Annotated in this window: 93 protein-coding genes and 5 pseudogenes (1 of these 98 only partly in view); 40 read left to right on the forward strand and 58 right to left on the reverse strand. The window is 70.2% G+C overall.

Annotated features, from left to right (window positions below):
* The 7 genes from ACSMXV_RS02910 to ACSMXV_RS02940 form a co-directional block, all read right to left on the reverse strand.
* A protein-coding gene (locus tag ACSMXV_RS02910; protein ID WP_473176122.1) for a sarcosine oxidase subunit alpha family protein crosses the window boundary here: on the reverse strand, positions 1–472 show its 5' portion. The gene continues 2810 nt to the left of window position 1, outside the view; 472 of the gene's 3282 nt are visible here — the first part of the coding sequence; the start codon lies at positions 470–472; the stop codon falls past the left edge of the window.
* Positions 473–484: 12 nt separating this feature from the next.
* Positions 485–1717 (reverse strand): sarcosine oxidase subunit beta family protein, encoded by a 1233-nt coding sequence (locus ACSMXV_RS02915; RefSeq protein WP_473176123.1) that lies wholly within the window; start codon positions 1715–1717, stop codon positions 485–487.
* Positions 1718–1769: 52 nt separating this feature from the next.
* Positions 1770–4208, reverse strand: coding sequence for a GcvT family protein (locus ACSMXV_RS02920; RefSeq protein WP_473176124.1), 2439 nt, complete (start codon positions 4206–4208; stop codon positions 1770–1772).
* Positions 4209–4421: 213 nt separating this feature from the next.
* The gene (locus tag ACSMXV_RS02925) at positions 4422–5390 is read right to left on the reverse strand and encodes an ABC transporter substrate-binding protein (RefSeq protein WP_473176125.1); all 969 of its coding nucleotides are present in this window, start codon (positions 5388–5390) and stop codon (positions 4422–4424) included.
* A gap of 12 nt (positions 5391–5402) precedes the next feature.
* Positions 5403–7376 (reverse strand): ABC transporter permease, encoded by a 1974-nt coding sequence (locus ACSMXV_RS02930; RefSeq protein WP_473176126.1) that lies wholly within the window; start codon positions 7374–7376, stop codon positions 5403–5405.
* The gene (locus ACSMXV_RS02935; protein WP_473176127.1) at positions 7376–8464 is read right to left on the reverse strand and encodes a quaternary amine ABC transporter ATP-binding protein; all 1089 of its coding nucleotides are present in this window, start codon (positions 8462–8464) and stop codon (positions 7376–7378) included. The genes ACSMXV_RS02930 and ACSMXV_RS02935 overlap by 1 nt, the downstream gene beginning before the upstream one ends.
* 20 nt (positions 8465–8484) lie before the next feature.
* Positions 8485–9954 (reverse strand): aldehyde dehydrogenase family protein, encoded by a 1470-nt coding sequence (locus ACSMXV_RS02940; RefSeq protein WP_473176128.1) that lies wholly within the window; start codon positions 9952–9954, stop codon positions 8485–8487.
* Positions 9955–10175: 221 nt separating this feature from the next.
* On the opposite strand from ACSMXV_RS02940, the gene purU reads away from it, so the two are divergent.
* Complete coding sequence (gene purU, locus ACSMXV_RS02945) at positions 10176–11048, forward strand: formyltetrahydrofolate deformylase (protein WP_473176129.1); 873 nt, start codon at positions 10176–10178, stop codon at positions 11046–11048.
* A gap of 179 nt (positions 11049–11227) precedes the next feature.
* On the opposite strand, the gene betA is transcribed toward purU, so the two are convergent.
* Positions 11228–12895, reverse strand: coding sequence for a choline dehydrogenase (gene betA, locus ACSMXV_RS02950; protein ID WP_473176130.1), 1668 nt, complete (start codon positions 12893–12895; stop codon positions 11228–11230).
* 204 nt (positions 12896–13099) lie between these two features.
* Between betA and ACSMXV_RS02955 the strand changes: the two genes are divergently transcribed.
* Positions 13100–13846, forward strand: coding sequence for an IclR family transcriptional regulator (locus ACSMXV_RS02955; RefSeq protein WP_473179217.1), 747 nt, complete (start codon positions 13100–13102; stop codon positions 13844–13846).
* Between the two features lie 27 nt (positions 13847–13873).
* Here the strand turns inward: ACSMXV_RS02955 and ACSMXV_RS02960 are convergent, their stop codons facing one another.
* The 7 genes and pseudogenes from ACSMXV_RS02960 to ACSMXV_RS02990 form a co-directional block, all read right to left on the reverse strand.
* A complete protein-coding gene (locus ACSMXV_RS02960; RefSeq protein ID WP_473176131.1) occupies positions 13874–15007 on the reverse strand; it encodes an aromatic ring-hydroxylating oxygenase subunit alpha in 1134 nt (377 codons plus the stop codon).
* Between the two features lie 216 nt (positions 15008–15223).
* Positions 15224–16387: an NAD(P)/FAD-dependent oxidoreductase gene (locus tag ACSMXV_RS02965; RefSeq protein ID WP_473176132.1), complete on the reverse strand. Its 1164-nt coding sequence runs from the start codon at positions 16385–16387 to the stop codon at positions 15224–15226.
* On the reverse strand, positions 16384–16746 hold the full coding sequence (locus ACSMXV_RS02970; protein ID WP_473176133.1) for a bifunctional 3-phenylpropionate/cinnamic acid dioxygenase ferredoxin subunit: 363 nt from the start codon (positions 16744–16746) through the stop codon (positions 16384–16386). Before ACSMXV_RS02970 ends, ACSMXV_RS02965 begins: the two co-directional genes overlap by 4 nt.
* A gap of 294 nt (positions 16747–17040) precedes the next feature.
* Complete coding sequence (locus ACSMXV_RS02975; protein ID WP_473176134.1) at positions 17041–18126, reverse strand: S-(hydroxymethyl)mycothiol dehydrogenase; 1086 nt, start codon at positions 18124–18126, stop codon at positions 17041–17043.
* Positions 18127–18253: 127 nt separating this feature from the next.
* Positions 18254–19495: pseudogene (locus ACSMXV_RS02980) on the reverse strand (outer membrane protein assembly factor BamB family protein); the annotation flags it as partial.
* Between the two features lie 10 nt (positions 19496–19505).
* A complete protein-coding gene (locus ACSMXV_RS02985; RefSeq protein WP_473176135.1) occupies positions 19506–19922 on the reverse strand; it encodes a YrdB family protein in 417 nt (138 codons plus the stop codon).
* Positions 19923–20013: 91 nt separating this feature from the next.
* Positions 20014–20730: an SDR family oxidoreductase gene (locus tag ACSMXV_RS02990; RefSeq protein WP_473176136.1), complete on the reverse strand. Its 717-nt coding sequence runs from the start codon at positions 20728–20730 to the stop codon at positions 20014–20016.
* 226 nt (positions 20731–20956) lie between these two features.
* Here ACSMXV_RS02990 and ACSMXV_RS02995 point away from each other — a divergent pair, with 226 nt between their 5' ends.
* Positions 20957–21184, forward strand: coding sequence for a DUF5133 domain-containing protein (locus ACSMXV_RS02995; RefSeq protein WP_181657067.1), 228 nt, complete (start codon positions 20957–20959; stop codon positions 21182–21184).
* Between the two features lie 105 nt (positions 21185–21289).
* Here ACSMXV_RS02995 and ACSMXV_RS03000 read toward each other — a convergent pair whose 3' ends face one another.
* On the reverse strand, positions 21290–22516 hold the full coding sequence (locus ACSMXV_RS03000) for a cysteine desulfurase-like protein (protein ID WP_473176137.1): 1227 nt from the start codon (positions 22514–22516) through the stop codon (positions 21290–21292).
* A 350-nt stretch (positions 22517–22866) separates the two neighbouring features.
* Between ACSMXV_RS03000 and ACSMXV_RS03005 the strand changes: the two genes are divergently transcribed.
* On the forward strand, positions 22867–23139 hold the full coding sequence (locus ACSMXV_RS03005; protein ID WP_473176138.1) for a DUF1876 domain-containing protein: 273 nt from the start codon (positions 22867–22869) through the stop codon (positions 23137–23139).
* Positions 23140–23348: 209 nt separating this feature from the next.
* Here the strand turns inward: ACSMXV_RS03005 and ACSMXV_RS03010 are convergent.
* Positions 23349–23498 (reverse strand): annotated as a pseudogene (locus tag ACSMXV_RS03010) (GNAT family N-acetyltransferase); the annotation flags it as partial.
* A gap of 244 nt (positions 23499–23742) precedes the next feature.
* Here ACSMXV_RS03010 and ACSMXV_RS03015 point away from each other — a divergent pair.
* Complete coding sequence (locus tag ACSMXV_RS03015) at positions 23743–24579, forward strand: aminoglycoside adenylyltransferase family protein (protein WP_473176139.1); 837 nt, start codon at positions 23743–23745, stop codon at positions 24577–24579.
* Positions 24580–24608: 29 nt separating this feature from the next.
* Here the strand turns inward: ACSMXV_RS03015 and ACSMXV_RS03020 are convergent, their stop codons facing one another.
* A complete protein-coding gene (locus ACSMXV_RS03020) occupies positions 24609–25655 on the reverse strand; it encodes a LacI family DNA-binding transcriptional regulator (protein WP_473176140.1) in 1047 nt (348 codons plus the stop codon).
* A gap of 124 nt (positions 25656–25779) precedes the next feature.
* On the opposite strand from ACSMXV_RS03020, the gene ACSMXV_RS03025 reads away from it, so the two are divergent.
* The 4 genes from ACSMXV_RS03025 (at position 25780) to ACSMXV_RS03040 (ending at position 29438) form a co-directional block, all read left to right on the forward strand.
* Positions 25780–26958, forward strand: coding sequence for a phytanoyl-CoA dioxygenase family protein (locus ACSMXV_RS03025; RefSeq protein ID WP_473176141.1), 1179 nt, complete (start codon positions 25780–25782; stop codon positions 26956–26958).
* A 16-nt stretch (positions 26959–26974) separates the two neighbouring features.
* Entirely contained in the window at positions 26975–27751 is a 777-nt protein-coding gene (locus ACSMXV_RS03030) for an SDR family oxidoreductase (RefSeq protein WP_473176142.1), read from the forward strand.
* A gap of 133 nt (positions 27752–27884) precedes the next feature.
* Positions 27885–28889 carry a Gfo/Idh/MocA family protein gene (locus ACSMXV_RS03035; protein WP_473176143.1) on the forward strand — a complete coding sequence of 335 codons (1005 nt, stop codon included), beginning with the start codon at positions 27885–27887 and terminating at the stop codon, positions 28887–28889.
* 63 nt (positions 28890–28952) lie between these two features.
* Entirely contained in the window at positions 28953–29438 is a 486-nt protein-coding gene (locus tag ACSMXV_RS03040; protein ID WP_473176144.1) for a GNAT family N-acetyltransferase, read from the forward strand.
* 41 nt (positions 29439–29479) lie between these two features.
* Here the strand turns inward: ACSMXV_RS03040 and ACSMXV_RS03045 are convergent, their stop codons facing one another.
* On the reverse strand, positions 29480–30418 hold the full coding sequence (locus ACSMXV_RS03045; protein WP_473176145.1) for a hypothetical protein: 939 nt from the start codon (positions 30416–30418) through the stop codon (positions 29480–29482).
* Positions 30419–30487: 69 nt separating this feature from the next.
* Here ACSMXV_RS03045 and ACSMXV_RS03050 point away from each other — a divergent pair, with 69 nt between their 5' ends.
* From ACSMXV_RS03050 to ACSMXV_RS03060, 3 genes are all read left to right on the forward strand, one after another.
* Positions 30488–31546: an ATP-dependent DNA ligase gene (locus ACSMXV_RS03050; RefSeq protein ID WP_473176146.1), complete on the forward strand. Its 1059-nt coding sequence runs from the start codon at positions 30488–30490 to the stop codon at positions 31544–31546.
* 117 nt (positions 31547–31663) lie between these two features.
* Positions 31664–32152: a MarR family winged helix-turn-helix transcriptional regulator gene (locus ACSMXV_RS03055; protein WP_473176147.1), complete on the forward strand. Its 489-nt coding sequence runs from the start codon at positions 31664–31666 to the stop codon at positions 32150–32152.
* Between the two features lie 74 nt (positions 32153–32226).
* Entirely contained in the window at positions 32227–32604 is a 378-nt protein-coding gene (locus ACSMXV_RS03060; RefSeq protein WP_473176148.1) for an ArsR/SmtB family transcription factor, read from the forward strand.
* Positions 32605–32751: 147 nt separating this feature from the next.
* On the opposite strand, the gene ACSMXV_RS03065 is transcribed toward ACSMXV_RS03060, so the two are convergent.
* Both ACSMXV_RS03065 and ACSMXV_RS03070 read right to left on the reverse strand, forming a co-directional pair.
* A complete protein-coding gene (locus ACSMXV_RS03065) occupies positions 32752–33549 on the reverse strand; it encodes an aquaporin (protein WP_473176149.1) in 798 nt (265 codons plus the stop codon).
* Positions 33550–33636: 87 nt separating this feature from the next.
* Positions 33637–33951, reverse strand: coding sequence for an ArsR/SmtB family transcription factor (locus ACSMXV_RS03070; protein ID WP_473176150.1), 315 nt, complete (start codon positions 33949–33951; stop codon positions 33637–33639).
* A 118-nt stretch (positions 33952–34069) separates the two neighbouring features.
* Here ACSMXV_RS03070 and ACSMXV_RS03075 point away from each other — a divergent pair, with 118 nt between their 5' ends.
* Both ACSMXV_RS03075 and ACSMXV_RS03080 read left to right on the forward strand, forming a co-directional pair.
* The gene (locus tag ACSMXV_RS03075; protein WP_473176151.1) at positions 34070–34489 is read left to right on the forward strand and encodes an arsenate reductase ArsC; all 420 of its coding nucleotides are present in this window, start codon (positions 34070–34072) and stop codon (positions 34487–34489) included.
* 312 nt (positions 34490–34801) lie between these two features.
* Positions 34802–37531 carry a SpoIIE family protein phosphatase gene (locus tag ACSMXV_RS03080; protein WP_473176152.1) on the forward strand — a complete coding sequence of 910 codons (2730 nt, stop codon included), beginning with the start codon at positions 34802–34804 and terminating at the stop codon, positions 37529–37531.
* Here ACSMXV_RS03080 and ACSMXV_RS03085 read toward each other — a convergent pair whose 3' ends face one another.
* Complete coding sequence (locus ACSMXV_RS03085) at positions 37532–38338, reverse strand: DUF72 domain-containing protein (RefSeq protein ID WP_473176153.1); 807 nt, start codon at positions 38336–38338, stop codon at positions 37532–37534.
* A gap of 96 nt (positions 38339–38434) precedes the next feature.
* On the opposite strand from ACSMXV_RS03085, the gene ACSMXV_RS03090 reads away from it, so the two are divergent.
* Together ACSMXV_RS03090 and ACSMXV_RS03095 are read left to right on the forward strand one after the other, a co-directional pair.
* Positions 38435–39370, forward strand: a complete 936-nt coding sequence (locus ACSMXV_RS03090) for an oxidoreductase (protein ID WP_473176154.1) — start codon at positions 38435–38437, stop codon at positions 39368–39370.
* Positions 39371–39530: 160 nt separating this feature from the next.
* A complete protein-coding gene (locus tag ACSMXV_RS03095; protein ID WP_473176155.1) occupies positions 39531–40490 on the forward strand; it encodes a D-2-hydroxyacid dehydrogenase family protein in 960 nt (319 codons plus the stop codon).
* 148 nt (positions 40491–40638) lie between these two features.
* On the opposite strand, the gene ACSMXV_RS03100 is transcribed toward ACSMXV_RS03095, so the two are convergent.
* The gene (locus tag ACSMXV_RS03100; protein WP_473176156.1) at positions 40639–41184 is read right to left on the reverse strand and encodes a hypothetical protein; all 546 of its coding nucleotides are present in this window, start codon (positions 41182–41184) and stop codon (positions 40639–40641) included.
* A 279-nt stretch (positions 41185–41463) separates the two neighbouring features.
* On the opposite strand from ACSMXV_RS03100, the gene ACSMXV_RS03105 reads away from it, so the two are divergent.
* A complete protein-coding gene (locus ACSMXV_RS03105; protein WP_473176157.1) occupies positions 41464–42126 on the forward strand; it encodes a nucleoside/nucleotide kinase family protein in 663 nt (220 codons plus the stop codon).
* 71 nt (positions 42127–42197) lie between these two features.
* On the opposite strand, the gene ACSMXV_RS03110 is transcribed toward ACSMXV_RS03105, so the two are convergent.
* Together ACSMXV_RS03110 and ACSMXV_RS03115 are read right to left on the reverse strand one after the other, a co-directional pair.
* Positions 42198–43175: a phosphotransferase family protein gene (locus ACSMXV_RS03110; protein ID WP_473176158.1), complete on the reverse strand. Its 978-nt coding sequence runs from the start codon at positions 43173–43175 to the stop codon at positions 42198–42200.
* 154 nt (positions 43176–43329) lie between these two features.
* Positions 43330–43491: pseudogene (locus tag ACSMXV_RS03115) on the reverse strand (DNA polymerase III); the annotation flags it as partial.
* Positions 43492–43527: 36 nt separating this feature from the next.
* Between ACSMXV_RS03115 and ACSMXV_RS03120 the strand changes: the two are divergent.
* Positions 43528–44235, forward strand: a complete 708-nt coding sequence (locus ACSMXV_RS03120; protein WP_473176159.1) for a YoaK family protein — start codon at positions 43528–43530, stop codon at positions 44233–44235.
* A 20-nt stretch (positions 44236–44255) separates the two neighbouring features.
* Here ACSMXV_RS03120 and ACSMXV_RS03125 read toward each other — a convergent pair whose 3' ends face one another.
* On the reverse strand, positions 44256–45125 hold the full coding sequence (locus tag ACSMXV_RS03125) for a helix-turn-helix domain-containing protein (protein WP_473179218.1): 870 nt from the start codon (positions 45123–45125) through the stop codon (positions 44256–44258).
* Positions 45126–45339: 214 nt separating this feature from the next.
* On the opposite strand from ACSMXV_RS03125, the gene ACSMXV_RS03130 reads away from it, so the two are divergent.
* Positions 45340–46176, forward strand: a complete 837-nt coding sequence (locus ACSMXV_RS03130) for a phytanoyl-CoA dioxygenase family protein (RefSeq protein WP_473176160.1) — start codon at positions 45340–45342, stop codon at positions 46174–46176.
* Between the two features lie 128 nt (positions 46177–46304).
* Here the strand turns inward: ACSMXV_RS03130 and ACSMXV_RS03135 are convergent, their stop codons facing one another.
* Both ACSMXV_RS03135 and ACSMXV_RS03140 read right to left on the reverse strand, forming a co-directional pair.
* The gene (locus ACSMXV_RS03135) at positions 46305–46976 is read right to left on the reverse strand and encodes an LPXTG cell wall anchor domain-containing protein (RefSeq protein WP_473176161.1); all 672 of its coding nucleotides are present in this window, start codon (positions 46974–46976) and stop codon (positions 46305–46307) included.
* 280 nt (positions 46977–47256) lie between these two features.
* On the reverse strand, positions 47257–48441 hold the full coding sequence (locus tag ACSMXV_RS03140) for a MalY/PatB family protein (protein WP_473176162.1): 1185 nt from the start codon (positions 48439–48441) through the stop codon (positions 47257–47259).
* Between the two features lie 180 nt (positions 48442–48621).
* Here ACSMXV_RS03140 and ACSMXV_RS03145 point away from each other — a divergent pair, with 180 nt between their 5' ends.
* On the forward strand, positions 48622–49176 hold the full coding sequence (locus ACSMXV_RS03145) for a DUF6886 family protein (RefSeq protein ID WP_473176163.1): 555 nt from the start codon (positions 48622–48624) through the stop codon (positions 49174–49176).
* Between the two features lie 25 nt (positions 49177–49201).
* Here ACSMXV_RS03145 and ACSMXV_RS03150 read toward each other — a convergent pair whose 3' ends face one another.
* Positions 49202–50503, reverse strand: coding sequence for a hypothetical protein (locus tag ACSMXV_RS03150; protein ID WP_473176164.1), 1302 nt, complete (start codon positions 50501–50503; stop codon positions 49202–49204).
* Here ACSMXV_RS03150 and ACSMXV_RS03155 point away from each other — a divergent pair.
* The 3 genes from ACSMXV_RS03155 (at position 50496) to ACSMXV_RS03165 (ending at position 53941) form a co-directional block, all read left to right on the forward strand.
* Entirely contained in the window at positions 50496–50639 is a 144-nt protein-coding gene (locus ACSMXV_RS03155) for a hypothetical protein (protein ID WP_473176165.1), read from the forward strand. The genes ACSMXV_RS03150 and ACSMXV_RS03155 overlap by 8 nt on opposite strands.
* A gap of 184 nt (positions 50640–50823) precedes the next feature.
* Complete coding sequence (locus ACSMXV_RS03160; protein WP_473176166.1) at positions 50824–52458, forward strand: serine hydrolase; 1635 nt, start codon at positions 50824–50826, stop codon at positions 52456–52458.
* A gap of 208 nt (positions 52459–52666) precedes the next feature.
* Positions 52667–53941: a YncE family protein gene (locus ACSMXV_RS03165; protein WP_473176167.1), complete on the forward strand. Its 1275-nt coding sequence runs from the start codon at positions 52667–52669 to the stop codon at positions 53939–53941.
* Between the two features lie 45 nt (positions 53942–53986).
* Here the strand turns inward: ACSMXV_RS03165 and ACSMXV_RS03170 are convergent, their stop codons facing one another.
* Together ACSMXV_RS03170 and ACSMXV_RS03175 are read right to left on the reverse strand one after the other, a co-directional pair.
* Positions 53987–55255, reverse strand: coding sequence for an arginine deiminase (locus ACSMXV_RS03170; protein WP_473176168.1), 1269 nt, complete (start codon positions 55253–55255; stop codon positions 53987–53989).
* Between the two features lie 81 nt (positions 55256–55336).
* Positions 55337–56791 carry a basic amino acid/polyamine antiporter gene (locus ACSMXV_RS03175; RefSeq protein WP_473176169.1) on the reverse strand — a complete coding sequence of 485 codons (1455 nt, stop codon included), beginning with the start codon at positions 56789–56791 and terminating at the stop codon, positions 55337–55339.
* A gap of 274 nt (positions 56792–57065) precedes the next feature.
* Between ACSMXV_RS03175 and ACSMXV_RS03180 the strand changes: the two genes are divergently transcribed.
* Complete coding sequence (locus ACSMXV_RS03180; protein ID WP_473176170.1) at positions 57066–57875, forward strand: HAD-IIA family hydrolase; 810 nt, start codon at positions 57066–57068, stop codon at positions 57873–57875.
* 53 nt (positions 57876–57928) lie between these two features.
* Here ACSMXV_RS03180 and ACSMXV_RS03185 read toward each other — a convergent pair whose 3' ends face one another.
* The 7 genes from ACSMXV_RS03185 to ACSMXV_RS03215 form a co-directional block, all read right to left on the reverse strand.
* Positions 57929–58564, reverse strand: coding sequence for a class I SAM-dependent methyltransferase (locus tag ACSMXV_RS03185; protein ID WP_473176171.1), 636 nt, complete (start codon positions 58562–58564; stop codon positions 57929–57931).
* 274 nt (positions 58565–58838) lie between these two features.
* Positions 58839–59735 (reverse strand): NADPH-dependent F420 reductase, encoded by an 897-nt coding sequence (locus ACSMXV_RS03190; protein ID WP_473176172.1) that lies wholly within the window; start codon positions 59733–59735, stop codon positions 58839–58841.
* Positions 59636–60529: a glutaminase gene (locus tag ACSMXV_RS03195; RefSeq protein WP_473179219.1), complete on the reverse strand. Its 894-nt coding sequence runs from the start codon at positions 60527–60529 to the stop codon at positions 59636–59638. The genes ACSMXV_RS03190 and ACSMXV_RS03195 overlap by 100 nt, the downstream gene beginning before the upstream one ends.
* A 211-nt stretch (positions 60530–60740) precedes the next feature.
* Complete coding sequence (gene aspA, locus ACSMXV_RS03200; RefSeq protein WP_473176173.1) at positions 60741–62168, reverse strand: aspartate ammonia-lyase; 1428 nt, start codon at positions 62166–62168, stop codon at positions 60741–60743.
* Between the two features lie 85 nt (positions 62169–62253).
* Positions 62254–63288 (reverse strand): asparaginase, encoded by a 1035-nt coding sequence (locus ACSMXV_RS03205; protein ID WP_473179220.1) that lies wholly within the window; start codon positions 63286–63288, stop codon positions 62254–62256.
* An 11-nt stretch (positions 63289–63299) separates the two neighbouring features.
* Entirely contained in the window at positions 63300–64793 is a 1494-nt protein-coding gene (locus tag ACSMXV_RS03210; protein ID WP_473176174.1) for an amino acid permease, read from the reverse strand.
* Positions 64790–65470 (reverse strand): FadR/GntR family transcriptional regulator, encoded by a 681-nt coding sequence (locus ACSMXV_RS03215; RefSeq protein ID WP_473176175.1) that lies wholly within the window; start codon positions 65468–65470, stop codon positions 64790–64792. Before ACSMXV_RS03215 ends, ACSMXV_RS03210 begins: the two co-directional genes overlap by 4 nt.
* A 270-nt stretch (positions 65471–65740) precedes the next feature.
* Between ACSMXV_RS03215 and pgm the strand changes: the two genes are divergently transcribed.
* Positions 65741–67381 carry a phosphoglucomutase (alpha-D-glucose-1,6-bisphosphate-dependent) gene (gene pgm, locus ACSMXV_RS03220; RefSeq protein ID WP_473176176.1) on the forward strand — a complete coding sequence of 547 codons (1641 nt, stop codon included), beginning with the start codon at positions 65741–65743 and terminating at the stop codon, positions 67379–67381.
* Between the two features lie 55 nt (positions 67382–67436).
* Here pgm and ACSMXV_RS03225 read toward each other — a convergent pair whose 3' ends face one another.
* Complete coding sequence (locus ACSMXV_RS03225) at positions 67437–68915, reverse strand: hydrolase (RefSeq protein WP_473176177.1); 1479 nt, start codon at positions 68913–68915, stop codon at positions 67437–67439.
* Between the two features lie 349 nt (positions 68916–69264).
* Here ACSMXV_RS03225 and ACSMXV_RS03230 point away from each other — a divergent pair, with 349 nt between their 5' ends.
* The 8 genes from ACSMXV_RS03230 (at position 69265) to ACSMXV_RS03265 (ending at position 78385) form a co-directional block, all read left to right on the forward strand.
* Positions 69265–69792, forward strand: a complete 528-nt coding sequence (locus ACSMXV_RS03230; protein ID WP_473176178.1) for a (2Fe-2S)-binding protein — start codon at positions 69265–69267, stop codon at positions 69790–69792.
* Positions 69789–72182, forward strand: a complete 2394-nt coding sequence (locus ACSMXV_RS03235) for a xanthine dehydrogenase family protein molybdopterin-binding subunit (protein ID WP_473176179.1) — start codon at positions 69789–69791, stop codon at positions 72180–72182. Before ACSMXV_RS03230 ends, ACSMXV_RS03235 begins: the two co-directional genes overlap by 4 nt.
* Positions 72179–73045, forward strand: a complete 867-nt coding sequence (locus tag ACSMXV_RS03240; RefSeq protein ID WP_473176180.1) for an FAD binding domain-containing protein — start codon at positions 72179–72181, stop codon at positions 73043–73045. The genes ACSMXV_RS03235 and ACSMXV_RS03240 overlap by 4 nt, the downstream gene beginning before the upstream one ends.
* Positions 73046–73107: 62 nt before the next feature.
* A complete protein-coding gene (locus ACSMXV_RS03245; protein ID WP_473176181.1) occupies positions 73108–74019 on the forward strand; it encodes an AAA family ATPase in 912 nt (303 codons plus the stop codon).
* The gene (locus ACSMXV_RS03250) at positions 74016–75167 is read left to right on the forward strand and encodes a vWA domain-containing protein (RefSeq protein ID WP_473176182.1); all 1152 of its coding nucleotides are present in this window, start codon (positions 74016–74018) and stop codon (positions 75165–75167) included. Before ACSMXV_RS03245 ends, ACSMXV_RS03250 begins: the two co-directional genes overlap by 4 nt.
* Complete coding sequence (locus ACSMXV_RS03255; protein WP_473176183.1) at positions 75160–76290, forward strand: XdhC family protein; 1131 nt, start codon at positions 75160–75162, stop codon at positions 76288–76290. The genes ACSMXV_RS03250 and ACSMXV_RS03255 overlap by 8 nt, the downstream gene beginning before the upstream one ends.
* 62 nt (positions 76291–76352) lie before the next feature.
* Entirely contained in the window at positions 76353–77015 is a 663-nt protein-coding gene (locus ACSMXV_RS03260; protein ID WP_473176184.1) for an SRPBCC family protein, read from the forward strand.
* 137 nt (positions 77016–77152) lie between these two features.
* Complete coding sequence (locus tag ACSMXV_RS03265; protein WP_473176185.1) at positions 77153–78385, forward strand: aminotransferase class V-fold PLP-dependent enzyme; 1233 nt, start codon at positions 77153–77155, stop codon at positions 78383–78385.
* A 363-nt stretch (positions 78386–78748) separates the two neighbouring features.
* Here ACSMXV_RS03265 and ACSMXV_RS03270 read toward each other — a convergent pair.
* Both ACSMXV_RS03270 and ACSMXV_RS03275 read right to left on the reverse strand, forming a co-directional pair.
* Positions 78749–79990 (reverse strand): annotated as a pseudogene (locus ACSMXV_RS03270) (DUF6777 domain-containing protein); the annotation flags it as partial.
* Positions 79991–80030: 40 nt separating this feature from the next.
* Entirely contained in the window at positions 80031–80276 is a 246-nt protein-coding gene (locus ACSMXV_RS03275; RefSeq protein WP_473176186.1) for a response regulator transcription factor, read from the reverse strand.
* Between the two features lie 343 nt (positions 80277–80619).
* Here ACSMXV_RS03275 and ACSMXV_RS03280 point away from each other — a divergent pair, with 343 nt between their 5' ends.
* Entirely contained in the window at positions 80620–83067 is a 2448-nt protein-coding gene (locus ACSMXV_RS03280) for a SpoIIE family protein phosphatase (RefSeq protein WP_473176187.1), read from the forward strand.
* 150 nt (positions 83068–83217) lie between these two features.
* On the opposite strand, the gene ACSMXV_RS03285 is transcribed toward ACSMXV_RS03280, so the two are convergent.
* From ACSMXV_RS03285 to ACSMXV_RS03305, 5 genes and pseudogenes are all read right to left on the reverse strand, one after another.
* On the reverse strand, positions 83218–83763 hold the full coding sequence (locus ACSMXV_RS03285) for a hypothetical protein (RefSeq protein ID WP_473176188.1): 546 nt from the start codon (positions 83761–83763) through the stop codon (positions 83218–83220).
* Positions 83764–83917: 154 nt separating this feature from the next.
* The gene (locus tag ACSMXV_RS03290) at positions 83918–84463 is read right to left on the reverse strand and encodes a transposase (RefSeq protein ID WP_473176189.1); all 546 of its coding nucleotides are present in this window, start codon (positions 84461–84463) and stop codon (positions 83918–83920) included.
* A gap of 223 nt (positions 84464–84686) precedes the next feature.
* On the reverse strand, positions 84687–85373 hold the full coding sequence (locus tag ACSMXV_RS03295; protein WP_473176190.1) for a hypothetical protein: 687 nt from the start codon (positions 85371–85373) through the stop codon (positions 84687–84689).
* 515 nt (positions 85374–85888) lie between these two features.
* The gene (locus ACSMXV_RS03300) at positions 85889–86080 is read right to left on the reverse strand and encodes an antitoxin (RefSeq protein WP_473176191.1); all 192 of its coding nucleotides are present in this window, start codon (positions 86078–86080) and stop codon (positions 85889–85891) included.
* An 867-nt stretch (positions 86081–86947) separates the two neighbouring features.
* Positions 86948–87925 (reverse strand): annotated as a pseudogene (locus ACSMXV_RS03305) (DUF6777 domain-containing protein); the annotation flags it as partial.
* A gap of 472 nt (positions 87926–88397) precedes the next feature.
* Between ACSMXV_RS03305 and ACSMXV_RS03310 the strand changes: the two are divergent.
* Positions 88398–89705: a streptophobe family protein gene (locus tag ACSMXV_RS03310; RefSeq protein WP_473179221.1), complete on the forward strand. Its 1308-nt coding sequence runs from the start codon at positions 88398–88400 to the stop codon at positions 89703–89705.
* A 145-nt stretch (positions 89706–89850) separates the two neighbouring features.
* On the opposite strand, the gene ACSMXV_RS03315 is transcribed toward ACSMXV_RS03310, so the two are convergent.
* The 7 genes from ACSMXV_RS03315 to ACSMXV_RS03345 all read right to left on the reverse strand — a co-directional run bounded on the left by ACSMXV_RS03315 (position 89851) and on the right by ACSMXV_RS03345 (position 103849).
* Entirely contained in the window at positions 89851–93396 is a 3546-nt protein-coding gene (locus ACSMXV_RS03315) for a S8 family serine peptidase (RefSeq protein WP_473176192.1), read from the reverse strand.
* A 324-nt stretch (positions 93397–93720) separates the two neighbouring features.
* Positions 93721–94731, reverse strand: coding sequence for a serine/threonine-protein kinase (locus ACSMXV_RS03320; RefSeq protein WP_473176193.1), 1011 nt, complete (start codon positions 94729–94731; stop codon positions 93721–93723).
* 6 nt (positions 94732–94737) lie between these two features.
* The gene (locus tag ACSMXV_RS03325; protein WP_473176194.1) at positions 94738–95448 is read right to left on the reverse strand and encodes an SH3 domain-containing protein; all 711 of its coding nucleotides are present in this window, start codon (positions 95446–95448) and stop codon (positions 94738–94740) included.
* A gap of 10 nt (positions 95449–95458) precedes the next feature.
* Positions 95459–97873 carry an ABC transporter ATP-binding protein/permease gene (locus ACSMXV_RS03330; RefSeq protein ID WP_473176195.1) on the reverse strand — a complete coding sequence of 805 codons (2415 nt, stop codon included), beginning with the start codon at positions 97871–97873 and terminating at the stop codon, positions 95459–95461.
* 104 nt (positions 97874–97977) lie between these two features.
* Positions 97978–100569 (reverse strand): glycoside hydrolase family 65 protein, encoded by a 2592-nt coding sequence (locus ACSMXV_RS03335; RefSeq protein WP_473176196.1) that lies wholly within the window; start codon positions 100567–100569, stop codon positions 97978–97980.
* Between the two features lie 2 nt (positions 100570–100571).
* Entirely contained in the window at positions 100572–101351 is a 780-nt protein-coding gene (locus ACSMXV_RS03340; RefSeq protein ID WP_473176197.1) for an HAD family hydrolase, read from the reverse strand.
* A 113-nt stretch (positions 101352–101464) separates the two neighbouring features.
* A complete protein-coding gene (locus ACSMXV_RS03345) occupies positions 101465–103849 on the reverse strand; it encodes a phosphoketolase family protein (RefSeq protein ID WP_473176198.1) in 2385 nt (794 codons plus the stop codon).
* Positions 103850–103899: 50 nt separating this feature from the next.
* Here ACSMXV_RS03345 and ppk2 point away from each other — a divergent pair, with 50 nt between their 5' ends.
* Complete coding sequence (gene ppk2 / locus ACSMXV_RS03350) at positions 103900–104718, forward strand: polyphosphate kinase 2 (RefSeq protein WP_473176199.1); 819 nt, start codon at positions 103900–103902, stop codon at positions 104716–104718.
* A gap of 15 nt (positions 104719–104733) precedes the next feature.
* On the opposite strand, the gene ACSMXV_RS03355 is transcribed toward ppk2, so the two are convergent.
* Positions 104734–105606, reverse strand: coding sequence for a universal stress protein (locus ACSMXV_RS03355; RefSeq protein ID WP_473179222.1), 873 nt, complete (start codon positions 105604–105606; stop codon positions 104734–104736).
* Positions 105607–105856: 250 nt separating this feature from the next.
* Between ACSMXV_RS03355 and ACSMXV_RS03360 the strand changes: the two genes are divergently transcribed.
* Both ACSMXV_RS03360 and ACSMXV_RS03365 read left to right on the forward strand, forming a co-directional pair.
* Entirely contained in the window at positions 105857–106336 is a 480-nt protein-coding gene (locus ACSMXV_RS03360) for a VOC family protein (RefSeq protein WP_473176200.1), read from the forward strand.
* A gap of 124 nt (positions 106337–106460) precedes the next feature.
* Positions 106461–107702, forward strand: coding sequence for an FUSC family protein (locus ACSMXV_RS03365; RefSeq protein WP_473176201.1), 1242 nt, complete (start codon positions 106461–106463; stop codon positions 107700–107702).
* Between the two features lie 270 nt (positions 107703–107972).
* On the opposite strand, the gene ACSMXV_RS03370 is transcribed toward ACSMXV_RS03365, so the two are convergent.
* A complete protein-coding gene (locus tag ACSMXV_RS03370) occupies positions 107973–108536 on the reverse strand; it encodes a hemerythrin domain-containing protein (protein WP_473176202.1) in 564 nt (187 codons plus the stop codon).
* A 330-nt stretch (positions 108537–108866) separates the two neighbouring features.
* On the opposite strand from ACSMXV_RS03370, the gene ACSMXV_RS03375 reads away from it, so the two are divergent.
* Positions 108867–110096, forward strand: a complete 1230-nt coding sequence (locus ACSMXV_RS03375; RefSeq protein ID WP_473179223.1) for a PP2C family protein-serine/threonine phosphatase — start codon at positions 108867–108869, stop codon at positions 110094–110096.
* Positions 110097–110122: 26 nt separating this feature from the next.
* Here ACSMXV_RS03375 and ACSMXV_RS03380 read toward each other — a convergent pair whose 3' ends face one another.
* From ACSMXV_RS03380 to ACSMXV_RS03390, 3 genes are all read right to left on the reverse strand, one after another.
* Complete coding sequence (locus tag ACSMXV_RS03380; protein WP_473176203.1) at positions 110123–110641, reverse strand: mycothiol transferase; 519 nt, start codon at positions 110639–110641, stop codon at positions 110123–110125.
* Between the two features lie 192 nt (positions 110642–110833).
* Entirely contained in the window at positions 110834–111940 is a 1107-nt protein-coding gene (locus ACSMXV_RS03385) for an NAD(P)-dependent alcohol dehydrogenase (protein WP_473176204.1), read from the reverse strand.
* Positions 111941–112302: 362 nt separating this feature from the next.
* Complete coding sequence (locus ACSMXV_RS03390) at positions 112303–113790, reverse strand: aldehyde dehydrogenase family protein (protein WP_473176205.1); 1488 nt, start codon at positions 113788–113790, stop codon at positions 112303–112305.
* A gap of 206 nt (positions 113791–113996) precedes the next feature.
* Here ACSMXV_RS03390 and ACSMXV_RS03395 point away from each other — a divergent pair, with 206 nt between their 5' ends.
* Positions 113997–114437 carry a MarR family winged helix-turn-helix transcriptional regulator gene (locus tag ACSMXV_RS03395; protein ID WP_473179224.1) on the forward strand — a complete coding sequence of 147 codons (441 nt, stop codon included), beginning with the start codon at positions 113997–113999 and terminating at the stop codon, positions 114435–114437.
* The last annotated feature ends 200 nt before the right edge of the window (positions 114438–114637 follow it).

The following is a 114637-nucleotide window of genomic DNA, read 5'->3' on the forward strand; positions in this document are numbered from 1 at the left end:
GCTGGGTTCCGGCTGGTGTGGCGGCGTCCACGGGGGCTTGCGGCTTCGTCGCCGGGTGCGGGACGGTGGCCGGGGCTTTCTGGTCCCCCACCCCGCCCCTTCCCGTCACCACGGGCTCCGCCCCTGGACCCCGCTGGGGGCTTTGCCCCCAGACCCCCGACCGCCCTTCGGGCTCGTCCTCAATCGCCGGACGGGCTGAATTGACCGGGCGCGCCTCGCCCACCCTGTACACCGCCAGGATCTCGTTCGTCGACGTGTCGCGCACGGCGTTGAACCAGCGGCGGCAGCCCGCCGCGTGGCTCCAGCGTTCCGCGAACGGGCCCTTGGGGTTGTCGCGGAAGAAGAGGTAACGCGCCCACTCCGCATCCGTCAGGGACGCGGGGTCCTCGGGATAGGGGACGTGCGCCTGACCGCCGTAGTGGAACTCGGCCTCGTCACGGGGTCCGCACCAGGGGCATGGGATGAGCAGCATCGGTTCGGCTCCTCAGTGGGCCACCGCGGCCGCGCCGTGCTCGTCGACGAGCGCGCCGGTGGTGAAACGGTCGAGCGAGAAGGGGGCGTTGAGCGGATGGGGCATGTCGTGGGCGATGGTGTGGGCGTAGACCCAGCCGACGCCGGGCGTGGCCTTGAACCCGCCGGTCCCCCAGCCGCAGTTGAGGTAGAGGTTGCCGACCGGGGTGAGCCCGATGATCGGTGAGGCGTCGGGGCTGACGTCGACGATGCCGCCCCAGGTGCGCAGTACATGAGCCCGGGCGAAGACCGGGAAGAGTTCCAGGGCGGCGGACATCTGCTGTTCGATGATGTGGAAGGCGCCGCGCTGGGTGTAGGAGTTGTACGCGTCGATGCCCGCGCCCATCACCAGTTCGCCCTTGTGGGCCTGGCTGACGTACACGTGCACCGCGTTGGACATGACGACCGTCGGGTGCACCGGCTCAAGGAGTTCGGAGACCAGCGCCTGCAACGGGTGGCTCTGGAGGGGAAGTTCGAAGCCTGCCATGGCGGCCAGTACCGAGGTGTGGCCGGCCGAGCACAGCGCCACCTTCCCGGCCGCGATCGGGCCGAGCGTCGTCTGCACCCCGACGACCCGGCCGCCGACGACGTCGATGCCGGTGACCTCGCAGTTCTGGATGATGTCGATGCCGGCGGCGTCGGCCGAGCGGGCGAGGCCCCAGGCGACGTGGTCGTGCTTGGCGATGCCGGCGCGCGGCTGGTAGGTACCGCCCATCACCGGATAGCGCACGTCGGGCGAGATGTTGACGATCGGGCAGACGTCCTCGACCTGCTGCGGGTCGAGCCACTCGGCATCCACGCCGTTGAGCCGGTTGGCCTCGACACGGCGGACACTGTCGCGCACGTCCTGCGGGCTGTGGGCAAGGTTCAGCACACCCCGCTGGGAGAAGAGGATCGGGTAGTCGAGCTCGTCCTCCAGTCCCTCCCACAGTTGGAGTGCGTGCTCGTATATTCCGGCGCTCTCGTCCCACAGGTAGTTGGAGCGGATGATGGTGGTGTTGCGGGCCATGTTGCCGCCCGCGAGCCAGCCCTTCTCCAGTACGGCGACGTTGGTGATGCCGTGGTTCTTCGCCAGGTAGTGGGCGGTGGCGAGGCCGTGGCCGCCGCCGCCCACGATCACCACGTCGTACGACGCCCTGGGCTCAGGGGTGCGCCACAGCCAGTCGGGGTGCTCGGGGAGGTCGGCACCCGGGGTACGGGGGCTCATCGGGCGTCTCCTGAAGGGTGCGGAGGGAGAGCTAGGGAAACCAATCCAGCCCCTAGCCACGCAGTCGGGACATCGACGGGTCGAACAGAGGCTCGTCGGCGACGACCGCCGTGATGCGCCGGTCGAAGTAGCCGATGTGCACGGTGTGTCCGGGGGTCGCGAGGTCGGCGGGCAGCCATGCGTACGCGATGCCCTTGCCGATCGTGTAGCCGTACGCGGCGCTGGTCACGTAGCCGACAGGGCGGTCGCCGTCGTACACGGGCTCCTTGCCCATCACGACGGCCGCCGGGTCGTCGATGGTCAGGCAGGTCAGCCGGCGCCGTACGTCGGCCTTGCGCCGCTGAAGTGCGGCCTTGCCGATGAAGTCGTCCTTGTCCAGCTTCACCGCGAAGCCGACACCCGCCTCGTAGGGGTCGTGCTCGTACGTCATGTCGGTGCCGAAGGAGCGGTAACCCTTCTCCAGGCGGAGGCTGTTGAAGGCGCCCCGGCCGGCAGCGATACCGCCCAGCGGCCGGGCCGCCTGCCACAGCGTGTCCCACAGCTTCAGACCCATGTCGGCGGTGGTGTACAGCTCCCAGCCGAGCTCCCCGACGTACGACAGGCGCATCGCGGTGACGGGCACGGAGCCGATGTGGGCGCGCTTGGCGCGGAAGTACTTCAGACCGTTGTTGGAGAAGTCCGAGTCGGTGAGCGGCTGCAGGACCTGGCGGGCCAGTGGACCCCACAGTCCGATGCAGCACGTGCCGGCGGTGATGTCGCGGACTGCCACGGAGCCGTCGGAGGGCAGGTGGCGAGTGAACCAGTCGAGGTCCAGGTTGCCGTTGGCGCCGACCTGGAAGAGGTCGGTGGCGAGCCGGGCGACGGTGATGTCGCTGCGGATGCCGCCGTCGTCGTCGAGGAGCAGCGTGTACGTGACGGAGCCGACCGACTTGTCGACCTTGCCGGTGGACATCCGCTCCAGGAAGGCGGCGGCGCCGGGACCGGCGACCTCGAGCCGCTTGAGGGCCGTCATGTCGTACATGGCGACGGTCTCGCGCGTCGCCTGCGCCTCAGCGCCGACGATCGGGGACCAGTAGCGCCCCGCCCAGTGGTTGGGAGTGGGGATCGAACGGCCTTGCACCAGGCCCGCGTTGTCCTCGTACCACTGAGGTCGTTCCCAGCCCGTCGCCTCCAGGAAGAACGCGCCCAGCTCCTGCTGGCGGGCGTAGAAAGGGCTCGTGCGGATCGGGCGCGGGTGCCCCGACGGCTCGAGCGGGTGCAGGATGTCGTAGACCTCGACGAAGTTCTGGCAGTCGCGGGCGAGGACATACTCCGGGGAGAGCTGGTGCGGCTCGAAGCGGTTGACGTCGCACTCGTGCAGGTCGAAGGACGAGCAGTAGCCGTCGACCAGCCATTCGGCGACGGCTCGGCCCACGCCCGCGGAGTGGGTGACCCAGACGGCCTCAGCGACCCAGAAGCCCTTGACGTCCGGTGACTCGCCAAGCAGGGGCAGGCCGTCGGTGGTGAAGGAGAACAGGCCGTTGATGCCCTCCTCGACCTTGGCCTCCCGGGTGGCGGGGAGCAGGGCCTGGGTCTCGGTCCAGGCGTCCTCGAAGTCCTCCTCGGTGAACTTCAGTACCGACGGCATTTCGTCGGCCTCTTCCACGGAGAGGATGTCGTCGGCGGAGATCGGCATGGGTCGGTGGCCGTAGTAGCCGATGCCGAGGCCGTCGAAGCGGTCGCGGTAGTAGAGGTCGGCGTCCTGGTGGCGCAGGATCGGGCGGACGGCCTCTTCCGTCTGGCCCGCCAGGGCTGGTACCGGGCCGGTCCAGGCGAGCTGGTGGGCGAGCGGCGTGAGCGGCAGGTTCATGCCGACCATGCGGGCGATCCTGGGGCCCCAGATGCCGGCGCAGCAGACGACGATGTCGGCGGGGATCTCGCCCTGGTCGGTGAGGACGCCGGTGACGCGGCCGTCGCTCTGCTGCACGTCGAGGACTTCGTGTCGGGCGAGGAAGCGTACGCCGCGCTCGGTGGCCCGGCGGATCTGAGCCTCGACGGCGAGGACGGCCTTGGCGAGGCCGTCCGTCGGGACCAGCAATCCGCCGAGGATCTTGTCCCGGTCCACCAGCGGGTGCTGCTCGACGCACTCCTCCGGGGTGAGGATGCGGGCCTCGATGCCCCAGGCGGTGATCCAGCCGTGGCGGCGGTGGAGTTCGGCGAGGCGCTCGGGCTTGGTGGCCACCTCCAGGCCGCCGACCTGCAGGAAGCAGGGCTGCCCGTCGACGTCGAGGGAGCAGAGCTTCTCGATGGTGTAGCGCGCCAGCTCGGTCATGGTCTTGGAGGGGTTCGTCTGGAAGACCAGGCCCGGGGCGTGCGACGACGATCCCCCGGTGGCGGGGAGCGGGCCCTGGTCGACAACCGTCACTTCGGTCCAACCGCGCGCGGAGATCTCGTCCGCGAGCGCCGCCCCCACGACGCCCGCTCCGATGATCACCACTCGGGGTCCCGCCATCGCCGCACCTCCGAATTGAAAGCAAGGGAAAGCAATCCAGTTGCTGTGTGCGCAACATGCTTCAGGCTGCGCAACTCAATTTGCCCGCCGTGAAGGTAGGTGTCAAGGGCTCCATGACGTCGGAAAACAGCCCGAAACACGGCGATGCCCGGCGGGCCGGGCGCACGGTTGCGCACGGCCCGCCGGGCACGTCCGAGGTCTGCGGATCCGCTCCTACTTGAGCCAGGCGTCGACCTTGTCCTTGTTGGCCTCGACCCACTTCTTCGCCGCCGCCTCGGGCGACATCTTGTCCACCGCGATGTACTTGGCGACGGTGTTCTGGTCGTCGTTCGTCCAGGTGAAGTTCTTCACCAGGTCGTAGGCGGGGCTGCCGGACTTGGCGAACTTCGCGCTGACGATCTTGTCGAGGTCGTAGACGGGGTAGTCGCAGGCGACCTTCGCGGCGTCGGCGTCACAGCCCTCTGTGTACTTCGGCAGCTCGACCTTGACCAGCGGCACCTCGGACAGGAACCACTGCGGCTCGTAGAAGTAGCCGATCACCCATTCCTTGTTCTTCTCGGCCTTGCGGTACGCCTGGATGAGAGCGGTCTCGCTGCCCGCGTACACCACCTTGAAGTCGAGCTTCAGGTTCTTCACCAGCGCCTCGTCGTTGGTGACGTACGACGGGTCGCCGTCCAGCAGTTGGCCCTTGCCGCCCGACTCGGAGGTCTTGAACTTGGAGGCGTACTTGTTGAGGTTCTCCCAGTTGGTGATGTCCGGGTGCTCCTTGGCCAGCCACGGCGGCACGTACCAGCCGATGACGCCCTTGTTGCCGGTAAGCCCGGCGTCCACGGCGGTCTTCTGCTGGGTGATGTACTTCTTCTTCAGGTCGTCGTGGGCCCAGTTCTCCACGATGGCGTCGACCTCGCCCGACCCGAAGCCCTGCCAGGCGATCTCTTCCTTCAGGTCCTTCGTCTTGACCGTGCAGCCGAGCTCGTGCTCCGCGACATAGCCGATGACCGCCGCGTTGGCCTCGTAGCCCACCCACGGGTTGATCGCGAGGTTGAAGGTGCCGCACTTGCCCGAGCTGTCCGAACCGGCGGAGTCCTCGCCGACCTTCGCACCGCCGCAGGCGGTGAGGGTGAGTCCGAGAACCGCCATACCGGCCGCGCCGACTCTCCACTGTCTTGCTTGCCATGCCATGGTCCGTGCTCCTTATGCGCTGGTGCGTCGCGCCGCAGCCTGAGTGATCCGGTCGAACATGACTCCGAGCAGTACGATGGCGAGCCCCGCCGCCAGCCCCTTGCCGTACAGCTCTCCCTGCGAGAATCCGGCCACGACGTCGTAGCCGAGGGCGCCTGCGCCTACCAGGCCGCCCACAACAACCATCGACAGCACATAGATCAGGCCCTGGTTGGTCGCGAGAGTCAGGGCGCTGCGTGACATCGGCAGTTGAACCTTGGTGATGATCTGCCAGGTGTTGCACCCGGCAGCCGTGGCCGCTTCGACCGTGGTCGCGGGCACGGTCCGCACCCCGTCCGCGATGATCTTCATCGCTACGGGCGCGGCGTAGACGACGGCGGCGACGATCGCGGTGAAGCGTGTCGCGCCGAACAGAGCGAGGAACGGCACGAGATAGACGAACGGCGGCATGACCTGCGCCGCGTCCAGCGTGGGCCGCACGAGCCGGTCCACGAGCGCGCTGCGTCCCATCCACACCCCGAAGACGACGCCGAGCAGCATGACCAGGACCGTCGCCACGATGGTCGAGGCCAGCGTCGTCATGCTGTCCGACCACAGGCCCGTGCCGACCAGCAGGCCGACGCAGACGGCAGCCGTGACACCGGCCCGCCAGCCGCCGAGTACCGTGCCGAGCCCGATCAGTGCCGCGCCGACCAGCCACCACGGGGAGTCGGTGAGCAGCGACTGGAAGGGGTTGAGCAGGCCGTTGGTGAGGGCGTCGCGGAAGGCGTTCGTGAGACCGGACAGGTTGTCCTGGGCCCAGGTGGTCGCGGTGTCCGCCGCACTCGCGATGGCGCTGCCGATGCTGCCCTCGCCGGGGAACTCCGCCGCCCATACGTAGGTGTGGGACAGGTACACGAGGACCGCGGCAACCACTCCGCCCGCGCCCAGCAACGGCCGCCGCCACTTGGCGAATCGGTCCCCCGAGCGCCGGGCCGTCTCCGCCCGTGCGCTGGCCGCGGTGGTGACCCGGTCCAGGACGATGGCCATGACGACGATGGCCAGGCCCGCGTTGAAAGCCGTGCCGACGTCCAGTGACTGCAGGGCCTGGACGACGGTCTTGCCGAGGCCGGGGGCGTCGATCAGGGCCGCGATGGTGACCATGGCGAGGGCGGCCATGATGGTCTGGTTGACGCCCATCACCACGGTCCGCTTGGACATCGGCAGCAGGACCTTCAGCAGCGTCTGCCGCCGCGTCGAGCCCAACGAGTCGGCCGCCTCGACCGTCGTCTCCGGTACGGAACGGATGGCGTGCGCGGTGATACGGATGGCGGGTGGCGCCGCGTAGATCAGCGTGGCGATCGTGGCGGAGGCCGGGCCGATGAGGAAGAACAGGGTGAGCGGGGCCAGATAGACGAAGGTCGGCATCGTCTGCATGAAGTCCAGGAAGGGCGTCATGATCCGGTTGACCCGGTCGGACAGCCCGGCCCACACACCCAGCGGGATGCCGATCAGCAGCGCCACGAACACCGCGGAGACGGTCAGCGCGAGGGTGTCCATGCTCTCCTGCCACAGGCCCTGCAGCCCGAGGAAGGTGAATCCGGCCACGGCGAGGAGTGCGACACGCCAGTTGCCCACGGCCCAGGAGACATAGCCGACGAGGCCGACGACGCCGAGCCAGCCGATCAGCGGGACCGGGCGGCCGGCGGAGGGCTGGGAGATCAGCGCCTGGATGAAGGTCACCAGGTTGTCGATGACCAGGCGGATCTCGTTGAAGAAGTAGAGGAAGAGCGGGTTGGAGTTGCGGTTGGCACCGATCGTGTCATTGACGTCGTTGAACCAGCGGTGCAGATCGGTGAGGTCGGCCGCCGCCAGCGTGAGCGTCTGTTTGCCGCGCAGCACGGCGAAGAGCACCAGCCAGGCGACCAGGATCGCGGCCACCACGACGCGGCGGGAGACCGTGCGTACGGGCGCGACCGGCGCGGCCTTCTCGACGGCGACGGCCATCACGCCCCGCCTTCCTGCCCGGCGACCACCGCGAGGATCTCCTCGTCGCCGACGATGCCGAGCAGCTTGCCGTTCTCGACGACCTTGACCGGCTTGTCGGCCGCGAGCACCGCCCGGGTGGCCTCCTTCACCACAACGTCCGGACCAAGCTCGGGACCGTCCAGGGCGTCACCGTCCGCCGGCGGGCGCATGATCCACCGCAGGGTGAGCACGTCGCCGCGGGGCACGTCCTTGACGAATTCGCGTACGTAGTCGTCGGCGGGTGCGCCGACCAGTTCGTCGCCGGTGCCGCACTGGACCATCTTGCCGTCGCGCATGATCAGGATGCGGTCGCCGAGCTTGAGCGCCTCGGAGAGGTCGTGGGTGATGAACACCATGGTCTTGCCGACCTCGTGGTGCAGGCGGATGACCTCGTTCTGCATGTCGCGGCGGATCAACGGGTCGAGCGCGGAGAACGGCTCGTCGAAGAAGAGCACGTCGGGGTCGCCGGCCAGCGCGCGGGCAAGGCCCACTCGCTGCTGCATTCCGCCGGAGAGCTGGTCGGGGTAGGAGTTCTCGTATCCGGAGAGGCCCACGAGTTCGACGACTTCCAGCGCCCGTTTGGTGCGTTCGGCCTTGCTCATGCCGCGGATCTCCAGGCCGAAGGACACGTTGTCGACGACCCGGCGGTGGGGCAGCAGCCCGAAGTGCTGGAAGACCATGGAGAACTTGCTGCGCCGCAGTTCGCGCAGGCGCTTCGCGTCCGCGCCGCGGATGTCCTCGCCCTCGAAGACGATCTCGCCGGCGGTGGGTTCGATCAGCCGGGTCAGACATCGGACCAGCGTGGACTTGCCGGAGCCGGACAGGCCCATGACGACGAAGACCTCGCCGGGGGACACCTCGAAGTCGATGTCCCGTACGGCGGCGGTGCATCCGGTGCGGTCCATGAGCTCGCGGCGGGTGAGGCCGCACAGCTCCTCGGAGTCCGGGACCTGGTCGGCCTTCGGCCCGAACACCTTCCACAGCCTGCGCACGGATATGACCGGAGTCCCGCCGGGGACCTGGGGAGCGCCGCGCCGCTGCGGCACCTCGATCTGTGTGGGGGTCACGATCGACCTCTTTTCGGCGTTCAGCCGCGGAACCAGTGCTGCGGCCGGGGTTGGATGTTCTGCCAGACGTGCTTGGGCTCCCGGTACTCGTCCAGGCCGGTCGGTCCCAGCTCCCGGCCCACTCCGGAGTGCCCGAAGCCACCCCATTCCGCTTGCGGCACATAGGGGTGGTAGTCGTTGATCCACACGGTGCCGTGGCGCAGCCGCCGCGCGACCCGTTGGGCCTTGCCGGCATCCTGCGTCCATACGGCTCCGGCGAGTCCGTACTCGGTGTCGTTGGCGATACGGACGGCGTCATCCTCGTCGGTGAAACGCTCGACGGTGAGCACGGGGCCGAAGGACTCCTCGTGCACCACGCGCATGTCCTGCCGGCAGTCGTCGAGGACGGTGGGCGGGTAGTAGTAGCCACCCGCGAGCGCGGGGTCGGCGGGGCGTTGGCCGCCGCAGCGAAGTACGGCGCCCTCGGCGATCCCCGCCGCGACGTACGCCTCGACCTTCTCGCGGTGCTGTGCGGAGATCAGCGGTCCGGTCTCGGCCTCGGGGTCGAAGGGCCCGCCGAGACGGATCTGGCGCCCGCGGCGCACGAGTTCGTCGACGAAGGCGTCGTGGAGCGAGTCCTCCACGATCAGACGGGCGCCGGCCGAGCAGACCTGCCCGGAGTGCAGGAAGACGGCCGTGAGAGCGAAATCCACGGCCGTCTCGAAGTCGGCGTCGGCGAAGACCACGTTGGGGTTCTTGCCGCCGAGTTCCAGCGCGACCTTCTTCACGGTCGACGCTGCGGTGGCCATGATCCTCTTGCCGGTCTCCACGCCTCCGGTGAAGGAGACCATGTCGACGGCCGGGTCCTCGGAGAGCGGCGCGCCCACCTCGGGGCCGGTGCCGAGCACGAGGTTGGCGGCTCCCGCCGGGAGTCCGGCCTCCTCCAGCGCCCGCATCAGCAGGATCGAGGTGGAAGGCGTGAGCTCACTCGGCTTGAGGATGATCGTGTTGCCCGCGAGGAGCGCGGGCGCGACCTTCCAAGAAGCTTGCAAGAGCGGGTAGTTCCAGGGAGTGATCAGTCCGCACACGCCGACCGGTTCGTACGTGACGCGGCTGAGGGCGTCGTCACGTCCGGTGTCGACGACGCGGCCGGCGCTGGTCCCGGCGATGCCCCCGTAGTAGCGGAAGCAGGAGACGACGTCGGCGATGTCGTACTCGCTCTCCACCAGCCGCTTGCCGGTGTCCAGCGACTCGGCGCGGGCGAACTCCTTTGCGTCACGCTCGAGGAGGTCGGCGGTGCGCAGCAGCAGTGCACCGCGCTCACGCTCGGGGGTGCGGGGCCAGGGCCCTTCGTCGAAGGCCCGGCGGGCGGCGGCGATGGCGGCCTCGGTGTCTGCGCGCGTCCCTTCGGACACGGTCGCGGCGAGCGTTCCGTCCGCGGGACAGCGGATGTCCCGGCGGCCGGCGGCCACCGGTTCGCGCCATTCTCCGTCCACATACAGGTCTGCCACGCGGGGAGCCCTTCGACCAGAAATTCGTTGCGCATCATGCACTGAATTGCTTGTGGTGGAACACCCTGGCCGAATGAACGGACATACGTCAAGGGGTCAGAGGATGACGATTTCGGCATGGGAGCACTTGTCCGGCGACTCTTGACCGGGGACCTCGCCGAGCCCAACCATGTTGCGTATCGCTCACCATGTTGTGCAATACGCACCGATGGAGGCTACACATGTCCCCTCGACCGCAACCTGGCCGTGAGTACGTCCTCACCCTCTCGTGTCCGGACACCGCCGGGCTGGTCCACGCCGTGAGCGGCTTTCTCGTCAGAAACTCCGGCAACATCCTGGAGAGCCAGCAGTTCGATGATCGACTCCAGGGCCGTTTCTTCATGAGGGTCCATTTCGACGTGTCCGATCCAAACGCCGATTTGAAAAATCTGCGTTACCGATTCGGTCCCGTCGCCGAGGCCTACGGAATTTCCTGGTCGCTCCGGGATGCCTCAACGCCGACCCGGGCTCTCATCATGGTCTCCAAGTTCGGCCACTGCCTGAACGATCTCCTCTTCCGGCGGCGCACCGGCGCGCTCAACATCGAGATCCCCGCGATCGTCTCCAATCACCGCGACTTCGAGGGGCTGGCAGAGACGTACGGCGTCCCCTTCCACCACATCCCGGTCACCAGGGACACCAAGCCCGACGCCGAGGGGCGGTTGATGGAGCTGGTGCGCGAGCTGGACATCGACCTGGTGGTGCTGGCCCGCTATATGCAGGTCCTCTCCGACGACCTGTGCAAACAGCTGGAGGGGCGCGCCATCAACATCCATCACTCCTTCCTGCCCAGCTTCAAGGGGGCGCGCCCCTATCAGCAGGCATACGAGCGGGGTGTGAAGCTCGTCGGCGCGACGGCGCACTATGTGACGCCCGAGCTGGACGAGGGGCAGATCATCGAGCAGGACGTGGTCCGCGTCGACCACTCCCTCGACCCGGACGAACTGGTCACGGTCGGCCGGGACGTGGAGGCGCAGGTTCTGGCCCACGCGGTGAAATGGCACAGCGAGAGCCGGGTGATGGTGGACGGGAACAGGACGATCGTCTTCCGTTGAGCGTTGTGTCGTATACGTCGAGGGGCGGGCCGGATTCCGGCTCGCCTCTCGACGTACTCGTACTCAGCCCACGAGCCGGTCCAGCAGCGCGCAGCGCCAACGCGCCGTCTCCGCATTGCGGGGAGCACCTCGTAGCGGACGCTTTCGAGCAGCGCCCGCAAGCGGTCGGCGCTCAAGGCCTACCCGACCTGCTTCTCGGTGTCACGATGCCGGTAGTACACGGCCTTCGAGGGCGGCAGCGGCTCCTTGCCGAGGATGAGGTCGGCCGCCTTCTCGGCGATCATCATCACCGGAGCGTAGATGTTGCCGTTGGTGACGTACGGCATCACCGACGCGTCGACGACGCGCAGCCCCTCCACGCCGTGCACGCGCATGTTCGTGGGGTCGACGACGGACATCTCGTCGGTACCCATCTTGCAGGTGCAGGAGGGGTGCAGAGCGGTCTCGCCCTCCTTCGCGACCCAGGCGAGGATCTCCTCGTCCGTCTCGACGGACGGTCCCGGCGAGACTTCCCCCTCGTTGTACGGGGCGAGCGCGGGCTGATTGAGGAGCTTGCGGGCCACGCGGATCGCCTCGACCCACTCACGGCGGTCCTGCTCGGTGGACAGGTAGTTGAAGCGCAGCGCCGGGTGCTCCTCCGGGTCCCTGCTCTTGATCTTCACAGAGCCGATGGCGTCGGAGTACATGGGCCCGACGTGCACCTGGTAGCCGTGCCCGCCGGAGGGCGATGAGCCGTCGTAGCGAACGGCGATGGGCAGGAAGTGGAACATCAGGTTGGGGTAGTCCACGTCCTCGTTGCTGCGGGCGAAGCCGCCCGCTTCGAAGTGGTTCGTGGAGGCCGGACCCTTGCGGAAGAGCCACTGCAGGCCGATGAAGGGGGCACGCCACTTCGCCATGTACGGCTGCATCGAGACGGGCTGCTTGCAGGCGTACTGGACGTACACCTCCAGGTGGTCCTGCATGTTCTCGCCGACGCCCGGGAGATCGTGGACGACGTCGATGCCGAGCGCGCTCAGCTCCTCGGCGTTGCCGACGCCGGAGAGCTGCAGCAACTGCGGGGAGTTGATGGCGCCGCCGCTCAGGATGACCTCTCCGGCGCACACCTGCTGCGTCTTGCCCCCGCGCCGGTACTCGACGCCGACGGCGCGCTTGCCCTCGAAGAGGACGCGGGTGACCAGGGCGCGGGTGGTGATGGTGAGGTTCGGCCGCTTCTTCGCGGGCTTGAGGTACGCCTTGGAGGCGGAGAGGCGGCGTCCCCGGTGGACGTTGCGGTCGAAGGGCGCGAAGCCCTCCTGCCGGTAGCCGTTGACGTCGTCCGTGCGTGCGTACCCGGCCTCCTGGACGGCCTCGAGGAAGGCGGAGAACAACGGGTTGGAGGCGGGGCCGCGCTCGAGGACGAGGGGGCCGTCGTGGCCGCGGAACTCGTCGTCGGGATCGGCCGCGAGACAGTTCTCCATGCGCCTGAAGTACGGCAGGCAGTGCGCGTAGTCCCAGGTGTCCATGCCGGGGTCGGCGGCCCAGCGCTCGTAGTCCATGGGGTTGCCGCGCTGGAAGATCATGCCGTTGATGCTGCTGGAGCCGCCCAGCACCTTGCCGCGGGCGTGGTAGACGCGCCGGCCGCCCATGTGCGGCTCGGGCTCGGACTCGTACTTCCAGTCGTAGAAGCGGCTGCCGATGGGATAGGTCAGCGCCGCGGGCATGTGGATGAAGACGTCCCACGGGTAGTCGGGCCGACCGGCCTCCAGCACCAGCACGCGGTTGCCCGGGTCGGCGGAGAGCCGGTTCGCCAGTGCGCTGCCGGCCGATCCGCCGCCGACGATGACGAAGTCGTAGTGGAGGGAAGCCATGGTGTGCCTCGTCTCGCTCGCGCCGTCGATGTGCGCCGCATGCTAGTACGGGTAGCGCTATACGCACTAGGTTGCGAGAGGCGCAACTTGCAAGATCTGAGTTTCGCTCTCGTTACTTGCGCCGCCGTTGTTTACTGCGCGTATAGTTTCGCTGTGAGCAACTTGAGTTCAGATACCGAGACGACGAGTTCAGGGGCCGGCGGCGTGCAGTCCGTCGACCGCGCCATCAGCGTCCTGGAGATCCTTGCCCAGCGCGGCGAGGCGGGCGTCAGCGAGGTCGCTGCCGAGATCGATGTTCACAAGTCCACCGCGTTCCGCCTGCTCGGCGCCTTGGAGGCCCGCGGCCTGGTGGAGCAGGCGGGCGAGCGCGGCAAGTACAGGCTCGGCTTCGGCATCGTACGCCTGGCCGGTGCGGTCACGGGACGCATCGACATCACCCAGCAGGGCCGCCCGGTCTGCGAGCGCCTCGCGGAGGAGATCGGCGAGACCGTCAACATCGCGGTGATGCAGGAGCGCTACGCGATCAACCTGTACCAGGTGCGGGGTCCGGCGGCGGTCACCGCGCACAACTGGGTCGGTCAGCTGACCCCGTTGCACGCCACCTCCAGCGGCAAGATCCTGCTGGCCCATCTGCCCGCCAAGGAACGCGCCGCGCTGCTGTCCGACGCCGGGCTCGAGAAGCTGACCCCGCAGACCCTGACCTCGAAGACGAAGCTCGAGAAGAACCTCGCCGAGGCCCGGGAGCGCGGCTACGCGTACACCCTGGAGGAGCTGGAGATCGGGCTCCACGCCATGGCCGCCCCCATCCGCAACCGGGACGGAGAGGTCATCGCGTCGCTCAGCGCCTCCGGCCCCTCGTACCGCTTCACCGAGGAGCGCATGCACGAGCTGTCCCCGGTGCTGCTCAAGGGCGCGGAGGAGATCAGCCACCGGATGGGCTTCCTGGGCTGATCCGGCCCCCGCACGGCGCGGCCGTCGCTACTCGGGCTGTCGCGTCCCGAGGCGCTCGTGGATCCAGTCGTGGAACTCGCCGATGTGGTGTTCGCTCGGCACGAGAACGCCGCCCTTGGCGTACAGGCGGGAGCTCATCGCGGGCTGGCAGCGCTCGCAGGCGTCGAAGTCCTGGCGGTTGACCCGGTCGAAGAGCTCCACGGACCTGCTCACGTCCTTGCCGCTCTCCACGACGTGCTTCAGGTAGAGCCAGTCGCACTCGACGATCGTGCGGTCGGCGGCGACCGGGTACATCCGGTGGAAGATCACATGGTCGGGCACGAGGTTGATGAACACCTGCGGCCTGACGGTGATCGCGTAGTAGCGGCGGTCCTGGTCCTCGGAGACGCCCGGAATGCGGTCCAGACCCTCGGAGCCGTCGACCGTGAAGCCCTTGACCTCCGCGCCGAACTCGGCGCCGTGGCCGACGTAGTACTGGGCGGCGTAGCCGTCGGCGAACTCCGGGAGTACCTCGGTGAGTTCGGGGTGAATCGTGGCGCAGTGGTAGCACTCCATGAAGTTCTCGACGATCAGCTTCCAGTTCGCCTTCACGTCGTAGACGATCCGCCTGCCGACCTCGAGGTTCTCCATGTCGTAGTGCTCGATCGACTCGGCGTCGCCGAGGCGTGTGACGACGTCGCCGATCACCTGCTCCTCGAAGGAGGGCGGGCTCTCCGCCAGGCAGACCCACACATAGCCAAGCCATTCGCGGGTGGCCACGCTCACCAGGCCGTACTCGGTGCGGCCGACGTCGGGCATCTTGGTGAGGTTGGGCGCCGCGACGAGCTTGCCCGTCAGGTCGTACGTCCAGGCGTGGTAGGGGCACTGGAAGGCCCGCTTGACCTCGCCGCTCGCCTCCGTGCAGAGCTTGGCCCCGCGGTGCCGGCACACGTTGAAGAAGGCCCGGATCGAGTTGTCCCTGGCCCGGGTGACCAGGATGCTCTCGCGGCCCACCTCGACGGTCCGGAAGGCGCCGGGCCTGGCGAGCTCCGAGGAGCGCACGACGCAGAACCACATGTTCTCGAAGATCCGCTCCTGCTCCTGGGCGAAGATCGCGGGATCTGTGTAGTACGAGCCGGGGAGGGTGGCGATCAGGCTGTCCGGCAGGCTGGTCGAGGTCACAGTGCACTCCTCGCGGGAACGTCGTGGATCGGTCGTGAACGCGCCGGTGGAAGAGCAAATCCGGACGGTGTTGTGCAGCTTGTGCAGAGAAGAAAGCAGTGACTGGCTTGTTGCTTACTGAGCAACCGGCTTGTTGACTGAGCAACCTGGTTGTTGCTCATTCCGCAACCTTGAGTGTGATACGCAACCGCAGCATCTGACGCCGCACTGGCGGTGTCAAGAGGTGGCCGCCGCCAGTTGCTTGCGCCAGCGGGTGAACAGCCGCGGCTGGTTCATCCCGAGGACCGCGACCGGGTGCCCGGCGCGCCGGTAGACGGCCAGGAAGCTGCGGTCGTCCGGGGTGCCTTCCTCGACCGTGACGGTGTCCGCCCCGGCGGAGTGGCCGGCGAACTGGATCTTCACGCCGTACTGGTCGGACCAGAAGTACGGCGGCTTGGGCACCGCCGGATCGACCGCGCCCCCGGACAGCAGGGCCGCCACGGCCGCGTCGGGCCGTTCCCGGGCGCCGGTCCAGTGTTCGACGCGGCGGTGGACACCCGCGACCGGGTCGTACCAGCTGGCGCAGTCGCCGACCGCGACCACACCGGCAAGGCTGGTGCGTCCGTCGGCACCGCACTTGACGCCGTTCTCGAGGACGACTCCCGACCCTTCCAGCCAGTCGACGCAAGGGCGGGCGCCCACTCCGACGACGACGATGTCGGCGGGCAGGGTGCGACCGTCCTCGAGCAGGACCGCATCGACCCGGGTCTCCCCGCTCAGCCCCTTGACGCCGACGCCGCAGAGCAGCCGTACGCCGTGGTCCGCGTGGAGCGTGGAGACGATGCCGCCCATGGTCACGCCGAGCGGCCCTGCCAGCGGTGTGGGCGCCGCCTCGACGACCGTCACCTGAAGGCCCATGCCGTACGCCGTCGAGGCGACCTCCGCGCCGATGAAGCCGCCGCCGATCACCACCAGCCGCCCGCCCAGGGCGAGTTCGTCGCGCAGAGCGCGGGCGTCGTCCAGAGTGCGCAGCGTGTGCACTCCGGCGAGGCCGTCGGTGCCCGGCAGCGTGCGCGCGGCAGCGCCGGTCGCGATGACGATGCCGTCGGCTTGTACGGTGCGGCCGTCGGCCAGCCGTACGGCGCGGGTCTCGCGGTCGAGTCCGGTGGCCCGGGCCCCGAACAGCCATTCCGCCTGCATGTCCTCGTCGTCCGCCTCCAGCGCGAGATCCGCTTCGCTGATGTCGCCTGCGAGGAACTCCTTGGACAGTGGCGGCCTGTCGTAGGGGCGGTGCGGCTCGTCGCCGATGACGACCAGCCGCCCGTCGTACCCCCGCTTCCGCAGTGAGCGCACCGCCGACAACCCGGCCAGCGAGGCGCCCACCACGGCCACTGTCCTCACGCGGCCCCTCCGGCGAGCCGGGAGGCGACACAGGGCGGAAGGTTCGGCGCCTCCGTGGACGGCTGGACGTAGATCATGCCGTCCTCGATCAGCACCTGGTGGGTGCGGACGGGGAGCTTCGCCGGCGGTGCGTCGACGGCGCCGGTCCGGAGGTCGAACTTCGAGGCGTGGAGCGGGCATTCGACCTCACACCCCTCCAGCCAGCCGTCTGCGAGCGAGGCGTCCTGGTGGGTGCAGGTGTCGTCGATCGCGAAGACCTCACCGTCGTCGGTATGGAACACCGAGACCGGGGGGTCGATGTCGAGCCGGAAGGCCTCGCCTCGCGGGAGATCCGCGAGACGGCACGCGGGAATCATCATGACACCTCGGTGCGTATAGCGAAACGGATTGCGGTAAGCGCAACATCAGTCTGAGGTGGCCCCAAACCCTTGTCAAGGAGTTCCAGAGGGCGGCCCTTGCACGCTCAAGGTTGCTTGTTACGCAACTGTTTGCTCCATGAAAAACGGAGAGCACAGGGCGTTCAGGGGCGACGACGAGCGTCGCCTTCGGCCTGTTCGGGGCCCGTGAAACGCCACACTGGCGTGACAGAGTGTTCGATGCCGGTGCGGCCGACGCGCACATCCCGGCCCAGCAGCCCTACGAGCAGCCGGCCGTCAGAAGACCACAACCGAGCGCAGCACATCGCCGCCATGCATCCGCTCGAAGGCCTTCTCGACCTCGTCCAACGCGATGGTCTCGGTGACGAACGCGTCCAGGTCCAGACGGCCCTGCAGGTAGAGATCGATGAGCATGGGGAAGTCCCGGGAGGGCAGGCAGTCGCCGTACCAGGAGGACTTCAGCGCACCGCCGCGACCGAAGACGTCAAGCAGCGGCAGTTCGAGCTTCACATCCGGGGTCGGTACGCCGACGAGTACGACCGTGCCCGCGAGGTCGCGGGCGTAGAAGGCCTGCTTGTACGTCTCGGGGCGGCCGACCGCCTCGATCACCACGTCGGCACCGAAGCCGCCGGTGAGATCGCGGATCGCCTCCACCGGATCGGACTGCCGGGAGTTGACGGTGTGGGTGGCGCCGATCTTCTTCGCGGTCTCGAGCTTCCGGTCGTCGATGTCGACGGCGATGATCCTGGCTGCTCCCGCGAGCCGGGCGCCGGCGATCGCGGCGTCCCCGACGCCGCCGCAGCCGATGACCGCCACGCTGTCGCCGCGCCCCACGTTGCCGGTGTTGATGGCGGCGCCGATGCCCGCCATCACGCCGCAGCCCAGCAGCCCCGCGGCGGCCGGGGACGCCGCCCGGTCGACCTTCGTGCACTGCCCCGCCGCCACCAGTGTCTTCTCTGCGAACGCGCCGATGCCCAGCGCCGGGGACAGCACCGTGCCGTCGGCCAGCGTCATCTTCTGCTTCGCGTTGTGAGTGTTGAAGCAGTACCACGGCCGTCCGCGCAGACAGGCCCGGCACTGCCCGCACACCGCACGCCAGTTCAGGATCACGAAGTCACCGGGGGCGACATCGGTCACGCCGTCGCCCACCGCCTCCACGACGCCCGCGGCCTCATGGCCCAGCAGGAACGGGAAGTCGTCGTTGATGCCGCCCTCCCGATAGTGCAGATCGGTGTGGCAGACCCCGCAGGCCTCGACCTTCACGAGGGCCTCGCCCGGACCCGGATCGGGCACGTTGATCGTTTCCAGGCTTACGGGGGCGCCCTTCCCTCGCGCGACAACAGCACAGACCTGGTGAGCCATGGCCACTCCTCGACTGTCGAACCCTGGGATCGAATGTTGCTCATTACGGCACGGATCTCACGTTCCGCAACTCAGCCCAGCATCGTGGAGGTCCCATCAGCGGTCAAGGATCGGTACGGGGCGGTGCTCAGGAGAGCCGGCGGCCGGTTTCCGCGTCCGCGCAGTGCAACCGGTCCCGGCTCGGTTTCCGGTTTGTGGACCGGAACAGCACGCGGTCGGCGCCGAGCGGGATCGGCGGGTTGTCCCACACGTCCGTGGCCGCCACCCACAGCACCCGGGCGTCGCGGATCGCAGCCACCGAGTCCTTCTCGCCGACGAACACATGTTCAGGCCCGGCCGCGATCTCCGTCGGCTGCTGCACGGCCCGGCCGTTCGCGTCGCTCACCCGCAACCGCCGCAGCCATCGCCGCCCACCGACCTCGGCTGCGTGCAGTCGATGGCGCCAGGTAAGGCCGTACACCCAGTCGCCGACGCACACCACGTCCTGGAACGAGGTGAATCGCCACCATCCCAGCCGGTGGCTTCCCAGCGATTCGGCCCGGTCCAGACCCGCACAGGCGAAAATCCGGACGCGGCGCCCGAAGGATTCGGAGAACAGCAGGCGGCCCCCGTCGACCAGGGCGGGCGTCCTGGAGAAGCGCTTCAGCGCCCGCTTGGCGAAACGGGTCGTGGCCAGTTCCTTGCCGGTGTCGGCGGCACGCACGAAAAGTCTGGCGAAGGCGCCGCCGCTCCAGCTGTGGAAGACCGCCGCATCGCCCGTTCCGTCCTGGCCCAGGAGGCTGCCGTACCCCTCGTCCCAGACCTCTTCACCGGTGCGGGCGTCCAGGGCGCGGAAGCCCCCGGCGTCCAGAATGACCCGGTCTCCCCGCACGAGCAGGCCCCATATCCGCTCGAACTCGTCCTCCCACAGGGTCTCCCCGGTCACCGCGTCGACGCCGGCGATCTCCGCGCTGTCCTCGCGGGTGTCGTTCCAGAGCACCACCGTCGAACCGGCGGCGGCTGCCCGGTACAGCCTGCTCTTGCGACGCGTCCACAACACTTTGCCGGTCGACACGTCGAGGGCGGTGAACCCACTGCGGCCGCTCTCCCGCAGCACGGGCACCACGACGGCGCCGTCCGCGCACACCAGCCGTTTCGCGGCCGGTTTGGTGAGCGCCTCGCTGCACCAGCGGATCCGGCCCTCCTGGGCGTCGACGGCCGCGATCCGGTCGTCCGACACCGGCACGTACACCGTGCCGCCGACGAGGACCGGCTGGCCCAGCGTTCCGATGGGCGCGCTCAGCGTCCACAAGCCGTTCTTGGCATCTGCCTTGATCGTCAACGGCGGTCTGTCTTCAGCCACTTCGTTTCCTTCGGGCGAGGTGATCGGCCCACGGAGCTTAAGCCCTGTTGTCGAACTCCTGACTGACCCGGAGCGGCCTGCGGCGCGAGATCTCGGCCACCGCCGTGTTCGCGACGATCACCCCAGCCAGGACCACGGCCGCGACAGGATGCCCCACCCCGTACAGGCAGGCCGCGCCGCCGCCCAGCACTGCGGCCTTGACCAGCAGCACCACCGCGAGCGGGGGCCGCAGTCGCGCCTTGGGAGCGGCGAACAGGGCCCACAGAATGATGGCGAGGAGCGGGGTGCCGAGGCCGAGCACGATGCGACCGACCACGTCGCTGCCGGTGGAGAATCCCCACCAGCTCAGCAGGCCCAGCGCGGCCAACTCGAGGACGAACGCCAGCACCTCGTTGGCGGCGATCCAGGGTCGCCTGCTCCACTCGACCATGCCAGTGCCGGCATCGCGGGCCATCGGCCCCTCCCCCTTTGTCCGTGGACGCGAACTGCAGCATGGCACGAAGGCGGTGAGCAGCCGCATGCAGGATCCGTCCTTGAGGCCAGGCTCAACCGAAATCCGAGCTCGTCGGCAACACCACGATGTCGCGCACGCAAAGACGCTGCGGCTGCTTCCAGCAGAACAGGATGATGTCGGCGAGCTGGTCGGCGCTGATGAAGTCGGGATGGCCCAGCCGCTCGCAGTACTCCTCGAAGCTGATCCCCATCTCCGCATGGATGTCGGTCCTGACGAACCCCGGTGCCACACTGATGACGCGGATGTTGTTCGCGGCCTGGCTCTTCTGCAGCGAGCCGGCCAACGAGCGGAGCGCCGCCTTGCAGGCGTGGTAGACCTCGCCGTCCGGACCCGGCACGCGGTCACCGATCGAGCTGACGTTGATGATCGTGCCGCTCCTGCGCGCCTTCATGGTGCCCAGAACCACGCGGATGCCGTTGAGTACGCCCTTGAGGAGCACGTCCACCTCGTAGGACACGTCCGCCGGGGCCCGGGTCTCCAGTGGGCCGATCCTGAGGAAACCCGCGCAGTTGACGATGCATTCGGTCGGCCCGTAGCGGGCTTCCGCCCCCTGGACCGCCGCTTCGAGCGCGGCGTAGTCGGCGACGTCGACCGCTGCCGGTACGACCTGGTCGGCGGGCAGTCCGTCGAGTGGCGTGGGGTGCCGCGACACCAGCAGCAGGGGATGCTGCTCCGCGGCGAAGGCCGCCGCCACGGCCCGGCCGATGCCGTGGCCGGCACCGGTCACCACGACGAGCGGTTTCGACATCAGCCCTCCGAGCAGGGTGCAGCCCCGTGACTGGGGAGTCTCACACGCCCGCGCCACGGACCTCGGCGCCGCGCCACAACACGCGCGGCGCTTCAGCCATACCGCGGGCACGTGCCCCTGCGGCACGCTCCCTTCCGCGGCGTCGTCCCCCGCCGCATGAAGGCGACCCTGCCGGGTAACCGACCCCGTGCCCAAGCGATGCACCCGTCGTAGAAGGAGAACAACCGTGCTGATGGCCCACCCCGTGGTGCTGCGCAACTTCGTCAAGCAGTACGAGGCACTTCGCCTGCTGCACGCCGAACAGGGCAGCCCTGAGGCACAGCAGCGCATGAACGACATCGCGTACACGCTGTGCGTGGCCACCGGGACGCGCGACGTCGACGCCGCACTGATCGCTGCCCGCCACCGCCTGCCGGGGGCCCGAGTCGAGGACGACTCCCTGATCAGCGCCTGACGACCGGGTACCGGGCCGGGGGGATGCTCCCCGCTTTCCTACGCCCCCTACGCTTTCCTGACAGGCCCAGGCCGGCCGCTTCAGGCGCTTACCTGACAGGCCGGTTCAGGAACGCAGGAAGTCCGACAGGCCCGCCAGCAGCCTCTCGACGTCCTCCGCGTTGTTGTACGGGGCGAGGCCGACACGGAGGCCGCCGGTGTCTCCCAGCCCGAGCCGGCGGGAGGCCTCGAGCGCGTAGAAGGAGCCGGACGGCGCATGGATGCCGCGCTCCGCCAGGTGGCGGTAGGCGTCCGTCGTGCTGTGGCCGTCGATGGTCAGCAGCAGGGTGGGGGTGCGCTCGGCTGCCCGGGAGCGGACCGTGATCTGCTCGAAGGCGGACAGTCCCTTTTCGATCTGCGCCCGCAGCGTTTCCTCGTGCTCCTCGATCGTTGCGAGGGCGGACACGAGGCGCTCGCGGCGGCCCGCCGCCGGGTCCGTGTTCGGGCCGAGTCCGGCGAGGAAGTCGACGGCTGCGCGGGTGCCCGCAAGGAGCTCGTACGGCAGGGTGCCGAGCTCGAAACGTTCCGGGACCGCGTTCGTCGACGGCAGCAGTTTGTCGGGCTGGAGGGTCTCCAGCAGCTCGGGCCGGCCCGCGAGGACGCCGAGGTGGGGCCCGAGGAACTTGTACGGGGAGCAGGCGAAGAAGTCCGCGCCGAGCTGCTCGATGTCGACGAGGGTGTGGGCGGTGTAGTGGACGCCGTCGACGTAGAGCAGGGCCCCGGCCTGGTGGACCAGGCGGGAGATCTCGGCGATCGCGGGGCGCGTGCCGATCAGGTTCGATGCGGCGGTGACCGCGACCAGGCGGGTGCGGTCGGAGAGCACGGCAGTGATGTCGTCGGGGGTGAGTTCGCCGGTCGCGGGGTCGAAGTCGGCCCACCGGACCGTGGCGCCGACCTGCGCGGCGGCCTGGATCCACGGGCGGATGTTGGAGTCGTGGTCGAGGCGCGTGACGACCACCTCGTCGCCCGGCGACCACGTCTTGGCGAGGGTCCGGGAGAAGTCGTAGGCGAGCTGTGTGGCGCTGCGGCCGAAGACGATTCCGGACAGGTCCGCCCCCAGCAGGTCCGCCATCGCCTGCCGTGCCTCGGTGACGATCGTGTCGGCGTTGCGCTCCCCCGGCGTCCCGTCGCCTCGGTTCGACAGCGGCTGCGCCAGGGCGTTCGTGATGGCTTCGATCACGGGCAGGGGGGTCTGCGTGCCGCCCGGTCCGTCGAAGTGCGCCGTTCCGGCCGCGAGGGCCGGGAACTGTGCGCGGATGGCGGCGATGTCGTACGTGGTGATCTCGTCCGTCACGAGGAACTCCTGTCGGGCCTGGGCGAGAGTGCTCAGGGAGTGCGGTCGGCTTGTGACGACGGTATCGACACCGGTCACGGCATTCGTCAGCGCATGCCACTGCGGCACTCACCGTGCCGCCTCGGGCCCGGCAGCCTGGCCTGAGCCTGCCTCTTGCCACGCCGGCCGAGTCGCCGGATCCCGGATCCGCCGCCGACCGGCGCACGTCGTGCAAGCGCGGGCAGACAGGCGCACGTCATGCACGCGCGGGCCGACCGCGCACGTCGTGCAGGCATGGCAGACAGGCGCACATCGTGCACGCGCGGGCCGACAGGCGCACTCTGGAATCAGCGGTTCCGGAGGTGATCGTGATGACGCACAACCCCGTCGGGTGGCATGTCGAGCTGGAGTTCGAGGAGGACAATCACCACACCCGCGCCGCCGCTCTCGTACGTCTCCCCGACGGGAGCGAGGTGCGGTCCCGTGGATACGCCAGCCGCCACCCTTCCGACTCGAACCAGCCGAAGGTCGGCGAGGAGGTCGCGGGAGCCAGAGCGCTCAACGACATGGCGACCAAGCTGCTGACCAAGGCACACGACGAGATCGACGACGCGTCGGGCCGGACGTCCCACCCGCTGACCTGACCTGGCGGCCCGTCCGCAGGTCACGTCCTGGTGGTGTTCCACCATGCCACCGAGGCGGCACACGCGTGACCCGCGTCGCCGTGTGGTGCGGCAGGGGGCCCTTCCGCCTGCCGCACCGCGTGAGCGCGCTCATGCGCTCGGCGCCATCACGCGTTCCGCGTCAGATCCAGTTCGCCGACGAGTTGGTCCTCGGTCTTCTCTCCTGTCAGGCGGGGCCGGTCGTCCGGGGCGGCCGGGTCGAAGCGGACGTCGAAGAAGGCCATCACGAAGCCCACGAGCCGCTCGCCGTCGAAGATCAACCGCGGCCACGCCACGTCGGGTTGCGCATACGCCTCGGCCAACGACCGAGGCGACCGAATACCTGCCGGCCCGCGGCGACGAGTCCGACAGCGTGCTCGCCGGTCCCGCTCTCCGGCCCCGCTCGCTGCCTCGTACCCGGCTCCGCCCGAAAAATCACTGGCTCCCGACTCGTCGCCTGCCTACCCTCCTGACCGTGCCCCTCTCGTGAAGGTGTCCGGTCCACCGCCCGCCCGCCTCGTCGCCCGACGCTCAACGGGGCCGCGGCGACGTCGTCCTGCCCATCCCTGCCTGCAAGGAGGGCCCGTGACGCAGACCGGCAGCGTTGTACGTCTGGTCCGTGAGGTGCTCGGCCGGCACGTCCTGGGCGCGTATCTGCACGGCTCCGCCGTCCTCGACGGCCTGCAGCCCAGCAGCGACCTGGACGTGCTCGCCGTCACCGGCCGTGGCACCACAGCCGTGCAGCGGCGGGCCCTCGTCGACGGGCTGCTCGAGATCTCCGGCAGCCGGGCAAGACAGGGGCCCGCCCGACCGATCGAGCTGACCGTCGTCATCCAGTCCGACGTCCGGCCCTGGCGCTACCCTCCGCGCTGCGAGTTCCTCTACGGCGAGTGGCTGCGCGACGAGTACGAGGGCGGCTGGACCCCGTCGCCGACACCCGCCCCGGATCTCGCCCCCTTGATCACCATGGTCCTCCGCGGGAACGCCCCGCTGTTCGGGCCACCCCCGGCGGAGGTGCTTGACCCCGTCCCGCACGAGGACCTCCTCCGCGCGATCGTCGCCGGTGTGCCGGAGTTGCTGGCCGACCTCGAAGGGGACACCCGTAACGTCGTCCTCACCCTGGCCCGCGTCTGGACGACGCTCGCCACCGGCACCATTCGCTCCAAGCACGCCGCCGCCACCTGGGCGCTCACGCGACTCCCTGCAGAGCACCGGCCCGTACTGGCCCGCGCACGAGCCGTCTACCTCGGCGACGAGCAGGAACACTGGGACGACCTGCTGCCGCAGGTGCGCCCGCACGTCGAGTTCGTGACCGCCACGATCCGGCGCCTGGACGCCGGCAGCGAACAGGCCGTCCGCCCGGCGGGTCCGGACCCGGCCCCGGCCGCGGACCCTGAACACGGCCCCCAGCCGGCCGACTGATCCTCCTGTCTGCGGAATTCGCGGGCTCCTCACCCGGCCAACGGCATGCCCGTGATCCCCGGCGGCATGTTGTACGGCGTCACCACCTGGATCGCCGACGGCAGAAACGGGCCTTCGTCAGGCAGCGCATGGTGCGCGCGCATGATCGTCTGGCAGGCGCGGCGCATGTCCTGGCGCAGGTCGTGATGGAGTACGGCGGAGAGGCGTAGCTCGCGCAGGAGCCGGGTGTTGTCGTGGTCGAGATCGTGGGCGACGAAGACGGCGACCTCGCGGTCCAGGGCTTGGAAGGCGTCGAGGGTTGCGGCGTTGCCGCCGCCGATGGAGTAGACCGCGTTGATGGTCTCGTGGCGCTGGAGCGCTTCCAGCACGAGGTCCCGCTGGGTCGCGTCAAGACCGTCGGTGTCGGTGACCTCCACCAGTGACCGTTCGGGGTGGGCGCTGCGCATCACGCTGCGGAAGCCCATTTCGCGCTCCTCCTCGTTGCGGAACGAGCCGCGGCTGATCGTGACGAGGACACTGCCGGGTCGGTCGCCGAGCCACTGCCCGAGGAGATACGCGGCGGTGGCTCCGGCGGCACGGTTGTCGATGCCGACGTAGGCGCTGCGTGCGCTGCTGGGCAGGTCGGTCACCAGGGTGACCACGGGTATGCCCGCCGCGACCAGCCGTCCGACGGCGAGGGTGACCTCGGGTACGTCCGGAGCCTTGAGGATCACCCCCTGGGAACCGCGCTGGGAGATCCGGTCCAGCGTCGTGATCAGCTCCGACACCGGGCCGGTCTCACGGAAGTGAAAGCGTGAGCGCACGACGGCGGGGTGCAGAGCCGGGAGTTCGGCTTCCAGGGCATCGCGTACCGCCGAGGAGAACCGCTCCGGGGTCTGCATCACGATGTCGATCATGAAGGTGCGGCCGCCGATGCGTACCTGCGTCCGCTGCCGGTCCAGGTCGGCTATGGCCTGGCGCACCTCCCGCATGGTGCTCTCCCGTACGCCGCCGCGGCTGTTGAGGACGCGGTCGACGGTGGCCTGGCTCAGGCCGGCCTGCCGGGCGATCTCCCTGATCGGATAGGGGTGTGCCATGGCTGTTCCCTGGTCTCGAATGATGGCCTCGAATGATGGCTTTTTGATGGATGTCTGCTCATTGCGTGATGGGCACGGGTTCCCAAGACTGGCGGAAACGGAACCGCTCCGGAAGGACCTGTCGATGCTTCCCACCGCTAGGGGACCGCGGGTGTGGCTCAGTGAGGACGACTGCAGCCTCGACGACCTGCGCTCCCTCGTCGGTCAGAGGACTAAGCCGCTCGACTATCCGTCCGCCGAGGGGGTCGAGCAGAACGTCCTGCGATACGACTCGGCTCGACTGCGTGACCTCGCCGCCGCTCCGGACGGTCGCCGGTCGGTCCAGGCCGAGCTGGTCCGCGCCCTGCTGGACGGCCCCGGCATCGTCGTCCTCAAGCGCGCGTTCGCTGACGGCGACGTCGTGGACCAGGCGACCGCCGCCTTCCATGCGCTGATCGATGAGGAACGCGCGGCGGGCACGGCGCGCGGCGATCACTTCGCCAAGCCGGGTGCCAACGACCGGGTGTGGAACGCGCTGGAGAAGATGGCCGTCCGGGCGCCCGAGGTGTTCGCCGACTACTACGCGAACGACGTGCTGGCGCTGGTGGCCGAGGCCTGGCTCGGTCCCGGCTTCCAGGTGACCTCGCAGATCAATGTGGTCAACCCGGGCGGTGCGGGGCAGAGCGTGCACCGCGACTACCACCTGGGCTTCCTGTCCCAGGACCTGGCGGCCGCCTATCCGGCGCACGTCCACCGCCTCTCCCCCGTGCTGACCCTGCAGGGCGCGGTGGCCCACTGCGACATGCCGGTGGAGTCGGGTCCGACGCTGTATCTGCCGCACTCGCAGAAGTACGAGCCCGGGTATCTGGCCTGGCGGCGGCCGGAGTTCGTCGACTACTTCGAGCGGCATCACATCCAGCTGCCGCTGGAAAAGGGCGACACCGTCTTCTTCAACCCCGCGCTCTTCCACGCGGCGGGACACAACCGGTCCGCGGACATCCGGCGCACGGCCAACCTGCTGCAGATCAACTCCGCTTTCGGACGCGCAATGGAGACCGTCGACCGCGAAGCCGTAGCCAACGCGCTCTTCCCGGTGCTGGCGCGCCGCAAGGCCGAAGGCGCCTCCGACGAGTGGCTGCGCCGCGTGGTCGCCGCCTCCGCCGAGGGCTACCCCTTCCCCACCAACCTGGACCTCGACCCGCCGGTCGACGGTCTGGCCCCGCCATCCCAGGCGGACACGGTATGGCAGGCGCTCACCGAGGGCTGGAGCCCGGACCGGCTGCGCCAGGAACTGCAGGCCGGCACCAAGCGCCGGCAGAGCTGAAGGGAAACCCGCATTCATGGGACTGCTTGAGGACAAGGTCGTCCTCGTCAACGGCGGCAGCCAGGGCGTCGGCGCCGCGATCGTGCGGGCGGCCGCTCACGAGGGCGCCGATGTCGTCCTCACCGGCCGCCGCCCCGAGATCGGTGAGGCTCTCGTGGCGGAGCTGGCCGATGCGGGGGCCAAGGTCTCCTTCGTACGGGCCGACCTGGCCGACCCCGAGCAGGCGCGCGGCAGCGTCGAACAGGTCGTCGCGGCACACGGACGGATCGACTGCCTGGTCAACGCGGCGGGGCTCACGTCCCGCGGGTCACTGCTTGAGACCACTCCGGAGCTGTTCGACGCGCACGTGGCGATCAACCTGCGGGCGCCGTTCTTCGCGATGCAGGCGGCCGTGGCCGACATGGTGGCCCGTAAGGCGCCGGGCACCATCGTCAACATCGGCTCCAACTGCGCGCACGGCGGCCCTCCCTTCCTCGCGCCGTACTCCGCCGCGAAGGCCGGGCTGGCTGGCCTGACCCGCAATGCCGCGCACGCACACCGCTGGGACCGTATCCGGATCAACGGCCTCAACATCGGCTGGACGGAGACCGAGGGCGAGGACGCCGTGCAGCGCGAGTTCCACGGGGCAGGCGACGACTGGCGCGAGGAGGCCGCCCGCCGTCTGCCGATGGGCAAGCTCGGACAGCCCGACGAGATCGCGGACTTCGTCGTCTTCCTGCTCTCCGACCGCAGCGGCGTCGTGACCGGGTCCGTCATCGACTGGGACCAGAACGTCGTCGGCGCACAGGACTGACATCCGCCGTACTGAATCCACGGTCAGCGCCGTGCCGAATCCACCGTCAGCGCCGTACCGAATCCACCGTCAGCAGCGAATCACCACCGAATCACCTTTGCACCGCCCGACCGGGCTGAAGGAGCAACATCTCATGCGTATAGGCATCATGGGCCTCGGCCGGATCGGCGCCTTCCACGCCGAAACCCTGTCCAAGCTCGACGCGGTGGACTCTCTCGTGGTCACCGATCCGGTGGCCGCGGCCGCCGCCTCCGCCGCCGAGCGCTTCGGAGCCACGGCGGTGGACTCACCCGAGGCCGTACTGAACGCCGAAGTCGACGGCGTCGTCATCGCCGCCGCCACCGACGTGCACCCGGAGCTGATCCTCGCCACCGTCAAGGCCGGCATCCCGGTCTTCTGCGAGAAGCCGGTGGCGCGCACCGTGGAGGAGAGCCTCGACGTGCTGCGCGCGGTCGAGGGCAGCGGCGTCGAGGTCCACATCGGCTACAACCGGCGCTTCGACCCCGGATATGTGGCGGCCCGGCAGGCCGTGCTCAGCGGTGAGCTCGGTCTTTTGCACACCGTCAGGTCCACCACCCTGGACCCGGCGCCGCCTCCCGCCGCGTATGTGGCCGTCTCGGGCGGCATCTTCCGCGACTGCAGCGTCCACGACTTCGACATCGTCCGCTGGGTTACGGGCAGGGAGGTCGTCGAGGTGTACGCCACCGGCTCCAACCGAGGCGCCGACTACATCGCCGAAGCCGGCGACGTCGACACCGCCTCGGCGGTCCTCACGCTGGACGACGGCACGCTGGCACTGGTCTCCAACACCCGGCACAACCCGCGCGGTTACGACGCCCGCCTGGAGATCCACGGCATGAAGGACAGTATCGCCGCGGGTCTCGAGGACAAGCTGCCGCTGCGCTCCGTCGAGCCGGGGGCCACCTTCCCGGCCGCGAAGCCGCACCACTTCTTCATGGACCGCTTCGCCGAGGCCTACCGCGCCGAACTCACCGCCTTCACCGAGGTGGTTGCCGGACGCAGGCCGTCCCCGTGCACCGTGGCCGACGCCATCGAGGCGAGCCTGATCGCGGAGGCATGCACCCTGTCCCTGCACGAGCACCGTCCCGTACGCATGGAGGAAGTGCGCCGGCGGTAGCCGGGCCGAGGGCAGTACGGCTGACCGGGCCGGGATGTCAGTGCTCGATGCCAGACTCTCCGCATGAGTGACGATGTGCGGTCCGAAGAGGTCGTGGATGTGCGGCTGCGGGACGTCGGGGAAGCCGATCTGCAGCTGTTCTACGAGTACGAGAACGATGCGGAGGCGGTCCGGCGGTCGAGGTTCACCCCTCGGCCCCGGGAGGCCTTCATGAACCACTGGGCCACGAAGGTCCTCGGTGAGCCCACCGTCTTCGTGCAGACGATCACCGCCGACGGAGAGACGGCGGGCAGCGTCGTGGCCTGGTGGGAGCAGGACCGGCGCTTCATCGGCTACTGGCTGGGCCGGCCGTACTGGGGGCGGGGCATCGGCAGTGAGGCGCTGGCGCTCTTTCTGCAGCGGGAGCGGAACCGCCCGCTGTACGCCGATCCCTTCGCGGGGAACACCGGGTCGGTGCGCCTGTTGGAGAAGTGCGGCTTCCGGCGCGCCGAGTCGGTGTGGCACGGCGAGAACGAGCACATCCTGCTCGTGCTGGACGAGGCCGGCTGACCACGGCGCGCCCGCTCATCACGTCTCCTCGCGTCGCTCGGTCACCCCGCCTCCAGGCGCGCGGCCCGGGTGCGGGCGTTCTGGGCGGCGCGGCGTGCCTTCTGGGCGGTGCGGCCGGCCTCGGTGGACTGGTGTCGTGCCGCCTCCAGGTCACTGCGGGCCGTGCGCTGCCGCTCCTGCGCCGCCTTCAGTTCCTTGGCCAGCGCGGCAACCCGCGCATCCGCCTCCTGCAGGAGCCGCTCAGCCTGCTCACGCCCTGCCTCGGCCTGCCTGAGCTCGTCCTCCCGTAGGCGCGCTTGCTGCTCGGCACTCTCGGCCTCTTGACGGGCATGGGCGAGCTTCTGGCGCAGTTCCTCCTGTCGGCGTCGTTCCTTGGCCTCCTTCGCCGTCGGGACCGCACTGTCCCGGGCAGGAGCGCGGCGGGCTGTGGTGGCCGGTTCGGGAACAGGGCGCTTTTCGCGTGCGGGCGGGGCCGTGGCGGCAGCGGCGCTCTCGGCGCCTGCGAAGAACTGCGTCCCGACCGGTGGATGGAGGGCTTTCGTCAGGCGGCCGGAAGCCCACTGCTGTGCGGCCTCCGGGTCGGCGAGGACCGCGTGCAGGGTGTCCTCGATCTCTCGCTGCACGTCGTCGCCCACCGGATGCCCGGCCTCGGCCGCCAGCAGCCGGGCCTGCCGGGCGAGCGCACCGACCACACCGTGCTGCTGCCGGTTGAGGTCGCGCAACTGCGGACCGTCGAGCTGTTCGTGGGCCTGGCGCAGTCCTTCGCCGAGCCGGAGCAGCCCGGCCACTTGCTCGGGCTCCGCGCGCACGAGGAGATTGCCCGCCCATGCGGCCAGCGTCGGACGCCGCAGCGCGCTGATCTTCACGGCGAGCGTGCGGTTGTTCTCCTTTCGGGCGGCGGCCGCGTACCGGTCGCGGGCAGGGATGAAGTCCTCGGGCGCCAGCCCGTACAGCTCGGCCTCGATGCTTTCCAGATCCACGACGCTTTCCGATCCGCGGTTCGTCCCAGGTCCACGAGTCTGCCCTTTTCCTTCGGGTATGTCTTTTATGTGACTCTCGTCCCTCCGGTGGAGCCCATGCTGGCGCGTGCCGTGCCGCAGCTGCCAGGGCCCGGCGCCCTGCCCCAGATGGTGTTCGAGCCGAAGTACGACGGCTTCCGGATGCTGGTGTTCGCCCAGCCGGGCGGCGAGGTGTTCCTGCAGTCCCGCAGCGGCCGTGACCTCACCGGCTCGTTCCCGGAGATCGCTGACGCGGCCGCGGCGCTCGGCGAGGACGTCGTGATCGACGGAGAGGCAGTCGTCCACACCGGCAGCAGGCTCGATTTCGGCGCGCTGCAGCAGCGCCTGAACACCCGGCCGGCGGCCCTCTCGCGGCTGGTGAGTGCGCGGCCGGCACACCTGGTGGCGTTCGACCTGCTGCAGCACGCCGGCACCGAGATGCTCACCTGGCCGTACCGGGAGCGCCGCGCCGCCCTCCAGTCGCTGTTCCAGGGCCACGGCCTTGCCGCGCCATGGGCCCTCACGCCGTCCACGACCGATCGCGCCCAGGCGGAGAAGTGGCTTGCCGAGTGGTCGGCCGTGGGGGTGGAGGGCGTGGTCGTCAAGAGCCTGACCCAGCCGTACCAGCCGGGTCGGCGCGGCTGGCTGAAGTACCGCGCACGCAACACCGCCGAAGCGATCGTCGGCGCCGTCACCGGAAGCCTTGCTCGCCCCCAGAGCGCTCTGCTCGGCCGCTACACAAGCGACGGGCATTTCGTGATGGTCGCCCGCAGCACGCTCCTCTCGGCCCGGACGCGAGCTGAACTCGGCGGTCTGCTCTCACCGGCAGGTGCCGATCACCCCTGGCGAGACGTGCAGTTCAGTACGCACTGGGGCAGCCGTGAAGTGCTCGACATCACCCCCGTGGCGCCCCAGATCGTCGCGGAGTTCCACGCCGACTCCGCCATCGATCACGGCCGCTGGCGCCATCCCGTCCGTGTCCACCGGCTGCGCATCGACGTCACGCCCGACGACGTTCCCCTCCACTCCGAGCAGGCGGTCACGGACCCGTCAGGAAAGGCGGATCCCCCCGAACACCGGCCTCCCGAGGGTCGGCTGACGGCCGGCTGACGGCCTGATGACGGCCTGATGACGCCCGAAAAAGTGTGCGCCCATCTGACGTCATCGGGCCGCCACGCTGGGAGGACAGACCAGGTACATATCAATCGGCCTCTTACGATCAAGGACATGGCAGAGAACGCCCGGTGGCTGAACGCCGAGGAGAACCGTGCCTGGCGCGCGTTTCTGCGCACACGTCGGCTGCTGGGGGCCCGGCTCAACCAGCAACTGCTGCGCGACTGGGGGTTGTCCGAACCGGAGTACGAAATCCTGGTGGTTCTGTCGGAGCATCCCGACAGGAGGATGACCTCGCTGGAGCTGCGCTGTCGGCTCCTGTGGGAGAAGAGCCGGCTGTCACACCAGTTGCGCCGCATGGAGCTGCGCTGCCTGATCAGCCGCGCGCCCAATCCTGACGATGCCCGCAGCGCCATCGTCTCCCTGACCGCGGAGGGTCTCCGGGCCATCGAGCAGGCAGCGCCCAGCCATGTGGCCAACGTGCGGGAGCACTTCATCGACTTTCTGTCGCCGGAGGAGCTCGCCATCCTCACCGAGATCTGCGAGCGCGTGGTCGACCATCTCTCCGCCGGTGGAGAGCTGAGCGTCCCCGAAGGGGACTGACCGCCCGGCCCCGGCCGGGCGCTCGCCGACATTGGGAAGACCTTCGTCGATTCGACATGTGTCAACATAGACGTATGTCGAATGCCGAGGCGCTGCTGCCGATACTGGAAACCGAGGCCCCCGCAGCCGTGGCGCCGTGCTGCCCGCCGCTGACCGAGCGGCCCCTGACCGCGGAGGAGGCAGCGGGGACCGCGAAGATGTTCAAGGCGCTCGGCGACCCGGTCCGGCTGCGGCTGTTCTCGCTGGTCGCCTCGCACGAGGGCGGCGAGGCATGCGTCTGCGACATCTCTGACGTCGGCGTCTCCCAGCCGACCGTGTCCCACCATCTGAAGAAACTCAGGGAGGCCGGGCTGCTCACCTCCGAGCGGCGCGGCACATGGGTCTACTACCGCGTCGAGCCGTCGGTACTGGCCGCCATGGGCCGGTTGCTCACGTCCGCCACCGGGGCCTGACACCGCGGCCTGACCCCACCAGGCGGCGCTTGCCGTCATCGCGCCGCCGGACACGCTCCCGCTGGTTGATCGCCCGTCGGCGCCGGTTGATCAACGATCAGCGGCGGTTGCCCTCGACGTCGACTCATCGACCGTTGGCGCCGTCGATCAACCGTCGGCTTCCGGCCCGCGACCCGGGCGGCCGAACACCAGTACCACCAAGCCCAGCCCCACGACCGCCCCGACCACCTGCATGGCGATGAATCCGGCCACCGAGCCGGGGGCTATGCCGGCGAAGGTGTCGGAGAAGGCCCGGCCGATCGTCACGGCCGGGTTGGCGAACGACGTGGACGAGGTGAACCAGTAGGCGGCGCCGATGTACGAGGCGACAGCGACCGGCGCGAAGTGCAGCCGGCCGGTGCGGGCGAGCCCGAAGATCAGCAGGACCAGCCCGGCGGTGGCGACGACCTCGCCGAGCAGCAGGTGCCCGGCCGAACGGTCGTGGGTCGACCACTGCACCACCGGCTCGGCGAACATGGCGTTCGCCAGGACGGCCCCGCCGATCGCTCCCACAGTCTGGGCCGGTATGTAGAACAACAGGTCGCGGGCCGTGACGCCGGAGCCGCCGCGCCTGGCCGTGAACCACTCGGCGAGCGTGACCACAGGGTTGAAATGCGCTCCCGAGACCGGTCCCAGCAGTGCGATCAGCACCCCGAGACCGAAGACCGTGGCGATCGAGTTGGCGAGCAGCTGCACCCCGACGTCCTGGCTCAGCTGGGTGGCCTGGATGCCCGAACCCACCACGACGGCGACCAGCGCGGCCGTCCCGACCAGCTCGGCGGCGGCCCGACGGGCAGACGTCGTACGCGGCTGCGCAGGCGGCGGCGTCGCGCCCGGCTCGGGCTGCGGTACGGCGGCCGATGCGGGCCCCGGCGCGGCCTCGGACAGCGAGTCGGTGGCGGTCAATGCGGGCTCCTCGTAGGACAAACAAAGGAAAGGGGGGCGGGGCAATAGGGGTCGAGCAATGAGACAAGGCGAAACAGGAGCAGGAATTCAGGGGCAGGCGCGCTTGGCGCCGCTCTCGGCAGTGGCGCGGGCACTCGCGGCGAGTTCCGCGAACGAGTCGGCGACCGAGGCGATGACCTCCGGCTTGAGCCGGTAGTACGTGAACCGGCCGCAGGGCTCCGTCTCCACCACCCCGGCCTCGCGCAGCACCCGCAGATGGTTGGACAGGTTGGTCTGCCGCGCGCCCGTCTCCTCCACCAGGTGCGTGGTGCACAGTGTCTCGCGAGCGAGCAGGGACACGATCTTCAGCCTCAGGGGGTCGGCCAGCACCCGCATCAACTCAGTATCGACTGACGTCAGCATGGACTGATACTGTCACACATCAGCAGGAGCTGACACCAGACCAGCCTGAGCTGACACCAGAGCAGCCTGAGCTGACGCCCCGAACAGCGTGAGCTGACACCCAGACCAGGAAGCGCCGATGCCCTCCACCCCGCTCGCCTCCGTACTGTTCGTCTGCGTCCACAACGCCGGACGCTCGCAGATGGCCGCCGGATTCCTCGACCACCTCGCAGGGGACCGCGTCGAGGTCCGCTCCGCCGGCTCCCTCCCCGCCGACCAGGTCAACCCGGCCGCCGTCGAGGCGATGAAGGAGGTCGGCGTCGACATCTCCGGCCAGCAGCCCAAGGTGCTGACGACCGAGGCCGTGCAGGCGTCCGACTACGTCATCACCATGGGCTGCGGGGACGCCTGCCCGATCTTCCCGGGCAAGAGGTACCTCGACTGGGCCCTGGAGGACCCGGCCGGCAAGGGCGTCGAGTCGGTGCGCCCGATCCGCGACGAGATCAGGACCCGTATCGAGGCCCTGATCGCCGAGATCGACGCCACGTCGGGGCAGTGAGCCGCTGCCGCGGCGCCGCCCCCGTTCCGCGCCGGCCTCAGCCCGTCGGCGCGAACGCGTTTCTGTCACAGAACGTGATGCCGCTCGCCACCGTGGACCGGGGCAGTGTAGACATGGGCTATGGTCCGACTCTTGGGTCGATCCTGGGCCCAGTCGGGCCTCACGCTCACCGGTCTGTGCTTCGGGCGCCGACTGGAGTACGCATGCCGACTGTCCGACCCACCCGAGGGGCATGAGCGGGCACCCGGAGGGCATGCGCAGCGAGACCGACAGACGCTGCGAGACCCACAGACCCTGCGAGACCGGCAGACGATGCAGGACCGGCAGACCCTCCACCGACCCCCTTTCGACCAGCGGGGACGCCAGGACGGCGGCCCCCGCGACGATCCCCCACACACGTGGACCGCGAGGCTGCGGTCGGCGTTGAGCAGGCGCAGCGTCGCCGGTCAGGTGTTCGTGCTACATGTGGTGATCGTGCTGCTGCTGGTGCTGGCCGCGGCGGTGGCCCTGGTACTGCAGGTACGGCACGACAGCAGTCAAGAGGCGCGCAACCGATCGCTCGCCGTCGCGGAGACGTTCGCGAACGCACCCGGAATCGTCGAGGCCCTGAACAGCCCGGACCCCACCGCGGTGCTCCAGCCACGCGCTGAGGCGGCTCGTACGCAGTCGCACGTGGACTTCATCGTCGTCATGAACACCGAGGGGATCCGCTACACGCACCCCGAACCGGACAGGATCGGGAAGAAGTTCGTCGGGACCCTCGCCCCCGCACTGGCCGGCCACCCCGTCACCGAGGAGATAGACGGGACCATAGGTCATCTGGTGCAGGCCGTGGTCCCCGTCAAGAACCCCGACGGGACGGTCGTGGGGCTGGTGTCCGCCGGCATCACGACCGAGCATGTGGGCGGCTACGTCGAGGAGCAGATGCCGATCCTCTTCGCCGCCGCGGCCACCGCCCTCGCCCTCGCCACGGCCGGGACGGCGCTGGTGAGCAGACGGCTGCTGCGCCAGACCCGGGGCCTCGGCCCGTATGAGATGACCCGGATGTACGAGCACCATGACGCGGTGCTGCACTCCGTCCGGGAAGGGGTGATCATCCTCAGCGGTGAGGGCCGGCTGGTACTCGCCAACGACGAGGCGCAGAGGCTGCTCGACCTGCCCAAGGACGCCGAGGGCCGGCACGTCTCGGAACTCGGCCTGGACTCCGGCACGGCCGGGCTGCTGGCCTCCGGGCGAGTCGCCACGGACGAGGTGCATCTGGTCGGGGACCGGCTGCTGGCGGTCAACAACCGGCCCACGGACCGCGACGGAGGCCCGCGCGGCAGCGTCGCGACGCTCCGCGACTCGACCGAGCTGCGTGCCCTGTCCGGCAGGGCCGAGGTCGCACGGGAACGCCTCAAACTGCTGTACGACGCCGGAGTGGGGATCGGTACGACCCTCGATGTGACCCACACCGCCGAGGAGCTGGCCGAGGTGGCCGTGCCGCGCTTCGCGGACTACGTCAGCGTGGACCTGGGGAACGCTGTCCTGAACGGCGAAGAGCCGGACCGCACGGTCACAGAGCTGCGCCGTACCGCGTTCAACGGCATCCGGAACGACGCTCCCCTCTACCCGGTCGGCGCGCAGATCACCTTCGTCGCCTCGAGCCCCCAGGCCCAAGGACTCACCACCGGGCAGGCGGTCCTCGAGCCCGACCTGAAATCCGCGCCCGGGTGGCTGGCACAGAGTCCCGAACGCACCGCACAGGTCCTGGACTTCGGCATCCATTCCATGGTCACCGTCCCGCTGCGCGTGGGCGGCGTGGTGATGGGAGTGGCCAACTTCTGGCGCTCCGAGAAGCCCGAGCCCTTCGACGAGGACGACCTTGCCCTCGCCGAAGAGCTCGTCACCCGTGCCGCGGTCTCCATCGACAACGCTCGCCGCTACACCCGCGAGCACACCATGGCCGTGACGCTGCAGCGCAGCCTGCTCCCGCGCAATCTGCCCGAGCAGAGCGCGCTGGACGTCGCCTACCGCTATCTGCCCGCGCAGGCTGGGGTGGGCGGCGACTGGTTCGACGTCATGCCGCTGCCCGGAGCCCGGGTCGCGCTCGTCGTGGGCGACGTCGTCGGCCACGGCCTGCACGCCGCGGCCACCATGGGCCGGCTGCGTACCGCGGTGCACAACTTCTCCACTCTGGACCTGCCGCCCGACGAGATCCTCGGTCTCCTCGACGACATGGTCAGCCGCATCGACCAGGACGAGGCCGCGGCGGGCGGCAGCGCCACGATCACCGGCGCCACCTGTCTGTACGCGATCTACGACCCCGTCTCCCGGCGCTGCACCGTCGCGCGGGCCGGCCACCCCCTGCCGGCGCTGGTCCGCCCCGACGGCACAGTCGAGTTCCCCGAGGTGCCCGCGGGACCGCCGCTCGGTCTCGGAGGACTGCCGTTCGAGACGGTGGAACTGGTCCTGGACGAAGGCAGCAAGCTGGTCCTCTACACCGACGGGCTCATCGAGGACCGCTACCGGGACATCGACATCGGACTCGAGCTCCTGCGCATGTCTCTCGCCGGGGCCGACCGGTCACCGGACGACACCTGCCGTGCGGTTCTCGACGCCCTGCTGCCGGCCCGCCAGAGCGACGACATCGCCCTGATCGTCGCCCGCACCCGCGCCCTGGGTGCCGACGGCGTCGCCGAATGGGACGTGCCCTCCGACCCCGCGGCCGTCGCGGAGGTGCGCGCATCGGTCGTCGGGCAGCTCGCGGAGTGGGGACTGGACGACATGGTGTTCACCACGGAGCTGGTACTGAGCGAGCTGGTCACCAACGCCATCCGCTACGGAAGTGCCCCGATCCGCGTCCGCCTGCTGCGCGACCGCAGCCTGATCTGCGAGGTCTTCGACGCCAGCAGCACCTCACCGCACCTGCGGTACGCGGCCACCATGGACGAGGGCGGACGGGGCCTGTTCCTCGTCGCCCAGCTCGCCGATCGCTGGGGCACCCGTTACACCCCCGAAGGCAAGATCATCTGGGCCGAGCAGTCGCTCCCCCACGGTTAGTCACGCCGCGCCGGCTGCGCTGCCGGCAGTGGTGCCGGTCCGGGACGGCAGGCGCCGCGGGGTACGGCTGACGGTCATTCCCTCCGCCGTCGCCGCGCGCGCGAAGACGACGGCGTCGTGGACCGCGGCTCCGCCCGGATCGTTGTTGAAGTACACATGGACATCGCGCGTGTCCGGCCAGGTGTCGGCGAGTCGCCGCACCCATGTGTGGAGCGACTGCCGGCCGTAGCGGGGCCACGGCTTGGCCCGTCCGACGTGAAGGCGCAGATAGCCCCAGTCGGTGGTCCGCCAGAGCGGCGTGGTGGGCCGGGCCTCCACATCGGCCCAGCACAGGGCGGCACCGCGGTTCTCGAGCACGGCGCGGACCTCAGGGGTCCACCAGGAGTCGTGGCGGGGCTCGACCGCCACCCGCGTACCGGCCGGGAAGCGGGCAAGGCAGTCGTCCAGGAGTGCCGGGTCCCCGCGCAGGGTGGGCGGGAGCTGCAGCAGCACCGGGCCGAGCCGGTCACCGAGACCGGCGGCATGGCTCATCAGCCGGTGTACCGGTTCCTCGGGGTCGCGCAACCGCTTGATATGGGTGAGGAAGCGGCTGGCCTTCACGGCGATGACGAAGCCCTCGGGCGTACGGTCCCGCCATGCGGCGAACGTCTCCGGCGTGGGCAGCCGATAGAAAGCGTTGTTGATCTCGACCGTGGCGAACTGTGCCGCGTACTCCTCCAGCCACAGCCGCTGCGGCATGTCGGCCGGATACAGGACTCCGCGCCAGTCCCGGTACTGCCACCCGGAGGTACCGACGAACACGGGCATACATCCATCAGAGCACGTCCGTCACGCTGCCGGCCGCCCGACCGGCCGGGGACCGGCGCTCTGTGCACCCGTGGGACCGTGTGCCAGACTCCCTCGATGACCTCAGAGACGATCACCGCGGAGGCCTCGGGCACCTGGAAGCTGGGCGACCTGACCGTCAACCGCCTGGGCTTCGGCGCGATGCGCCTGACCGGCAGCGCCGCCTTCGACCTCGGCACACCGAGCGACCGCGAACGGTCGATCGGCGTTCTGCGGCGGGCGCTCGAGCTCGGCGTCAACCACATCGACACCGCCGCGTTCTACTTCTCGTCGCTGCGCTCCGCCAACGAGCTGATCAACCGGGCGCTGGCCCCCTACCCCGACGACCTGGTCATCGTCACCAAGGTAGGGCCTGGCCGCGACCCGTCGGGCAAGTGGCTGCCCTGGGCCACTCCCGAGCAGCTGCGCGGCCAGGTCGAGGAGAATCTGCGCCAGCTCGGCCGCGACCACCTCGACGTGGTGAACCTGCGCCTCAACGGACCCGGCTCGCCGGCCGAGCACTTCGGCGCGCTGGCCGAGCTGCGCGACGCAGGACTCGTACGCCACCTGGGCATCTCCAATGTCGGCCCCGCGCACCTCGCCGAAGCCCAGGCCATCGCCCCGGTGGTCTGCGTACAGAACCGGTACGGTCTGGAAACCGGGCGTGCGGACTCCGACGAGGTGCTCCGCGCCTGCGGTGAGCAGGGCATCGCGTTCGTGCCGTTCTTCGCGATCGCCGGTGAAGCAGGTGCATTCGGCGCGAGCAGCACCGACGGCGACGACGGCCAGGGCAGCGAAGTACTCGCCGTCGCCCGCGCACACGGCGCGACTGAGGCGCAGGTACGGCTGGCGTGGACCCTGCACCAGGGGCCGCATGTGCTGGCCATCCCAGGCATCGGCAACCCGGACCATCTGGTCGAGAACGTGGCCGCCGGCGCGCTGCGGCTCTCGGCGGACGAGCTCGCACGCCTGGGATCCGTGCACCACGGTGGTCTCCACCACGGTGAGGGCTGAGGCGGGAACCAGCGCGCTCGACCCCGTGCGCCCGCGTTGAAGCGGAACAGAGAGAATCACGGGGCCGGGACGAAGAGCCGAGGGGGCCGGCCATCCCGGCCGGGGAGCCTCTGCCGTGACCACCGCGACACCAGCGACACCAGCCTTGGAGAGAACCGACATGCACCTTCGCTGCGCCGTGCTCGACGACTTCCAGAGCGCCGCGACCACCGTCGCCGACTGGTCGCCCCTCGCGGATGACGTGGAGGTGGTCACCTTCAACGAGCACTTCGCCACCGAGGACGAACTCGCCGCGGCCATCGCCGACTTCGACATCGTCGTCACCCTCCGCGAGCGCGTGCCCTTCCCCGCCTCGCTGCTCTCGCGGCTGCCCCGCCTGAAGCTGCTGATCGCCTCCGGGATGCGCAATTCGGTGATCGACTACGCCGCCGCCGAGGCGGGCGGGGTGACCGTGTGCGGCACCGCGAGCTCCTCGACGCCTCCCGTCGAGTTGACCTGGGCGCTGCTCCTCGGCCTGGCCCGCGGGATCGTCACCGAGAACAACGCGCTGCGGGACGGCGGCCCCTGGCAGAGTACCGTCGGCGCCGATCTGCACGGCCGCCGGCTCGGTCTGCTTGGGCTCGGCAAGATCGGCAGCAGAGTGGCCCAGGTCGGCCTCGCCTTCGGCATGGACGTGGTGGCCTGGAGCCAGAACCTCACCGAGAAGCGCGCGGAGGAGGTCGGCGTGGAGCTGGCCGCCTCCAAAGAAGAGCTGCTCGCCGACAGCGGCTTCGTCTCCGTCCACCTCGCGCTCAGCGACCGCACCCGCAATCTGGTCGGCGCCCGCGAGCTGGCACTCCTCAAGCCGACGGCCTTTCTTGTCAACACCTCCCGTGCGGCCATCGTCGACCAGGACGCGCTGCTCAGCGCCCTGCGGGACGGCCGCATCGCCGGGGCGGCGGTCGATGTGTTCGACATCGAGCCGCTGCCCGCCGATCACCCGATGCGCTCGGCACCCCGCTTGCTCGCCACCCCTCACCTCGGCTACGTCAGCCGGGCGAACTACGAGACGTACTACAGCCAGGCCGTCGAGAACATCCAGGCGTTCCTCGCCGGATCGCCGGTACGCGTTCTCGGCTGACGCCTGGTGCGTACGGCCCACCGGTGGTCCAATGAAAGTGGAGCCAAGGACCCCACATCCAGACGCGGGGAAGCGGAGCGATACCGCGCACCGCGCAATCAGGGTCCGCGAGAAGCGGGCGGGTCCTTGGCCCCCTCACCCCTGTGGGTCAGTTCGTGGACGAGAAGGCGAGAACGGCCGTTCCGTCATCGACGGACCTCACCCTGATGGTGAGCCCGTTGAGGATGCAGATGCCGCCGGCGCCGCTCGTGGCCTGCAGCGAGTTGCCGTTCCCGGTCGCCCGCATGGACACGGTGTCGGGGGTGACCAGGGTGACGGAGACCAGGTCGATCCCGAAGCGGCTGTCGACGGGGATGTCCGTGGGCTCCGACACCGCGATCTCGCAGGTCCCGTCGAAGCACGCCTTCACATCGGAGGCGCCGGCGCGCAAAGGGGCGGAGTCCGGCGAGTTCGGCGAGTCGATCGAGTTCGTCGACGACGGCGAAGACGATTCAGCGGAGGCCGAGTTCGACGCCCCCGCCGTCAGCCACTCGCCGTTCCGGCCGTCCGAACCAGAGGCCTCCCCTCCACAGCCGACCACCCCTGCGAGGCTCAACGCAGCCACCGCCATCGCCGCCGCTACGGTGCGCCGACGGCCGGCCGTCCCGCGCTCCGGTCCGTACCCGGCCCATGTTCCGGCTGCCTCTGCCTTCATGGTTTCCGTTCTCAACGATCAACCGCCATCCCGTACACGATTCCGTACATTCCCTGCGCGCCGGGGGCATCGGCCCAGCCCGGCCCGCACTTGTGTAACGGGCGAACCGAGGAGGGGTCCCGGAGCGGATGGGGGACTTTGACCCGGATGGAGCACCGCGGCGCCCTCGGCCGGCCCAGGTGTTCTCAGGCGACGTGCGCGGCGGGACACTGACCCCATGAACATCGAGGAGCACGGTCCCGAACAGCTGCGCCCACTCGCGGGGAGCGGCCCCCGCCGATGACGCTCGACGACCTCGTCACCCGGGCCGCGTCTCTCGTACGGCCGGGTCACCGCGCGATCCTCGGCATCACCGGCAGCCCGGGGGCCGGAAAGACCACGCTCGCCGAACAGCTGGTCCTGGAGCTCAACGGCGACGGACCGCCCCGGGCCGCCCATGTGCCGATGGACGGCTTCCATCTCGCCGACGTCGAGCTCGACCGCCTGGGCCGCCGCGACCGCAAGGGCGCCCCCGACACCTTCGACTCAGCGGGCTACGCCGCGCTGCTGCGCCGCCTGCGCGACGAGGAGGAAGACATCGTCTACGCGCCGGGCTTCGAGCGAACTCTGGAACAGCCGATCGCGGGCACCATCCCCGTGCCGCGCACCGCCCGGCTGATCGTCACAGAGGGCAACTACCTTCTGTTGGACGACGGCTCATGGGCACGTGTCCGGTCCCAGTTGGACGAGGTCTGGTACTGCGAGCTCGACGAGGACGAACGCGTACGCCGCCTCGTGGAGCGGCACGAGCAGTTCGGCAAGGACCACGACACGGCGGTGGCATGGGTGCTGGGCACCGACCAGCGCAACGCCGACCTGGTCGCCGGGGGCCGGCATCGCGCCGACCTGATCGTCCCCACGGCCGCCCTGCCGGCTCCGTGTGGCGGCCGTCCCCTGGGTTGAGCGCCTCCGCGCGCCGACGCTCCGGCCACGGCTCGTACGAGCGCCACGTGCTCAGCGGGCCCGGGCGGCCTTCATCCCAGCTCGCGCAAGTCGCTCACCCATCCGTCCAGGGTCCCTCGGCAGTGGGCGAGACGCTCGGTGTCGTAGCCGCGCGGTCCGCACTCGACGACCAGGATCAGGCCCAGGTACAGCCGGTACAGGGCAAGGCGGTGCTGGAGGGCCGGGCCGGAGCCGAGTTGGCCGCCGGCCTCGGTGTAGCCCGTGACGAGTTCGCTGCCGGGGCCGGTGTCACCTCCGAAGGCGAGGGAGATCAGTTCGGCGGCGGGGTCGCCCCAGAAGGCCCGTTCGTGGTCGATGAGGCCGGTGACACGAGCCCCGGGGCCGTCGACGAAGACGTTGCCGGGCCACAGGTCGAAGTGGACCAGGCGGGGCTCGGTGACCTCGTCCAGCGCATACCCGCCCTCGGCGACGAGGTTCCGCACGTCCGCCGGGCTGATCCCCAGCGGCGACTCCCAGCGGGCGGCGTCGTCGAGTATGGCCTCGACCATGGCGGTGAACGCGCCGCGCCAGTCGGGCGCGGACAGCCCGGACTCCGGGGCCGGATAGCCGAAGCAGCCGTCCTCGGACTTGAGTGAGTGCAGGCGTGCGGTGATCCGGCCGAGCTCGCGACGCAGGGCCGACTGTGTGGTGGCCGGGACAGTATCGGACAGCTTGTCCCATGGGGTGCCCTCAAGCACGGATATGGCCAGGAAGTCGTCGCCTGCGAAGAGGAGTTCCGGCATGGGTATGCCGGCCGGGTCCGCGCCGACCCGCCGGTAGACCATGGCCTCGGTGTTCATGATGCCGCGCTCGTAGCGCAGTACGGGGGCCTCGGGGGGCGGGGCGAGCTTGACGATGGCGGGACGGCCGTCGTCGAGCAGGACCCGATAGGCGGTGTTGAACCACCCATCGGTCAGTTCGGCCTCGAGACGGCATCCGGTCCCGGCGGATTCCCGGAGAAGGGCGTCCAGTTGCTGGGCGGTGAGACGGCGCTTGGTCTGGCTCTGCATCGCGGGAACACTTTCGTCGGTGTGGCGGCGGCTGCGCCTATTGGCGCACGAACTGACGTTGCGAACAACCAGTGCTGCCGCTGGAGGGCGACGTGTCGCTTCCACAGGCGGGCGGACCCCGGCCGACTCGTGTTCACTGGATGTCGGTGTCCTGCTACTCGGGGCTGTGCGGCCAGGCGCCCCGCCCGGCCATGTGGAGGACGAGCGCCGCGATGTTCCAGGTGTCGTCCTCGCCCCGGAAGTGGCGCCCTTCGAGGGGCGGCCCGGCGAAGTGCAGGCCCTGCGCCATGCCGGGGCGCTTGCGCAGGCCGTGCGCCACGGGTAGGCAGATCCGTATGCAAGGCAGGCCCGTATGAGAGCGCTTCTGCTCCGTGCTTCCGACCGCATGTTCCCGCACGGTATGAACACCTTCGGCGCCGTGCCGGCCCTGCTCGTGCTGCTCACCGCCGTCACCGGCATCGTCGACGCGGTGAGCTACCTGGGCCTCGGCCATGTCTTCGTCGCCAACATGACGGGGAACGTGGTCTTCCTCGGCTTCGCCTCGGCAGGCGCGGGCGGTCTCTCGGTCTGGGCGTCGGCGCTGGCCATCGGCGCGTTCGTGCTGGGGGCGTGGTCGACCGGGCGGCTGGTCCTGCGCGCTGCCGACCCAGGGCATATGTTCTTCTGGGCCACCGCGGGACACGTGGTCCTCGTCGCGGCCGCGATGGCCGTCGACGGGATGGCGGGCCGGCACGGCACGATGGCCCGAGCACTTCTCATCGCTCTCCTCGCGGGCGGGATGGGCCTTCAGAACGCCGCCGTGCGCAAGCTGGCCGTACCCGAGTTGAGCACCACTGTCGTCCTGACGTCCACCCTCACCGGGATGGCCGCCGACGCCCCCGGGCGCGCCCTCCTGCGCCGCGTGTGTTCGGTCGCCGCGATGATCGTGGGTGCGGTGTGCGGAGCCCTGCTCCATGTTCACGCAGGACCCGTCTCAGCGCTCGGGCTGGCCCTGGTGCCGTTGATCATCGTGGCGGTCGTCGCCACCCCTCGGCGGGGCCGGGAACCCATCGCTCCATAATCTCGTAGCCCCGGCGGCAGCTAGCGCCGTTCCCCCGAGGCCCGCTGCCGCACCCCGGACCGGTATGCGCCCGGCGGGGATCCGTACCGTTGCCGGAAGGCCCTGCTGAAGTGGAACGGGCTGGTGAAGCCGGACAGTGCGGCCACTCGTTCGGCCGGAAGCTCGGTGGCCTCCAGCAGCCGGGCGGCATGGCGCAACCGGGCTTGTTGCAGCGCCCGCATCGGCGACTGTCCGACATGCTGCGTGAACAGGTGGGCGAACCGGGACGGCGACAGCGCGACTTCGGCGGCCAGCGACTGCACCGTATGCGGCGCTCCCGGATCGGCATCCATCAGTTCCTGGGCCTGCCGCACGCGCGGGTCGACGCCTGACTCGCGCCGGTCCGCACGGGCCCCTGCGGTAGCGGTGGCGAGCAGCACGATCTCCTCCAGGGAGCAGAGCGCCAGTTCCCGCGCCGCGGTGCCGTGCGCGACGGCGACCTGCCCGGTCGTCGGCCCGGTGTCCGGCCGGGAGGCGCCGTGCCCCGTCCATCGGGCGTCGGCAAGCATCCGGCGGAACGCCGTGTCGACGCGTCCCCGTATGCCGGGAGCAGGCGTGACGGCGTACGTCCTGTCGCCTCTCGCGTACGGGCGCAGCCACGTGGACCACGACGCTCTGGCCAGGCAGTGCACCCACCAGAACGCCCAGTGCCGCGCTGTGGGACCGACCGCGTACCGGTGCGGCATGCCGGGGCCCAGCACGACCAGGTCACCCGCGGCGGCATCCACCGGCACCGCGCCCTGGACCAGCCGTCCGCATCCGCCCGTGGTCCAGGTGAACAGCCAACTGTCCGCGCCACGCGGCCGGTTCACGGCATATCCGGTCGGCTGGTCGAAGCAGCCGATGGTCACCAGGCCGGGAGGCGGGGACGGGTCGGTACGCGGATACACGCGCGCCAGCACAGCCTCTCTCCCAGGCCCTTGCCCCGGCACAGGCGCAGCCGCGGACGCTGCGGAAGACGGGTCGGCAGCCTCGGGCAATTCATCAGCACGCACAGGCATCCTCCCCGCTCCGGTCACGTCCTAGCGTGACCTGCATAATCCGTCGACCGGAAGGGTCGAACGCATGACAGTCACAGACATGGGCGTCGACAGCGACGGCGCCGCGCTGCCCGAAGCCGCCCGCCGGCAGTTCGACGAAGAGGGCTTCACGGTGCTGCGCTCCCTGTTCGGCACAGCCGAAATCGACGAAGTCAACGCGGAGTTCACGGCCCTGCACGCCGCCGGTCCCCTCCCCGGGCACTTCGAGCCACGTGCGACCGAGACGGACGGCCCCGCCGATCCGCTGCACCGCTACCCCCGGGTCATGCACCCGCACCGGATCAACGACCTGGCCCTGCGCTTCCTCCTCGAACCGCGGCTGCGCGACGTCCTGCAGACCCTGCTGGGCGAGGAAGTCCTGGCCGCGCAGAGCATGTTCTACTTCAAGCCGCCGGGCGCACGCGGACAGGCGCTGCACCAGGACAACTTCTATCTGCGGGTGGAGCCGGGCACCTGTGTGGCCGCGTGGATCGCCTGCGATGTGATCGACCGGGACAACGGCGGCCTGGAAGTGGTGCCGGGCACGCACCGGATGGACCTGTTCTGCCCGGAGGAGGCGGACGCGGAGATGTCGTTCGCGCGTGAGTACGTGCCTCCGCCGCCCGGCCTGACCGCCGTACCCGTCGACATGGCCCCCGGAGATGTCCTCTTCTTCAACGGCAGCCTGGTCCACGGCTCCCACCCGAACCGAACCACCGACCGCTTCCGCCGCTCGTTCATCTGCCACTACGCAGGCCGCTCGGCGGAGCGGATCGGCAGGTGGTACGACTCCTTGACGATGGACGGCCACCGCATCGCACTCCCGGAGAGCGAGGGCGCGGGCCCCTGCGGCACGGAGTTCGCTCCCGACGGTCCGCACTGACCTTCGTCGCCTTCGTCGGGCGACTTCCGGCACCGGGTCGTGTGCATGCTTGTCCTCCCGGACAGCGCGGTGCCCCCGTACTCGTACGAGCACGGGGGCACCGTCGCGTGTCAGCCGGCCGGTAGCGGTCAGCTCTGGCCGGACGCGGACTTCCGGCGACGGAACACCAGGTAGCCGCCCGTCGCGACCAGGGCTGCCGCCGCCGTCGACAGGATGCCGACCGGGGCGCCGTTGCCGGTCTCGGCCAGGTCGCCGGCGGCGCCCTGTGCGGAGGGGGAGGACGAGGCCGCCGGGGCCGCCTCGCCCGGCGACGCGGACGACGTGGGCTCGACGGCGTCGGACGGCGTGGTGGACGCGGATCCGGAGGGCGTGGTGGCTCCCGGCTCGGTGTCGTCCTCGCAGTCGGTCCAGAAGACCTTGTGCTTGGCGCTGCCGTTCTCGCCGTCGAAGTTCCAGAACAGCTTGTAGTGGCCGTCCGGGAGGGACAGGTCGTCCGAGCGGCCGTGGCCTTCGGCGTCGAGGGTCAGCGAACCGGTCTTGACGGTCTCGCCCTTGACGTCGGCCGTCGGGGCCCACGCCTCGATGTGCCAGTCGACCTGCTGGCCGGCGTCGAAGCCGAAGGCGTCGAGGTAGAAGGTGCAGACGTGCGGTTCGTTCTTGCGGAGTTCCTCACCGGTGGTGGCGTCGTGAATCTTCACGGTGCCGTTGTCGCCTGGAGCGGTGGCGACTGCGGAAGGAGAGAGGACGAGCGAGACCGCGACGGCGGCCGCGGTCGCGCTGGCGTAAGCGAGCGTGCGCATGGGCAATCCAACGTGGGAAGTGAGGGAGACGCCGTGGGGGGCGGCTCAGCTTCCTGCGCTACTGATCAACGCGTCAAGACGCGGGATTCAACATAGGCACCAGAAAATGTCACTTGCCCCATTGATCCGCGTAACGATCAGGTCAATGCGGTCAATGCGCGTCTCCGGCGCAGAAGTCGGGGGCAGGCGAGGGGCAGATTCGGAGGGCAGGCGGGCCGGAGTCGGGTGCCAGGTGGGGCGTCAAGGGCCTGGCAGCCCACCTGGTGTTCCGGCCTCGCGGTCAGGCCACCGCTGCCGCCATGCGGCGTACCGCCTCCGTGATCAGTTCCGGAGAGGTGGCCAGGTTGAGCCGGGCGTGGCCCCGCCCGCCCGTGCCGAAAGCCGTACCGGAGCTCAGGGCGACACGTCCCCGCTCCAGGAAGACGGCGGCCGGATCGTCGCCGAGGCCGAGGGCGCGGCAGTCGAGCCAGGCCAGATAGGTGCCCGGTGCGGGCTCGTACCGTATGTCCGGGAGCTGTTCGGCCAGCAGATCCGTGAGCAGGCGGCGGTTGTCGTCGAGTCCGGTGAGCAGCGCGTCGAGCCAGTCGCCGCCGTCGCGGAGGGCGGCGGTGTGGGCGAGTACGCCGACGTGGCTGGGACCATGGCTCACCTCCTCGGGGAGGTTCGCGAGGTCCCCGGCCGCCGCCGGGCCCGCAATGGCCAGCGCGGCCTTGAGCCCGGCCAGGTTCCACGCCTTGGACGCGGACATCAGGGACAGCCCGCTCTCCGCGCCCGGCACGCTCAGATAGGGAACGAACGCGGTTCCCGGGGCGACGACCGGGGCGTGGATCTCATCCGCGACGACCCGTACGCCGTGCCGGTCGGCCAGCGCGGCGACAGCGGTCAGCTCCTCGAGGGTGTGCACCGTGCCGGTCGGGTTGTGCGGGCTGCACAGCAGAAACGCGGCGCGCCGCCCGGTGCCGGCGCCCCGCGCGAAGGCGTCCCGCAGCGCGTCCAGGTCGATCCGCCGGTCCGGGCCGAGGGGCGCTTCGACGATCCGCCGGTCCATGTGCCGTACGAACTGGTAGAACGGCGGATAGACAGGGCAGTTGACCACCACGGCGTCGCCGGGCCCGGTGACCAGCCTGAGCATCTCGACCACGCCCAGCATCACATCGGGCACGATCGCCGTACGCTCCACCGCCGGCCCCTCCCACCTCCACCGCTTCCGCGCGAACTCGGCGAGCGCCTCGGCGTAGGCCGTGCCCGCGGGATAACCGGTGTCGCCCAGCGCGACCGCGTCCGTGATGGCCCGCGCGACCGGTTCGGCCAGGGGCACGTCCATCTCGGCCACCCACAGCGGCAGTACGTCCTCCGGGTACGTGCGCCACTTCATGCTCGAACGCCGTCGCAGCTGGTCAAGGGAGAGGCGACACAGTGGGTTGGCCTCCACGGCACCGGTTTCCTGGCCGAGTTCTGCACTCATGAGATCAACATAGGCATGCGGCGCAGGACGTGCCCTGCGTATTCATCAAGAACGGCGGCAACGGCAAAAAGCGAGGCCGACGCCTCGGCGCCTGTGCCCGGCACCTCGACGCCGTCGACGAGCCGGTGTTCCGGCGGAAGATGCGACGCCCGGTGGCGGCTCTGCGGTAGACCAGGGACCATGCGTCCACGACCTGGTGAAGTGCTGCACTTCTCGGAAGACCCCGCCATCACCGTGTTCCGTCCGCACGTCGCCGCCACGGCCCGGCAACCGGAGGCGTACGTGTGGGCCGTCGACGATGTCCGGGCCCCGGACTACTGGTTTCCCCGCCAGTGTCCGCGTGCCATGGCCTGGACCGTGCCGGGCACGTCGGAGACCGACCGTGAGCGCCTTCTCGGGCCGGGCGGCGGTGAGCGGGTGCATGCGGTCGAGTACGGATGGGTGAAGCGGTTCCTGAGCGTCGAACTGTTCGCGTACAGGTTGCCGGCCGCCCCGTTCCGGCCGTTCGGCGAGCCGGTGCCGCACGCCCACGTGGCCGTCGAGCCCGTCCAGCCGCTCGGCCCCGCCGAGCCGGTCGGCGATCTTCTCGAGCTCCACAGGGCGGCGGGTATCCAGCTGCGCGTGCTCGACAACCTCTGGGCGTTCTGGGACGGGGTGATCGACAGCACGCTGGGATTCAGCGGTATCCGGCTCGGGAACGCGGCGCCGAGGCCACAGTTGCCCGTGCGGAGCTGACCGGGCGTCCGCCTGCGCAACCGCCTTAGAGGTGCTCACGCGTGCAGCAGTGCTCACCCCTGACCCGGATGCCGGTGCGCTGGCAGGGCTCTACGGCGAGGGGTCCGACGGCACGGACAACCCCGGGACGCGGTCGACGAGACTGCGCAACCCTGGGACGTGATCGACGAAACGTCCACGGGCTGGTCGAGGCCGTCGACCGCCACGGTGACCATGGCGTCGTGGCCGAAGTAGCGCACGTCGGTGACCGTACCGCCGGCTGCCGCGCGGCCTGTGCGATGGCGACGGCTCCCCGGAAGGTGCGACGGCGGCTACGGCGTGCGGGCAGGGGCGGCATCGGGGTGAGCCAGGTGGCCCAGTACCGGCGTTCTCCGCTGTTGCGCCGGCCGCCGGGAATCCAGGTGCGCGCCCACAGGAGGAACAGCGAGCGCCAGCGCAACCGCTTGGCCAGGTCCTCGAAATGCTCGAGTCCGATCTCGTGGGCGCCGGCCAGTTCGCGCTCGCTCGAGTGCGCGTTGTGGCGGTCCGACGGGGTCGCCGACCTCGAGTATGCGATCGCCGTGCGGTAGGCGGTCTCCAGATGTCCCGGCCACAGCTCGGTGCACTGCTGGTAGATCGCGATGGCCTTCGCGTACTCCTGCGGCCGGTACGCACCGACGACCTCGTGCAGAGCGGCCCGGTGCAGCTGGACGGCGAGATTGGACGGCGCATACGAGGCGGCCGCCTGGAACGCTGCCTGTGCCGGGGCGTAGCGGCGGCCGACGCCCCAGGAGAGCGTGAAGGCCGGCATACGGCTCAGATGTTCCTGGAGTTGGGCCTTCTCCTGAAGGTCTATCCCACGCCGGTACTCGGTGTATCCGCGCACGTTGTACCCCCACCGCTCCCAGCGCGGTATGCGGTGCAGCATCTCGGGGCGGGAGTGGACCTGCACGGTGCAGAAGCAGCTCAGTTCCTCGACGAGTTTCTCCTCGTCGCGTTGCTGCACGACGTGCGCGGCCACGATCTCGTTGCGCGGCGCGCGCACGATGCGTACGGCGACGCGCCGCCGTCCGTCGTCCGAGGGGGCCAGTTCACGCAGGTGGATGTGGTAGGCGCGGCGGCGCGCCACGGCGGCGCGCATCAGGGTTTCGAGCCACCCGTGGGGTGTGACCGACGCCTGCGGAGCCCGGTCCGGAACGGGCGACGAGGAGCTTCCCGGCGCAAGAATGTTCCCGCCCGAAGCCCCACCCAGATGTGCCGCCAGGTGCGCGGCCAGATCCGCGCTCCGGCCGCCGTTGCCATGCCCACCGTTCAGGGAGTCCGGACCCTGCTCATGATGAATGACCATCGGCAGCACCCGGCCGCTGCCGCGCACGTACTGCACCACCGACGTGATCGCGCGGCACACGATGATGATGGCGAATCCACCGATTGCCGCCAGCATCCAAATGGCCACGCCCGTGGCGATTTTCACCCATGCCTGATCCACCCCGTCCCCCCTCTGCACATCCCCGGCATTCAGTCCCCACTGCACACGAGGGCGCACATATTTCCATCCACGACGGCACTGGAGAGACGGTTCCCGCAAACACCGTCCAGGGCACCGCGGTCACCCTGTTCGCCGCCGAAGATGCGACACGCGTACGGGCCTGGGCTTGACTGGTGGACATGATCCGCCTCGACCGGGTGCACAGGGCGTGTCCTCGTGCCGTCGCGGCACTGGGCCTGGTGGCGATCGCGGTCACGGCCGGCTGTACCGGTCCCCAGGCGCTCACCGTGGAGCTGCCGGACGGCACCGCCTCGCCCTCGGCCCTGGCCAGTGCTCCCCCACTCCAGCCACCGCCGCAGCTCACGCGGGCCAGGGTGGACGCGGCGGTCGACCGGCTCGACGACGTGGTGCGGAGCGCCATGCAGAAGACAGGCGTGCCCGGTGTGGCCGTCGGGGTCGTCCACCGCGACCGCGTGCTCTATCTGAAGGGCTTCGGCACGCGCAAGGTCGGAGAGCCGGGCACGGTCGACGCCGACACCGTCTTCCAGCTCGCCTCGGTGTCCAAACCGCTGGCCTCAACCGTCGTCGCCGGAGCCGTCGGCCGGAAGACCGTCGGCTGGGACGACCCGGTGGTGAAGTACAGCCCCGACTTCACGCTCAAGGATCCGTGGGTCACTCGCCATGCCACCCTCGCCGACTTGTTCTCCCACCGCAGTGGTCTGCCCGACCATGCGGGCGATCTCCTCGAGGACCTCGGCTATGACCGCTCGTACATCCTCGGTCATCTGCGCTACGAGCCCCTCGCACCGTTCCGTGCCTCGTACGCGTACACGAATTTCGGCGTCACCGCGGCCGCGGAGGCGGTGGCCGAGGCGGAAGGAACGAGCTGGGAGGACCTGTCCGAGCGGGAGCTGTACAAGCCGCTGGGCATGACCTCCACCAGCTCCGTATTCGCAGACTACGAGCGCGCCTCGAACAAGGCCGTCACCCATGTGAAGGCCGACGGCTCCTGGCAGGCCGGACATGTACGGAACGCCGACGCGCAGAGCCCGGCCGGCGGCGCCAGCTCCACGATCCGGGACATGGCCAAGTGGCTGCGTCTGCAGCTTGGCGACGGGAAGTTCGACGGGCGGCAGATCATCGACGCCGCGGCCCTGGACGAGACTCATGTCCCGCACATCCTCTCCCAGCCGCCGCCGGCCCCGGCCGGCAGATCCGGGTTCTACGGCCTCGGCTGGGATGTGGGCTACGACAGCCACGGACGCCTGCGCCTCAGCCACTCCGGCGCCTTCGACCTCGGCGCGGCCACCAACGTCACGATGCTGCCCTCGGACCAGCTCGGCATCGTCGTCCTCACCAACGGGCAGCCCGTGGGAGTCCCGGAGGCGATCGCCGCCGACTTCTTCGACATCGCACAGACCGGCCACCCCACGGTCGACTGGCTGGGGTTCGTCGGCCGGATCCTCCAGCAGCAGGAGCAGGCCGAACGCTCACGCACCGACTACTCCAAACCGCCGGCCGAGCCCAGGCCGGCCCGGGCGAACAGCGCCTACACGGGCACCTACACCAACGACTTCTACGGCCCGCTGACGGTGAGCACCGAGGACGACGCCCTGGTCATGCAACTGGGCCCGAAGAAGATGCGGTTCCGGCTCCGGCACTACGACGGCGACACCTTCAGCTACGAGACCGCCGGAGAGAACGCGTCCGGTCTGTCGGGCGTCACGTTCTCCGCGAACTCCGACGGCGAGATCACCAAGGTCCGCGTGGAGGCCCTCGACGAGAACGGGCTCGGTACCTTCACCCGGAGTTGAGCGGCCTCGTCCGGCCTGAAACGCCGAAGGACTTCCCGGGGCGGATTTGTCGTGTACGGAGTCTTGTGGAGAGGGACGCTCCTTCCTTACTTTCCAGTAAGCCAGCCGAACGCGAGCGTTGTTCACGTTCCGCCACCCTGCGTACCTCAGCGGAGCGCACCCCCCACAGCATGCTTGTCATGCCCTCAGCAACGAGGAAGGACCGACGATGCCCGCCCACAGAACCCGGCACGTCTGCACCATGGCCGCCGCACTCGCTCTGGCTCTCGCCGGGCCCTCGACGGCGACCGCCGCACCCAACGCACCCAACGCGTCCGCGCAGCAGAGCACCGAGGGTCTGCTGGAGGTCATGTTCGTCGGCAACAACTGGGACGGCACCGCCGACGTCATCGAGTCCCGGGGCGACTTCGCCAGGATCGGGCGCCTCAACGTCATCCCGGACAAGGACGAGCGCCTCAAGGAGATCTACCTCGACCCGATCAAGCTGATCTACTTCCTGGGGGTCCGCCAGGGCCCCGGTGAGGGGCACGACCAGTTCGTCGACGACATGTACTCGACCCCCGATGGATCGGCCGTCGTCGTGTCCCGCCCGAGCTTCGCCGACGTCGTCTCGATCGACCTCTCCACCGGCCGGATCAACTGGCGCTTCCCTGTGTCGGGTTACCGCTCGGACCACATGGCGGTGTCCCCCGACGGCACCCGTGTCGCCGTCTCCGCCTCCACGGCGAACACCGTGCACGTGCTCGACATCGACACCGGCAAACAGCTCGGGTCGTTCGCGACCGGCGACAAGCCCCACGAGAACGTCTTCACGGACGGCGGGAAGTACCTCTGGAACATGTCGATCGGCGAGGTCACCACGGCCCTCGACGAACCGTGGCTGGACTGGACGAAGGGCGACCGCCGCATCACCGTCGTCGATGCCGACACCTTCGCACAGGTCAAGGTCATCGACATGCGGGAGCGGCTCGACGCCTTCGGCCGCAAGGACCTCTCCGACGCTGTCCGCCCGGTCGCCTTCACCCCCGACGAGTCGAAGCTCTACTTCCAGGTCTCGTTCTTCAACGGCTTCGTCGAGTACGACGTCGCCTCCGACAGGATCACCCGCGTCAAGACGCTCCCGAAGAACCCCGCGACCAGCGAGGACCGCACCACCTGGGTCAACGACTCCCGCCACCACGGAATGTCGATGAACCCACAGGGCGACAAACTGTGCATCGCTGGAACCATGGACGACTACGCGACGGTCGTCGACCGCGCGACGCTCCAGGAGGGACCGCTGGTGACCGCGTCGAAGCCGTACTGGGCGACGGTGAGCGGTGACGGAAAGTCCTGCGTCATCTCCGAGAGCGGCTCCGACCAGGTCACCGCGATCGACTTCGCGACCGGCCGGAAGGTCGCCTCCGTGCCGGTCGGCGACCATCCTCAGCGCATACGGCTCGGTCATGTGGCGGCGGACTGGACGAGCCCGTCCGGGGGCTGACCCTGACAGTCCCTGAGCAAGCCCGCCGCGCCATGGCCGGCCGGCTCAGAAGTCGACGGGGTCGCGGACGATCGGGCAGGTCATGCAGTGCCCGCCGCCGCGGCCCCGGCCGAGTTCGGCCCCGACAATGGTGATGACCTCGATGCCGGCCTTGCGCAACAGCGTGTTCGTCTGGGTGTTGCGGTCGTAGGTGAAGACGACGCCCGGCTCGAGGGCCACGGCGTTGTTGCCGCTGTCCCATTGCTGCCGTTCCGAGGCGTAGACATCGCCCCCCGTCTCCACGACCCGCAGCTCAGGGAGCCCGAGGGCCTTGGCGACCACGTCGACGAACGGGCGCGAGCCCTCGTCGGTGATCTCCATGCCGGGGGCCTTGTCGCTCGGCCGCAGGGAGAAGGTGTGGACACCGTCCATGATCGTCGGATAGAGCGTCACCAGATCGCGGTCGGCGAAGGTGAAGACGGTGTCCAGATGCATCGCGGACCGCAGCTTCGGCATGCCGGCGACGATGACGTGCTGGGCGGCGCCCTGCTCGAACAGCGCTGCGGCGACCTGCGTGATGGCCTGACGTGAGGTGCGTTCGCTCATGCCCATCAGGACGACGCCCTTGCCCACCGGCATGATGTCGCCACCCTCGAAGGTCGCCTGGCCCCAGTCCTTTTCGGGGTCTCCCCACCACACGGTGGAGCCGGAGAAGTCCGGGTGGAAGGTGTAGATCGCCTTCATCAGAAGGGTCTCGTCGTGCCGGGCGGGCCAGTACAGCGGGTTGAGGGTGAGGCCCCCGTACAGCCAGCAGGTCGTGTCGCGGGTGTAGAGGGTGTTGGGCAGGGGCGGCATGAGGTACTCGCGTCCGCCGATGGACTCGCGCGCCAGAGCGAGGTAGTCGGAGCGGAACTCGTCCGGCAGATCGGCCGTGGCGAGCCCCCCGATCAGATACTCCGTCAACCGGCCGGGGTCGAGCGTCTCGAGGAAGGCCCGTGTGTCGTCGACGAGCCCGAGACCGACCTCGTTGGCGGTGATCTTGCGGTCGAGCAGCCAGGTCTTGGCCTCGGGGATCGCCATCGTCTGGGCGAGCAGCTCATGCAGCTCGACGACGTCGACGCCCCGTTGGCGCAGCTTGTTGACGAAGTCGGCGTGGTCCCGCTGGGCGTTCTCGACCCACATCACGTCGTCGAACAGCAGATCGCCGGCGTTGGTGGGGGTGAGTCTGCGGTGCGCGAGTCCGGGCGCGCACACCAGAACCTTGCGCAGCTTGCCGACCTCGGAGTGGACGCCGGGGGCCGGCTGGGTCGTCGGGGTGGTGTCGTGGCTTGTCACGGGGTGCCCTTTCTGGACGTACGAGGTGGCGGTCCCGGGGACGCGACCGGGCTGCCGGTCAGGGGCTGGGCCGGCGGCCGGTCAGAGGCTGATCCAGCCCGCCGCCAGCGCGATGACGCCCATCACCGCCCCGGCCACGGAGACGGCGAGGATGATCAGTTCGCCCGGCGAGAACAGCCGTCTGCCCTGCTCGCGGCGGGCCATCACGAACAGCACCGTTGCGGGTGCGTAGATGATGAACGACACCAGGAGGTACTTCGGACCTGCGGCGTAGAGCAGGAAGAGCGTGTAGAGCGTGGCGAGCACGGCCACGACGATGTTGGCGGCCGAGCCCACGCCCCGTCCGTCGCCGGACCGTCGCACCCCGACGACCTTGACGGCGAAGGCCGCCGCGAGCAGGAACGGGATCAGGGTCAGGGCGCTGGTCAGATCGAGGGCGAAGTTGAAGGCGTCCGCGGAGAACAGGGTGACGAAGAGGAAGATCTGGACGAGGACGGTCGTCATCAGCAGCGCCGGCACGGGCACGTCGGCGTCGGTGGCGCGCCGCAGGAACCGGGGCATGTCGTTGTCCAGCGCGGCCACGTACAGCACCTCGGCCGCCATCAGGGTCCAGGCGAGGTAGGCGCCGAGCACGGAGACGATCAGCCCCACGCTGACGAAGGCCTTGCCCCAGGTGCCGACCGCGCTCTCCAGCACGCCGGCCATGGAGGGCTGGCGCAGATCGGCGATCTCGCTCATCGGCAGCATGCCGTACGACACGATCGTGACCGACGCGAAGATGGCGAACACGCTCAGGAATCCCAGCACCGTGGCGCGCCCGACGTCCTCGCGCCGTTTGGCGTGGCGGGAGTAGACGCTGGCGCCCTCCACGCCGAGGAACACGAAGACCGTGGCCAGCATGGTGCCTTTGACCTGTTCGAACAGTGAGCCCGCGTAGTCGGCGCCGCGGAAGTTGTCGGCGAAGACCTGGGGGTCGAGATAGAACAGCGCGATGATGACGAAGACCACGATCGGGACGACCTTGGCCACGGTGACGATCCGGTTGATGGCCGCTGCTTCCTTGACGCCCCGTTTGATCAGGAAGAAGAACGACCACAGGCACAGCGAGGAGAGCACCACCGCGAGGACGGTGTCGCCCTCGCCGAGAGCGGGCGCGACGGCACCGATCGTCGACATGATGAGCACCCAGTACGTCACGTTGCCGACGCAGGCGCTGGCCCAGTAGCCGAACGCCGAGAAGAAGCCCAGGTATTCGCCGAAGCCCGCCTTGGCGTAGGCGTAGACCCCGGAGTCGAGGTCGGGTCTGCGGATCGCCAGCATCTGGAAGACGAAGGCGAGCATCAGCATGCCGGTGCCGGCGATCGCCCACGCGATCAGCGCACCGGCCACCCCGGTCTCCTCGGCGAACCGGGCCGGCAGCGAGAAGACGCCCGCCCCGACCATCGAGCCGACGACCATCATGGCGAGTGTCAGCAGCGACAGTTTGGCGGGATGCGAGGGAGCCTCGGTGTCGGTGTCCGATTCGGTGTGGGTCATGTCCGTCCTACTGGTGCGGCCGGATTCCCGGGTCGATTCTCGGTGTGTTGACGGGTCTGTCGGCACCTCCCCGCCCCAGAGATATTAGCCAGCAACATGGTGAAATGTCGCGATAGTCCGTTTGCATGCGCGGCGGACACACCCGGGACGCGGCGTGTCCGGGCGGCTGCCGCGCCGAGAACCCGCACACAGGCGGCCGCGACACCGACCACGCGTCCCTCGCGGGCACTGGCGGCCATTCGGGTGCCGCGGCCCGGGGTCGTATCGTCCTTGCATGGAGCCAGTACGCGCGGTCCTGATCGACATCGACGGTGTGCTCACCGTCTCGTGGAAGGCGCTTCCAGGCGCGGTCGAAGCGCTGCGGCACATACGGGCATCCGGGCCTGCCGTCAGCCTGATCACCAACACGACGTCCCGTACCCGCGCCTCGATCGCGGACGCCCTCGCCGCGGAGGGCTTCCCCGTCGACGCCGAGGACATCCTCACCGCACCCGCGGTCACCGCGGCCTATCTCACCGAGCACTTCCCCGGCGCGCGGTGCTCCCTGCTCAACAGCGGTGACATCCGCGAGGACCTCGCGGGCGTGTCGCTCATCGACGATGACGACATGGACACCGTCCCTGATGTCGTCATCGTGGGCGGCGCCGGACCCGAGTTCGACCATGCCTCGCTCAACCGGGTGTTCGGGCATCTCCAGCAGGGAGCACGGCTCGTGGCCATGCACCGCAATCTGTACTGGCGTACCGACCAGGGGCTCCAGTTGGACACGGGCGCGTATCTAATCGGCCTGGAGCGGGCCGCGCGTACGGAGGCCGAGATCACCGGCAAACCCGCACCCGCGTTCTTCGAGACGGCGCTGGGGCGCCTCGGCGCGCGCCCCGGCGAAGCGCTGATGGCCGGCGATGACATCGAGTCCGACGTGCTCGCAGCGCAGCGCACCGGCATCACCGGCGTCCTCGTCAAAACGGGCAAGTACCTGCCCGAGACCCATCGGGCCGCGAGCGGCACACCCGACCACGTCCTGGACTCCTTCGCGGACCTGCCCGCCCTGCTCGACCGGCTCTCCTCGGCGGGTTCGCGATGATCACGCTGGTCACCGGCGCGAACCGGGGCCTCGGCCGTGGCCGCCCCCTCGGGTCAGGCGGGCAGGCGGCGGATCTTGACGGTGTTGTCCTTCCTGGTCCTCGGCCGTCCCTCGGGGTCATTCTGGATGCGTTCGTGCTCCTCGCTGAGCAGAACCTCCCACTGCCCGTCCTGCAGGCCGAGATCGTCGATGACCTCGTCCGGCGTCGGAAAGTGCAGGTCGGGATGGTGCTTGTGCTCCCAGGCGGGGAAACCGCCGTGCCCTTCGATGAGCAGGACTCCGCCGGGCGCGACGGACGCGGCTGCGTTCCGCAGGATCTTCTCCCGCGGCATCTCGACGGGAGAGTGCAGGAACTGCGTGGAGACGAGGTCGAAGGCACCGTCCGGGAAGGACGCGGCCAGGTCGTGCTGCTGCCAGTCGATACGGTCGGCGACGCCTTCCGCTGCGGCGTGCGCGGCGGCGCGTTCGAGGGCGAGGCGGGAGATGTCGACGGCGGTGACCTGCCAGCCCTGCCCGGCCAGCCAGATCGCGTCGGCGCCCTCACCGCATCCCAGATCGAGGGCCCTGCCCGGCTGGAGGCCGGCCGCTTCCCGGACCAGGACGGGGTTGGGCTTCCCGCTCCACATGCGATCGCTCTCGGCGTACCGGCCGTCCCAGTACTCCTCGGCCGAAAAGCTGTCGTCGGTCATCCGCGTGTCGTCCTTCGTGTCGTGCGTGGCGTGCGTGTCGCACGTCGCGCCCTGCGTGGCGTATGCGCCGACCTGGCGTAGCGGGTCTGCGCTGCCTCGACCATGCGCCACCGTCGCAACTGGCACAAGAAATGTTGCCGGTCCGGCAAACGGGTCCGCCGCGGGCGGCCTCTCCGGCGGACTCACCGCCGCAGAGGCCGCCGGGTTCGACACGCGTACGCCTCACGGGCCCCGGTCCGGCGTCGGGGAGGTGAGGTGAGGTGAGGTGAGCGGGTCAGCTGCCGGGGCGCTCGGCCGCGGCCAGAGCCGCTCGCAGCGTCGCGGCATCGGCGCTCGCCCCCGGGTCGTCTGCCGAGATTCCGAGGCCCTGCGGATTCTTCGCGTACGGAACGACGTAAGCGGGCGTGTCGCGCTGGAAGCGCCAACTGTCGGCCAGCGTCCCCGCGTCGACGGCGTCGTAGCCGAGGAGGTCGAGCAGCTCCACCGCGGACGCCCTTGCCTCGGGGGCATCGCCCGCGATCGGCAGGGCCGAGCGGTCGGGAGCGCCGGATGGCCGGGCGAGCGAGGCCAGATGCCTGAAGAAAATGTTGTTGAAGGCCTTGACCACCTTGGCGTCCGGCAGATGTCGCTGGAGCAGCTCGCTGGTGGTGGTCTCCTCCGCGTCGAGTTCGGGGATGCGCCCGTCGCGCTCCGGATAGTAGTTGTTCGTGTCCAGCACGATCTTGCCGGTCGTCGGTTCCACCGGGACCTGGCGGTAGTTCTTCAGCGGGATGCTGACCACCACCCAGTCCCCCGCGGCCGCCGCCTCGGCGGGCGTCGCGGCGCGCGCCCGCGGTCCGAGCTCCGCCACCAGGTCCGCCAGAGTCTCTGGTCCACGTGAGTTGCTGAGCACCACGTCAAGGCCGGCATCGACCGCGAGCCTGGCCAGGGTGGAGCCGATGTTTCCGCTGCCGATCAGTCCGAGAGTTGCCATATGGGCGCCAACCGGCGCTGCGGTGGTCGTATTCCGCTGATGCCGTAGCCGGTCGGATGAGGCAGCCGTATGCCGGTCAGACGATGCCGTATGACCGGTCAGAAGACGGAAAGGCCCGTCAGTGTCGTGAACCGGTCCAGGGCCGCGACGCCCGCCACCGAGTTGCCGCGTTCGTCGAGGCCCGGGCTCCACACGCACAGGGTGCAGTGGCCGGGGACGATCGCGACGATGCCGCCGCCCACGCCGCTCTTGCCGGGCAGGCCCACGCGGTAGGCGAAGTCGCCGGCCGCGTCGTAGGTGCCGCAGGTGAGCATGACGGCGTTGACCTGTTTGGCCTGGCTGCGTGTGAGCAGTTCGGAGCCGTCGGCGCGGACGCCGTGGCGGGCCAGGAACCCGGCGGCGAGGGCGAGATCGGCGCAGGAGGCCTCGATCGAGCACTGCCGGAAGTACTGGTCGAGGAGCACCGGGACCGGGTTGGTGATGTTGCCGTAGGACGCCATGAAATGGGCCAGGGCGGCATTGCGGTCGCCGTGCGCGGACTCCGATGCGGCGACGGCCTCGTCGAAGGTCAGATCAGGGTTGCCGCTCTCGGCGCGCAGGAACTCCCGCAGGGTGCCGACGGCGTCGCCGGTCAGTGAGTGGAGGCGGTCGGTGACGACGAGGGCGCCCGCGTTGATGAACGGATTCCGCGGGATCCCGTTCTCGTACTCCAGCTGGACCAGCGAGTTGAAGGGGTTGCCGGAGGGCTCCCGGCCGACGTGTTCCCACAGCTCCTCGCCCTCGCGGGACAGCACCAGGGCGAGGGTGAAGGCCTTGGTGATGGACTGGGCGGAGAAGGGGTGCCGCCAGTCGCCGACGCCGTACACCGTGCCGTCCAGTTCCGCGACGGCCATGCCGAAGCGGCGCGGATCCACCGAGGCGAGTGCCGGTATGTAGTCGGCCGGACGGCCGCGGCCGGGCGTTCCCGCGATGTCGGCCGCGATCTGTTCCAGGACCGGCCGGAAGGCCGAGGAGGAGGTCGTTGAGGAGGACAAGGACGGCGACACGGTCACTCCGGCTTCGTACGGCGGTGCGGCACGGCGGATGCGCCCCGCGGGACGAGGCCCACGGGGCGCACGCACTGCGCGCATGTTCGAATCACAGGCTCATTCTGCCGCCACCCAGTGGCAGTGGCATGCGAGCCGACTCGGCTGCCGGACCGGTTCAGCCCGGCAGGGGCATGTCGGCGCGCGCACCGGTGCCCGCGACCCGCTCCGGGCTCAGCAGCGCGGCGAGGCGCTCGGCGGGCAACAGGCCCTTCTCGAGGACGAGTTCGGCAACCCCGCGCCCGGTGGTGAGGGCTTCCTTCGCGATGGCCGTGGCCGCGGTGTAACCGATGTGCGGGTTGAGCGCGGTGACCAGGCCGATGGAGTTCTCGACGGTGGCGCGCAGCACCTCGGTGTTGGCGGTGATGCCCTCGACGCAGCGCTCGGCGAGCGTGAGGCAGGCGGCGCGGAGGTGGGTGATGCTCTCGGACAGGGAGTGCAGGATGATCGGCTCGAAGGCGTTGAGCTGGAGCTGCCCGGCCTCGGCGGCCATGGTGATGGCGACGTCGTTGCCGATCACCTCGAAGGCGACCTGGTTGACGACCTCGGGAATGACCGGGTTGACCTTGCCGGGCATGATGCTCGAACCGGCCTGCACCGGCGGCAGGTTGATCTCGCCCAGGCCCGCACGCGGACCGGACGAGAGCAGCCGCAGGTCGTTGCAGCTCTTAGAGAGCTTGACGGCGACCCGCTTGAGCACACCCGACATCTGGACGAACGCGCCGCAGTCCTGCGTCGCCTCGACCAGGTTCGCGGCGGTCACCAGCGGAAGACCGGTGATCGCGGCGAGATGGCGGCGCGCCGACTCGGCGTATCCGGCGGGGGCGTTGAGCCCGGTGCCGATCGCGGTGGCGCCGAGATTGATCTCGTGGACCAGCTCGACGGCCTCGGCGAGGCGGCTGCGGTCCTCGTCCAGCATCACCGCGTACGCGGAGAACTCCTGCCCGAGCGTCATGGGCACCGCGTCCTGCAACTGCGTACGGCCCATCTTCAGCACATCGCGGAACTCGACGGCCTTGCGGGCGAACGCATCCTGCAGCACGGACATGGCCTTCAGCAGGCCGCGCACCGCGAAGACCGTGGCGATCTTGACGGCGGTCGGGTAGACGTCGTTCGTCGACTGGCCGAGGTTGACGTCCTCATTGGGGTGCAGGTACTCGTACTCGCCCTTGGCATGGCCGAGGAGTTCCAGCGCCCGGTTGGCGACGACCTCGTTGGCGTTCATGTTCGTCGAGGTGCCGGCGCCGCCCTGGATGACGTCGACGACGAACTGGTCGTGCAGCTTTCCGTCCCGGATCTCCCGGCAGGCCTCGACGATGGCGGCCGCCTTGTCCGGAGCCAGCAGGCCGAGCTCCTCGTTGGCGCGGGCGGCGGCCTCCTTGACGGCGGCGAGCGCGTCTATCAGATGCGGGTAGGCGGAGATCGGCGTGCCCGTGATGGGGAAGTTCTCCTTGGCGCGCAGGGTGTGGATGCCCCAGTACGCCTCGGCGGGGACGTCGCGGTCCCCGAGCAGATCGTGTTCGCTGCGGTGGGATGCGGCGGTCATCTCGGTGAGGGTCTTCCTGTAGGAGTTACGGGAGTCGGGTGATCGGGCACTGGGTGAAGCCGACGTACGCGCGCGCCGCGACGGTTCAGGCGTACGCGGCGCCCGGCGTCGTGGCCGCAAGGGCGTCGTCGGTGAGAGCGGGCGCCGGCCGGACGCCACCGACCACCGCGCCGCCGCCGAGCAGCGGCCCTGTGGCGAACTCCGCGAGTGCCGCCGGGTCGACGCCGCAGCGGGCGAGGGCGGCCGCGGCCACCGGTATGCGCGCCCGGTCCGCGCCGTCGGCGATCTTCACGGCGACGGCGCGGCCGTCCGGCAGCGCCGCGACCTGCACGCCCTCGAAGCCGTCCTTGGTGAGCAGCCCCGGCACCGCCCGCATCAGCGCGGCCACGTCGCGCCCGGAGCCCGAGGCCATCTCGGCGTGCTCGCGCATCGCGTCGGCCACCCGCGCCTCGGGGGTGCCCGGCGGGGCGGTGACGATACGGGCCGCGGCGCGCGCGAGCCCCTGCAGGGAGACGGCGAACAGAGGCGCGCCGCAGCCGTCGACGGTCACCTGGGCGATGCGCTGCCCCGTGAGGTCCTCGACGATCTCCGCGATCGCCTGCTGGAGCGGGTGGGCCGGGTCGAGGTAGTCGTCGAGCGACCAGCCGTTGAGCTTCGCCGTGTAGAGCATCGCCGCGTGCTTGCCCGAGCAGTTCTGGGCGAGCCGGGACGGCAGCCGCCCCTCGCGCACCCAGGCCTCCCGCACCACCGGGTCGAACGGCAGGTCCAGCACGTTGCGCAGGTCGTCCTCGCCGAGGCCGGCCAACTCCAGGATCCGCCGGGTCCCGGCGAGATGGCGCTCCTCGCCGGAGTGGCTGGCCGCGGTCAGCGAGAGCAGCTCGCCGTCGAGCGGCAGTCCGGCCCGCAGCATCGCCACGGCCTGCACGGGCTTGAGGGCCGAGCGGGGGTAGAAGGCGGCCTCGGTGTCACCGAGTTGGAACTCCACGGCTCCGTCGCCGCCCAGGACGACGACCGAGCCGTAGTGGACGCCTTCGACGACCCCACCCCGGATGAGGTGGGCGACAGGGGCGTGGAGGGGGTCCCGGATCACGGGAGCCTCGGCCACCGGACTTCCGTACAACACTGCGTGGTTCACACATTCACCTTGGAGGACTTGCTACGGGCGACCCGTCCGCGTATGCCGTACCAGCCGGCCACCAGGGCCGCCACGATCAGCGGCAGGCACAGCACGGTCGTACGGCCGGCGCCGCCGTCGGCGTACATCAGGACAAGCACGGACGCGAGGAAGGCCAGCGTGACGATCTCGGTCCACGGCGAGCCGGGCAGCCGGTAACCCGGCCGGGACAGCTCGCCGTTCTGCGTCTTCCGCCAGAACATCAGGTGGCAGATCATGATCATGCCCCAGGTGGCGAGGATGCCGATCGCCGCGAAGTTCAGCACGATCTCGAAGGCGTCGGCGGGCACCACGAAGTTGAGTCCGACGCCGAGGACGCAGATGCCGCTGGTGAGCAGGATGCCGCCGTACGGGACGTGGCTGCGGCTCATGACGCCGGTGAACTTCGGTGCGGAGCCGGACATCGCCATGGAGCGCAGGATGCGGCCGGTGGAGTACAGACCGGAGTTGAGCGACGACATGGCCGCGGTGAGCACGACGAGGTTCATCACGCCGCCCGCCGCCGGGATCCCGATGTTGGACAGCACGGTGACGAACGGGCTCTCGCCGGCGGTGTACGACGACCAGGGCAGCAGCATCGACAGCAGCACCACGGAGCCGACGTAGAAGAGACCGACGCGCCACATGATGGAGTTGATCGCCTTCGGCATGATCTTCTCGGGGTTCTCGGTCTCGCCCGCCGCGACGCCGACCAGCTCGACGGAGGCGTACGCGAAGACGACGCCCTGGACGATGAGCAGCATCGGCAGCAGGCCGTTGGGGAAGACGCCGCCGTTGTCGGTGATCAGGGACGGGCCGGGGGTGGTGCCGTCGACGGGGTGCTGGGTGACCAGCAGGAAGATGCCGATACACATGAAGATCACGAGCGCGCCGACCTTGACGATGGCGAACCAGAACTCCAGTTCGCCGAAGATCTTCACCGAGATGAGGTTCACGGTCAGCACGACGGCGAGCGCGATGAGGGCGATCACCCACTGCGGGATGTCCGAGAACATGCCCCAGTAGTGCGTGTAGGTGGCCACCGCGGTGATGTCGGCGATGCCGGTGGTCGCCCAGTTGAGGAAGTACATCCAGCCGGCCGTGTACGCCCCCTTCTCGCCGAGGAACTCCCGGGCGTACGACACGAAGGCGCCGGACGACGGCCGGTACAGGACGAGTTCGCCCAGCGCCCGCACGACGAGGAAGGCGAAGACGCCGCAGACGGCGTAGGCGACGAAGAGGGAGGGGCCCGCGTCGGCGAGGCGGCCGCCCGCGCCGAGGAAGAGCCCGGTGCCGATGGCGCCGCCGATGGCGATCATGTTGACGTGCCGGGACTTCAACGACTTGCTGTAGCCCGCGTCTCCGGCGTCGACATGCTCGGTTCGGGCGTTGACATGCCCGGTTCCGGCGTCGTCGTGGCCGGCCGATGGCCCGGTCCGTATGGCGTCTTCCTGAAGGGACTGCTCGCTCACGCCTCGGGTCCGCCTTCCGCGGGTGTGGCCGTGCGCGGGGGGCGCACGATGTCGGTGAGGGTCGTCTCGACCCGGTCGAGGTGGTGGGACATGGCCTCCACCGCGTCGTGCTCGGAACCGTCGATCAGCGCCTCGACGATCGCGCGGTGCTCGCGGTTGGACTGCTCGCGCCGTCCGCCGAGTTCGTTGAGGAACGTCGACTGCCGGGCCAGAGCGTCCCGGATCTCCTCGATCACCTTGCGGAAGACGGGGTTCTGCGCCGCCTGGGCGACGGCGAGATGGAAGAGCGTGTCCATCGCCACCCATGCGGTGGTGTCGGTCTCGCGCTCCATCCGCTCCAGCAGGTGGGCGAGGTGATCGAGGTCCTCGGGCGTACGGCGCGCCGCCGCATAGCCCGCCACCGGGACCTCGACGTGGCGGCGGACCTCGAGGAGGTCGCTCGCCGCGTAGTCACCGAAGGTGGGGTCATCGACCGGACCGTTGGAGATGACGAAGGTGCCCTTGCCGGTGCGGGAGGCGGTCAGGCCCATGGTCTGCAGGGCGCGCAGCGCCTCGCGGAGCACGGGCCGGCTGACCTCCAGCCGGCGGCAGAGCTCGGCTTCCGAGGGGAGCTTGTCCCCCACGGCGTAGTCACCGCGCTCGATGGCGCTGCGCAGGTGGTTCAGGACCGCTTCCATCGCGCTGACGCGACGAGGCACCGAGCCACCTGTCTGGCTGTCTGACAAGTTCACGGGACCGATACTCCTGGTGGCCGGACGAAGCTGTCAAGGGTTCGTATGCATTGCCGTTCATTTCCATTCATTTCCGTGGGGCGGTGGGCCCGGTTTCCTGGAACTCGCTACCCGGCCACTCCCGGACCCGGCCGGGGGCGCACTCGCGGATCACCCCTGGGAACCGGGAAAATGGGCCCACAACCGAACGCACAACCGACGCGGAGGAGCGGGCTCATGCAGCACGAGCGGGCGGGGCAGCCGGCCCAGCCAGAGGACCTCATCGATGTCGCCCGGCTGGTGACCGCGTACTACGCGCTGCACCCCGACCCGGCCGAGCCGGGTCAACGCGTGGCCTTCGGCACGTCCGGCCACCGCGGATCGTCGCTCTCCACGGCCTTCAACGAGGACCACATCGCGGCGACGAGCCAGGCCATCTGCGAGTACCGGGCCCGTCAGGGCACCGACGGGCCGCTGTTCCTCGGCGCCGACACCCATGCGCTTTCCGAACCGGCCAAGGTGACGGCCATCGAGGTGTTCGCCGCGAACGGCGTGACGGTGCTCATCGACGCCCACAACGGCTACACCCCCACCCCTGCGGTGTCGCACGCCATCCTCACCCACAACCGCGCCAGCAGAGCGGGCCTCGCGGACGGCGTCGTGGTCACCCCCTCGCACAACCCGCCCGCCGACGGCGGCTTCAAGTACAACCCGCCGAACGGCGGCCCGGCCGGCTCCGAGGCCACCTCCTGGATCCAGGACCGCGCCAACGAGATCATCGCCGGCGGCCTGAAGGAGGTCCGGCGGCTTCCCTACACCCAGGCCCTGGCGGCGCCCACCACCGAGCGGTACGACTTCCTCGGCGCCTATGTCGAGGACCTGCCGAGCGTGCTGGACCTCGATGCGGTGCGCGCGGCGGGCGTGCGTATCGGCGCCGACCCGCTGGGCGGAGCGTCGGTCGCGTACTGGGGCCGGATCGCGGAGCAGCACCGGCTGGATCTGACGGTGGTCAACCCGCTGACGGACCCCGCCTGGCGGTTCATGACGCTGGACTGGGACGGCAAGATCCGTATGGACTGTTCGTCGCCGTACGCGATGGCCTCGCTCATCGAGCAGCGCGACCGCTACCAGATCTCCACCGGCAACGACGCCGACGCCGACCGGCACGGCATCGTCACGCCGGACGGCGGTCTGATGAACCCCAACCACTATCTCGCCGCGGCCATCGCCTACCTCTACACCCACCGCGACCAGTGGCCCGCCGACGCGGGAATCGGCAAGACGCTGGTGTCGTCGAGCATGATCGACCGGGTCGCATCGGACCTCGGACGTGATCTGGTCGAGGTTCCCGTCGGCTTCAAGTGGTTCGTGGACGGGCTGGTCGGAGGCTCGCTCGGCTTCGGCGGCGAGGAGTCGGCCGGGGCGTCGTTCCTGCGTCGCGACGGCTCGGTGTGGACCACCGACAAGGACGGCATCATCCTGGCCCTGCTCGCCTCGGAGATCCTGGCCGTCACCGAGGAGACCCCCTCGGAGCACTACGCCATTCTGACCGAGCGCTTCGGCGAGCCCGCGTACGCCCGTATCGACGCGCCCGCGTCCCGCGAGGAGAAGGCCGTCCTCGCGAAGCTGTCGCCGGAGCAGGTCACCGCGGACGCGCTCGCCGGGGAGCCGGTCACCGCCGTGCTCACCGAGGCGCCCGGCAACGGGGCGTCCATCGGCGGCATCAAGGTGACCACCCCCAACGCCTGGTTCGCGGCCCGCCCGTCGGGCACCGAGGACGTCTACAAGATCTATGCCGAGTCGTTCCTGGGATCCGAGCACCTCGCGCAGGTGCAGGAGGAGGCGAAGGGCGTGGTGTCGGCGGCGCTGGGCGGCTGACGCGAAAGGGGGCCGGGTCCTGCAATCCCGGCCCCCACCTGCGGCGTTACGACTTTCAGCTCACATCGAACGACGTGTCGTCGATGACGAACGACGTCTGCAGGACGGAGCCCTCGGTGCCGGTGAACTTCAGCGTGACCGTCTGGCCGGCGTAGGTGCTGAGGTCGAAGGTCCGGCGGGTGTAGCCGGTCGCGGCGTTGAGGTTGGAGTACGTGACCAGGGTGGAAAGGACCGTGCCGCTGCTGTTGAGGACCTGGACCTTCAAGGTGTCGTAGGCCGTGGTGGTCGTGGTCTCGGCCGTGTCGATGTGCAGATAGAAGCTGAGGGCCGCCGAGCAGCCGGAGGGGATGGTCACCGACTGGGACAGGGTGTCGGTGTGCGCGGAGCCGTATCCGGAGAGCCAGGCCTTGTACGAGCCGGTGCGGGCGGCCTGGCCGGAGTCGTTGGTGATGACACCGCTGGTGGCGGACCAGGAGGTGGCGCCGGACTCGAAGCCGGGGTTGGCGAGCAGTTGGCGGGCCGTGCAGCTGGTGCCGCCGCCCCCACCGTCGCCCTCGCCGCCCGACAGCCACTCCGTGGCGTTGAGGGCCAGCTCGGCGTTGGTGCCGGCGGTGTCGTTCCAGCCGTCGTAGAGCGTGTTGCCGGACTGGCCGGTGCCGTCGTCGATGGGTGAGCTGTCTCCCCAGAACGCGACACGGCCGCTGCCGAAGGTGCTCGTCGCGAAGAACGCGCCGGTGTTGCCCGAGTAGCCGGGGCGGTAGACCAGGCCCTTGACGGAGGAGTTCGCGGACGGGCTGAGCGTGACGGTCGTACCGCTGCGGATGATGCTGCCGGTGACCTTGCCGAAGGATCCGTTGAGCACCGGGTCGGCGGTGTCCGTGATGGCCTTGGGGTTCTCGCTGCTGATGCTGAGGGAGTCGACGGTGAAGCCGAAGGGGTTGGTGCTGTCGACGCTGTTGTTGCTCATCAGGTCGTTGACGACCTCGACGCCGTCGTAGCCGTCGTTGTTGCGGTCGGCTCCGCTGTGATTCGGGATCACGAAGAGCCCGCCGCCGTTCTTCACGAAGTTCATCACGGCGGTCTTCTCTGCGCTGCTGAGCAGGACGTTCGGTTCGGGCAGCACGAAGGTGTCGAAGTTCTGCAGGTCGAGCGCCGCGGACGTGCCGTAGGTGATGGTGCTGCCTGAAGGCAGCGTCTTGAGCGAGTAGCTGCCGGTCTGCTGCAGGGCGACGCCCCAGGAGGAGAGGGCGCCGGTCCAGTCGGTCTCCGCCGTGGGGGTGGCGTCCTGGGCGAGCGGGTCGGGCTGGCTGGTGCTGATGATCCAGTCGGCGTTGCCGGCGGTCTCGGCCTTGGAGTTGTCGAAGAGGACGCGGTGGGGGGTGGCCGCGGCAGCCGAGGCGGACTGGGTGGACGCCGCGTCGGCCGGGGCGGCGCCTGCCGTGCCCGCGGCCGTGCCCGCGGACAGCAGTCCACAGGCGACGACCAGGACCGCGGCGCCCGAGATTCTGCGGCGGGATCTTCTGGATCCGAGCATCCGGCATACCTCCGTGAGGGGTGGGGGAAGGAGCGGTGCGAGCGTCGGGTCTTCGCGCGTAGACCCGAGGGATCGACGAGTGGTTGAGCCATGCGGGAGCGGGTGCACCGTACATGACAATCACCTCCTCGCAACAGGCCCCGCCGGCCATCGCCGCAGCCGCGCACGACACCACAGGACCCCTTCTTCCCGCCCCCGCATCAGCCGCCGCCGCTTGGCCCAACCACGCTCCCCGGCGCCGGGGAAATGCCTGCCGCAACACTCGCGCCGCCCACGGGCCGGTCCTAGAGTGACGTACATCACGTCCAGACAGCTGATACCCCTCGCCCGGTCCTCTGGGAGGACACACATGACCCGCATTTCGGTGAAGGTGGACGGCACGACGTACGAGGACGATGTGGAACCCCGGCTGCTCCTCGTCCACTATCTGCGCGACCGGCTGGGCCTGACCGGCACCCCCGTGGGCTGCGACACGACCAACTGCGGGGCCTGCACGGTCGACCTGGACGGCGAGAGCGTCAAGAGCTGCACGGTGCTCGCCGTCCAGGCCGACGGATGCGCCGTCACGACGATCCAGGGCCTCGCCACGGACGGCGACTGGCATCCGCTCCAGAAGGCGTTCCACGAGCAGCACGCGCTGCAGTGCGGCTTCTGCACACCCGGGATGATCATGGCTGCCCGGGACCTGCTCGAGGAGAACCCGCACCCGACCGCCGACGAGGTGCGCCTCGCGCTGGAGGGCAACCTCTGCCGGTGCACCGGCTACCAGAACATCGTGAACGCGGTCCTCGCCGCCGCGGGCAACGGCTCCGCGCACGGCACAGGTTCAGGTCAGGAGAAAGGTCAGGAGACCTCGGTCAAGGAGGCGGCCGTATGACCGACCAGCTCACCAACCGCGCGGACCAGCGCGAAGTCGGCCGCGCCCGCCCCCGCAAGGAGGACGCCCGTCTCGTCACGGGACAGACCAACTGGACCGACAACATCACGGTGCCCGGACTGCTCCACATGGCGATCCTGCGCAGCCCGATGGCCCACGCGCGGATCGACCGCGTCGATGTCGCGCCCGCCCGGGAACGCCCAGGAGTCATCGCCGCCTTCAGCGGCCGCGATCTCGCCGAGGGGCTCGGCTCGCTCCCCTGCGCCTGGCCCGTGACCGAGGACATCGTCCTGCCCGACCACCCGCCGATCGCGGTCGACGAGGTCCGCTACGCCGGTGACCCGGTGGCCGTCGTCGTCGCACGCGACCGGTACGCGGCGGCCGACGCCCTGGAGGCCGTCGAGGTCGACTACACACCGCTGCCCCCGGTCCTCGGCCTGGAGGCCGCACTCGCCGGCGACGCCCCGCTGGTCCACTCCGACAAGGGCACCAACCGCTGCTACGTCTGGCCCCTGGCCACCGGGCTGAACTACGACGAGGTCAGGGCACGTGCGGATGTCGTCCTGAAGCGTCGCTACACGCAACAGCGGCTGATCCCCAACGCCATGGAACCCCGTGCCGTCGTCGTCAGCCCGCAGGCCGCCTCCGGCGAGTACACCGTCTACTCCGCCACGCAGATCCCGCACATCCTGCGCATCATGCTGTCCGTCGTCACCGGCGTCCCCGAGCACAAGCTGCGGGTGATCGCGCCGGACGTCGGCGGCGGTTTCGGCTCCAAGCTGCAGGTGTACGGCGAGGAGGCGCTGGCGCTGGCCGTCGCCCGGAAGCTGGGCAGGCCCGTGAAGTGGACCGAGTCCCGCTCCGAGGGCTATCTGGCCACGCACCACGGCCGCGCCCAGATCCAGGACATCGAGGTCGCCGCGACCCGCGAGGGCAAGCTGCTCGGCCTGAAGGTCGACCTGCTGGCGGACATGGGCGCGTATCTGATGCTGGTCACGCCGGGGATCCCGATCCTGGGCGCGTTCATGTACCCGGCGATCTACAAGATGGACGCGTACTCCTTCACCTGTACCGGCGTCTTCACGACCAAGACGCCCACCGATGCCTACCGGGGCGCCGGCCGGCCCGAGGCGACGTTCGCCATCGAGCGGATCATGGACGAGCTCGCGGCCGAACTCGACCTCGACCCGGTGGAGCTGCGCCGCCGCAACTGGATCGAGCACAACGAGTTCCCGTACACGACGATCGCGGGCCTCACCTACGACAGCGGCAACTACGAGGCTGCCACCGAGAAGGCACTTGCCCGCTTCGGATACGACGACCTGCGTGCCGAGCAGCAGAAACGTAACGAGAGCGGTGACGCGGTGCGGCTGGGCATCGGCGTGTCGACGTACACCGAGATGTGCGGTCTGGCGCCGAGCCGGGTGCTGCGCGATCTGCGCTATGCGGCGGGCGGCTGGGAGGCGGCGAGCATCCGGATGCTGCCGACCGGCAAGGTCGAGGTGGTCACCGGCACCAGCCCGCACGGCCAGGGGCATGTCACCAGCTGGAGCCAGATCGCCGCCGACGCGCTCGGGGTGCCCTTCGAGGACGTCGAGGTGCTGCACGGCGACACGCTGACCTCCCCGCAGGGCATGGACACCTACGGCTCCCGCTCGCTGGTGGTCGGCGGCGCCGCGGTGCATCACGCGGCCCAGAAAGTGGTGGCCAAGGCCCGGAAGGTGGCCGCGCATCTGCTGGAGGCGAGCGAAGGGGACCTGGACTTCAAGGACGGTGTCTTCTCCGTGAAGGGCTCCCCGGAGGCGCGCAAGACCATCCAGGAGATCGCGTTCGAGACGTTCTCGTCGCACGACCTGCCGGACGGCATGGAGCCGACGATCAACGCCGAGCATCTGCTCGACCCGGAGAACTTCTCGTATCCGCACGGCACCCACCTGTGCGCGGTCGAGGTCGACACCGAGACAGGGCACGTGCGGATCCGGTCCTACGTCTGCGTGGACGACGTGGGCCGCGTGATCAACCCGATGATCGTCGAGGGGCAGGTGCACGGCGGCCTGGCGCAGGGCATCGCGCAGGCGCTGTACGAGGAGGCGGTGTACGACGAGGAGGGCAACCTGGTCTCCGGCACGATGGCGGACTACCTGGTGCCCGGCGCCCCGGACCTGCCCGAGTTCGTCACCGACCGGACCGAGACCCCGGCCGCCTCCAACCCGCTCGGTGTCAAGGGAGTCGGCGAGGCGGGCACGATCGCCTCGACCCCGGCCGTCGTGAACGCGATCGTGGACGCGCTGCGGCCGCTCGGCGTCACGGACGTGCCGATGCCGTGCGCTCCGCAGCGGGTCTGGCAGGCCATCAGGCAGGCGCGGGCAGCGAAGGAGGCCACGGCATGATTCCCGCGGCATTCGACTATGCGAGGCCGGAGACGGTCGACGAGGCCGTACGCACCCTCGCGGACGCGCAGGGCGAGACGAAGGTGCTGGCCGGCGGCCAGAGCCTGCTGCCCATCCTGCGGCTACGGCTCGCCTTCCCCGATCTCGTCGTCGACATCGGCCGGATCCCGGAGCTGCGCGGCGTACACGAGGACGGCGACAAGCTGGTCATCGGCGCGATGACCACGCACCACGCCGTCATCCACGATCCGCTGGTACGGCAGTACGCCGGGCTGCTGGCCGAGGCGACCGCCGAGGTCGGCGATCCGGCCGTACGCCACCGGGGCACCCTGGGCGGTTCGCTTGCCCACGCCGACCCGGCAAGCGATCTGCCCGCAGTGGTGCTGGCGCTCGACGGCGAGCTGGTCGCCGCGGGTCCGCAGGGGCGGCGCACCATCCCGGCGCGCGACTTCTTCACCGACTACCTCCAGACCGCGCTGGAGCCGGACGAGCTGCTGGTGGAGGTACGCGTGCCGAAGACGGCCGCGGCGGAGGGCTGGGGCTTCCACTACGAGAAGTTCCACCGGGTCGCGCAGTCCTGGGCGATCGTCGGCGTTGCGGCCATGGTGCGGCGCGACGACGGCCGTATCACCGAGTCCCGTATCGGGCTGACGAACATGGGTACGACCCCGGTGCGTGCGGAGTCGACGGAGGCGGCGCTGGTGGGCGCCGCGGCCGAGCCGGACCCGGTGGCGCGGGCCGCCGAGGCCGCGGCGGACGGCACGCACCCGTCGTCCGATGTGTCGGCGTCGCCTGAGTACCGCGAGCACCTCGCCCGAGTTCTGACGCGGCGTGCGGTCCTGGCCGCGGCCAGGATGGAGTGAGGGGCCGATCGGACGGATGAGCGGATCGCCCCGATGAACGGGCCGATGAGCGGAACATGCGGATGAGCCGAGCAGCAGGCGGTGCCGGCGAGGGCCTGCCGACCGGTCCGGACGAGGTGCGGACCCGGCTGGAGGAGACCGGTTATCTCGTCGACGACGGGCTGGCCATCGCCTGCTTCCTGGCCCTGAAGCTGCACCGGCCGATCTTCTGCGAGGGGGACGCGGGCGTGGGCAAGACCTCGCTCGCGTCCGCCCTCGCTCAGATACTCGGCGCCCCGCTGATCCGGCTGCAGTGCTACGAGGGCATCGACGTCTCCCAGGCCCTGTACGACTGGGACTTCCCTCGGCAGCTGCTGCATCTGCGGGCCGCCGAGGCCGCCGGGATCACGGACGCCGAGCGGCTGGAAGGCGAACTCTACGACCGGCGGTTCCTGGTGGCCCGGCCCCTGCTGCGGGCCCTGGAGACACAGCCGTCGGTTCTGCTCGTCGACGAGGTGGACCGGGCGGACGACGAGTTCGAGGCCTTCCTGCTGGAGCTGCTGTCGGAGTACTCGGTCACGATCCCCGAACTCGGCACGCTGCGGTCCGAGTCCCCGCCGGTCGTGGTGCTCACCTCGAACCGGACCCGCGAGGTGCACGACGCGCTGAAGCGGCGCTGTCTGTACCACTGGTTCGACCATCCCGGATTCGCCCGCGAACTGGCCATCGTCCGCAGGCGGCTCCCCGGGGTGACTTTGCGGCTCGCCGAGCAGGTGACGGCCCTGGTGCAGGCCCTGCGCGCGGAGGACCTGCTCAAGCCGCCCGGTGTGGCCGAGACCATCGACTGGGCCGAGGCCCTGGACGCGCTGGGCGCCACCGAGCTGGACGCGGAACTGGCGGTGGCCACGCTCGGATCGGTGCTCAAGTACCGCGAGGACGCCGAGCGCGCCCGCGGGCTCGACATGACCGCCATCCTGGCGGCACGCGGGGCGTGAGTACGGTGACGACGACAGCCGACGGCCCCGCGGTACTGGTCGGGTTCGCCCGGGCGCTGCGTGCGGCGGGCGTGGACGCCGGGCCCGACCGCGTCCAGGCGTTCCTGGGCGCGCTGGATGTCCTGCGTCCGGGGCTGCGCTCCGACGTGTACTGGGCAGGGAGGCTCACCCTGTGCGGCAACCGGGACGACCTGGAGCGCTACGACCGCGTCTTCGGCGGGTACTTCGGCCCCGGGCCCGACGCGCGGGGCCGTCTCCCGCGTCCCACTCCCCCACCACGGCTGCGGCTGGTCGTACGGGACACGGGCCCCTCGCCTGCTCCCGCGCCACGCACCGAGCAGGACGCTCCTCCGGCGGCCGCGCTGGCGAGCTCCACCGAGGTGCTGCGCCACCGCGACCTGGCCGAGCTGACGGCGGCCGAACGCGACCAGTTGCGGCGGCTGCTGGCCGCGTTCGCGCTCTACGGCGAGCCGCGGCGCACCGCACGCCTCCACCCGGCGCGGCGCGGAACCGTCGACCCGCGCCGGACCGTACGGGAAATGCTCCGCCGCGGCGGGGAACCCGCCCGGCTGCGCCGCCACGCCCGGGCGGACCGGCCGCGCCGGGTGGTACTGCTCGTGGACGTCAGCGGTTCGATGGCCCCGTACGCGGATGCGTTGCTGCGCTTCGCGCACGCCGCCACGCATGGCGCGCCGGCCCGGGAGCGCGCCCGCACGGAGGTGTTCACGATCGGCACCCGGCTGACGCGGGTCACCCGTGAACTGGCCCACCGGGACCCCGACATGGCGATGAACGCGGTCGCGGCCGCCGTACCGGACTGGCGCGGCGGCACCCGGCTCGGCGAGATGCTGCGCGGCTTCCTCGACCGGTGGGGGCAGCGCGGCATGGCGCGCGGCGCGGTCGTCGTCGTGCTCTCCGACGGCTGGGAGCGCGGGGACCCGGCGCTGCTGGCCGGCCAGATGCGGCGGCTGCACCGGCTGGCGCACCGGGTCGTCTGGGCCAATCCCCGCAAGGCCCGGCCCGGTTACGCACCGCTGGCGGCCGGTATGGCGGCGGCGCTGCCGAGCGTGGACGCTTTCGTCGAGGGACACAGCCTGGCCGCGCTGGAGCGTCTGGCGGCGGTGGTGAGAGGAGCGGACGATGCGTGAGATCCTTCCGGCGCTCAGCCAGTGGTACGCGCAGGGGTCGCCGTTCGGGCTGGCCACCGTCGTCGCGGTCAGCCGCAGCGCACCGCGCGATCCGGGGGCTTCGATGGCGGTGGGCCCGGGTGACGAGGTCGTGGGCAGCGTCTCGGGCGGCTGTGTGGAGGGCGCCGTCTTCGAGCTGGCCCAGGAGGTCGTGGAGAGCGGCGAGGCACAACTCGAGACGTTCGGCTACAGCGACGACGACGCGTTCGCCGTCGGCCTCACCTGCGGCGGCGAGATCACGCTGCTCGTACGGTCCGTGTCGCCGGAAACGGACCCCTCGTTCGGTGATGTCGCCGAGTCGGTCGCCGCGGGCCGGCCGGTCACCGTCGCGACCGTCATCGACGGCCCGGCACCTCGCGGCGCCACGCTGGCCGTGTGGCCGGACCGGGTGTCCGGGTCACTGGGCTCGACCGGACTGGACGTGGCCGTCACCGCGGACGCGCGGGGCGAGCTGGCGCAGGGCGCCACCGGGCAGCGGCACTACGGCCCTCACGGGGAGAGGCGCGAGGACGCCGTCACGGTGTTCCTCCACTCCTTCGCCCCACCACCGCGGATGCTGGTCTTCGGCGCGATCGACTACGCGGCCGCGGTGGCCCGGATCGGCGACTTCCTCGGCTACCGGGTCACGGTGTGCGACGCCCGGCCGGTGTTCGCCACGCCGAAGCGGTTCCCGGAGGGCGTCGAGGTCGTCGTGGACTGGCCGCACCGCTATCTGAGCGGCACCGACACCGACCACCGCACGGTGATCTGCGTGCTCACCCATGACCCGAAGTTCGACGTGCCGCTACTGGAGGAGGCGCTGCGCCGCCCTGCGGCGTACATCGGTGCGATGGGCAGCCGCCGCACCCACGACGACCGTATGAAGCGGCTGCGGGAGGCGGGGGTCGGCGAGGAGGAGCTGGACCGGCTCAGGTCGCCGGTCGGCCTCGACCTCGGGGCCCGTACGCCCGAGGAGGTGGCCGTCTCCGTCGCTGCGGAGATCGTCGCCCTGCGCTGGGGCGGTACCGGCACTCCGCTGACGGAGACTGCCGGGGCGATCCATCCGCCGAACACGGCACCGCAGTCGAACACCGCGCCGCAGTGAGCTGCAGTGGGCTGCAGTGGTGAGGAACGCGTCGAGCGAGCGAGGAACGCCAGGAGGAGAGCATGGAGTTGCACCACGAGTTCACCGTCCCCGTCGCGGTCGACGAGGCATGGCGGGTGCTGCTGGACATCGAGCGGGTGGCACCCTGCATGCCCGGCGCGACGGTGGAGGAGTTCGACGGCAAGACCGTCACCGGCACGGTCAAGGTGAAGGTCGGCCCGATCACGGTCACGTACCGGGGTACGGCCGTCTTCGAAGAACTGGACGAGAGCGCGCATCGACTGGTCCTCAACGCCAGCGGCAGGGAGACTCGCGGACCGGGCACGGCCAGGGCCACCGTCACCGGCACGCTGACCGAGCAGGACGGCGCCACCCATGTCTCGGTACGGACCGACCTGGCGATCACGGGGCGGCCGGCTCAGTTCGGGCGCGGCGTCATGGCCGAGGTGGGCGAGAAACTCGTCGGCCAGTTCGCCGACTGCCTGTCGGAGCAGCTCACGGCGCCTCCGGCGGCCGCCTCGGGGGCCGTGGCGGGTGCGGGGGCCCCGGCGGCTGCGGAGGCTACCGAGGCCGCCGTGGCTGAGCGCCCAGCTCCCGTGGAGGCCGAGCCGATCGACCTCGTACGGACCGCGGGCCTGCCCGTCGCCAAACGCGCGGTGACCGCGGTGCTGGCGGCAGCCGCCGTCGCCGCGCTGATCTTCGTCGCGATCCGACGGCGCCGCTGAAGGGTCACCGCCGCCCCGGTGATCTGTCGCTCACACGCTTGGTCCGGTCCCCCGGGCCGCCTGAACGCCCAGATAGGGCGGCAGGCACGCGCTGTGCCAGGATTCCGCGGAGTGATCCGATGGAGATACGGAGTCCTGTGAGCCAGACCGACGTCACCACAGCGCCGCCCCGCCCCCTGCTTCTCGCGGACGGACGGCCTGCCGCCGAGGCCTGGTCCCTGGATGCCGCGCAGAAGCACCTCAATCACGGTTCGTTCGGTGCGGTTCCGGTCGTGGCGCAGGCCGAGCAGAACCGGTTGCGGACGGAGATGGACCGGTCTCCGGGTCTGTGGTTCCCGGGCCTGTCCCAGCGGGTCGCCTGTGCTCGGGCCGAGATCGCGGCGTTTCTCCGCGTCGCTGCGGAGGAGCTCGCGCTCGTCCCCAATGCGAGCGGCGGCGCGAGTGTCGTCTACGCGAACGTCCCGGCCCGGCACGGCGGCGAAGTCCTGGTGACCGACCATGGCTACGGGGCGGTCACGATGGGGGCCGAGCGTCTGGCCCGGCGCTGGGGCGGGACGGTCCGTACGGCGCGTGTGCCGCTCGACGCCGACGAGGACCAGGCGTACGAGGCCGTGGTCGCCGAGATGAACGAGGCGACCGGTCTGATCGTCCTCGACCACATCACGTCGGCGACCGCACGCTGGATGCCCGTCGAGCGGATCGGCGCGGAGGCACGGGCCAGGGGAATTCCCCTTCTTCTGGACGGGGCGCATGTGCCCGGACTGGCCGAGGATCCGGTGTCCGGCGTGGAGTGCGACTTCTGGGTCGGCAATCTCCACAAGTTCGGCTGCGCGCCTCGGGGTACGGCCGCGCTCGTCGCCCGCGGCGCGCTGCGCGCTGAGCTCTACCCTCTGATCGACTCCTGGGGATCCCCGGAGCCGTTCCCGGACCGTTTCGACACCCAGGGAACGGTCGACGTCACCAGTTTTCTGGCGGCTCCGACGGCGCTCGACTTCGTCGAGTCCACCTGGGGCTGGGACACGGCCCGTACGTACATGGGCGACCTCGCCGACTACGCCGAGGGCGTCGTCGCCGAAGCCTTTGCCGAACTGACCGGCGAAAGCGCCACCGTCGACGTCGGCATGCCGGTCAGCGCACTCCGCCTGGTCCGGCTTCCCGACGGTCTGGCCACGACGCGCGTCGACGCCGACGCCCTGCGGGACCGGGTGGCGCAGGAACTGGGTGTGGAAGCGGCCTTCACGAGTTTCGGCGGCGTCGGTTACATGCGCCTGTCGACGCACGTCTACAACACCGCCGAAGACTTCGCATACTTCGCCGAGCGCTGTGTTCCGGTGCTCGGCGCATGGGCTCGGACGGCACGAGTGTCCTAGGCCCTGTCGTCAAACTCCCGGCGTCCGCCCGAAGGGCGGGCCCCTCCCAGCGGTAGCTGGGGGAGGGAGTTCGACGACAGCCTAGAACCAGGCGGGCTGACCGGGAGTGTCGGATGCGGCGTTCGTCGCGCCCTCGGAGTCCGCTGAGCCCGGGGACTTCGGCGAGTCCGGGGACTCCGAGGACGCCGATGGTTCTGGTGCCCCTCCCGATTGCTGCGGAGGTTGCTGCGACTGCGTCGGTCCGGGCGTCTCTCCCGCGTCCGGCCGGCTCTGCGACTGTGGCGACCCGGATTCCCGCGAATCCGATGGCTCATCCGAGTACGACGGCGGATCCGATGACTCCCTCGAGTCCGGCGACTCGGGAGATGCCGGCGAACTGGGCGACTCACCCTCGTCAGGCGACTGCGGCGACTCGCCCGGCGACCGTGCCGATTCGGGGGACTCAGAGGGCTCAGGAGACTGGGACTTGGGCGACTCGGGGGACTCCCCCGGCGGCTCAGGGGACTCGCCCGCGGACTCCGCGGACCCTGGGGACTCCGGCGCCTCCGAAGACGAGGTGTCCGGCGACGGCGCGTCCCTGCTCGGTGTGGGCGTGCCCGTCGTCGGCGTCGGTTCCTGGGCCGATGGAGTCGAGTCGGTCGCCTGGGGAGTCGGCATGGTGGGACTCGTCGGCCGGGATGTCTTCTGGTCCTGGGCGCCTGTGTCGCCCGGTCGGCGCGAGAACCAGTCGTCCTCGTCCGGGTCGACCATGATGAAAACGTCCACCGGCTGGGGCGCGGGCGTCACGACCACGACGTTCGACGGCCGGTACGCGGGCCAGGAGTCGCCGGTCGTTGTGGGCGTGCTCTTGTGCGCGACCGGAGGCAGCAGCGGGTTGCCGCAGGCGCACCGCACCCGTGGGACACCGCGGTCGTCGACGAGGACGGCCGTACCGGCCTGCAGGACCGCCTGATAGCCGGTCGCGGAGCCGTCGCGGTAGCTGTGGTTGGTGACGCGGGTGTCCACCCGCAGCTGTACGGGTGTGAGCGACCGGAGATGGTCGGGCACCGCGGAGGGCTCGATGCCGAGAACCGAGGCGAACGCCTTCTTCTTCTCCGGAGCCTTGTCGAGCGCGGCGATCTGCCCCTCCACATCGCAGCTGGAGACGTTCCGCGTCCCGCTGTAGAGGCCGGGGGCCGACCCTTCCACGCCGCGTGTCGCCTGGGGCGTCTCCGTGGGGCTTGGCAGGGCGGGCGGCGACGCCGGTGGGGAGCTGTCCCGCGCCGTCGACTCCGTGAACGGGTCCGGGCCCGTCGTCCCGGCGGCCTGAAGGAAGACCTCACCCTGGTTCTGCGAGCCGCCGCCGGGAAGGGTCAGGACAGCGGCAAGGGCCACGACGGCCGCGATCACCACGGCGATCAACGAAACCCTGCGCGACGGCCTCCACCTGGGACGGCCTCGGTTCCCCGAGTCCTTGCCCGGCTCCCCCGAACCGCCGTCGCCTCCTCCGCTGGGCTGCCCGCCCGGCGGAGCCGGCGGCGGAGACGGGTTCGGCCCGGAGGGACTCGCGAGCGGACCGGGCGGCGGACCCTCGGGAGGGTTGGACGATGGCGGTTCGAGGGTCACGAGCGCCTCCTCGCCGGCGGAACGGTTCGACTCACTGGAATCACAGCCCGAGGGAGATGGCGAGCCGCGTGAGTTCCGCCGTGCTGTTGATTCCCAGCTTGGCCCGGATACGACGGAGGTACGCGTCGACCGTGTGCCTCGAGAGCCCCATGTGGCGGGCCGTCTGCAGGTAGGTGTGCCCTGCGGCGATGTGTCGCAGTGTCTCCTGCTCACGCGGGGCCAGCGCGTCCAGCGCGGGCTGCGTGGCCGCGGGCGCTTCGGCGTGCGGCGTGGTGGTGAAGCTCATGGGACGTCCTCCGACGGATCGGCTTGTCTTCGCTGCTCGCACCCTCGGAAGCAGGTGACAAATACCGGAATGTCGCTCTTGCCCGTATTCACGCCAGGAGTCCTGGGGCCGGTTCCATGCCGTTGCACACTTTCTGAAGATTTTCGGACCCCGCCCGAGGGCTTCGAGCCGACGACCGCGCGTACGTCCCGTCCCCCTTGAGCAGGTCAGAGCCTTGTGACAACGCTGCGTTGGTGCTCCACGCCCGGCAGGATCATGCTGGTCAGTGGGGCTGGAGCCCTGGCCGTGCAGAGTCCCGTGGGGACAGCGGGGAAAGGACCGAGCAAGGGCGAGATGAGCGGCGATGGAGCGACTTCCCACCCCTCCTGATGAGCCTCCTGACGAGCGGCCCGACGAGTCGGACGCCTCGCTCGACTCTGCGTACACGGCCACTGCCACCATCGATGAGCAGGGCATCGTGACGGGGTGGAGCGAGGGTGCCCGGCGGCTGCTCGGCTACGTGCCCTCCGAGATCGTGGGCCGGCCGGCCGCGAGCCTGCTCGCCGATGAGGCCACGGAGACGGCGGCCCGAAGAACCCCGGCCGGGCAGGAACGATGGAGCGGCAGCGTGGCGCTGCGGCACCGGGACGGCCAACGGCTGGAGACGGTACTGCTCGCGCACCGCAGGTCGACGGACACCGGGATCACCGAATGGCTTGTGGTGTCCGCCGTGGCGGGGAGGCCGCTCACGCCCGGGGGCCAAGCGCTGAGGGAATGGACGTTCACCCAGTCCCCCGACATCCTGGCGATCTTCGACACCGATCTGCGGCTGGTGGGGGCCAACGCCGGCATGGAGCGCGCCATGTCGCTCACCGAGGCCGAGATGCAGGGGCTGCACCTGCCGGAGATCGCGCCGTATCCCGTGAGCGACGAGGCCGAGCGGAAGATGCGGCAGGCGCTGGAGACAGGAGAGCCGCAGTACGTGGAGGCGTACATCCGGCCCACGGGTGTGAGCCCGGAGCGTGGCTGGTCGACCTCCTTCGCACCACTGAAGGACCCGGACGGCAGAGTGTGCGCGGCCTGCCTGACGGCACACGACAGGTCCGGGGAATACCTCGCCCGGCAGCGGATGATGCTGCTGAACGAGGCCGGTGCCCGGATCGGCACCACTCTGGACATCGCACACACCGCGCAGGAGCTGGCCGACGTCGCCGTCCCCCGGCTCGCGGACTTCGCGGCCGTCGACCTGCTCGACATCCCCCAGCACGCCGACGAGCCGGCATCCGCCCCGTCGCCCGGACCGGTCACCATGCGTCGCACCGCGCTGCGGTCGGTCGTCGAGGAGAGCCCGGAGTCCCTGGTCGCGGTGGGCGACACGAGCGTCTACCCGGCGCTCTCGCCTCCGGCCGAGTGCCTGGCCACGGGCCGTCCCGCGCTGTACGAGATGACCGACGCCGCCATCGCCCGATGGGCGGCACAGGACCCCGGAGCCGCCTGGATCCGCGACTACGGGACGCACTCGGTCATGGTCGTGCCGCTACGTGCCCGCGGCACCACTCTCGGCGTGGCACTGTTCAGCCGTCATCGGCGCCGGGAGCCGTTCGAGTCGGACGACCTGCTGCTGGCCGAGGAGCTCACGGCCAGAGCGGCGGTGAGCATCCACAACGCCCGCCGGTACACCCGGGAGCGCACCACCACGATGACCCTGCAGCGCAGCCTGCTCCCACACACACTGCCCGATCAGGCCGCACTCGAGATCGCTTTCCGCTATCTGCCCGCCGGTACCCGGGCCGGCGTGGGCGGCGACTGGTTCGACGTGATCCCGCTGTCCGGTGCGCGGGTGGCCCTAGTCGTGGGGGATGTGGTCGGCCACGGCATCCGTGCCTCCGCCACCATGGGCCGGCTGCGCACCGCCGTGCGCACGCTGGCCGACGTCGACCTGCCGCCCGACGAACTGCTCACCCACCTCGACGACCTCGTCATCCATTTGTCCGACGACGAGGGCAGCGCGGACCCCGCCGCCGAAACCGCCGGGGGCATCGGCACCACCTGTCTGTACGCCGTCTACGACCCGGTCTCCCGGCACTGCACCCTCGGCCGGGCCGGCCATCCCCCGCCCGCCGTGGTCACCCCTGAGGGCGCCGTCTACTTCCTCGACGTCCCCGCAGGACCGCCGCTGGGTCTGGGCGGCCTTCCCTTCGAGACCTTTGAGACAGAACTGCCCGAGGGCAGCGTCCTGGCCCTGTACACCGACGGTCTGCTCGAGCCGCGTGACCACGACATCGACGAAGCCCTGGACAAGATGTTCGCGGCCCTCGCGCTCCCCGCCGCGACGCTGGAAACAGTCTGCGACAGGGTTCTCGCGTCCCTGCTGACCCACCGCCCCGATGACGACATCGCGCTGCTCATCGCCCGCACCAGAGCCCTCCACGCCGACCGCGTCGCCGCCTGGGACCTGGCCTCCGACCCCGCCGTAGTCGCCCAGGCCCGCAAGAACGCCACCGACCAGCTGGAGGCCTGGGGGCTGGAGGACGCGGTCTTCATCACCGAGCTGATGGTCAGCGAGCTCGTCACCAATGCCATCCGCTACGGCCATCCGCCCATCCAGCTGCGGCTGATCCACGAGAACAGCACCCTGATCTGCGAGGTCTCCGACTCGAGCAGCACCACCCCGCACATGCGGCGCGCCCGGACCTTCGACGAAGGGGGGCGGGGCCTGCTGCTGGTCGCCCAGCTCTCGCAGCGCTGGGGCACTCGGCATGCCCCCATCGGCAAGACCATCTGGGCCGAGCAGTCGCTTGCCGGGGTCTGAGGCCCTTCTTCGGGTGTCCGACCGGGTCGGACACGACTGCCACCGCGCCCCTCGGCACTGCGGGCGCCTGGGGACGGCCAGCCGTACGCCGCGCCATCCGGACCGGCCGGAGGGGCCGGTCCCGATGGCGGGGCACGGAACCGGTGGACATCATCCTTGGCCTCCGTTGCCACCGCGGCCGCCCTGACCACTGGTCTCACAGCCCACGCCGACGCAGAGCCCGCCGTCGCCGCCCGTCCCACCGTCTCCGCCGTCTCCGCCGTCGACCGCGTCCCCGCCATCGCCACCGTCGCCGCCGTTGGCACTGCCGCCGCAGACTCCGACGCAGACCCCGCCGTTGCCGCCGTTGGTGCCGTTCTGGCCAGGCCCGCCATTGGTGCCGCGGCCGCCGTTCGCACTGCCGTTGCAGAGCCCGGCGCAGATCCCGCCATCGCTGCCATTGGTGCCGTTGACGGTCCCGTTGCAGTTGCCCGCACACACTCGATCGCCGAGACGGACGTTGTCCTCGCCCACTGTGACTTCGCCGAACGCATCGTTGAAGTCCTCCCCGGTGGGGAGACGCTGGCCGGCATTCGTCTGGTGCGCGTTGGCCTGTGGCAGCGGTGCCGCCGTCGCGGCTGGTGCCAGCGCGCCCCCGCCGATCAGAGCGGTCGTGGCCGCGACAACGAGACGGAATTTCCAGGAGTTCATACGCATGGAGTTCTCTCTTCCGAAAAAGGTTCCCGAGTCTCGGCCCTCGCGCGCCCTTCCGCGCGACCTCGCGGGATCGCCAAGTGGGCGCCCCGCCCGAATCGGTCGGAGCGCCCCGGGCTGAGACCCGTCGAGGCGACGGCCGGGTCCGCAGCTGCGGTCAGGGGTTCAGGGGGAAGCCGTCCTCTGCAGCCAGCGCCGCCCAGTCACCATCGAGGAACTGCTTCTCCCAGGTGTCGATCTCCTCTTCCGAGACGTCGTACTTCTTCGCCACCTCGGCCTTCGACACCTGCCCGGACAGCACGGCCATCACGATCTGCGCCTTGTCCGCCGCCGTGAGTTCTTCCTTCGGTTTATCGGGAAGATCCTCGAGCTCGAGACAGCCTGTCTTGCCGGGCTGACCGGGCTGACCGGGCTCACCCGGCTTACCGGGCTGACCCTGCTTACCGGGCTGACCCGGCTCACCCGGCTTACCGGGCTCACCGGGCTTCCCCGGCTCGCCGCCCTTTCCGCCCTCACCGCCCTTGCCGCCTTCCCCGCCATGTGCGCAGTCCGAGTCGCTGCCGAGGAGGTCGTTGACACTCGCGGAATAGTTTGTGGCTTGGATGGCACTCTGCGGGGCCTGTGTGGCGTACGCGGTGCCGGAGGCGACGGCCAGTGCGGCTGTCGCAAGGATGAGGGGACGTTGCCAGAGCATTCTGGGCATTGGGGTTCTCCGTTTCCATGACGAGGGCGTCCTCTGCGAGCGCTGGGCCCGGATACCGTGTCGGCCGACCGAGCCGATCACGAGTAACGAGGGGGAAGTTGGGGGCGGGGGGGTGGAGGCCGCCGAAGACCTCCACCCCGCCGCGATGAGCGGCTCGGCGGCCCCGAGCGCCGCGGGACGAGGGGGCCGCCGCCACACATGTGAGGGCCGCCGGGTGTGGCCGTCAGGCCCCAGTGCCTCCGGCGCCGGCGGCACCACCGGCACCGGCCGGACCAGTGACGCTGCCGCCACCGGGGCCGCCGGACCCACCATTGCCACCGTTACCGTTGGTGCTGCTGCCTCCCTGACCGCCGGCGCCACCCGTACCACCGGGACCCGAGGTGCTGCTGCCGCCGCCACCACCGTTGGCGCCGCCACCGGCGTTGCCGTTGGTGCTGCCGCCGCCCTGACCGCCCGCGCCACCCGTACCACCGGCACCGGTGACGCTGCTGCCGCCACCACCGCCACCGCCACCGCCGCCTCCGGGGCCGTTGGTGCTGGTGCCGCCGGTGCCACCAGTCCCGCCGGTACCAGCAGGACCGTTGACGCTGCCGCCACCGGAGCCCCCGGAACCACCGGAACCACCGGGGCCGTTCACGCTGCCGCCGCCGACACCGCCGGTACCACCCGTACCACCCTTGCCGTTGACGCTGCCGCCACCGGCGCCCCCGGCGCCGCCGGCGCCACCAGGACCGTTGACGCTGATGCCGCCGGCACCACCAGTGCCGCCTGCACCACCGTCCGCGAAGGCGGAGGATGCCGGAAGGACGACACCACCGGTGATGAGAGCGGCCGAGGCGACGACCGTCGCGAGGCGGCGCCCCCGCCGCTTCGGCCGGGCGTCGTCGTGTGAATGAAGAATATGCACCATGTCTTTACTCCTTTTAATATGAAGAGGATTCTGCGACCCTCGGGAAGTCAGGGATAATGACCAACGGATCCGTTCCGACCCGGGACCGCTCTTCCGGAAGAACCGGCCTTTTCGATAAGGACGGGAATCCTCACCGATTTCCCTGCTATGCGCCGACCCTTTTCGTTTGGGGCCCGCGCTTCAATTAGGCCGGAATCGCAGGGCATGGTCATGTTCCGAGGAATCGGGACTTGACGGAGCGGGGAACTGCGGGTAAAAGCCCGCGAAAAGGCCGCCTCCGCACAGCGGAAGCGGCCTCTGATCTGCGAAGGCACCGGCGGGATGTCCCGCGCGCGGCCGAGGAGGTGTCCCCAGCGGTCACCGATGAACAGGGAGAAGATCGCCGCCCCAGGGGCGCACAGCTGCGCGCCCCTGGGGCGGGTCAGGCCGACAGGTCGGCGGGCGCTCGCCGTCGAACTCGACGTCGGTTCGTACAGACGCCGCCCGTAGGGTCCCCGGTGGCCGTCAGCTCTTCGTCAGCTCTGGGGCGGCTGCTGGTCCCGGCCCGTGCCGAACTCGTCCTTGAGCCTTTCCTGGGCCGCGTCGACCTGACCCTTGTACTTGCCCTGGGTCTTGTCGTCGATGAAGTCACCCGACTTGTCGACGGCCCGGTCGACCTGGCTCTCGCGGCCCTTCAGCATCTGCTTGATCTTGTCCATCATGGACATGGCTGATCCTCTTTCGGAGATGGCCCCCACCACTCCAGGTTCACTGCACCGCGCGCGGCTCGCATCCGGGCGCGCATACGTGGGTTCCTCGGCAGCCGTGGCGGGTCCCCGTCGGGCCGTAGGACCGAGCGCACCTTCGAGTGCCTAGCCCTCGCCGCCGCCGCCGCCGTCACCGCCCCCGCCGCCGTCACCGCCCCCGTCACCGCCGTCACCGCCCCCGTCACCGCCGTCACCGCCATCGCCGCCGTCTCCGTTGCCGCCCGGAGGCTCCGCGGGCTCCTCCGGCTTCGGTGGCTCCACCGGCTCTTCCGGCTTGGGGGGCTCCACCGGCTCCTCAGGCTTCGGAGGCTCCACCGGCTCCTCAGGCTTCGGAGGCTCCACCGGCTCCTCAGGCTTCGGAGGCTCCACCGGCTCCTCAGGCTTCGGAGGCTCCACCGGCTCCTCAGGCTTCGGAGGCTCCACCGGCTCCTCAGGCTTCGGAGGCTCCACCGGCTCCTCAGGCTTCGGAGGCTCCACCGGCTCCTCCTCCTGCCTGTCCTCCTTCGGCTCCTCCTCGCCGTCCTTCTTCGGCTCCTCGCCGTCCTTCTTCGGCTCCTCCTCGCCGTCCTTCTTCGGCTCCTCCTCGCCGTCCTTCTTCGGCTCCTCGCCGTCCTTCTTCGGCTCCTCCTCGCCGTCCCTCTTCGGCTCCTCCTCGCCATCCTTCTTCGGCTCCTCACCGTCCCTCTTCGGCTCCTCCTCGCCGTCCCTCTTCGGCTCCTCCTCGCCATCCTTCTTCGGCTCCTCACCGTCCCTCTTCGGCTCCTCCTCGCCATCCTTCTTCGGCTCCTCCTCGCCATCCTTCTTCGGCTCCTCACCGTCCTTCCCTGGCGGGAACGCGGTCTTCGGCGGCGGCTCCGTCTTCTTGTCCTGCGATCCCGACTTGTCCCCCTGCTTCCGGGCGAACCACTCGTCGTTTTCCGCGTCGTGGACGACGAACTCCTTCACCGGTTTGGGCGCGGGCACCACGACGACGGTGTTCGTCGGCTGGTAGCCGGGCCACGAGTCCCCGGTGCGTTTGGGATTGGCCTGCTTCGCGACCGGTGGCTTGAGCGGGTTCCCACACGCGCAACGCACCCGCGGTACGCCGCGGTCGTCGACCAGGACTGCGGTGCCGGCCTGCAGAACCGCCTGATAACTGGTGGCGGAGCCGTTCCGGTAGCCGTGGTTGGTGACACGGGTGTCGGCCCTGAGCTGCACCGGTGTGAGCCCCCGCAGATAGGACGGGACTTTGGCGGGCTCGATGCCCAGCGCGGAGGCGAAGGCCTTGTTCTTCGCCGGATCCGCGTTGAGCACTTTGATCTGCTTCTCGACGTCACAGCTCGCCACGTTCCGCGTACCGCCGTAGAGGCCGGGGGCATGCCCGTCCACGCCCTGGGCCACGTTGCCCGTCCCCGTCGGCGTACCGGTCGGCGAGGGCGTCGACGGCGGCGGGGTGGTCTCCCGTGCCGTCGACTCCGTGAACGGGTCCGGCCCGGTGCTCGCCGCGGACTGGAGGAAGATCTCACCCTGCTGCTGGTTCGACGTGCCGTCGGGCCGGGTGAAGGTGACGATCAGGGCAACCGCTGCCACGATCGCGGCGGCGATGGCAGCTACCTGGGGCACGGACTTCCACCAGGGGCGCTGGGGTCCTTCGCCGGCGCCGCCGCCACGGCCGCGGCCTCCTCCGCCCGGCGGCTCACCCGGGGGCCGGCGACCGCTCGGTGGCGGCGGTGTGCGATGCCGTTGCGAGGGGCCCGAGAGGGGGCCTGAGGGGGGTCCTGCGGGGGGTCCGGTGGGGCGCTCGGACGGCGGCGGTTCGACGCTCACGAGCTCGTCTTCCCTGCTTGAGAGCTGCTGCGGAGCTGCTTTGGAGCTGCTTGGGGCCTGCGGTTCTCAGGCCGCGTGCGTCCTGCGGAGGTCCCGCGGCGGGGCGGCGGCAGTTCACGGCGCAAAGGCTCGCGACGGGAGCGTCCCGAGGCGGAAGCGTCCCGAGGAGGGGAACGATCCTCCGCAGCAGAGGTCCTGCGGCACGGATCCCGGCCGAGAAGGCCGGCCGATCGACCCGGCCGAGGAAGCCGGCGACACATGCGGCCGTGAGGCCAAGCGTCACTCTTCCCTCTGCTTTCCATTGTGTGCTCTCGCTCTGCGCGGCCCGCAAGTCGGCCTCTGCTCGGCCTGCAAGAGAGGCGGTCGGCTCTCCCGAGGGGCGGGTCGGCCACGTGCTGCTTAGCGTGACAGGGTGAGCCGCAAGACACCGCCCGACCGGGCAGGCGCTCAGCCTGACTCCCACCAGCGCGGGATCGCCTCCCACCAGCCGAGGAGCGCCTCCCACCACCGGCAGGCGCGTCACGGCTGGCTCGAGGCCCTTGTGGTGGTGCTCGCCGGGCTCCTCGTCATGGCCGTCGTCGCCGCCCTCGGCCTGTGGGCCGCCGGGGCGCCCGGCCTTCCGGGTGCGGCGTTCCCCCGTGTCGTCGCGGCCGTCGTCGTGATGGCGGTCGGCGGCTCCGTCCGTTTCTCGGGTGACGCCGGCGCGCTCGCCGAGACGCGTGCGGAGCTGTCCGTGATCCCGCTGTCGGTGACGCTCGCCGGGGCCCTGCTGATCGCCGCCGGAATCCTCCGGCCGTTGCGTCACCGGGCGGTCGTCGGCTCCCGCGAGCTGGCGGGGTGGGCGGGCCGACTCGCGGTCCTGTGGGCCCTGGCCCTGATCGGCCTGTCGTTCCTGGCGCGTGCGACGTTCGCCGTGCCGGCGGGGAGCGAGACGCTCAGCGAGCTCGGTGACCTACTGGACGTCTCCCCCAGGATCGGGTTCGAGACGGATCTGTCCCTCACGCTCCCCTTCGGACTGCTGTGGCTCGTCGGCCTCTTCGTACTGACGCTGCTGGTGTCCCGCAGGGCGCCCCTTCCGGCGCATCTTGTGCGCTTCCAGGAGTCCGTGCGGCCGGCCGCGTTCACCATGGTCGTGCTGCTCCTGGTGTTCGTTGCGGGGGGAGCGGTCATCGGGCTGCTCTCGGCGGCGGTCCAAGGAGATGCCGCCGGCAAGCTCGCCGTGCTCCTGCTCTGCCTTCCGAACCTGACGTGGCTCGCCCTCACCATCGGTCTCGGCGCCTCCTGGGAGGGCAGAGTCGAAGGGCAGCCCTTCGAGCTTCCCATGCCGCAGGCGCTGGACACCGTACTGCGCGATACGGACGATTCCACCCTCAGTCTGCGCAGCCTCACGGAGGTCGACGGCCGCTGGTGGTGGCTCGCGGTTATCGCCGGGATCCTCGTCCTGGCCTGCGCCTTTCTGATGGCGGTGAGGTCACCGGCCCGTCTGCGGGCCTGGCGGCATGCCGTGCACATGGCGGTGGCGCTCGCACTGACCGTGCTCACCATCTGTCTCGTCGCGCGCGTCTCGGCGCACTTCGCCCTGTCGGTCCTGGGCTTCGGCGACCTCGGCGGAGGCCTGTCCGGAGAGGTGTCGCTGCGCCCCCGGCTGTGGACCGCGCTCGGCTTCGCTCTGCTGTGGGGGTTCGTCGGCGGCTTTCTGGGCGGCCTGCTCGCCGGGCGGGTTCAGCGCCGGGGCGAGGTCCGGGCTGCCGTCCGCCCCACCGCGGCGCCCAAAGCCTGATACGAGGCACGAGGGGCCCGGCCCGCCCTGCCCTGCCGGTGAACAACGAGGGGCCCGCCCCGCCCTGCCCTGCCGGTGAACAACGAGGGGCCCGCCCCGCCCTACGGCGGGACAGGCCCTTTCGTTCGGCCATTCTGTCGTCCCGTCAGGCCTTGTCAGGCCGGTCGGTGACGCGGATCGCGTTGACGAGCGGCTTGCCGGCGGTCGCCACGAACCGCACGTCGAGCACGCCGTCGGTGACGGTGACGGTGACCGTGCGCTTCACCGCCTTGTAGGTGCCGGCCTCGAGCGCGATGTCGAGGGACGACACCACTTCGGTGCCCTCGGCGAGGACGTCGAAGACGCGCTTGGTCGGCTTGGTGGTCGACAGCTCGGCGAAGTCGAGCTCCACCGTGTAGACGCCGTTGGGCACGTTGTCGAACCGGTATTCGTACATGCCCTCCCGTGCGTTCTGGAAGCGCTCCGGCTCGTCGGTGCCGGCGATGGCGTCGGTCGTCGACCTGGTGCTCGACGTGCCCTGGAATCCGAAGGAGCCTTCGGTGTACTCCTGGTCCGCCCGCCAGGTGTCGCCGAGAGCGTCCACGACGCCCTCGCCCGATGCGCCCGTGTCAAGCGCTGCCTGGTAGCGCGGCACGACGACCTTCACCGGCACGGTGACCACCGGTGCGCGGCCGCTGTCGGACTTCACCTGGACGTCGGCGGTGAGCACCTCGCCCGGCTCGTGTCCGGCCGTGTCGACGGAGAGCGTGCCGGAGGTATCCGCACCCGCGTCGAGGTTTCCGGCGGTCAGGCTGACCGACAGCCATGACGCGTCCTCGGTGACCGTGAAGGCGGCCGCGGAGCCGGAGTTGGAGAGGTCGAAGCCGCGCTCGCGCTTCTCGCCCTCGGGGACGATGATCTCGTACTGCTCCTTGGAGACCGCGACCTTGCCGGTCTTCAGGGAGTCAGAGACCGACTCGACGCCGCCCGCCGCCAGCTTCACGGCCTTCTCGACCGGCTGGTACGCCGGAGCGGTGAGCTTCACCGTGGTCTCGCCGGCCGGGGCCTGGGCGAGATAGGAGCCGTCCGCCCCCGTGGTGGCGGTGACGGCCGCGCTGCCCGTACCCACGGTGACCGTGGCGCCCTCGACGGCCTTCTCGTCGTTGGCGTCGAGCACGGAGCCGCGCACCACCCCGGTCTTGGTCGTACGGAAGTCGATACCTAGACCATCGGAAAGAGTGCCGCCCGTGTTGTACGAGTACTGGAAGCCGTCGGTGCCCGTGGCGTTTTCCGCACCGACGGTGGCGCTGGAGCCCGACTCGTAGCCGATCCCCGACATGTCCTTGTAGTGGTACGAGATCTTGCCGTCCTCACCGATCACGGCGGAGAAGGAGAACGGCTCGGACTGGGCCGAGAAGTGGGCCACGTTGCGCCACTCGACGACGAACGAGCGGTGCGGGGCGGTGCCGATGACACCGGTGTAGACGCCCGCGGTACTCGCGTTCACGACCAGGTCGTCCCAGAACGGGTAGAGCGCCGCGTTGGGCGTAGTCGTGCGCGGGATCGTGTTGTTGGCGCCCGTGGTCGAGCTGGAGGCGAACATCAGCGCGCCGTTGGTGCTGACCCATCCGGAGCTGTAGGTCTTGCCGTACAGCGGGACCGGGAACGGCAGGCTCACGGCGAGGGTCGCGGTGTCGCCGGAGAGCGTCGTCTTGTCCGTGCCCGCGACGTAGTCGTCCTTGGCGGCCACGCACGCGTACCCGAAGGTGTCGACGACGTCCGGCAGGGCGATGTCCGCGGTGGTGTCACCGTTCACCGCGGCCTGAGCGGTGCCCTCGGTGGCGCACTTGGAGGGACCGGACGCGGTCAGGTCGTACTCGCCCAGCGGCAGGGTCACCTCGTAGTGGCCCTTGTCGTCCGCCGTGGCAGTCACGGGGGTGTCCTTCACGGTGACGGTGGCGCCGGCCGCGGGTCCCGCGTACGAGGTGACGGACCCTGAGAGCTTCGCCGACGGGGCCTGGTCCACCGCGATGTCACGGGTTGCGGTCTCGCCTTCGGCGATCTTCACATCCCCGGTGCCCTTGAGGTAGCCGAACTTCGTGACGGTGACCGTGTAGTCGCCGACGGAGAGCACGGGCAGGGCGAAGGTGCCGTCCGCGGCCGTGTTGACGGTGCGGTCGATCGGGCCGTCCACGACGACCTTCGCGCCACCGAGACCCTCGCCGCCGGAGGTGACCGTGCCCTTCAGTCCGCCGGTCGCGCCGCGCGGTGTGGCGGTGACCGCCGCGAGCGCGTCGAGCCGGCCCTCGCCGAAGACGTTGTTGTCGGCCGCGGTGCCGCCGCAGGTGGTGTTGTCGACGTCGATGGCGGTCCCGTCGAGCAGCGCCTCGGTCTGGGCGATGTCTCCCGCGATAGCAGGGGCCGCGGACCACATCAGCGCGACGGTGGCCGCGGTGTGCGGGGACGCCATCGAGGTGCCGTTGTACGACGCGTAGCCGCCGCCGGCAACGCTGGAGCGGACGTTGACGCCCGGGGCTGCGATGTTCGGCTTGATCGCCCCGTTCTCGCCCGAGCCCCGGGCGGAGAAGCTTGCGACGGCGTTGCTGCTGTCGAACGCACCGGAGCTGTAACTGCTCACGTACGAGCCGGGCGAGCCGGAGGTGTTGCAGGACGGTCCTGCGTTGCCGTTGGAGAACGCCGGGAAGATGCCGGCGGCGCGCCAGGCGGACACGACCTCCGCGTACCAGGGGTCGTAGGTGTTGGCGCCCCAGGAGTTGTTCACCACGTCGGGGGCCAGGTCCGGGCGCGGGTTGGCGCCGGTGAGGTCGGTGGGGGCGACGATCCACTGCCCGGAGGCGAGCAGGGAGGTTCGGGAACAGGAGTTGGACTCGCAGCCCTTGGCGGCGATCCACTTGGCGCCGGGCGCCACGCCGATCTTGTTGTCGGCGCCGTCGTCACCGACCATCGTGCCCATCGTGTGGGTGCCGTGGCCGTTGTTGTCGCAGGGTGCGGCGGTGGAGCAGACGGCGGCCGGGTCGAACCAGTTGTAGTCGTGGTCGTATGTGCCGTCGCCGTTCAGGCCGCGGTACTGGTTCTTGACCGCCGCGTGGTCGTACTGGACGCCGGTGTCGATGTTGGCGATGACGACGCCCTCGCCGCGTACCCCGAGCTCGCTCCAGACCTTGGGCGCGTTGATGCGGTCGACGTTCCACTCGACGGCGTCGACCGTGGGCTCGATGTCGCCCTTGATCGGTTCGTCGATCGTGATGTCGTCGTCGGCGGTGATCCGCTCGACCTCGGGGAGCTCGGCGAGCTTCCCGAGGAGTTCCTCGCCGCCCACGACCTTCACGGAGTTGTCGATCCAGAAGGAGGTGTAGTCGACGTCCGCCGACTTCAGCAGCTCCACCACGTCGGACTGGGACTCCTTGGCGTGCTGCTTCTTGGCCTCGTAGACCTCGGCGGCCATCTTGTCCTTGGTCTCGGCCTGGGCCGCCGCCTGGAGATCGGCGTCGCTGTCGAGCTCTATCCAGAAGGTGACCTTCTTCTTGTCCTCGAGCTGGTCGAGGAGCTTGGCCTCGGCCTTCTGCTCGACCGCGCTGATGCCCGCGCCTGGGTCCTGCTGGGCGAGCGCGGTGCCGCCGGCGAGCGGCATCACCACGAGGGAAGTCAGGGCCGCGAGGGCCACCTGCAACGGTCTTCTCTGTCTTGCCACGGGTCTCCTTGACTACGTCGGCGGGGGTGGCCCGCCTTGGGTGTGCCGGAAACGTGAGTGGTGCAAGTACGGCGTTGCGGGTCACCCGCGCACGCCGAAGCGGCCGTCGGTGGACGGTCAGGAGCGTGAGCAGGTGGAGAGATCGTGACGATCCTGGGGTGATCAGCCGCCGCGATCAAGGTATTTGCATGGCAGATACATGCCATGGCATGAACACGCCATGAAGATCGGACATCAGTGACGGAGCGTCAAATGAGCTGCATATCGGGACGGTTGGCCCGGCCTGAGCCGTCGGGCGCCCGCACGGACGACGCCCCGCTCCGGCTAGCGCGGCAGATGCGGGAAGACGGGCCGGGCCCAGCGGGGAGGTTCCGGAGGCGGTCCGGGGTGCGCGAGCCCTGCGACGATCCGCATGTCGACCTCGGTCGGCGCATGGCCGCCGGTGCCGGTGTGCGTCGCCGCGGCCCGCAGGGCGGCCACGAACTCGAGGCAGGAACCGTAACGGTCGTCGGGAGCCTTGGCCAGGGCCTTCGCCATGACGCCGTCGACGGCGGGGGGCAGGTCCGGTCGCTTCTCGGTCAGCGGAGGCGGCTGGTCGTACTGGTGCGCCCAGAGCAGCGCCATGTCCTCCTCGCGCTGGAAGGGCGGCTTCCCGGCGAGGGTTTCGTAGACGACGCAGGCGAGACTGTAGACGTCGCACCTGCCGTCCACCGGGCGGCCGGAGATCTGTTCCGGCGCAACATAGTCGAGCGTGCCGACGAACTCGCCCACGGTGGTGAACCCGGTGAGCGACAGCGACTTCTTCGTCAGCCCGAAGTCCGTGAGATAGACGTGCTCGGGGTGATCGCTGTCCGTGCCCTTGGCGACCAGGATGTTCCCCGGCTTGACGTCCCGGTGGACCAGGTTGTGTTCATGGGCGGCGTCGAGCGCGGACGCCACCTGGCCGGCGATGCGGATCGCCTTCGCGGCGGGGAGCGCGCCGTCCCGGTCGAGCAGGGCCCGCAGGTCCACGCCGGAGACGTAGCGCATGGCGATGTACAGGACGCCTTCGGTCTCGCCCGCCTCGAAGATCGGCACGATGTGGGGGTGGTCGATGGCGGCGGCCACACGTGACTCGTGCGTGAAGCGGCGACGGAAGGTGTCGTTGCGGGCGAGCTCGGGGGCGAGCAGTTTGAGCGCGACGGTGCGGTCGAGGCGCAGGTCCTTGGCGCAGAAGACGACGGCCATGCCGCCGCGGCCGATCTCGCGCTCCACCCGGTAGCCGGCGATCTGGGTCCCGATCAGGCCGGAGGGCCGGCCCGAGTACACGCTCATGTCATGCGATGCCGAGCTCATGAGGCGTCACCCTCGACCCGGCCGGTCATCACGTGGGGGCGCCGGATCGTCCGTCACAGGGGGGATCACGCGGGTCGGCTCGCGACGGACGTCCACCTCCTCCGTACCGACCGGCTCGCTCCCGGCCATCCGCGGTGCCTCCACCGGCCCCTCGGGGTACGCGGCCCCGCCCCCCTCCATCCCGGACCGCGTTTCCGTACCGCCGGCCGGTTCGTCCTCCGCCACATGGCCCAGGGGCTCGCCCGAGGTCGCATACGTGCTCAGATGCGCGCCGTCGCTGTAGACCCAGCGCTCGTGTTCGGCGTCGTACAGCCAGGCCGACTCGCCGTCGACGACCATCCCCACGCGGAGGCCCCGTGTGCGGTTCCGGAACGTCTCGCCGTCGATGTGGTCGGCCATCAGCTCCTCCGTCGCGCGCCGGTAGCGGCCCAGCTGGTCGTCGGCCCTGGCCAGCAGCGGGCGTGGGTCCGCCGTGCGCGCGAGCGCGCTGCTCGCGGCCGGCGGCTCCTGCGGTACGGCGACCAGGAGCCGGCCGTCGACCCAGCCCGACCAGCCGTTGGAGCAGAGGATCCGGCCCCAGTCGCCGCGCCGGTCGACCAGCTGGACCGGCAGCAGCGCGTCGAGCGCGGCCGTCGGACGCGTGGCGTCCGGGGTCTCCCAGGCGGGCAGTCCGTCCTGGGGGACCACATGTGTGGGGCGGAAGTCCGTAGTGGTCATCGCGCGTGTCCTACTTCCGCATGAGGGCTGGTTCGCGCCGCCGCAGCAGCCGCATGACGGCGACCCCGAAGACGGCCGCGAGCACGACGAGCATGCCCATGTTCAGCAGCCATGCCTCAGCCGTGTGGTCGAACAGCGGATCCTTCGTCAGGTCGCCCGGGACGATCTCGGCCAGACCCACGGTTCCCGCCATGGCACCCACCGCCCACCGGGAGGGCATCAGCCACGCCAGTTGCTCGAGGCCGGGAACCCCGTCCACCTCGAGCAGCAGACCGCAGAAGACGACCTGGACGATGGCGAGGAGCACCAGCAACGGCATCGTCACCTCCTCCTTGCGCACCAGTGCGGAGACCATGAGGCCGAGCATCATGGACGTGAACGCCAGCAGGGCCACGGCCACCGTGATCTCCAGCAGCGGCGGCATGAGCACCCCCTGGTCGCGCGGCGCGTTCAGATCGACGCCGAACAACGCCACCAGGGTCAGCACGACGGCCTGCAGCACCGTGACGGTCCCGAGCACCACGACCTTGGACATCAGATACGCCGATCTGGACAGGCCGACCGCACGTTCGCGCTGATAGATCACGCGTTCCTTGACCAGCTCGCGCACCGCGTTGGCGGCACCCGTCAGAACCGCACCGACACAGAGGATGAGCAGCGCGTTGATCGCGGTCGCCGAGGTCAGCCGGCTCCCTCCGAGAGCCCGGGCCATCACGCCCATCACGAAGGGCAGCGCGATCATGATGGCGAGGAAGATCCGGTCTGCGCTGAGGACGGCGGCGTACCGCCGCACCAGCGTGCGCAGCTGAGCCCCCCAGCTCTGGGCCTTCGGCGGCGCTCCGACGGCCGCGGCCCCGGCTGCCGATGGTGCGCGCGGCTGCGCGGTGGGGTCACCGATGTACGTCAGCTGGAACGCCGAGCGCCGGTACTCCGCCGCCCAGTCGCGTCCCCGGTCGTTCTCGAAGGCCTCGAAGGCCTCCGGCCACTGCCTGAAGCCGAAGAAGCGCAGGGTGTCCCGCGGCGGGCCGTAGTAGGCGATCTTTCCGCCGGGGGCGAGCACCAGCAGCCGGTCGCACACGTCGAGGCTGAGCACGCTGTGCGTGACCACGATGACGGTGTGGCCGTGGTCGGCGAGCCCGCGCAGCATGTGCATCACCGAGCGGTCCATGCCCGGGTCGAGTCCGGACGTCGGCTCGTCGAGGAAGAGCAGCGACGGCTTGGTCAGCAGTTCGAGCGCGACGCTCACGCGCTTGCGCTGGCCGCCGGAAAGGCTGTGGATGGGCTGGCCGGCGCGCTCCTCCAGGCCGAGTTCGCGGATGACCTCGTCGACCCTCTCCCAGCGTTCCGCCGGCGCGGTGTCCTGGGGAAAGCGCAGCTCGGCCGCGTATCCGAGCGCCCGGCGCACGGTCAGCTGCGTGTGCATGATGTCGTCCTGCGGTACGAGGCCGATGCGCTGGCGGAGTTCCGCGTAGTCGCGGTACAGGTCGCGGCCGTCGTACAGCACCGTGCCGTGGTCGGCGGGGCGCAGCCCCGTCAGTGCGTTCAGGAGTGTGGACTTCCCGGCGCCGCTGGGGCCCACCACGGCGATCAGGGACTTCTCGCCGACGGGGAACGAGACCCTGTCGAGGAGTGTCTGGCTGCCCCCGTCGACCGAGACCGTCAGGTCCTGGACGTTCAGCGAGACCTCGCCGGTGTCGACGTACTCCTGCAACTGGTCGCCGATGAGGCAGAACGCCGAGTGGCCGATCCCCACGATGTCGCCCTGCGAGACCTGGGCGTGGTCGACCGGCTGGCCGTTGAGAAAGGTCCCGTTGTGGCTGCCGAGGTCGGCGATCTCGTACGTCCCGTCATGGTGCGCGTGCAGTTCGGCGTGCCGACGGGAGACCACCAGATCGTCGATGACCAGGTCGTTGTCGTCGGCGCGGCCGATCCGCACGGTGCGCGCGGGCAGCGGCCGCACCGTGGTCGGTCTGCGGAAGGTCCCCGTCGCGGCCGGAGCGAGGACGGCGGACGGCCGCTCGGGCTCATGGACTGGCTCGTGGACGGCGGTTGTGGCCTCCGCGGAGGCGCCCGCAGGACCATCCCCCTCGGAACCCGGTGTCTCCCGGCCGACCAGCACCGCGCGCGGTCCGTCGGCCGGGTTGCCGAAGCGGATGACGCTGCCCGGGCCCACTCCCTGCACGCGGAGGACCCGACGGCCCTCGGTGTACGTGCCGTTCGTGCTGCCCGTGTCCTCGAGCGTCCAGCTCCCGGCCTCGGCCCGCAGCACCGCGTGGTGCCACGAGACCCGGGCGTCGTCGAGGACGATGTCGCTCGACGGGTCCCGCCCGACGTGATAGTCCCGGTTCGGCGTCATCACCGTCGAGCCCGTTTCGGTCTCGATGACGAGCTCGGGCGCAGTGGGCGCGACAGACCGCTCTCCCATGCCGGAATTCTAACGATTGATCCATATGCGCGCCTGGTCCTCGTCTCTCCGTGTGCCCGGCCGGGAGCGCGCGAACAACGGGTCCATCGCGCAGAACCCGCAGGTCACCCGTGCGGCAGCATCAGCGTGCACGACTCCCCCGGGGCCACGGCCACCGTGCGGTCCGGCAGGGTGATGTCGATCGGGTCGCGGTCGGAGTCCGGCACGGTGACCTCCAGCTGTCCCGGGCGCAGCACGAACCGCACGCCCCAGTGGCCCTGGTAGCGGACGGCGAAGCCGTACTCGGACAGCTCCGGGAGCGGCACGGGATCCAGGCACATGGCGCCGCGCCGGGTCTCCAGGCCGGTCAGTCCGCGCTGGACGAAGTCGAGGGTGCCGGCCATCGCGCCGAGGTGGATGCCCTCTCCCGTGGTCCCGCCCTGGACGTCGGCGATGTCCCCGGCCAGCGCCTCCTGGCAGTACATCCATGCCTCCGCGCGCTGTACCCGGGCGAGTACCCAGCCGTGGACGAGGCTGCTGAGCGTCGAGCCGTGGCTGGTGCGGTGCAGGTAGTAGTCGACCGTGCGGTGCCAGTCCTCCTCGTCGAGGTGGTAACCGAGCCTGCGGAAGAGGCCCTGGAGTTCGGCGGGTGAGAAGAGATAGCCGAGCATCAGCACGTCGGCCTGCTTGGAGGCCTGGTAGTGGTTGACCGAGTCGCCCTCGGCCTCCAGGATCCGGTCGAGGCGCCGGATGTCCCCGTAGCGCCTGCGGTAGGCCTCCCAGTCGAGCTCGGCGAGATCGCCGTAGCCCTCGAACTGGCTGATCACGCCCGCGTGGAAGGGCACGTACAGCTTGTGGGAGACGTCCTCCCACAGGTCCGGTTCCTCCGGTTCGAGACCGATGCGTTCGAGGAGCTGCCGGCGCCGGGGTTCGGGCAGGACGTGCAGCACGTCGAGCGCCCGCGCCAGCACCCAGGCCGCCATGACGTTCGTGTACGCGTTGTCGTCCAGGCCCGGTTCCTTCGCACCCGGGTAGGCCTCGTGGTACTCGTCGGGGCCGACGACACGCAGGATCCGGTACCGGCCGAGCGCCTCGTCGTACGTCGCGGAACTCGCCCAGAACCGCGCGATCTGGAGCAGCATCTCGGCGCCCTTGGTGTGGAGGAACTCCATGTCGCCGCTGGCCTCGCAGTACTGCCAGATGTTGTACGCGATCGCCGAACCGACGTGGTGCTGGAGGTGCGAGTGGTCCGGCAGCCACCGCCCCGAGCGCGGGTTGAGATGCAGCTTCTGCGTCTCCTCACGACCGTTGCTGCCGCTCTGCCACGGGTACATGGCTCCGGCGCGGCCGGCGTCGCGGGCGGCCCAGCAGGCGCGTTCGAGGCGGCGGTGGCGGTAGTCGAGCATGGCCCGCGAGACCTCGGGGAAGTGCAGGTTCAGATACGGCAGCACGAACAGTTCGTCCCAGAAGACGTGCCCCCGGTAGGCCTCGCCGTGCAGGCCACGGGCCGGCACGCCGACATCGAGGTCCGCGGTGTTCGGCGACAGGGTCTGCAGGACGTGGAAGAGGTGCAGGCGCAGGATGGAGCCGGACGCGCCCGGCACGTCCAGTTCCGCCGTGCTCCACAACTGCTGCCAGGCGGTGTACTGGGAGGCCAGCAGCGCCTCGGCGGACGGGGCGCGGCGGATCCGGTCGACCGCGGCGTGCAGCGGGTCGCTGATGGCCCGGTCCCGGGAGGTGTCCAGGGCCACGGTCTTGTCGACGGTGACGGTGCGCCCCGGAGCCAGCGGGAAGCGCAGGACGTGGAGGACCCGCATGCCCTCGTGGCGGATGACCGACTCGGACGGCGCGTCCGCGATCGTACGGGCCGCCATGCCGACACGGATGTCGGAGGTGCGGGTACGGCAGCGCAGCCACACCGTGTCGGCGGCCGACGAGCCGGTGTGGACGTGGGTGAGGTGGCGGGTGTTCAGCTGCCGGTACCGCTCGACGCCCGTGTTCTCCACCGACCCGTCGATGGCGGACTCGACCTCCAGGTCCCCTTCCCATCCCTCCGCCGTGAACTCGGTGCGCAGCAGCGCCAGATGGGGCTGCGACATGTGGACAAGGCGCTGCTGCCGCACCGCGACGCGCCGGCCCAGCTCGTCTTCGTAGCGGAACACGCGCTCGAGCGTGCCGGAGTCCAGGTCCAGCGTCTGGCGGTGGTAAGGAAGCCGGTGTGTCTCCGGGGAGAACCATCGTGCGCGGTCGGTCTCGGCGGGTTGCGGCGCCTCCGCGGTCTGAAGAGCACCGGCCGCATCGAGGGTCCGGGTGGCCTTGCCGGTCCATGCGGCATCGAGGGCCCCTGAGGGCGCCGAAGAGGCCTCGTATCGGCCGAGTGGACCCGGGGGCCCGGACCCCTGGGACCACTCGGATCGCCCTGACGACCCCGCCAGGTCTGATCCCTCCTCGGTGTCCGGGCGGATACGGAAGCGCAGCGGCAGCCAGTTGGGCATGTTGACCATGTCCTCGTTCTCGACGCGCCGCCCGGCCACCGCCGACGTCAGGCGGTTGTAGCAGCCCGCCACATAGGTGCCGGGGTAGTGGATCGCATCCGCCGAGCACTCGGGGGCAGCACCCCGGGTCGCGAAATAGCCGTTGCCGAGGGTGCAGAGGGATTCGCGCAGCCGTTCCTGTGCCGGGTCGTAGCCCTCGTACTCCCAGGTCAAGTGGCTCATGGTCAGTTCTCCGGGCTTTCTTCGGTGAGGAGGTCCCCCAGGTCCTGTACCACCAGGTCCGCTCCCTGCTTCAGCAGGCCGGCACGCGTCTGCGGGGTGCGCGCGCGGTCCACGCCGACGACCAGTCCGAAGCCGCCGCGCCGCCCTGCCTCGACGCCGGCCAGGGCGTCCTCGACGACGGCGGCAGCGCCCGGCGGGACGCCAAGGCGCCGGGAGGCCTCCAGGAACAGAGCGGGATCGGGCTTGCCGGGCAGGTGCAGCCGGGCCGCTTCGCCGCCGTCGACGAGGGCGTCGAGGAGGTCCAGCACCCCCGCGCGTTCCAGGAGTTCGCGGGCGTGCCGGGATGCGGACGCGGCCGCCAGCGGGAACCGGGCGGCGTGCAGCACGTCCAGCAGCCGGACGGTGCCCGGATAGGCGTCGACGCCTTGCTCACGCAGCAGCTGGGTGAACAGCCTCTCCTTGAGCGCGGCAACGGCCCGCACGGTGCCCGTGCCGGGCTCGTCCGCCGGATCGCCGGGAGGCAGGTGGAGGCCGCGGGACGCGAGGAAGTCCGCTGCCCCGTCCAGGCGGGACTTTCCGTCGACGTACCGCAGATAGTCGTCGCGTACGTCGAAGGGGCGGCGCTGGGCGGGGTCCGGGGTCCGATGGTCGCGCAGGCAGGCGTCGAAGGCCGTCTTCCACGCGGCGGCGTGTATCCGCGCGGAGTCGGTGATCACACCGTCGGTGTCCAGGATCGCGGCCGCCATGCCGCGCAGGACCCGGGGCAGGGCCTCTGCCGTCATGCTGTGCCCCCTGTCGTCGCAAAGGGGATACGGGCGCGCAGACCGGCTCGGGAACGAGACGGCTGCACGCGCGCGTGCGGGTACGGGCACGCGCGCTGTGTGGATTCGTGTGCTCATCCCGCCCAGGTCCATTCCGCGACCTCGGGCATGTCGACACCATGCGCACGGATCCAGTCGTGGTGCCGGGTCCGGGCGTCGGCCATCTCCTGGCGCACGGCGGCGGCGCGCACCGCGAGGCCGGGGACCCGGTCGACGACGTCCATGACGAGCCGGTAGCGGTCCATGTCGTTGCTGACGACCATGTCGAACGGGGTCGTGGTGGTGCCCCGCTCCTTGTAGCCGCGGACATGGAGGTGGTGGTGGCCCTCCCGTCGGTAGGCCAGTCGGTGGATCAGCCACGGGTACCCGTGGTAGGCGAAGATCACCGGCTTGTCGCGGGTGAAGAGGCCGTCGAACTCGAAGTCGCTCATGCCGTGGGGATGTTCCTCCCGCGGCATCAGCCGGGCGATGTCGACGACGTTGACGACGCGCACGACGAGGTCGGGCAGATGGCGGCGGAGCAGCCCGGCCGCGGCCAGCACCTCCTGGGTGGGCACATCGCCCGCGCAGGCGAGGACGACATCGGGTTCGCGCCCGCCGTTCTCGGTGCCCGCCCACTCCCAGATGCCGGCGCCGCGCGCGCAGTGCACTCGCGCCTCGTCCATCGACAGCCAGTCGAAGCAGGGCTGCTTGCCGGCGACGATCACATTCACGTAGTCACGGCTGCGCAGCGCGTGGTCCGCGACCGACAGCAGGGTGTTGGCGTCCGGCGGCAGATAGACCCGTACGACCTCGGGGCTCTTGTTGAGGACATGGTCGACGAAGCCGGGATCCTGGTGGGAGAAGCCGTTGTGGTCCTGGCGCCATACATGGGAGGTCAGCAGGTAGTTGAGGGACGCGATGGGAGCCCGCCAGGACAGCTGCCGGGACGTCCGCAGCCACTTGATGTGCTGGTTGACCATCGAGTCGACGATGTGCACGAACGCCTCGTAGCAGGAGAACAGGCCGTGCCGGCCGGTGAGCAGATAGCCCTCCAGCCAGCCCTGGCAGAGGTGTTCGGAGAGGATCTCCATGACCCGGCCGTGCCGGGACAGGTGCTCGTCGGACGGCAGGATCTGGGCCTGCCAGGCCTTGCCGGTGGCGCCGTAGACGGCACCGAGCCGGTTGGACTCGGTCTCGTCGGGGCCCACGACGCGGAAGTCCCGGCGCTCCTGCGTGGCCTCCATGATCTGCTGGACGAAACCGCCGAGGACCCGGGTGGGCTCGTGCATGGTCGCGCCCGGCTTGTCCACGGGTACGGCGAAGCGCTCCAGCTCCGGCATCGGCAGTTCACGTACGAGCAGGCCGCCGTTGGCGTACGGCGTCGAACCGAGCCGCAGGTCGCCTTCTGGAATGCATGCGAGGACCTGCTCCCGGGGCCTGCCGTTCTCGTCGAAGAGCTCCTCGGGCCAGTACGAGCGCAGCCAGGCCTCCAACTGCCGCAGGTGTTCCGGGTTCTCGCGCACTCCGGCGAGCGGCACCTGGTGGGAGCGCCAGGTGCCCTCGACCGGTTGGCCGTCGACCTCGGCGGGTCCCGTCCAGCCCTTGGGCGTGCGCAGCACGATCACGGGCCAGCGGGGGCGCTCGGTCGCGCCGTCCTCGCGGGCCGCGCGCTGAACGCTGTCGATGCGGTCCAGTGCCCGGTCGAGGGCCGCGGCCATGGCGCGGTGCACCGCCTTCGGCTCGTCACCTGCGACATGGATCGGCTCGTGGCCGTACCCGCGCAGCAGCTCGTCGAGTTCGCTCTCGGGGAGCCGTGCCAGGACCGTCGGGTTGGCGATCTTGTAGCCGTTGAGGTGGAGGATCGGCAGCACGGCGCCGTCGTGGACGGGGTCGAGGAGCTTGTTGGAGTGCCAGGACGCGGCCAGCGGGCCGGTCTCGGCCTCGCCGTCGCCGATGACGCAGGCGACGAGCAGACCGGGATGGTCGAGCGCCGCGCCGTACGCGTGCGTGAGGGCGTACCCGAGCTCGCCGCCCTCGTGGATGGAGCCCGGGGTCTCGGGAGCGACATGGCTCGGCACGCCGCCCGGGAAGGAGAACTGCCGGAAGAGGCGCTCCATCCCGGCCTCGTCCCGGGTCACATCCGGGTAGGTCTCGGTGTAGCTGCCCTCCAGCCAGGAGTTGGCGAGGACCGACGGGCCGCCGTGGCCGGGGCCCCAGATGCACACCGTGTCGCGGCCGCGGGCCTTGATGACGCGGTTGAGATGCGTGTGGACGAGGTTCAGGCCCGGGGAGGTGCCCCAGTGACCGAGCAGCCGTGGCTTGATGTGCTCGGGGCGCAGCTCCTCCCTCAGCAGCGGGTTCGTCATCAGGTAGATCTGGCCGGCGGACAGATAGTTGGCGGCCCGCCAGTGGGCGTCCAGGCCGGTCAGTTCGTCGTCGGTCAGTACCGTGCTGTCCTGGCGCTTGACCTTGCGCATGAATGACTCCGTAACGTCGTAGGTGAGCGTCGTCGGGGTGAGGAGGCGGTATGGCCGGGACGAAGCCGGAGGAGTCGGCAGCCCTGCCGCGGAAGGTCTACGAGCGCGAGCTGCTGCGGCTGCAGACCGAGCTCGTGAAGCTCCAGGAGTGGGTGCGCGCCGAGGGCGCCCGGCTGGTGGTGGTGTTCGAGGGCCGGGACGCCGCCGGCAAGGGCGGCACGATCAAGCGGGTCGCGGATCGCCTCAATCCGCGGGTCGCGCGGATCGTCGCGCTGCCCACGCCCACCGAGCGCGAACGGACCCAGTGGTACTTCCAGCGGTATGTCGCGCATCTGCCCGCGGCGGGCGAGATCGCGCTCTTCGACCGCAGCTGGTACAACCGCGCGGGCGTCGAGCACGTCATGGGCTTCTGCACGAAGGAGGAGCACCAGCGCTTTCTGCACCAGTGCCCGATCTTCGAGCGGATGCTGGTGGAGGACGGGATCCTGCTGCGCAAGTACTGGTTCTCGGTGAGCGACGCCGAGCAGGAGAGGCGCTTCCGCCAGCGTCTGGAGGACCCGACGAAGCGGTGGAAGCTCTCGCCGATGGACCTGGAGTCGATCACCCGCTGGGAGGACTACTCGCGCGCCAAGGACGACATGATGGTCCACACCGACATCCCCGAGGCGCCCTGGTTCGTGGTCGAGAGCGACAACAAGCGCCGGGCGAGGATCAATATGATCGCCCATCTGCTCGATTCCGTCCTCTACCACGAGGTGCCGTATCCGGACCTCGAACTCCCGCCCAGGCCGCCGTCCAAGGGCTACGAGCGCCCGCCGCGCGATCTGCAGACATACGTCCCCGACCACGCGGCGACCCTTACGGAGTGAGAAGCCGGCCACGGCTCAGGCCCGCTGCGGTACGACGGCGACGGGGCATGCGGCGTGGTGCAGCACCGAGTGGGCGATCCGGCCCAGCTGGAGGCCGAAATTCCCGTGATGGCGCTGGGCACCGACGACCAGCAGATCGGCCATGGCGGACGCCTCGCGAAGCACCCTGCGGGCCGTCCCCTCGACGGTCCGGCGACACAGCGTGACACCGGGATGGTCCTGCTCGGCCTCCTCCAGCACCTCGTCGAGGATCTCCGCGGCCCGGGTCTCGTGGTAGTGCGCCGGGTCGCCGACCATCAGCGGATGGTTCGGGGTCTCATGCGCGGGGCGCCGCCAGGCTCGTACGGCGTACAGCTCGGCACCGCGGACCTCGGCCTCCTCCAGCGCGAAACGCACGGCGGCCGTACCCCGGGGCGGTTCACCCACGCCCAGGACGACACGCCGGTGCACGCTGTGCGGATCGTGGATGCCGCGCAGCACGATCACCGGGCAGTCGGCATGTGCGGCGACCGCCAGGCTCACCGAGCCGAGCAGCAGCTCGGCCAGACCACTGCGCCCACGCGAGCCCGTGACCAGCACCGAGGCGTTCCGGCCCGCGCGCAGCAGGGCGGTCACCGTGTCCTCGGGCAGTACGGCCGTCGAGATCTTCACCTCCGGATTCCGCTGCCGGGCCAGCTCGGCCGCGGCGCCGACGATGTTCTCGGCGATCACCCGCTCGGAGGGGCGGCCCAGTTCCTCGGCGAGGGCAGCCCCTTCGTATTTCTCCCACAGCGACGCGTGCACGACGCGTAGCTGGACCCCGTGCAGCACGGCCTCGTCGGCGGCCCACTCGGCGGCCCGAAGACTCGGCTCAGACCCATCCACGCCCACGACCACCGGCAGCTCCATGGCTCCCACCGCCTAGACCTCACCAGCTGAATCACCCTGATGCGGTGCTGGGTGCCCCCGATCGGGCCGCTGACACTGGTTCCGGGACGACACTGGTCCGGTCAGGACCGTGCCCAAGATCGGGAGGTACGGGCGGCGGCGCAACGGAGGGGCTCCACACGGGCGAACAAGACACTCGCCGGGCACCGATGAGTTTGCGGCCCCGGACGGGTCGGTACAGGTGCACACGCTCATCTGCGAGGAGGTACCGATGGCAGCAAAGGGATTCACCACGTGCCTGTGGTTCGACGTGCAGGCCGAGGAAGCGGCGAACCACTACATCTCGATCTTCAAGGACTCCCGGCTGGGGAGGATCGTCCGTTACGGCGAGGCCGGGCCCGGTCCCGCCGGCTCGGTCGTGACCGTCGAGTTCGAGGCCAACGGCCAGAGGTTCGTCGCGCTGAACGGCGGGCCGGAGTTCACGTTCACCGAGGCCATCTCGTTCCAGGTCTTCTGCGACGACCAGAAGGAGCTCGACTACTACTGGGACAGGCTCTCCGAGGGCGGCCAGGGAGTCGCCTGCGGCTGGCTCAAGGACAAGTACGGCGTGTCCTGGCAGGTCATCCCCGCCGGCCTCATCGAGATGATCAGCGACCCGGAGCCGGAGAAGGCGAAGCGCGCCACCGAGGCGATGCTCTCGATGGTCAAGCTCGACATCGCCGCCCTGGAGAAGGCGTACGCCGGCGAATAGGACCACCCGTACGACCACCGGCTCCGTCCCGGCCCTCGGTCACAGCCACGCTTCCCCCACGCGCTGCGGCACCCTGTACCACGTTGGTGGTCTGTGGTGCCGCAGAGCCGGGAAGTGACCAAGGATGCCTGAAGTACGTGGTGCAGCAGTGGCTGCACCGGTGGCCGAGTTCGTGAAGCGGCGCCGCGAGCCTGTCGTCGTACAGACGCTGCGTTCCGCCGCGGCAGCCACCATCGCCTATGTCGTCGCCCTCCAGCTGAGCAGCGAGCCGGCGCCGCTGACCGCTCCGCTCACCGCACTGCTGGTCGTACAGGTGACTCTTTACGCCACGCTGACCACCGGCATCCGCCGGGTGAACTCCGTCGTGGTCGGCGTGCTGATCGCCATCGGGTTCAGCGCGCTGGTCGGGCTGACCTGGTGGAGCCTGGGCCTGATCATCCTGGCGTCCCTCACCGTCGGCCACTTCGTCCGCGTGAGTGAGTTCGTCCCCGAGGTGGCGATCAGCGCCATGCTGGTGCTCGGTGTGACCCGGGTGGCGGACACCGCGTGGGACCGGGTGCTGGAGACGCTGATCGGCGCCGCGGTGGGCCTGGCCTTCAACTTCCTGCTGGTGCCCCCCGTGTGGGTCGGCGAAGCGGGCGCATCGATCGAGGACCTGGCCCGCCGTATGCGCCGGCTGATGCTCCGCAGCTGCGAGCAGCTGACCTCCCCCACGCCGCCCGACCAGGCCGCCGACCAGCTGCACGAGGCGCGTCGGCTCGACCACGACATCGCCGAAGTCGACGCGGCACTGCGGCAGGCCGAGGACAGTCTGCGGCTCAACCCGCGGGTGAAGGAGGGCCTGCTGCACCGGGTCGTACTGCGGACAGGCCTCGACACCCTGGAGATCTGCACGGTCGTGCTGCGTGTGCTGGCCCGTACCCTCACCGATCTAGCCAAGATACGGAGGACCGACGAGCCGCTCCTCCGGCGGGACATCGGTGTGGCCCTGCAGGAGCTGCTGGGACATGTCGCCGATGCCGTGGTCAGTTTCGCGGTGCTGGTCACGACTCAGGTCAGCGAGAACGCCGAGGCCGCCGAGGCAAGGCTCGCCGGCGAACTGGCGGCGGCCAACGCGAGCCGCGACAAACTGGCACTCACACTGCTGGAAGGCGTGCAGCAGGACCCCCGCAACTGGCACCTCCACGGTGCACTGCTCACCGAGGTCAACCGGATCCTCGACGAGCTGGACATGGAGCACCGCTCCAAGCGCTTGCTGGAGGAACTCGACCGCAACGCGCGCGAGCAGCGGGAACGCCACCCGTGGCTGGCCCGTATCCGCCACCGGCTCGGCAGCGACCGGCCATCGCGGGGCGACACGCCGTGAAGCCGCGCACGCCAACGGCCGGGAGTTGTGAGTGCCGTGGGTCGTGACGGCCCTGTGCACGCCACTACCGTGAGTGCCCTGGTGAGGCCGCGACCGTGGGGTGCTCTGGTGATGCCACGACCGTAAGTGCCCCGGTGAGGCCGCGACGGTGGGTGCCCCTGGCACGCCACGGCGGCAGGGCCCTGGCACGCCTCTGCCCGGCACGTGGACGATCCACGGCCGGGCAGATCCCCGCTCTCAGAACGCTCTCAGAACGCTCTCCGGCCGCTCTCAGGACTCCTTGCCGCGGCCGGTCAGCGTGTCGCGCAGCCGGTCGACCAGTCCCACGCCGGGCGCTAGCAGCTTGTTGAGGGGCGGCTGGTCGGGAGCGGACGGATGCGGGCGGGTGGGCGCCGTCTTCTTGGCCTGCCTGACCTTGTCCCCGAGTTCGTTGAGCGTCTCCGTGCTGCAGGACTCGCGCAGCCGTGGGAAGAGGTTCTCCTCCTCGTCCGTGATGTGTTCCCGGATCTCTGCGATCAGCTGGGTGATCAGCGTGTCGAACTGGGGATCGCCGGCCTCGCAGGCCTCCAGCTCCTTCATCGTGCGCTCGGCGCGGGCGTGGTCCTCCAGCTCCTTGTCCGCGATTTCGCCACCGCCCGGGACGTGTTCGCGTACGGCCGGATAGAGATACGCCTCCTCCGCCACCGAATGCCGGACCAATTCGATGGTCGCCCGGTCCGCGTGCTGCTTCCGCATTGTGTCGCCGGACGGCAGCCCCTCGATGTTGACGAAGATCTCCTCGACTTCCTCGTGGTCGGTGATCAATTCGGCGATGACGTCTCCGCCGTGTCCCATTGCGCTGCTCCTCTGTGCGTTCCGAGGCCTTCCCCTCCCGTACGAAGACCCGTCCGGACGACAGTGAAACCCCTCCGCGCGGGAACCCCCGCGTTCCGTTCGCGGGAACACCTCGGCTACGCCCCATCGGACCAGGAACGATGGTCCGCCCGGCCGCACGAGTGAGGCCCCGGAGGGGCAGGAGGAAACCGCCCCGGCGAACGCGGAAAGGCACCGGTATTCCCACGGGAAATGGCCGGACGAGGGCTTCCCGCCCGTCCGGGGAGGGCTTCCTGTCTATTCTGGGAGCTCCGGGAGATCGGAATGGGCGTCGGTTCAGGCGGGCAGATCATGCGAGAGTCCGGTATCGACTACGAGGGCGTATTCCAGGCGCTTCCCAGCGCCGCGCTGGTGCTCGATCCGGAGCTCGTCATCCTTGACGCGAACCAGGCATATCAGCGCCAGTCGGGGCTTCGGCGCGACCGGCTGATCGGCCGCCACCTGTTCGACGTTTTCCCCGACAATCCAGCCGATCCCGCCGCGTCAGGAACGCGCAACCTCCGGGCGTCCCTGGAACGGGTGGCGGCCACCGGGGAGCCCGACAGCATGGCGCTCCAGCGTTACGACGTGCAGGTACCCGACCGGCCCGGCGTGTTCGAGGAGCGGTACTGGAGCCCGATCAACGCTCCCGTTCTGGATCAGGACGGGAAGGTGGTGCTGCTCGTCCACCGGGTCGAGGAGGTCACCGAGCTCATGCGCGCCCGTGGGCAGGCGGACGGCGGGGACCAGCAGCGGCTGATGGAGGCCGACCTCTTCACCCGCGCCCGGGAGCTGCAGGAGCTCAACGAGCGGCTGCGCGAGGCCCACTCACGGGAACGCGGGGTGGCCCTGGCGCTGCAGCGGGCCATGCTGCCGTCGCCCGAGCATATTGGGCGCCACAGTGTGGCGGTGCGCTACCGGCCCGCCGTCGGAACGCTGAACGTGTGCGGCGACTGGTACGACCTCGTCGATCTGGAGGAGGGCCGGATCGCGGTGACCGTCGGCGACGTCGTGGGTCATGGTCTGGAGGCGGCGTGTGTCATGGGGCAGCTGCGCAGCGCGTTGTCTGCCGCCGTGCGGGTCGCGGAGGGGCCCGCGGAGGCCCTTGACGCGCTGGGTCTGTACGCCAGGTCGGTGGAGGGCGCCGAGTCCACCACCGCGGTCCTGGCCGCGATCGACCACGAAGCAGGGACCGTCACCTACAGCAGCGCCGGGCACCTGCCGCCCGCCGTCCTCGACCCCACCGGTGCCGTGCGGTTCCTCGACAAGGCCACCGACCCTCCGCTCGGTGCCCGCGTCAAGCATGTGCCCCGGCCGCAGGCCCGCACGTACTTCGCAGACGGCTCCGTCCTCGTCCTGTACACCGACGGCCTCATCGAGCGTCGGGGCGAGGACATCTACGCCGGTCTCGGCCGGCTCGCCGACTGCCTCACGAGGCATCGGGCCCTGGGGGCCGAGGAACTAGCCGACGTCCTCCTCACCGATCTGCTTCCGAGCAGCGGGAACACCGACGACACGGCTCTGGTCATTCTGCGCCTGTGACGACGCAGGGGCTCACGGCACGTTGGTCATTCCTCCTGATGACGCTCCAGCACGCCACGTACGAAAGCCGCCTGGCCCGCATGCTGGAGGTCGTCCTCAATGACGCTGACCAGGCGGACGCCGAGGGTGACCGGAGGGGTCCAGCTCTCGTCCACGACGCGGTCGAGGTCGCCCTCCTCGAGGCCGCTGAGGAAGTCGAGGGTCTGCTCGTGCACGGCGTCGTAGTACCCGAGCAGCAGTTCGCCCGACTCGACCTTCATCTTCCCGACCTGTCGGCTGCTGTGGCCGAACCCGGTCGCCCGCTTCGTGTAGGGAAGTCCGAAACGGCCTGCCCAGTCCTGGGACAGCCATACCTGCTCGAGGCCTGCGACGTCGGAGATGTGGTCGTCCTGCACCCGGGTCAGGTGCCACACCAGCCAGGCGATCGAGTTGGCCTCGGGATCGATCCGGGCGGTGAGCTCCTCGGGCGAGAGCCCCTCGACGGCGGCGTGTACCGCCTCCTGGATGCGGCCGTAGCCGTCGCGCAACACATCCGCACTGTTCACGTCCTGCCCCTTGCCCGTTGCGGCTTGCCGTCGGCACCGACCCGCGACGGGACGGTGCCTGCCGTTTCCACAATGGACGAGCTCCAGCTTCCCCGCACCGAGAAGCACATGGCGCGGGCGTGCCTCAACGCAAAGGGCCGCCGCGGCGTGCGGCGCCGCGGCGGCCCGGTGGTCCTGCGCGTTCCGGATGGATCAGAACTTCAGGACCGGCTTGATTGCCTCGCCGGACACCACGTCCCCGACGGCTCGCTGGATCTCCTCGAACTTGTAGTGCTTGACCAGCCGGTCGACCGGCATACGGCCGGAGGCCACGAGTTCGACCAGGACCGGGATGAGGGCCTCCGTCTCGCTGTCGCCGAGGGTCAGACCGACGACCCGGCGGCCCGGCAGCATGAAGTTGACGTCCACCGGCACGGTCGAGCCGAAGGCCGGGGCTCCGACCAGGACCGCCGTGCCGCGGGCGGCGAGGGTACCGATCGCGGCGCCCGCCACCTGGATGTTGCCGGTCGTCTCGACCACGCCGTCGGCTCCGGCGCCACCGGTGATCGCGGCGACGGTCTCGGCCAGGTCGTCGCTGGTGGTGTCGATGGTGTGGGTCGCGCCGAGCTCGCGCGCCAGCTCGAGCCGGGCGGGTACGCGGTCGACGGCGATGATGCGCGTGGCGGGGGTCAGCCGGGCCGCCATGACCGCGGACAGGCCGACCGCGCCGGCGCCGGTGACGACGAGGCTCGCGCCGGGCCGGGGCTTCAGTACGTTCCACACGGCGCCCGCACCGGTCTGCACGCCGCAGCCGAGCGGTGCCATGAGCTCCAGCGGCACGTCGGCCGGGACCTTGACCAGGCTCCGTTCGTCGACCAGCGCATGCCGGGCGAAGGACGACTGGCCGAAGAAGTGCCCGCCGATGGCCTCGCCGCCGCGGGTCAGGGTGGCCGAACCGTCCGCGCGGGCTCCGCCCAGCAGGTTCAGCGGCAGCCAGGCCTCGCAGTACGCGGGGTGACCGTCGCGGCAGTTGGCGCACCGGCCGCAGGAGGTGAAGGACAGCAGGACGTGGTCACCGGGCTTGACCCGGCTCACGGCGGAGCCGACGGCCTCCACGACACCCGCGCCCTCATGGCCCAGCACACCGGGCAGCGGGAAGGGCAGCCCTCCCGCGGCGACACCCAGGTCGGTGTGGCAGACGCCCGCGGCGACCATGCGTACGAGGACCTCGTCCGGGCGAGGTTCGGCGAGTTCGACCTCGGAGAGGGAGAAGCCGGCGCCTGCCGACTCGACGACAGCCGCGGCAGTGGTGGTGGTCATGTGCAAGCTCCTTGCGGACGGCGCGGGCCGGGCGGGGAAGTGACCCGGTCGGGGAGTGTGGAAGGCCGATCGGGTGGGATGCCGATCGAGTGGGATGGGGCCTCGCAGGGGAGGGACGAGGCCCCACCGGGTGGAGAAGCCCTCGCCGGGGAAGAGCAAAGGCCCAGCGAGCCGGTCCAGGCCCCTCGCCCGGCAGGGGCGAGGGCGGACCGGCCGAGCGGTGGTCCGGCCAGGGGGGTGGGCCGGCCGGGCCGCGCGCCGACCGGGCGTGAACCGGCAGAGCGGTGGTGGTGCGGGATGCGGACATGGGTCGTGCGGGCGCCGGCGACCGGCGGGTACTGCCAGGGCTGGGGAACGGCCCGTCAGGCCAGCGAGATCACCACGGACTTGACCTTGGTGTACGCCTCCAGGGCCTCCGGCCCGTACTCGCGTCCGAAGCCGGACTGCTTGACGCCGCCGAAGGGGATCGCCGGGTCGAGCATCGCCCAGTCGTTGACCCAGACGATGCCCGCCTGCAGCTTGGCCGCCACCCGGTGTGCGCGGGCCAGGTCTGACGTCTGCAGGCCGGAGGCGAGGCCGTACGGCGTGCTGTTGGCCATGGCCACGGCCGCGTCCTCGGTCTCGAAGGACTGCACGGTCAGGACCGGCCCGAAGATCTCCTCCTGCACGGCGCGCGAGTCGTTGCCCAGGTCTGCGATGACGGTCGGCTTGTAGTAGTAGCCGCCGTCGAGGTCGAGCCGCTCGCCGCCTGCGACGATGCGGCCGCCTTCCTCCTTGGCGATGCGGACGTACTCCTCGACCTTGGCGAGGTGCCGTTCGCCGGCCATCGGTCCGATGACGGTCGCCGGGTCGAACGGGTCGCCGACCGGCACACCGGGGACCGCCCCGGCGAGCGCGCCCACCACGGCCTCGTACAGGGAGCTGTGCACCAGCAGGCGTGGTCCGCCCATACAGAACTGGCCGGTGTTGAAGATGAAGCCCTTGATGGCGGCGCCGATCGCCTTCTCCAGGTCGGCGTCCTCGAAGACGATGTGCGCGGCGTTGCCGCCGAGCTCCATGGTGACGGGCTTGAGGGCCTCACCGGCGACAGCGGCGGCGTGGCGGCCGATCTTCGTCGAGCCGGTGAAGGCGACCTTGTCGATGCCGGGGTGGCGGAGCAGCGCCTCGCCGACCACGGTGCCGCTGCCGGTGACGACGTTCAGCACACCGTTCGGGACTCCGGCCTCGGCCAGGATCTCCGCCATCAGCAGGGCGCTGAGCGGGGTGTCCTCGGCGGGCTTGTGGACCACGGTGTTGCCGGCGGCGAGCGCGGGAGCGATCTTCGAACTGCTGAGGATCAGCGGGAAGTTGAAGGGAGTGATCGCGCCCACGACGCCGAGCGGCTCACGGCGGGTGTAGGCGTGCGAGGGGATCGGGATCTGCCGGGTGGAGCCCTCGATGGTCTGCGCCAGCGCGGCGCAGTACTCGTACTCCTCGGCGGCGGTCGCGACATCGACGGCGCGGCACAGCGACACCGGCTTGCCGACGTTCGCGCTCTCTGTGGCGACGAGCTCGTCCGCGCGGCGGCGGATGATGTCGCCGACGCGGTTCAGGATGCGGGCCCGCTCACGGCCCGGAAGCTGCGCCCAGCCGCTCTCGTCGAACGCCTTGCGCGCTGCCGCGACGGCGGCGTCGAGGTCGGCGGCGTCGGCCTCCGCGACGGTCGTCAGTACCTGGCCCGTGGACGGATCGATCACGTCCCGGCGGCCCTTGGCGTCCGCTTCGCGCCACTCGCCGTCGATGAAAAGCCTGCCCGGTTCGATGTGCGGCCTGCGCACAGTGGAGGCGTTCTGCTCCTCGGAAAGGGACATGGCCCGCTCGCCTTCCCGGCGCGGCCGCTCGCCGCACCGCACAGATGGTGGCCGCACCACTGCGACCAACAGGTTTCCTGATGATTACGCCCCATGGCGCCGATGGCAAGAGCCTGGGCATAATCAGGAAACCTGAATGTCGAGGACGGCGGAGGAGCCACGTGGCGCGCACAGCCAGCAGGAGCGGCGACGGAGGAGCGACGGGCATCGCGGAGGTCCCGCATCCGACCCTGCTGTACACGATCAAGCAGGTCGAGCTCGTGACCCGCTCGCACCTGGACGAGCTGGTCAAGCCGGCCGGTATCACCGCGCTGCAGTACACCGCGCTCACGGTGCTCCGCCGCCGCGACGGGATGAGTTCCGCGCAGCTCGCCCGCAACTCCTTCGTCACGGCGCAGTCCATGGCGGACATGGTCACGGCCCTGGAGCGGCGCGGCCTGATCACCCGCCGCCGCAACCCGGATAACCGGCGGGTCCTGCTCCTCAGCCTCACCGAGGCGGGCCGGGACCTTCTCGACACGTACGAGGAGGCAGTGAGGGAACTCGAGGAGCGGATGCTCTCCGGCCTGACCCCCGCTCAGCGACGCAATCTGGCAGATTACCTCAACCGCTGCCGTGCGGCCCTGGCGGAGATTCCCCCGCACTGAACCACTGCCACTGGGGCACCGCCGTCTCACCGTATGGCTGTTCTGTCTTTCGCCGCATGGGCGTCCCGGCGTGTGCCCCTCTCAGTTCCAGTGTGAGCCCTGAGTCCGGCGCCAAGGTTTCCGACTCCTGCGGGCCGGGCAGGTCGGACGTCGACCTGGCCGGGCACGCGCCGGACCGCCCCGGGAGGGGCAGGACCGGC

It is taken from the genome of Streptomyces sp. DSM 42067, from assembly GCF_055792885.1.

What these genes read in the sequence shown, in the direction of transcription:
- ACSMXV_RS03035 (WP_473176143.1), top strand. Translation starts at nt 27,885, where the DNA reads ATGCGTATAGGCATCATGGGCCTCGGCCGGATCGGCGCCTTCCACGCC.
- ACSMXV_RS02930 (WP_473176126.1), bottom strand. Translation starts at nt 7,376, where the DNA reads ATGGCCGTCGCCGTCGAGAAGGCCGCGCCGGTCGCGCCCGTACGCACG.
- ACSMXV_RS03375 (WP_473179223.1), top strand. Translation starts at nt 108,867, where the DNA reads ATGCGAGAGTCCGGTATCGACTACGAGGGCGTATTCCAGGCGCTTCCC.
- aspA (WP_473176173.1), bottom strand. Translation starts at nt 62,168, where the DNA reads ATGACCGCCGCATCCCACCGCAGCGAACACGATCTGCTCGGGGACCGC.
- ACSMXV_RS03330 (WP_473176195.1), bottom strand. Translation starts at nt 97,873, where the DNA reads ATGGGAGAGCGGTCTGTCGCGCCCACTGCGCCCGAGCTCGTCATCGAG.
- ACSMXV_RS03100 (WP_473176156.1), bottom strand. Translation starts at nt 41,184, where the DNA reads ATGAAGGCAGAGGCAGCCGGAACATGGGCCGGGTACGGACCGGAGCGC.
- ACSMXV_RS03030 (WP_473176142.1), top strand. Translation starts at nt 26,975, where the DNA reads ATGGGACTGCTTGAGGACAAGGTCGTCCTCGTCAACGGCGGCAGCCAG.
- purU (WP_473176129.1), top strand. Translation starts at nt 10,176, where the DNA reads ATGTCCCCTCGACCGCAACCTGGCCGTGAGTACGTCCTCACCCTCTCG.
- ACSMXV_RS03300 (WP_473176191.1), bottom strand. Translation starts at nt 86,080, where the DNA reads ATGTCCATGATGGACAAGATCAAGCAGATGCTGAAGGGCCGCGAGAGC.
- ACSMXV_RS03295 (WP_473176190.1), bottom strand. Translation starts at nt 85,373, where the DNA reads ATGGTGCATATTCTTCATTCACACGACGACGCCCGGCCGAAGCGGCGG.
- ACSMXV_RS03140 (WP_473176162.1), bottom strand. Translation starts at nt 48,441, where the DNA reads ATGAGTGCAGAACTCGGCCAGGAAACCGGTGCCGTGGAGGCCAACCCA.
- ACSMXV_RS03070 (WP_473176150.1), bottom strand. Translation starts at nt 33,951, where the DNA reads ATGCTGACGTCAGTCGATACTGAGTTGATGCGGGTGCTGGCCGACCCC.
- ACSMXV_RS03290 (WP_473176189.1), bottom strand. Translation starts at nt 84,463, where the DNA reads ATGCCCAGAATGCTCTGGCAACGTCCCCTCATCCTTGCGACAGCCGCA.
- ACSMXV_RS03390 (WP_473176205.1), bottom strand. Translation starts at nt 113,790, where the DNA reads ATGTCCCTTTCCGAGGAGCAGAACGCCTCCACTGTGCGCAGGCCGCAC.
- ACSMXV_RS03340 (WP_473176197.1), bottom strand. Translation starts at nt 101,351, where the DNA reads ATGACGGCAGAGGCCCTGCCCCGGGTCCTGCGCGGCATGGCGGCCGCG.
- ACSMXV_RS03230 (WP_473176178.1), top strand. Translation starts at nt 69,265, where the DNA reads ATGACCCGCATTTCGGTGAAGGTGGACGGCACGACGTACGAGGACGAT.
- ACSMXV_RS03005 (WP_473176138.1), top strand. Translation starts at nt 22,867, where the DNA reads ATGACGCACAACCCCGTCGGGTGGCATGTCGAGCTGGAGTTCGAGGAG.
- ACSMXV_RS03185 (WP_473176171.1), bottom strand. Translation starts at nt 58,564, where the DNA reads ATGACCGACGACAGCTTTTCGGCCGAGGAGTACTGGGACGGCCGGTAC.
- ACSMXV_RS03215 (WP_473176175.1), bottom strand. Translation starts at nt 65,470, where the DNA reads ATGGAAGCGGTCCTGAACCACCTGCGCAGCGCCATCGAGCGCGGTGAC.
- ACSMXV_RS03335 (WP_473176196.1), bottom strand. Translation starts at nt 100,569, where the DNA reads ATGAGCCACTTGACCTGGGAGTACGAGGGCTACGACCCGGCACAGGAA.
- ACSMXV_RS03165 (WP_473176167.1), top strand. Translation starts at nt 52,667, where the DNA reads ATGCCCGCCCACAGAACCCGGCACGTCTGCACCATGGCCGCCGCACTC.
- ACSMXV_RS03370 (WP_473176202.1), bottom strand. Translation starts at nt 108,536, where the DNA reads ATGGGACACGGCGGAGACGTCATCGCCGAATTGATCACCGACCACGAG.
- ACSMXV_RS03180 (WP_473176170.1), top strand. Translation starts at nt 57,066, where the DNA reads ATGGAGCCAGTACGCGCGGTCCTGATCGACATCGACGGTGTGCTCACC.
- ACSMXV_RS02985 (WP_473176135.1), bottom strand. Translation starts at nt 19,922, where the DNA reads ATGGCCCGCGATGCCGGCACTGGCATGGTCGAGTGGAGCAGGCGACCC.
- ACSMXV_RS03020 (WP_473176140.1), bottom strand. Translation starts at nt 25,655, where the DNA reads ATGGCACACCCCTATCCGATCAGGGAGATCGCCCGGCAGGCCGGCCTG.
- ppk2 (WP_473176199.1), top strand. Translation starts at nt 103,900, where the DNA reads ATGGCCGGGACGAAGCCGGAGGAGTCGGCAGCCCTGCCGCGGAAGGTC.
- betA (WP_473176130.1), bottom strand. Translation starts at nt 12,895, where the DNA reads ATGGCTTCCCTCCACTACGACTTCGTCATCGTCGGCGGCGGATCGGCC.
- ACSMXV_RS03060 (WP_473176148.1), top strand. Translation starts at nt 32,227, where the DNA reads ATGTCGAATGCCGAGGCGCTGCTGCCGATACTGGAAACCGAGGCCCCC.
- ACSMXV_RS03285 (WP_473176188.1), bottom strand. Translation starts at nt 83,763, where the DNA reads ATGCGTATGAACTCCTGGAAATTCCGTCTCGTTGTCGCGGCCACGACC.
- ACSMXV_RS03225 (WP_473176177.1), bottom strand. Translation starts at nt 68,915, where the DNA reads ATGCTCGGATCCAGAAGATCCCGCCGCAGAATCTCGGGCGCCGCGGTC.
- ACSMXV_RS02915 (WP_473176123.1), bottom strand. Translation starts at nt 1,717, where the DNA reads ATGAGCCCCCGTACCCCGGGTGCCGACCTCCCCGAGCACCCCGACTGG.
- ACSMXV_RS03260 (WP_473176184.1), top strand. Translation starts at nt 76,353, where the DNA reads ATGGAGTTGCACCACGAGTTCACCGTCCCCGTCGCGGTCGACGAGGCA.
- ACSMXV_RS03235 (WP_473176179.1), top strand. Translation starts at nt 69,789, where the DNA reads ATGACCGACCAGCTCACCAACCGCGCGGACCAGCGCGAAGTCGGCCGC.
- ACSMXV_RS03355 (WP_473179222.1), bottom strand. Translation starts at nt 105,606, where the DNA reads ATGGAGCTGCCGGTGGTCGTGGGCGTGGATGGGTCTGAGCCGAGTCTT.
- ACSMXV_RS03085 (WP_473176153.1), bottom strand. Translation starts at nt 38,338, where the DNA reads ATGCCCGTGTTCGTCGGTACCTCCGGGTGGCAGTACCGGGACTGGCGC.
- ACSMXV_RS03360 (WP_473176200.1), top strand. Translation starts at nt 105,857, where the DNA reads ATGGCAGCAAAGGGATTCACCACGTGCCTGTGGTTCGACGTGCAGGCC.
- ACSMXV_RS03345 (WP_473176198.1), bottom strand. Translation starts at nt 103,849, where the DNA reads ATGCGCAAGGTCAAGCGCCAGGACAGCACGGTACTGACCGACGACGAA.
- ACSMXV_RS03160 (WP_473176166.1), top strand. Translation starts at nt 50,824, where the DNA reads ATGATCCGCCTCGACCGGGTGCACAGGGCGTGTCCTCGTGCCGTCGCG.
- ACSMXV_RS03095 (WP_473176155.1), top strand. Translation starts at nt 39,531, where the DNA reads ATGCACCTTCGCTGCGCCGTGCTCGACGACTTCCAGAGCGCCGCGACC.
- ACSMXV_RS03245 (WP_473176181.1), top strand. Translation starts at nt 73,108, where the DNA reads ATGAGCCGAGCAGCAGGCGGTGCCGGCGAGGGCCTGCCGACCGGTCCG.
- ACSMXV_RS03255 (WP_473176183.1), top strand. Translation starts at nt 75,160, where the DNA reads ATGCGTGAGATCCTTCCGGCGCTCAGCCAGTGGTACGCGCAGGGGTCG.
- ACSMXV_RS03320 (WP_473176193.1), bottom strand. Translation starts at nt 94,731, where the DNA reads ATGAGCTCGGCATCGCATGACATGAGCGTGTACTCGGGCCGGCCCTCC.
- ACSMXV_RS03110 (WP_473176158.1), bottom strand. Translation starts at nt 43,175, where the DNA reads ATGCAGAGCCAGACCAAGCGCCGTCTCACCGCCCAGCAACTGGACGCC.
- ACSMXV_RS03055 (WP_473176147.1), top strand. Translation starts at nt 31,664, where the DNA reads ATGGCAGAGAACGCCCGGTGGCTGAACGCCGAGGAGAACCGTGCCTGG.
- ACSMXV_RS02975 (WP_473176134.1), bottom strand. Translation starts at nt 18,126, where the DNA reads ATGGCTCACCAGGTCTGTGCTGTTGTCGCGCGAGGGAAGGGCGCCCCC.
- ACSMXV_RS03080 (WP_473176152.1), top strand. Translation starts at nt 34,802, where the DNA reads ATGCAGGACCGGCAGACCCTCCACCGACCCCCTTTCGACCAGCGGGGA.
- ACSMXV_RS03280 (WP_473176187.1), top strand. Translation starts at nt 80,620, where the DNA reads ATGGAGCGACTTCCCACCCCTCCTGATGAGCCTCCTGACGAGCGGCCC.
- ACSMXV_RS03075 (WP_473176151.1), top strand. Translation starts at nt 34,070, where the DNA reads ATGCCCTCCACCCCGCTCGCCTCCGTACTGTTCGTCTGCGTCCACAAC.
- ACSMXV_RS03145 (WP_473176163.1), top strand. Translation starts at nt 48,622, where the DNA reads ATGCGTCCACGACCTGGTGAAGTGCTGCACTTCTCGGAAGACCCCGCC.
- ACSMXV_RS03385 (WP_473176204.1), bottom strand. Translation starts at nt 111,940, where the DNA reads ATGACCACCACCACTGCCGCGGCTGTCGTCGAGTCGGCAGGCGCCGGC.
- ACSMXV_RS03120 (WP_473176159.1), top strand. Translation starts at nt 43,528, where the DNA reads ATGAGAGCGCTTCTGCTCCGTGCTTCCGACCGCATGTTCCCGCACGGT.
- ACSMXV_RS03150 (WP_473176164.1), bottom strand. Translation starts at nt 50,503, where the DNA reads ATGGTCATTCATCATGAGCAGGGTCCGGACTCCCTGAACGGTGGGCAT.
- ACSMXV_RS03040 (WP_473176144.1), top strand. Translation starts at nt 28,953, where the DNA reads ATGAGTGACGATGTGCGGTCCGAAGAGGTCGTGGATGTGCGGCTGCGG.
- ACSMXV_RS03365 (WP_473176201.1), top strand. Translation starts at nt 106,461, where the DNA reads ATGCCTGAAGTACGTGGTGCAGCAGTGGCTGCACCGGTGGCCGAGTTC.
- ACSMXV_RS03275 (WP_473176186.1), bottom strand. Translation starts at nt 80,276, where the DNA reads ATGAGCTTCACCACCACGCCGCACGCCGAAGCGCCCGCGGCCACGCAG.
- pgm (WP_473176176.1), top strand. Translation starts at nt 65,741, where the DNA reads ATGCAGCACGAGCGGGCGGGGCAGCCGGCCCAGCCAGAGGACCTCATC.
- ACSMXV_RS03025 (WP_473176141.1), top strand. Translation starts at nt 25,780, where the DNA reads ATGCTTCCCACCGCTAGGGGACCGCGGGTGTGGCTCAGTGAGGACGAC.
- ACSMXV_RS02990 (WP_473176136.1), bottom strand. Translation starts at nt 20,730, where the DNA reads ATGTCGAAACCGCTCGTCGTGGTGACCGGTGCCGGCCACGGCATCGGC.
- ACSMXV_RS03155 (WP_473176165.1), top strand. Translation starts at nt 50,496, where the DNA reads ATGACCATCGGCAGCACCCGGCCGCTGCCGCGCACGTACTGCACCACC.
- ACSMXV_RS03135 (WP_473176161.1), bottom strand. Translation starts at nt 46,976, where the DNA reads ATGCGCACGCTCGCTTACGCCAGCGCGACCGCGGCCGCCGTCGCGGTC.
- ACSMXV_RS03090 (WP_473176154.1), top strand. Translation starts at nt 38,435, where the DNA reads ATGACCTCAGAGACGATCACCGCGGAGGCCTCGGGCACCTGGAAGCTG.
- ACSMXV_RS03130 (WP_473176160.1), top strand. Translation starts at nt 45,340, where the DNA reads ATGACAGTCACAGACATGGGCGTCGACAGCGACGGCGCCGCGCTGCCC.
- ACSMXV_RS02970 (WP_473176133.1), bottom strand. Translation starts at nt 16,746, where the DNA reads ATGATGATTCCCGCGTGCCGTCTCGCGGATCTCCCGCGAGGCGAGGCC.
- ACSMXV_RS03105 (WP_473176157.1), top strand. Translation starts at nt 41,464, where the DNA reads ATGACGCTCGACGACCTCGTCACCCGGGCCGCGTCTCTCGTACGGCCG.
- ACSMXV_RS02925 (WP_473176125.1), bottom strand. Translation starts at nt 5,390, where the DNA reads ATGGCATGGCAAGCAAGACAGTGGAGAGTCGGCGCGGCCGGTATGGCG.
- ACSMXV_RS02920 (WP_473176124.1), bottom strand. Translation starts at nt 4,208, where the DNA reads ATGGCGGGACCCCGAGTGGTGATCATCGGAGCGGGCGTCGTGGGGGCG.
- ACSMXV_RS03175 (WP_473176169.1), bottom strand. Translation starts at nt 56,791, where the DNA reads ATGACCCACACCGAATCGGACACCGACACCGAGGCTCCCTCGCATCCC.
- ACSMXV_RS03325 (WP_473176194.1), bottom strand. Translation starts at nt 95,448, where the DNA reads ATGACCACTACGGACTTCCGCCCCACACATGTGGTCCCCCAGGACGGA.
- ACSMXV_RS03240 (WP_473176180.1), top strand. Translation starts at nt 72,179, where the DNA reads ATGATTCCCGCGGCATTCGACTATGCGAGGCCGGAGACGGTCGACGAG.